This is a genomic window from Novosphingobium sp. LASN5T (assembly GCF_003856955.1).
Classification (GTDB): Bacteria; Pseudomonadota; Alphaproteobacteria; order Sphingomonadales; family Sphingomonadaceae; genus Novosphingobium.
Genome location: NZ_RQSI01000005.1, coordinates 57,672 through 157,704 on the forward strand (window position 1 = coordinate 57,672; position 100,033 = coordinate 157,704).

General features: G+C 67.6%; 80 protein-coding genes and 2 riboswitches. Of the genes, 32 read left to right on the forward strand and 48 right to left on the reverse strand.

What is annotated here, in order from left to right; all coding sequences use genetic code 11:
* The first annotated feature begins 162 nt into the window (after window positions 1-162).
* The 4 genes from EH199_RS05590 to EH199_RS05605 all read left to right on the forward strand — a co-directional run bounded on the left by EH199_RS05590 (window position 163) and on the right by EH199_RS05605 (window position 5,853).
* Window positions 163-2,646: a TonB-dependent receptor domain-containing protein gene (locus tag EH199_RS05590; RefSeq protein ID WP_370449665.1), complete on the forward strand. Its 2,484-nt coding sequence runs from the start codon at window positions 163-165 to the stop codon at window positions 2,644-2,646.
* A 65-nt stretch (window positions 2,647-2,711) separates the two neighbouring features.
* On the forward strand, window positions 2,712-3,833 hold the full coding sequence (locus EH199_RS05595; protein ID WP_124808290.1) for a glycoside hydrolase family 68 protein: 1,122 nt from the start codon (window positions 2,712-2,714) through the stop codon (window positions 3,831-3,833).
* Entirely contained in the window at window positions 3,830-4,723 is an 894-nt protein-coding gene (locus EH199_RS05600; RefSeq protein ID WP_124808291.1) for an ROK family protein, read from the forward strand. Before EH199_RS05595 ends, EH199_RS05600 begins: the two co-directional genes overlap by 4 nt.
* Before the next feature lie 98 nt (window positions 4,724-4,821).
* Window positions 4,822-5,853, forward strand: coding sequence for a substrate-binding domain-containing protein (locus tag EH199_RS05605; RefSeq protein ID WP_124808292.1), 1,032 nt, complete (start codon window positions 4,822-4,824; stop codon window positions 5,851-5,853).
* 2 nt (window positions 5,854-5,855) lie between these two features.
* Here the strand turns inward: EH199_RS05605 and EH199_RS05610 are convergent, their stop codons facing one another.
* The 3 genes from EH199_RS05610 to EH199_RS05620 are packed head-to-tail and all read right to left on the reverse strand — an operon-like array spanning window position 5,856 to window position 7,595.
* Entirely contained in the window at window positions 5,856-6,740 is an 885-nt protein-coding gene (locus tag EH199_RS05610) for a sigma-70 family RNA polymerase sigma factor (RefSeq protein ID WP_124808293.1), read from the reverse strand.
* Entirely contained in the window at window positions 6,724-7,170 is a 447-nt protein-coding gene (locus EH199_RS05615) for a hypothetical protein (protein ID WP_124808294.1), read from the reverse strand. Before EH199_RS05615 ends, EH199_RS05610 begins: the two co-directional genes overlap by 17 nt.
* Entirely contained in the window at window positions 7,167-7,595 is a 429-nt protein-coding gene (locus EH199_RS05620; protein ID WP_124808295.1) for a hypothetical protein, read from the reverse strand. The genes EH199_RS05615 and EH199_RS05620 overlap by 4 nt, the downstream gene beginning before the upstream one ends.
* Before the next feature lie 543 nt (window positions 7,596-8,138).
* Between EH199_RS05620 and EH199_RS05625 the strand changes: the two genes are divergently transcribed.
* The 4 genes from EH199_RS05625 (at window position 8,139) to EH199_RS05640 (ending at window position 15,707) form a co-directional block, all read left to right on the forward strand.
* The gene (locus EH199_RS05625; RefSeq protein WP_190287144.1) at window positions 8,139-9,182 is read left to right on the forward strand and encodes a LacI family DNA-binding transcriptional regulator; all 1,044 of its coding nucleotides are present in this window, start codon (window positions 8,139-8,141) and stop codon (window positions 9,180-9,182) included.
* 150 nt (window positions 9,183-9,332) lie between these two features.
* Window positions 9,333-11,633 carry a TonB-dependent receptor gene (locus EH199_RS05630; protein ID WP_190287146.1) on the forward strand — a complete coding sequence of 767 codons (2,301 nt, stop codon included), beginning with the start codon at window positions 9,333-9,335 and terminating at the stop codon, window positions 11,631-11,633.
* A gap of 65 nt (window positions 11,634-11,698) precedes the next feature.
* Window positions 11,699-13,420: an arylsulfatase gene (locus EH199_RS05635; protein ID WP_124808298.1), complete on the forward strand. Its 1,722-nt coding sequence runs from the start codon at window positions 11,699-11,701 to the stop codon at window positions 13,418-13,420.
* 49 nt (window positions 13,421-13,469) lie between these two features.
* Window positions 13,470-15,707 (forward strand): beta-glucosidase, encoded by a 2,238-nt coding sequence (locus EH199_RS05640; RefSeq protein WP_124808299.1) that lies wholly within the window; start codon window positions 13,470-13,472, stop codon window positions 15,705-15,707.
* 7 nt (window positions 15,708-15,714) lie between these two features.
* Here EH199_RS05640 and EH199_RS05645 read toward each other — a convergent pair whose 3' ends face one another.
* Entirely contained in the window at window positions 15,715-16,647 is a 933-nt protein-coding gene (locus EH199_RS05645; RefSeq protein ID WP_124808366.1) for a formylglycine-generating enzyme family protein, read from the reverse strand.
* A gap of 56 nt (window positions 16,648-16,703) precedes the next feature.
* Window positions 16,704-17,498 (reverse strand): enoyl-CoA hydratase, encoded by a 795-nt coding sequence (locus EH199_RS05650; RefSeq protein ID WP_124808300.1) that lies wholly within the window; start codon window positions 17,496-17,498, stop codon window positions 16,704-16,706.
* A gap of 129 nt (window positions 17,499-17,627) precedes the next feature.
* Between EH199_RS05650 and EH199_RS05655 the strand changes: the two genes are divergently transcribed.
* The 3 genes from EH199_RS05655 to EH199_RS05665 are packed head-to-tail and all read left to right on the forward strand — an operon-like array spanning window position 17,628 to window position 20,869.
* Window positions 17,628-18,686 carry a maleylacetate reductase gene (locus EH199_RS05655; RefSeq protein ID WP_124808301.1) on the forward strand — a complete coding sequence of 353 codons (1,059 nt, stop codon included), beginning with the start codon at window positions 17,628-17,630 and terminating at the stop codon, window positions 18,684-18,686.
* Between the two features lie 28 nt (window positions 18,687-18,714).
* Complete coding sequence (locus EH199_RS05660) at window positions 18,715-19,557, forward strand: intradiol ring-cleavage dioxygenase (protein ID WP_124808302.1); 843 nt, start codon at window positions 18,715-18,717, stop codon at window positions 19,555-19,557.
* Entirely contained in the window at window positions 19,550-20,869 is a 1,320-nt protein-coding gene (locus tag EH199_RS05665; protein WP_206694932.1) for an MFS transporter, read from the forward strand. The genes EH199_RS05660 and EH199_RS05665 overlap by 8 nt, the downstream gene beginning before the upstream one ends.
* On the opposite strand, the gene EH199_RS05670 is transcribed toward EH199_RS05665, so the two are convergent.
* From EH199_RS05670 to EH199_RS05695, 6 genes are all read right to left on the reverse strand, one after another.
* Window positions 20,857-21,294, reverse strand: coding sequence for a hypothetical protein (locus tag EH199_RS05670; protein WP_190287149.1), 438 nt, complete (start codon window positions 21,292-21,294; stop codon window positions 20,857-20,859). The two genes, EH199_RS05665 and EH199_RS05670, sit on opposite strands and share 13 nt — an antisense overlap.
* 10 nt (window positions 21,295-21,304) lie before the next feature.
* The gene (locus tag EH199_RS05675; RefSeq protein ID WP_124808303.1) at window positions 21,305-21,826 is read right to left on the reverse strand and encodes a methylamine dehydrogenase light chain; all 522 of its coding nucleotides are present in this window, start codon (window positions 21,824-21,826) and stop codon (window positions 21,305-21,307) included.
* Window positions 21,823-22,452, reverse strand: a complete 630-nt coding sequence (gene mauD / locus EH199_RS05680; protein WP_223806488.1) for a methylamine dehydrogenase accessory protein MauD — start codon at window positions 22,450-22,452, stop codon at window positions 21,823-21,825. Before mauD ends, EH199_RS05675 begins: the two co-directional genes overlap by 4 nt.
* Window positions 22,449-22,991, reverse strand: a complete 543-nt coding sequence (locus tag EH199_RS05685) for a MauE/DoxX family redox-associated membrane protein (RefSeq protein ID WP_124808305.1) — start codon at window positions 22,989-22,991, stop codon at window positions 22,449-22,451. The genes mauD and EH199_RS05685 overlap by 4 nt, the downstream gene beginning before the upstream one ends.
* The gene (locus tag EH199_RS05690; RefSeq protein WP_124808306.1) at window positions 22,988-24,160 is read right to left on the reverse strand and encodes an amine dehydrogenase large subunit; all 1,173 of its coding nucleotides are present in this window, start codon (window positions 24,158-24,160) and stop codon (window positions 22,988-22,990) included. Before EH199_RS05690 ends, EH199_RS05685 begins: the two co-directional genes overlap by 4 nt.
* A gap of 64 nt (window positions 24,161-24,224) precedes the next feature.
* Entirely contained in the window at window positions 24,225-26,594 is a 2,370-nt protein-coding gene (locus EH199_RS05695; protein WP_223806489.1) for a TonB-dependent receptor, read from the reverse strand.
* Between the two features lie 334 nt (window positions 26,595-26,928).
* Between EH199_RS05695 and EH199_RS05700 the strand changes: the two genes are divergently transcribed.
* A complete protein-coding gene (locus EH199_RS05700; RefSeq protein WP_124808307.1) occupies window positions 26,929-29,031 on the forward strand; it encodes a PQQ-dependent dehydrogenase, methanol/ethanol family in 2,103 nt (700 codons plus the stop codon).
* Window positions 29,032-29,059: 28 nt separating this feature from the next.
* On the opposite strand, the gene arsC is transcribed toward EH199_RS05700, so the two are convergent.
* From arsC to EH199_RS05720, 4 genes are all read right to left on the reverse strand, one after another.
* A complete protein-coding gene (gene arsC, locus EH199_RS05705) occupies window positions 29,060-29,488 on the reverse strand; it encodes an arsenate reductase (glutaredoxin) (RefSeq protein WP_124808308.1) in 429 nt (142 codons plus the stop codon).
* A gap of 16 nt (window positions 29,489-29,504) precedes the next feature.
* Entirely contained in the window at window positions 29,505-30,563 is a 1,059-nt protein-coding gene (gene arsB, locus EH199_RS05710) for an ACR3 family arsenite efflux transporter (protein ID WP_370449667.1), read from the reverse strand.
* Window positions 30,564-30,574: 11 nt separating this feature from the next.
* Complete coding sequence (locus EH199_RS05715) at window positions 30,575-30,961, reverse strand: helix-turn-helix transcriptional regulator (RefSeq protein ID WP_124808310.1); 387 nt, start codon at window positions 30,959-30,961, stop codon at window positions 30,575-30,577.
* A 92-nt stretch (window positions 30,962-31,053) separates the two neighbouring features.
* Window positions 31,054-32,040 carry an AraC family transcriptional regulator gene (locus tag EH199_RS05720; RefSeq protein ID WP_124808311.1) on the reverse strand — a complete coding sequence of 329 codons (987 nt, stop codon included), beginning with the start codon at window positions 32,038-32,040 and terminating at the stop codon, window positions 31,054-31,056.
* A gap of 274 nt (window positions 32,041-32,314) precedes the next feature.
* On the opposite strand from EH199_RS05720, the gene EH199_RS05725 reads away from it, so the two are divergent.
* Complete coding sequence (locus EH199_RS05725; RefSeq protein WP_124808312.1) at window positions 32,315-33,868, forward strand: aldehyde dehydrogenase family protein; 1,554 nt, start codon at window positions 32,315-32,317, stop codon at window positions 33,866-33,868.
* Window positions 33,869-34,147: 279 nt separating this feature from the next.
* Entirely contained in the window at window positions 34,148-36,472 is a 2,325-nt protein-coding gene (locus EH199_RS05730; protein WP_124808313.1) for a TonB-dependent receptor, read from the forward strand.
* Between the two features lie 208 nt (window positions 36,473-36,680).
* Here the strand turns inward: EH199_RS05730 and EH199_RS05735 are convergent, their stop codons facing one another.
* From EH199_RS05735 to EH199_RS05745, 3 genes are all read right to left on the reverse strand, one after another.
* Window positions 36,681-37,868, reverse strand: coding sequence for an SO2930 family diheme c-type cytochrome (locus EH199_RS05735; RefSeq protein WP_124808314.1), 1,188 nt, complete (start codon window positions 37,866-37,868; stop codon window positions 36,681-36,683).
* 11 nt (window positions 37,869-37,879) lie between these two features.
* Entirely contained in the window at window positions 37,880-39,124 is a 1,245-nt protein-coding gene (locus EH199_RS05740) for a parallel beta-helix domain-containing protein (protein WP_206694931.1), read from the reverse strand.
* A gap of 68 nt (window positions 39,125-39,192) precedes the next feature.
* Complete coding sequence (locus EH199_RS05745) at window positions 39,193-41,685, reverse strand: TonB-dependent receptor (RefSeq protein ID WP_190287151.1); 2,493 nt, start codon at window positions 41,683-41,685, stop codon at window positions 39,193-39,195.
* 292 nt (window positions 41,686-41,977) lie between these two features.
* On the opposite strand from EH199_RS05745, the gene EH199_RS05750 reads away from it, so the two are divergent.
* The gene (locus EH199_RS05750; protein WP_124808316.1) at window positions 41,978-42,322 is read left to right on the forward strand and encodes a hypothetical protein; all 345 of its coding nucleotides are present in this window, start codon (window positions 41,978-41,980) and stop codon (window positions 42,320-42,322) included.
* A gap of 403 nt (window positions 42,323-42,725) precedes the next feature.
* Here the strand turns inward: EH199_RS05750 and adhP are convergent, their stop codons facing one another.
* The 5 genes from adhP to EH199_RS05775 all read right to left on the reverse strand — a co-directional run bounded on the left by adhP (window position 42,726) and on the right by EH199_RS05775 (window position 48,329).
* Window positions 42,726-43,757 (reverse strand): alcohol dehydrogenase AdhP, encoded by a 1,032-nt coding sequence (gene adhP / locus EH199_RS05755; RefSeq protein WP_124808317.1) that lies wholly within the window; start codon window positions 43,755-43,757, stop codon window positions 42,726-42,728.
* Window positions 43,758-43,824: 67 nt separating this feature from the next.
* Window positions 43,825-45,351: an aldehyde dehydrogenase gene (gene adh / locus EH199_RS05760; protein WP_124808318.1), complete on the reverse strand. Its 1,527-nt coding sequence runs from the start codon at window positions 45,349-45,351 to the stop codon at window positions 43,825-43,827.
* Between the two features lie 163 nt (window positions 45,352-45,514).
* Window positions 45,515-46,471: a GAF domain-containing protein gene (locus EH199_RS05765; protein WP_124808319.1), complete on the reverse strand. Its 957-nt coding sequence runs from the start codon at window positions 46,469-46,471 to the stop codon at window positions 45,515-45,517.
* 94 nt (window positions 46,472-46,565) lie between these two features.
* On the reverse strand, window positions 46,566-47,126 hold the full coding sequence (locus tag EH199_RS05770) for a nuclear transport factor 2 family protein (protein WP_124808320.1): 561 nt from the start codon (window positions 47,124-47,126) through the stop codon (window positions 46,566-46,568).
* A 147-nt stretch (window positions 47,127-47,273) separates the two neighbouring features.
* Window positions 47,274-48,329, reverse strand: a complete 1,056-nt coding sequence (locus EH199_RS05775; protein WP_124808321.1) for a helix-turn-helix transcriptional regulator — start codon at window positions 48,327-48,329, stop codon at window positions 47,274-47,276.
* Window positions 48,330-48,556: 227 nt separating this feature from the next.
* Between EH199_RS05775 and EH199_RS05780 the strand changes: the two genes are divergently transcribed.
* The 4 genes from EH199_RS05780 to EH199_RS05795 all read left to right on the forward strand — a co-directional run bounded on the left by EH199_RS05780 (window position 48,557) and on the right by EH199_RS05795 (window position 54,470).
* Window positions 48,557-50,710, forward strand: a complete 2,154-nt coding sequence (locus EH199_RS05780) for a TonB-dependent receptor (protein ID WP_124808322.1) — start codon at window positions 48,557-48,559, stop codon at window positions 50,708-50,710.
* A 73-nt stretch (window positions 50,711-50,783) separates the two neighbouring features.
* Window positions 50,784-52,478, forward strand: a complete 1,695-nt coding sequence (locus EH199_RS05785; protein ID WP_124808323.1) for an amidohydrolase — start codon at window positions 50,784-50,786, stop codon at window positions 52,476-52,478.
* Between the two features lie 80 nt (window positions 52,479-52,558).
* Window positions 52,559-53,101, forward strand: a complete 543-nt coding sequence (locus EH199_RS05790) for an Rrf2 family transcriptional regulator (RefSeq protein ID WP_124808324.1) — start codon at window positions 52,559-52,561, stop codon at window positions 53,099-53,101.
* Window positions 53,102-53,261: 160 nt separating this feature from the next.
* A complete protein-coding gene (locus tag EH199_RS05795; protein ID WP_124808325.1) occupies window positions 53,262-54,470 on the forward strand; it encodes an NAD(P)/FAD-dependent oxidoreductase in 1,209 nt (402 codons plus the stop codon).
* A 69-nt stretch (window positions 54,471-54,539) separates the two neighbouring features.
* Here the strand turns inward: EH199_RS05795 and EH199_RS05800 are convergent, their stop codons facing one another.
* The 3 genes from EH199_RS05800 to EH199_RS05810 are packed head-to-tail and all read right to left on the reverse strand — an operon-like array spanning window position 54,540 to window position 57,344.
* Window positions 54,540-55,835, reverse strand: a complete 1,296-nt coding sequence (locus tag EH199_RS05800; RefSeq protein ID WP_223806490.1) for a TolC family protein — start codon at window positions 55,833-55,835, stop codon at window positions 54,540-54,542.
* A gap of 12 nt (window positions 55,836-55,847) precedes the next feature.
* Window positions 55,848-56,051 (reverse strand): DUF2892 domain-containing protein, encoded by a 204-nt coding sequence (locus tag EH199_RS05805; RefSeq protein ID WP_124808326.1) that lies wholly within the window; start codon window positions 56,049-56,051, stop codon window positions 55,848-55,850.
* A gap of 12 nt (window positions 56,052-56,063) precedes the next feature.
* A complete protein-coding gene (locus tag EH199_RS05810) occupies window positions 56,064-57,344 on the reverse strand; it encodes an NAD(P)/FAD-dependent oxidoreductase (RefSeq protein ID WP_124808327.1) in 1,281 nt (426 codons plus the stop codon).
* A 219-nt stretch (window positions 57,345-57,563) separates the two neighbouring features.
* Here EH199_RS05810 and EH199_RS05815 point away from each other — a divergent pair, with 219 nt between their 5' ends.
* From EH199_RS05815 to EH199_RS05830, 4 genes are all read left to right on the forward strand, one after another.
* Window positions 57,564-58,595 (forward strand): efflux RND transporter periplasmic adaptor subunit, encoded by a 1,032-nt coding sequence (locus EH199_RS05815; protein ID WP_124808328.1) that lies wholly within the window; start codon window positions 57,564-57,566, stop codon window positions 58,593-58,595.
* Entirely contained in the window at window positions 58,595-61,819 is a 3,225-nt protein-coding gene (locus EH199_RS05820) for an efflux RND transporter permease subunit (protein WP_124808329.1), read from the forward strand. Before EH199_RS05815 ends, EH199_RS05820 begins: the two co-directional genes overlap by 1 nt.
* On the forward strand, window positions 61,816-62,127 hold the full coding sequence (locus EH199_RS05825) for a helix-turn-helix transcriptional regulator (protein WP_124808330.1): 312 nt from the start codon (window positions 61,816-61,818) through the stop codon (window positions 62,125-62,127). Before EH199_RS05820 ends, EH199_RS05825 begins: the two co-directional genes overlap by 4 nt.
* Window positions 62,128-62,222: 95 nt before the next feature.
* Window positions 62,223-63,893: an amidohydrolase gene (locus EH199_RS05830; protein WP_124808331.1), complete on the forward strand. Its 1,671-nt coding sequence runs from the start codon at window positions 62,223-62,225 to the stop codon at window positions 63,891-63,893.
* A gap of 119 nt (window positions 63,894-64,012) precedes the next feature.
* Here EH199_RS05830 and EH199_RS24345 read toward each other — a convergent pair whose 3' ends face one another.
* The 6 genes from EH199_RS24345 to EH199_RS05855 form a co-directional block, all read right to left on the reverse strand.
* Window positions 64,013-64,171 carry a hypothetical protein gene (locus tag EH199_RS24345; protein ID WP_172700956.1) on the reverse strand — a complete coding sequence of 53 codons (159 nt, stop codon included), beginning with the start codon at window positions 64,169-64,171 and terminating at the stop codon, window positions 64,013-64,015.
* On the reverse strand, window positions 64,168-65,274 hold the full coding sequence (locus EH199_RS05835) for a PepSY domain-containing protein (protein ID WP_124808332.1): 1,107 nt from the start codon (window positions 65,272-65,274) through the stop codon (window positions 64,168-64,170). Before EH199_RS05835 ends, EH199_RS24345 begins: the two co-directional genes overlap by 4 nt.
* A complete protein-coding gene (locus tag EH199_RS05840; protein ID WP_124808333.1) occupies window positions 65,271-68,429 on the reverse strand; it encodes an amidohydrolase family protein in 3,159 nt (1,052 codons plus the stop codon). The genes EH199_RS05835 and EH199_RS05840 overlap by 4 nt, the downstream gene beginning before the upstream one ends.
* On the reverse strand, window positions 68,429-70,657 hold the full coding sequence (locus tag EH199_RS05845; RefSeq protein ID WP_206694930.1) for a TonB-dependent receptor: 2,229 nt from the start codon (window positions 70,655-70,657) through the stop codon (window positions 68,429-68,431). The genes EH199_RS05840 and EH199_RS05845 overlap by 1 nt, the downstream gene beginning before the upstream one ends.
* 39 nt (window positions 70,658-70,696) lie before the next feature.
* On the reverse strand, window positions 70,697-71,335 hold the full coding sequence (locus EH199_RS05850) for an FMN-binding negative transcriptional regulator (RefSeq protein WP_124808334.1): 639 nt from the start codon (window positions 71,333-71,335) through the stop codon (window positions 70,697-70,699).
* A gap of 78 nt (window positions 71,336-71,413) precedes the next feature.
* Window positions 71,414-72,811: a PLP-dependent aminotransferase family protein gene (locus EH199_RS05855; protein ID WP_255420443.1), complete on the reverse strand. Its 1,398-nt coding sequence runs from the start codon at window positions 72,809-72,811 to the stop codon at window positions 71,414-71,416.
* 240 nt (window positions 72,812-73,051) lie between these two features.
* Here EH199_RS05855 and EH199_RS05860 point away from each other — a divergent pair, with 240 nt between their 5' ends.
* The 3 genes from EH199_RS05860 (at window position 73,052) to EH199_RS05870 (ending at window position 76,720) form a co-directional block, all read left to right on the forward strand.
* The gene (locus EH199_RS05860) at window positions 73,052-73,519 is read left to right on the forward strand and encodes a (2Fe-2S)-binding protein (RefSeq protein WP_124808336.1); all 468 of its coding nucleotides are present in this window, start codon (window positions 73,052-73,054) and stop codon (window positions 73,517-73,519) included.
* Window positions 73,516-75,633, forward strand: a complete 2,118-nt coding sequence (locus EH199_RS05865; RefSeq protein WP_124808337.1) for a xanthine dehydrogenase family protein molybdopterin-binding subunit — start codon at window positions 73,516-73,518, stop codon at window positions 75,631-75,633. Before EH199_RS05860 ends, EH199_RS05865 begins: the two co-directional genes overlap by 4 nt.
* A gap of 76 nt (window positions 75,634-75,709) precedes the next feature.
* A complete protein-coding gene (locus EH199_RS05870) occupies window positions 75,710-76,720 on the forward strand; it encodes a sugar kinase (RefSeq protein WP_190287152.1) in 1,011 nt (336 codons plus the stop codon).
* Window positions 76,721-76,732: 12 nt separating this feature from the next.
* Here EH199_RS05870 and EH199_RS05875 read toward each other — a convergent pair whose 3' ends face one another.
* The gene (locus EH199_RS05875) at window positions 76,733-77,365 is read right to left on the reverse strand and encodes a 2-dehydro-3-deoxy-6-phosphogalactonate aldolase (protein WP_124808339.1); all 633 of its coding nucleotides are present in this window, start codon (window positions 77,363-77,365) and stop codon (window positions 76,733-76,735) included.
* A gap of 124 nt (window positions 77,366-77,489) precedes the next feature.
* Here EH199_RS05875 and EH199_RS05880 point away from each other — a divergent pair, with 124 nt between their 5' ends.
* Entirely contained in the window at window positions 77,490-78,197 is a 708-nt protein-coding gene (locus EH199_RS05880; protein WP_124808340.1) for a FadR/GntR family transcriptional regulator, read from the forward strand.
* A gap of 24 nt (window positions 78,198-78,221) precedes the next feature.
* Here the strand turns inward: EH199_RS05880 and cobU are convergent, their stop codons facing one another.
* Genes cobU through EH199_RS05925 form a run of 9 tightly spaced genes read right to left on the reverse strand, consistent with a single transcriptional unit; the run spans window position 78,222 to window position 86,794 of the window.
* Window positions 78,222-78,755: a bifunctional adenosylcobinamide kinase/adenosylcobinamide-phosphate guanylyltransferase gene (cobU, locus tag EH199_RS05885; RefSeq protein WP_124808341.1), complete on the reverse strand. Its 534-nt coding sequence runs from the start codon at window positions 78,753-78,755 to the stop codon at window positions 78,222-78,224.
* Window positions 78,752-80,212, reverse strand: a complete 1,461-nt coding sequence (locus tag EH199_RS05890) for a cobyric acid synthase (RefSeq protein ID WP_124808342.1) — start codon at window positions 80,210-80,212, stop codon at window positions 78,752-78,754. Before EH199_RS05890 ends, cobU begins: the two co-directional genes overlap by 4 nt.
* The gene (gene cbiB / locus EH199_RS05895) at window positions 80,200-81,135 is read right to left on the reverse strand and encodes an adenosylcobinamide-phosphate synthase CbiB (RefSeq protein ID WP_124808343.1); all 936 of its coding nucleotides are present in this window, start codon (window positions 81,133-81,135) and stop codon (window positions 80,200-80,202) included. The genes EH199_RS05890 and cbiB overlap by 13 nt, the downstream gene beginning before the upstream one ends.
* Entirely contained in the window at window positions 81,128-82,126 is a 999-nt protein-coding gene (locus tag EH199_RS05900; protein ID WP_124808344.1) for an aminotransferase class I/II-fold pyridoxal phosphate-dependent enzyme, read from the reverse strand. Before EH199_RS05900 ends, cbiB begins: the two co-directional genes overlap by 8 nt.
* Window positions 82,123-82,836 (reverse strand): adenosylcobinamide-GDP ribazoletransferase, encoded by a 714-nt coding sequence (locus tag EH199_RS05905; protein ID WP_124808345.1) that lies wholly within the window; start codon window positions 82,834-82,836, stop codon window positions 82,123-82,125. Before EH199_RS05905 ends, EH199_RS05900 begins: the two co-directional genes overlap by 4 nt.
* Window positions 82,833-83,411: a histidine phosphatase family protein gene (locus EH199_RS05910; RefSeq protein WP_124808346.1), complete on the reverse strand. Its 579-nt coding sequence runs from the start codon at window positions 83,409-83,411 to the stop codon at window positions 82,833-82,835. Before EH199_RS05910 ends, EH199_RS05905 begins: the two co-directional genes overlap by 4 nt.
* Complete coding sequence (cobT, locus tag EH199_RS05915; RefSeq protein ID WP_124808347.1) at window positions 83,408-84,424, reverse strand: nicotinate-nucleotide--dimethylbenzimidazole phosphoribosyltransferase; 1,017 nt, start codon at window positions 84,422-84,424, stop codon at window positions 83,408-83,410. Before cobT ends, EH199_RS05910 begins: the two co-directional genes overlap by 4 nt.
* A gap of 10 nt (window positions 84,425-84,434) precedes the next feature.
* Window positions 84,435-84,842, reverse strand: coding sequence for a DUF1636 domain-containing protein (locus tag EH199_RS05920; RefSeq protein ID WP_124808348.1), 408 nt, complete (start codon window positions 84,840-84,842; stop codon window positions 84,435-84,437).
* Window positions 84,842-86,794 (reverse strand): TonB-dependent siderophore receptor, encoded by a 1,953-nt coding sequence (locus EH199_RS05925; RefSeq protein ID WP_124808349.1) that lies wholly within the window; start codon window positions 86,792-86,794, stop codon window positions 84,842-84,844. The genes EH199_RS05920 and EH199_RS05925 overlap by 1 nt, the downstream gene beginning before the upstream one ends.
* Before the next feature lie 207 nt (window positions 86,795-87,001).
* Window positions 87,002-87,193, reverse strand: a riboswitch (cobalamin riboswitch).
* A gap of 58 nt (window positions 87,194-87,251) precedes the next feature.
* Window positions 87,252-87,453, forward strand: a riboswitch (cobalamin riboswitch).
* A 244-nt stretch (window positions 87,454-87,697) separates the two neighbouring features.
* Between EH199_RS05925 and EH199_RS05930 the strand changes: the two genes are divergently transcribed.
* The 4 genes from EH199_RS05930 to EH199_RS05945 all read left to right on the forward strand — a co-directional run bounded on the left by EH199_RS05930 (window position 87,698) and on the right by EH199_RS05945 (window position 90,779).
* On the forward strand, window positions 87,698-88,270 hold the full coding sequence (locus EH199_RS05930) for a hypothetical protein (protein ID WP_124808350.1): 573 nt from the start codon (window positions 87,698-87,700) through the stop codon (window positions 88,268-88,270).
* Window positions 88,267-88,869, forward strand: coding sequence for a cob(I)yrinic acid a,c-diamide adenosyltransferase (gene cobO / locus EH199_RS05935; protein ID WP_124808351.1), 603 nt, complete (start codon window positions 88,267-88,269; stop codon window positions 88,867-88,869). Before EH199_RS05930 ends, cobO begins: the two co-directional genes overlap by 4 nt.
* Window positions 88,866-90,155, forward strand: coding sequence for a cobyrinate a,c-diamide synthase (locus EH199_RS05940; protein WP_124808352.1), 1,290 nt, complete (start codon window positions 88,866-88,868; stop codon window positions 90,153-90,155). Before cobO ends, EH199_RS05940 begins: the two co-directional genes overlap by 4 nt.
* A 129-nt stretch (window positions 90,156-90,284) precedes the next feature.
* The gene (locus EH199_RS05945; protein ID WP_223806491.1) at window positions 90,285-90,779 is read left to right on the forward strand and encodes a flavin reductase family protein; all 495 of its coding nucleotides are present in this window, start codon (window positions 90,285-90,287) and stop codon (window positions 90,777-90,779) included.
* Between the two features lie 27 nt (window positions 90,780-90,806).
* On the opposite strand, the gene EH199_RS05950 is transcribed toward EH199_RS05945, so the two are convergent.
* The 3 genes from EH199_RS05950 to EH199_RS05960 are packed head-to-tail and all read right to left on the reverse strand — an operon-like array spanning window position 90,807 to window position 95,790.
* Window positions 90,807-91,289 carry a heme-binding protein gene (locus tag EH199_RS05950; RefSeq protein WP_124808354.1) on the reverse strand — a complete coding sequence of 161 codons (483 nt, stop codon included), beginning with the start codon at window positions 91,287-91,289 and terminating at the stop codon, window positions 90,807-90,809.
* Between the two features lie 26 nt (window positions 91,290-91,315).
* On the reverse strand, window positions 91,316-93,430 hold the full coding sequence (locus EH199_RS05955; protein ID WP_223806493.1) for a PQQ-dependent dehydrogenase, methanol/ethanol family: 2,115 nt from the start codon (window positions 93,428-93,430) through the stop codon (window positions 91,316-91,318).
* Between the two features lie 35 nt (window positions 93,431-93,465).
* Window positions 93,466-95,790 carry a TonB-dependent receptor gene (locus EH199_RS05960; RefSeq protein ID WP_190287153.1) on the reverse strand — a complete coding sequence of 775 codons (2,325 nt, stop codon included), beginning with the start codon at window positions 95,788-95,790 and terminating at the stop codon, window positions 93,466-93,468.
* A 300-nt stretch (window positions 95,791-96,090) separates the two neighbouring features.
* On the opposite strand from EH199_RS05960, the gene EH199_RS05965 reads away from it, so the two are divergent.
* Window positions 96,091-97,056, forward strand: a complete 966-nt coding sequence (locus EH199_RS05965) for an AraC family transcriptional regulator (protein WP_190287155.1) — start codon at window positions 96,091-96,093, stop codon at window positions 97,054-97,056.
* A 23-nt stretch (window positions 97,057-97,079) separates the two neighbouring features.
* Here EH199_RS05965 and EH199_RS05970 read toward each other — a convergent pair whose 3' ends face one another.
* From EH199_RS05970 to EH199_RS05980, 3 genes are all read right to left on the reverse strand, one after another.
* The gene (locus tag EH199_RS05970; RefSeq protein WP_124808357.1) at window positions 97,080-98,390 is read right to left on the reverse strand and encodes an amidohydrolase family protein; all 1,311 of its coding nucleotides are present in this window, start codon (window positions 98,388-98,390) and stop codon (window positions 97,080-97,082) included.
* Window positions 98,391-98,532: 142 nt separating this feature from the next.
* Window positions 98,533-99,336 (reverse strand): SDR family oxidoreductase, encoded by an 804-nt coding sequence (locus EH199_RS05975; protein ID WP_124808358.1) that lies wholly within the window; start codon window positions 99,334-99,336, stop codon window positions 98,533-98,535.
* A gap of 14 nt (window positions 99,337-99,350) precedes the next feature.
* A partial coding sequence (locus EH199_RS05980; protein ID WP_148092134.1) for an HlyD family secretion protein occupies window positions 99,351-100,033 on the reverse strand: 683 nt, incomplete at its 5' end.

Consider the following 100,033-nt stretch of genomic DNA (forward strand, 5'->3'; position numbering starts at 1 on the left):
AGTTCCTCTCCTAACCGGGTTTGGCGCTGTTTGCTTGCATCGCTTGCCCTGTCCCCTGCGTAGCAAAAATGCAAAGGTTTGCAAATTATTCTTGCAAACGTTTGCAATCACCTTTAGCGACTGCCTGCAGATGTCGAGTCACTCGACCGTGTCAGGAGAGGGATGATGAAGGTTCTTCCGCTTAACGCCGTGCGCTTTTCCGCCGCCAGCCTGCTGGCAGCCAGTTCGATGTTCGCGCTGGGCGTCACCCCGGCCCTTGCGCAGGAGACTTCGGCGCAGGCCGATTCTCCCAACGATGCCGAGATCATCGTGACCGCGGTGGCACGCGGGCAGAACCGGCTGGATTCCTCGGTTTCCGTCAGCTCGCTCAACGCCGATCAGCTGCAGCAGACCACGCCGCGCTCGGTCGCCGAACTGTTCCGCAACATTCCCGGCATCCGGTCGGAAAGCTCGGGCGGTGAAGGCAACGCCAACATCGCGGTGCGCGGCCTGCCGGTCGCCTCGGGCGGCGCCAAGTTCCTGCAGCTGCAGGAAGACGGGCTGCCGATCCTGGAATTCGGCGACATCACGTTCGGCAATGCCGACATCTTCCTGCGTTCGGACTTCAACATCGCGCGCGTCGAAGCGGTGCGCGGCGGTTCTGCTTCGACCTTCGCCTCGAACTCGCCGGGCGGCGTCATCAACCTGATCTCCAAGACCGGGGAACAGGAAGGCGGCGCGGTGCAAGCGACGGTCGGCCTCGATTACGGCGAATACCGCGTCGACGCCGACTACGGCGGCAAGATCAGCGACAGCCTGCGCTTCCACGTCGGCGGCTTCTATCGCCAGGGCGAAGGCCCGCGCCGCGCCGGCTACGACGGCAATCGCGGCGGCCAGATCAAGTTCAACGTGACCAAGGATTTCGCCGGCGGCTACGTGCGGCTCTACGGCAAGTACCTCAATGACCGGGCCATCGGTTATCTGCCCAACCCGGTGCGCGTGACCGGCACCAACGCCAACCCGGTCTATACCAACCTGCCCGGCTTCAGTATCAACGAGGATACGCTGCATTCGCGCTATTTCACACGCAACATTACGCTTGATGGCAACAACAACCTGGTGGCCGACGACATCCGTGATGGCCAGCATCCGGTGGTCAAGGCCGTGGGCCTCGAAAGCAAGTTCGATGTCGGCGGCGGCTGGTCGGTGATGGAGCGCTTCCGCTACTCGGCGATCTCCGGCCGGTTCATCTCGAACTTCCCCTCGTCGGTCGATACCTCGGGCGCGGTGGCGACCAGCCTGGGCGGCGCGGGCGCGTCGGCGGTCTATTTCAATGGCCCCAACGCCGGGCAGGCGGTGGCTGCCAACACCTACCTTGCCAATATCGTGGTGTTCGACACCAAGCTGAACAGCCTGGACAACATCACCAACGATTTCCGCCTGACCAAGGACTTTGACCTGGGCGGCGGCAAGCTGACCGTGACCGGCGGCTTCTACAAGTCGCGCCAGACGATCGATACCGACTGGCTGTGGACCTCGGCGGTGATGGAAGTGAAGGGCGGCGGCGATGCGGCGCTGGTCAACATCGTCAACGGATCGGGCCAGCTCGTCACGCAGGACGGCTTCTATGGCTATGGCGCGCGCTTCTTCGGCAATTGCTGCCGCCGCAGCTACCGCCTGAGCTACGACACCAATGCGCCGTTCGCCGCGTTCACCTGGAACAAGGACGCGCTGACCCTGGACGCCAGCGTCCGCTACGACATCGGGCAGGCGCGCGGCTTCGTCGCCGGTGCCGATCTCGGCGGTGGCCGCAACGGCATCACCAGCTTCGACATCAACGGCAACGGCGTGATCTCCGGCCCCGAAACGCAAGTCTCGGTGATCCCGCTCGGCAGCCCCGCTCCGGTGCATTACAACTACAACTACGCCTCCTACTCGCTCGGCGTGAACTATCGCGTGCGTGACGATCTGGCGCTGTTCGCCCGGTACAGCCGGGGCGGCCGCGCCAATGCCGATCGCCTCACGTTCGGCCCGGCGATCCGCAACACCGATGGCAGCCTGGTCAATGCCGACGCCGCCGTCGATTTCGTGCGGCAGGCCGAAGGTGGCGTGAAGTACCGCTCGGGCGGGGTCGCGCTCTACGTGACCGGTTTCTACGCCACCACCGAGGAACAGAACTTCGAAGCAACGACCCAGCGCTTCCTCGACCGCAAGTACCGTTCCTATGGCGTGGAACTGGAAGGCAGCATTCGCAAGGGGCCGTTCCAGCTGAACGCCGGCGGCACCTGGACGCATGCCCGGATCACCGCCGATGCGCTCGATGCCACGGTCGTCGGCAACACGCCGCGCCGGCAGGCCAGCTTCGTCTACCAGATCAGCCCGGAAGTGAACCTCGACAAGGTATCGTTCGGCGCCAACGTGGTCGGCACCACCAGCAGCTACACGCAGGACAGCAACCAGCTGAAGCTGCCGGCCTATACCACGGTCAACGCCTTCCTGCAGGTGCGTCCGATCGAACGCCTGCAGCTCTCGGTGAACGCCAACAACCTGTTCAACGTGAAGGGTTTCACCGAAGCGGAAGACGGCGCGATCCCGGCCAACGGCATCGTGCGGGCCCGTTCGATCAACGGGCGCACGATCTCGGCCTCGGCGCGCATCTCGTTCTGATCTCCCTGCCTCGGGCCGGCCTGATGCGCCGGCCCGATTTTTCTTCTTTCGATCGGACCAGACCGATGCCCTGTTTCCGCTGGCTGCCCGAACATGTCGCGGGAATCGCCGCCCGCCCCCACCCGCAGGCGCGCCCTTTCACCCGCGCCGAAGCGCCCCGCATCGCCGCCGACATGGACCTGTGGGACCATTGGCCGGTGCTGGAAGCCAACGGTGATGTCGCCGCGATCGCGGGCGGCGCTCTGGTTATCTTCCTTGCGGCCCCCATCCTCGACGATCCCGAAGCGCGCCATGCCCTGGCGCGGCTGTGGCTGTTTCACCGCACACCGGCAGGCTGGCGCGATCTCGGCCCGGTGTTTGCCGATGGCTTTTCGCCCGGCAGCCGGGAATGGTCCGGCACGGCGATCGTCGATCCCGCACACAGCCAGGTCACGCTGCATTTCACCGCCGCCGGCGGGCGCGGCGAACCGGCGGTCACGTTCCGCCAGCGCCTGTTCGCCACCCGCGCCGCGCTGACCATCGCGGACGGCGTGCCCGCGCTGTCCGGCTGGACCGCCCCTGTCGAAACGCTGCGCCCCGATGGCGTGGACTACATGATCGATCTGGAGGGAACCGGCGCGGTCGGCGCGATCAAGGCGTTCCGCGATCCGTTCGTGTTCGAAGATCCCGCTTCCGGGCAGACCCGCCTGCTGTTTGCCGGTTCCCGCATGGGATCGGATTCGGACTGGAACGGTGTGGTCGGCGCGGGTACGTTGCAGGACGACGGCTCCTGGCGGCTCGACCCGCCGCTGGTCAGCGCCGATGGTCTGAACAACGAACTGGAACGGCCCCACGCGATCATGCACCAAGGTCTGGTCTATCTGTTCTGGTCCACCCAGCGCAAGGTCTTCGCCGCCGGCGGGCCGTGCGGCCCCACCGGTCTCTATGGTCTTGTGGCGCCGGGCATCGACGGCCCATGGACGCCGGTCAACGGCACGGGACTGGTCTTCGGCAATCCCGATTGCGCTCCGTTCCAGGCCTATAGCTGGCAGGTGCTGCCCGATCTTTCGGTCTGGAGCTTTGCCGATCTCGTCGGTCTTGCCGAGCTGCCGCGCTCGACGGAAGCGGCCCGGGCGGCCTTCGGCGGCACCGCCGCGCCCGTCCTCCGGCTGGCCCTGGACGGCGACCGGGCGAGCCTTGCCGCATGATCGACGAGCCGCTTCTCGCCGGGGTCGAGCTGGGCGGCACCAAGTGCATCGCGGTCGTCGCGCGCGGCACCGAAATCCTGCGCGAACGCCGCCTGCCGACGACCGATCCCGCATCCACGCTGGCAGGACTGTCCGAAGCGCTTGACGAATGGCAGGCCGAGATTCCGTTCACCGCGCTGGGCATTGGCACGTTCGGCCCGGCCCGCGTGTCCCCCGACGCGCCGGACTATGGCCAGATACTGCCCACGCCCAAGCCGGGCTGGACCGGCGCGCGGGTGCTGGACCACTTCGCCGATCGCTTCGCCGTGCCCATCGCGTTCGATACCGATGTCGGCGCGGCGGCCCTCGCGGAAGGACGCTGGGGCCGCGCGCGCGGGTGTTCGACCCATGCCTATGTCACGATCGGCACCGGCATCGGCATCGGCATCGTAGCCAACGGGCAGGTGCTGCACGGCGCCTTGCACCCCGAGGCCGGGCACCTGCGCGTGCGCCGGCGCACGGACGATACCTTTCCCGGCATCTGCCCTTTCCACGGCGATTGCCTGGAAGGCCTGGCCGCAGGCCCGGCCATTGCCGCGCGCATCGGCGGCGATGCCGCGCATATCGCCGATGACCATCCGGTCTGGGCCGATGTTGGCGCGGAACTGGGCGAACTGATGGCCACGCTGATCCTGACGGTGTCGCCCGAATGCATCGTGATCGGCGGCGGCGTGGGCGGTGCGCGGCCGGCGCTGCTCGACCGTATTCGCGATGCCGCGGCTGCAGCCCTGGGCGGCTATGTCCCCGGCGCCGACCGTGACGCGCTGGAAACGCTGATCGGCCCGCCGGGACTGGAGGCACGCGCCGGGCCGATGGGCGCGCTCGCGCTGGCCCTCACAGCATTGGGCTGACGGGGCTCGATTGACACGCTGACGCGGCTCCCGCAAACGTTCGCACGACTATCGGACCGGTCGCGCGCGATCGCCCGGGCAAGCGTGCGGAGCAGTCGATGGACGGGGATAACGAAAGCGAACAGCCGCCGGCCCGCGTCCGCAATATCGTCGAACTGGCCCGGATTGCCGGCGTTTCGGCCAGCACCGTCTCGCGCGCTCTGGCCGGCAACCCGCTGATCAAGGCGAACACGCGCGAACGGATACAGGCGCTGGCGGAAAAGCACGGCTTCCGCCTGAACCAGATGGCCAGCAAGCTGCGCACGCGGGAGACCCGCGCGATCGGCGTGGTGGTGCCGCTGGGGCACGAACGGCGACAGCACATTTCCGATCCGTTCTTCATGACCATGCTGGGCCATCTGGCCGACGGGCTGACCGAATCCGGATACGACCTGATGCTATCGCGCGTGCTGCCCGATACGCCGGGCTGGCTTGATGACATCGTTGACTCCGGGTTGCTCGATGGCGTGCTGATCATCGGGCAATCGGATCAGCTCGATGCGATCGAACACGTCGCGCAGCGCTATCGTCCGCTGGTGGTCTGGGGCCAGCAGACCCCGGGCTATCAGCAATGCACGATCGGGTCGGACAATCACGCGGGCGGCAAACTGGCCGCCCGGCACCTGATCGCCAGCGGGCGCACACGACTGGCCTTCCTGGGTGATATCCGCCCGCCCGAGATCGCCGCACGCTTCGCCGGCGCCAGCGCTGCCGTGCAGGAAGCCGGCCTGCCCGCACTGGAAGCGCTGCCGGTACACTTGAGCGGCGAGCAGGCGCAGGAGGATATTGCCACCCGGATCCGCAGGATCGGACGCACGCTGGACGGCATCGTCTGCGCGTCCGACGTGATCGCGATGACCGCGCTGCGCGCGCTGACGGACGAGGGCCTCGCCGTCCCGACCGACATTGCCGTTACCGGGTTCGACGATCTGCCGATCGCGGCGCAGACGGTTCCCCGGCTGACCTCGGTGCGGCAGGACATCGCCCGGGGCGCGGGCTTGATGATCGGCGCTCTCGCCGCCCGGTTGCGGGGCGAAGACAGCCCGTCGGTCCAGATGACGCCCGAACTGGTCGTGCGCGACAGCGCGTAGCGCTATCCGCTGCTTGTGTCGAAAGCTGCCGCAAGATGGCGCAGCTTGTCAGGATTGCGCACGATGTAGATCGCCGCGATCCGCCCGTCGCGCACGTCGAGGGCCGTCGTCTGGAGCACATCGCCTCGATCGACGCTGACATACCCCGGCAGGCCATCGATCATGGCGGTGCGCAGCAGCGTCGGCATCGATGTATTTTTGCGCTTGAGCCCGGCGAACAAGCGCAGTGCCCGATCGATCCCCCGCACGATGTTGCGGAAGGCGATCACCTTGCCGCCGCCATCCGAATAGATCGCGACGTCGCGCGCGAGCAGCGCAGACAGCGCGCCCGCATCGCCCTCGCGCGAAGCGGTGAAGAAGGCCCGGGCGATCCGGTCCGCCTCGCGCGCGTCCACCGGGAAACGCGGGCGCGCATCCTGCACGTGTTTGCGCGCGCGCGCGGCAAGCTGGCGAACCGCGGCGGGCTCGCGCCCCAATGTCGCGGCGATATCGGTCAGCGCCACGCCAAACACGTCGTGGAGCAGGAAGGCGGCGCGCTCCAGCGGGGACAGGCGCTCCATCGCCAGCATCAGGGTAAGCGTCAGGTCGTCGGCGATCGTCTCGTCAGGCTCGGTGGTTTCCATCAGTGGTTCGGGCAACCAGGCTCCGACATAGGTTTCCCGGCGAACACGGGCGGACTTGAGCTGATCGAGGCAAAGGCGGGTGACGATGCGGGTCAGATAGGCAGCCGGAGCATCGACGCTTTCCGCTTTTGCCGCCCACCGAAGCCATGCCTCCTGAACGATATCCTCCGCTTCGCTGACGGAGCCGAGCATACGGTATCCCAGGCGCAACAACCGTGGCCTTTGAGCCTCGAAATCAGCGGCATATTCATCCCTGCTCGGCACGCGCGTCCTCCACCGAGTGCGGCCAGCACCTCTCCCGTGCCGTATCGCGCCATGCCCACAGCGCAAGCGCAGTCGTCAGTATAGCCGGCAACGTCACCGCGGGAAAATCCCGGGCGAGTGCGCCGGTGCCGCAGATGCCAACCACCACTTCCCAAAAGTGGAACAGCGCATGGCCCGCCAGCCAGAACGCGGCGGCGGACCAGAGCGGAAGACGCGCCGCCGGCCGCGCGACGCCTGCAAGCATCGCGATCGCGACCAACAGGAAAATCAGCCCGATGTCGCGCAGGAAATGCTGGTTGAACGGGCCGGTGGTGGTGACACCGGGCACCGCGAAGTACCATCGGGCGGGCGAGAGCAGCATGAAGAGACCGTTGACGGCGGCTCCGATGCCGAGCGCCGAGGCCAGCGCGAGCGGCAAGCCCCGGCTCATGCCGTCCTCTCCGGGGATTGAGCGGCGCGCCAATGGCCCTGCGCTTGCGGAAGGGCAACGACAGGGACACCGAACCGTCCCGCGCCGCCGACGATAACAGGCTTCATGTTCGTATCTCCCATGCGCAATGCTTGTTTGCATGACGAGATGACGGCGACGAGTGTGACATGGGCGATGGCGAAATGAAAGCTCGCGCTCGTCGATGCCTCTCCGGATATCCAGGCGGTGCCGCTCGCGGTACCCTCGATCGAGCCGGATGCACGCCCCTCCGCTTCGGATGGGGATTTCGCGCGTCCCGGCCGGGCGCGGCGTCCTTCGCTGCGCTGGCCGGACGTCGAGACGTTACCGCCCTGGCACGTGCGATTGGGCAACTGGTGGCGCAACCGGACCGCGCCGAGGGAGATGCGGCGCGCGCCAAGCAACAATCTGCGCGACTTGGGCGCACGGCTACGCGAGGCGTCGCCGCTGGTGCTATGGCCACAGGATGGCGTGCTGGCGTTGCGGTCAGCCGACGTGAACCATTTGCCCGCTCCGGTGGCGCGACCCTGGTCCGGGAAGTAGCGGCCCTTGACACGGTTCGCTCAGCCGCCGCCGTGGACAATCCGGTCATGAGACCTCCTCTCAAGGGAATTTCGGGCTACCACTGTCATTCGTCAGTGGACTGTTTTGTCGGTGCCGAAGCCATCAGCCGTTTGTTCGCCACGCTGCGGATCATGTACGCAAAACGGTGAGCCTGGGCCAAATTGCTTCGCGGCGATCTTGCCGCAGCGGTTTGAAGAGATGACGGGCCGCCCCTACAGCGGCGATCATCCGTCACTGGCCATCCCGACCGCTCTGGAGTAATTGCCCTCGGGCCATGGCCTCTGCCGCGGCGGGCACGGCAAGGGCGGCGGGCGTTCACGGAGCAGCCGCCTGAACCGTGAACCTTTTCTGCGGCAGGTGCTCAGGGGGAACGTTTGAAACGGTCTGTGACCATTGTCGACATCGCCAAACACGCCGGCGTGTCTTTCAAGACCGTTTCCCGCGTTCTCAACGGAGCGCCGACCGTGGCCGCAGAGCTGCGCGATCGCGTTGAACAGGCGATACGGGACCTCGACTACAAGCCGAACAGGGCCGCCAGCCTGCTGCGTGGCGGCAAATCCCATGCTCTGGGATTGATCATCGGATCGCATACGGAGATCCTCCACGCTTCCGAACCCGATCATCACATGCCCAGTTATGCTGCGGACGTGATACTGGGTTTGCTGCAGGCGTGCCACGCAGCAGAGCATCATCTGGTCATCGAGAACATCTCGTCCGTGGATGCCCGGATGTCGGGAGAAATGCTGCGCCGTTTTCTCGATCTGGTAAAGCTGGACGGCGTTATCCTGGTGCCGCCGCTGTGCGATATCGCGTGGGTGCTCGACCTGCTCGACAACGCGGCAATTCCGTTTGCGCGGATCAATCCCGGCCTCGATCTGGACCGCGGGCTGTGCTTCGTCATCGACAACAACAGGGCAGCGCACGACGTGGGAGAAGCCATTCTCGCGATGGGACATCGGCGGATCGGCTTTATCGATGGCCCGGAAAGCCATGCGGCCCAGCGCGAACGCAAGATCGGCTTCCTCGACATCGTCGGCAGCGTGGCCGGCGCCAGCGTGGAAGTGCGGCAAGGCAACTTCCTGTTCGCCTCGGGTTTCGAGATGGGGCACGAATTGCTGGCTCTGGCCGAGCGCCCCACCGCCATATTTGCCGCGAACGACGAAATGGCCGCCGGCGTGCTGGCGGCCGCCATCGAACGGGGAATAGACGTGCCGGGCCAGCTGTCGCTGGTGGGTTTCGGCGGGCTTGCCGTTTCCGCGCATACCTGGCCCCGAATCGCCACGGTGCGGCAATCGACGATCGAGATTGCCCGGCTGGCGGGTAACAGCCTGATCGAGCGTGACGCGCGAGACGGCGTGGCATGGGACCGGGTCGTGACGATGCCTTACGAACTGGTGCCCCGCCAGTCGATGGCCCCGGCGGCGCGCTGACAGCCACAGAAACAACCGTCAGTCCGTCCACTGTTGACGCGGATTTTGCGCAACACTATGCGTTTGAGACAACGTTGTCCCGAATCGCTTTGCGTCAGTGGGCAAACGAAATCGGACCGAACACAATTCGGTCAGACAAGGGAGGGTGTCATGAATTATCGCCGCAGAGTGCTGTCGCTTGGGAGCGTGGCGTTTTCGATCGCGATGCCTCTGTCCGTGCATGCGCAGCAAGTTCAGGATAGCGCGGCCGCGGATGGAGAAACCCCCAGCGGCGAGATCGTGGTGACCGCGCAAAAGCGCGAGCAGAGCCTGCAGAAAGTACCTGTTTCGGTTGCCGTGCTTTCATCGACCGTGCTGGCGGACAACCGGATCAGCGGCCTGGAGCAACTTTCGCAGGTCTCGCCTTCGATCAACTTCACCAACAGCGCCAACACGCGCGGGCAGGGGTTGTCGATCCGCGGCATCGGCACGCTCAACTTCTCGGACGGCGTGGAGCCATCGGTTTCGACGGTGGTCGATGGCGTGGTCATCGGCCGGTCGGCGGCTTCGTTCTTCGATTTCAACGACATCGAGCGCATCGAAGTCCTGCGCGGTCCGCAAGGAACGCTGTTCGGCAAGAATTCTTCGGCCGGCGCGCTCAACGTCGTCACCGGCAAGCCCGATCTGGACACGTCATCCCTGTCGGCCTCGGCCAGCTACGGCACGTTCAACGACGTTCGCCTGAAGGCCACCGGATCGGCGGTGCTGGATCCGGGCCGCGCGGCGCTGCGCCTCTCGGGCTTCCGCTCCACCGCCGACGGGATCATCACCAACACCGTTAACGGCCAGAAGCTCAACGGCAACAACAGCTGGGGCCTGCGCGGCAAACTGTTGTTCAAGCCGAGCGACGTCACCTCGATCTATCTCATCGGCGACTACGGCGAGAGCAACCGCAACTGCTGCGCGTCGACCGTGCGCTCGGTGCTGCCGACGACGACCTACTACAACGGCCAGACGCGCGCCGCGCTGCTGGCGAGCCAGACCCTCGGGCCGATCAACCGACAGGTCACGATCGATGGCGATTACTTCAACCGCCAGAAGACCGGCGGCGCCTCTGTCGAAATCAACACGGAACTCGGCGGCCAGACGATTACATCGATCACGGCCTATCGCGAATTCAGGGTGTTCGACAACAACGATCCCGATCTGGTTCCCCTGCCCGTCGTAAGCCTGAACAACGCCCTGCAAAAGCAGAAGCAGTTCACGCAGGAACTGCGGCTGACCTCGCCGGCCGGCAAGCCGATCGAATATGTCCTCGGCCTCTACTATTTCTGGCAGGACGTCACCACCCGCACGCAGGTGAAAGGCAATCTGACGGTCAATCTGCCGGCCGGACAATATCTCGGCAACCAGGTCGACCGCGACATTACCACGAAGAACGTGGCCGCGTTCGGGCAGCTCACCGGCCATCTGACCGACTCCCTGTCGCTGATCGGCGGGTTCCGCCTGACGTCCGAACAGGCGGTGGCGCACTTCAACCGCACGGTGCTGCCAGGCGCGATCGCGGCGATGCCCAGCCTGGGCGGCCCGGCCTACGTCACCCCCACGCTCAAGGCCACCGACACCGATTTCAGCTACAAGCTCGGCATCCAGTATCAGGCTTCGCCCGATGTGATGGCCTATGCCAGCTACACCCGCGGCTACAAGGGACCGGCGCTCAACCTGCTCAACAACCTGACGGCGGCGACGGTGAACGCGGGGCTGGCTGTGCTGAAGCCGGAGATCGCGCGCAATTGGGAAGTCGGGCTGCGCACCACGCTGTTCGACCGGAAGCTGACGCTGAACGCGACCGGCTTCTACGAAACCTTCACCAATTTCCAGGCGCAGACCTACAGCGCGGTGCTGACCTCGTTCCAGCTGACCAACGCCGGCAAGCTCGTGACCAAGGGCGCGGAAATCGAGGCGATCCTGCGCCCGATGAACGGCCTCAGCCTTTCGGGCAATCTTGCGTTTACCGACACGGAAGTGCGCGGGCTGGTCGTCAGCTGTTATCCCGGGCAGACCGCCGCGCTCGGCTGCGTGACCGGCCGGCAGGACGTTACCGGCCAAGCGCTGACCAACGCCCCCAAGTGGGCCTATTCGCTCAACGCCAGCTACCGGACGGACATCGGCGACAATCTGCGCGGCGGTGCGAACCTGTCCTTCACCTACCGGTCGCGCACGCTGTTCAGCTTCCGCGATCCCAACACCGCCCAGCCCGGCTACGGCCTGCTCAACGGCAGGCTGTCGATCGAGACGCAGGACGGGCGCTACAGCCTTGCGGTGTTCGGCAAGAACCTCACCAACAAGCATTTCGCCACGCTCATCGGCACCGGACTGCTCGATACCTCGGCAACCGGCGCCGGCTATACCCAGTTGCTGACTCCGGACGCCTTCCGCACGTTCGGCGTCGAAGCGGCCGTTCACTTCTGATGCCTATCGCGGGGAGCGTCGGCACGTGCGCCGGCGCTCCCCGACCGTGCAGGAACGCCTGACCCATGCAGCTTTCCCGACGTCACTTCGTCAGTGCGCTCCTCGCCACGACCACCCTGGGGACCGCGCCCGCCCGGGCCATCGCGGGCAAAGGGCCGCGCCCCAACATCATCACGATCGTGCTCGACGACGTGGGCTATTCCGACATCGGCTGCTTCGGCTCGGAAATCCGCACGCCCGTGATCGACAGCCTCGCCAAGACGGGCCTGCGCTACGTCCATTTCGATACCAAGGCCGTGTGCGCTTCCACGCGCGCCGCGATGTTGACCGGGCGCAACGCGCACACGGTCAACATGCCCGACGTGCCCGATGTCGCGGCGGTGACCCCCGGCGATCCGCAGATGGCGCACCTGTTCCGCCTGCCGGGCAATGCGCAGACCATGGCGCAGGCCTTGCAGCGGCGGGGCTATGCCACCTGGGCGATCGGGAAATGGCATATGATCCCGATGGCCGAACTGGGCGCGGACGCCCCGCGCGAAAACTGGCCGTTGCAGCGCGGTTTCGACTATTTCTATGGCTTCCCGCGCGGCTGGACGGACCAGTATCGCCCCGAACTGGTGGAGAACAACGGCTATCTGAAGCGGGATTTCCCGGAGGGCTATCACCTCTCCGCCGATCTGGCCGACAAGGCGATCGGCCTCGTCTCGAACCATCTCGACCGGAACCCGGCCGCGCCGTTCTTCCTGAACCTGGCGTTTGGCACGGCGCATTCGCCGATCCAGGTGCCGCGCGAGTACTCGGCACCCTATGACGCGGTTTACGCAAAAGGCTGGGACGCGATTCGGGAGGAGCGCTTCGTCCGGATGAAACGGATGGGGCTCATCCCCGAGAACACGCTGCTGCCCGCGCGGGAATCGCGTGATCGCGCTTGGGCGGATTTATCGGAAGACGAAAAGGCCGTCTTCGCCCGGTACATGGCGGTCTATGCGGGCTTTATCGAACATTGCGACCGGCAGATCGGGCGGCTGCTCGATGCCCTGCGCGACCGGAAGGCGCTCGACAACACGATCATTGTGCTGTTGTCGGACAACGGCGCGGCTTCCGAGGCCGGTCAAGCGGGCTTCTTCGACGGCCTCTATCGTGCGAACACCGCTACGCCGGCCCAACAGCGCGCCCGTCTCGACGAACTGGGAACCGGCAAGACGCAGGCGGAATATCCCCGCCCCTGGGCGATGGCGGGAGACACGCCTTTGCGGCGCTACAAGCTGTGGCCCTATTCGGGCGGAACGCGCACCCCGATGATCTTCCACTGGCCGCGCATGGTCCGCGATGGCGGCGCGATCCGCCGGCAATTCGTCGACGTGATCGATATCGCGCCCACGCTGCTGGAAGCGGCGCAGGCCCGCTTCGACGCGACCGTGGAAGGCGTGCCGCAGATCCCGGTCGCCGGCAAATCGTTCCTTCCCACCGTGCGCAGCCGCAAGGCGCCGGGCCGGCAGGTGCAGTATTTCGAGCTGCGCGGCAACCGGGCGATCACCAGCGGCCGCTGGCGCGCCGTGGCGCTGCATGACTGCGACCAGCCCTATGCCAACGATCGCTGGGAACTGTTCGATCTCGACAGCGACTTTTCCGAAAGCACGGACCTCGCGTCGCGCTATCCGGCCAAGGTTGCCGAGATGAAGAGGCTGTGGGATGCGCAATGGGCCATGTATGGCAGCGGTGCTCTGGCGCAACCGGGCGCGCTGACGTGCCGGTATTCGGATATGTTCGACCGGCGGCCGGAATGATCGCCGGACGCGCGCCGACTGGATAAGACAAGAAACGGGGACGGGAACGATGAACAGGACAATGATGAAAGCGGGCCTTGCCATCCTGCTTGGCACGGCCGCCACGGCGGTCGTGGCGCAGGACCGGGTTGCAGCGGCCGGAAACGGTCCGGCCGCACCGAACAAGGCCGGCGAAGACGCGCTGCGCCGGGCCGACGCAACGCTGCGGCAGATGACACCGGACGAAAGGACCGTGCTGACCCACGGGATCATGCCCCTGCCGGTCGGCGTCAGTCCGCCGCCGATTCCGGCGGATGCCATTCCCGGCGCCGGCTATGTCGGCGGCATCGCCCGGCTGGGCGTTCCCGCACTCAAGGAAACCGACGCCAGCCTTGGCGTGGCCTACGTGTTCGGGCTGCGCCGCGATGGGGCCACCGCGCTGCCATCGGCCCTCGCCATGGCATCGACCTGGAATCCCCTCCTGATCGAACAGGGCGGCGCGATGATCGGCGCCGAAGCGCGCGCCAAGGGCTTCAACGTGATGCTGGGGGGCGGCGTCAATCTGATGCGCGATCCGCGCAACGGCCGCAATTTCGAGTATTTCGGCGAAGACCCGCTGCTCAGCGGCACGCTCGCCGGTCATGCGATCCGGGGCATCCAGTCGAACCACATCATCGCCACGATCAAGCACTTCGCGCTGAACGGGCAGGAGACTGGCCGCAAGTTCGTCGATTCCCGAATTTCCGAAGGCGCGGCGCGCGAAAGCGACCTGCTGGCCTTCCAGCTCGGCATCGAGATCGGCAATCCGGGCTCGGTGATGTGCGCCTACAACAAGGTCAATGGCGACCCGGCCTGCTCCAGCAGCTGGCTGCTGAACACGGTGCTCAAGCGCGACTGGGGCTACAAGGGCTTCGTGATGTCGGACTGGGGCGCAGTGCCCGATCTTCAGGCGGCGATGAACGGGCTGGACCAGCAATCGGGCGGGCAGCTCGACAAGGCGATGTTCTTCGATCGCCCGCTGGCCGAAGCCGCCGCCGGCAAACCCGCATGGGCCGCGCGGCGTGATGACATGAACCGCCGCGTGCTCTGGGCGATCTACGACAACGGGCTGGACAAATTTCCCGTCAGCCCCGGCGGCAAGATCGATTTCGACGCGCATGGCAAGATCGCGCAGGATACCGCCGAACAGGGCATCGTCCTGCTGCGCAACGAACGGGGAGCCTTGCCGCTTGCCGCTTCGGCCAAAAAGATCGCGGTCATCGGCGGATACGCCGACACCGGCGTTGTCTCGGGCGCGGGCTCAAGCCAGGTGCAGGGCCAGGGCGGGCCGGCGGTATCGATCCCGCTGGGCGGAGGCAGCGGTTTCGCGGCCTTCATTCAGGAGGCCTATCACCGCTCCGTGCCGCTGAAGGCGATCAGGGCGCAAGCCGGCGATGCCGCCGTTACCTATCGCAACGGCCGCTACATCTCGGAAGCGGTTACGCAGGCGAAGCAGGCCGATGTCGCGATCGTGTTCGCCACGCAATGGTCGACCGAAGGGTTCGACCAGCCCGATCTCACGCTGCCCAACGGGCAGGACGCGCTGATCGCGGCGGTGGCGGACGCCAATCCGAACACGATCGTCGTGCTCGAAACCGGCGGACCGGTGCTGATGCCGTGGCTTGGCAAGACCGCCGCGGTGATCGAGGCATGGTATCCGGGGGCACGGGGCGCGGAAGCGATTGCGAACGTGCTGTTCGGCAAGACCAATCCATCGGGCCGCCTGCCGATCACGTTCCCGGCCGCCGAAAAGCAGCTTCCGCGCGAAAAGGTCGATGGCTTCGACGTGCTCGAACCCGATTTCACCGGCAATCCGCCGCACGCGGACATGGCCCTTGTCGCCAACTACGACATCGAGGGCTCCGACCTCGGTTACCGCTGGTTCGCCCGCAAGGGGGAAAAGCCGCTGTTCCCGTTCGGCCACGGCCTGTCCTACACCACCTTCGCCACTAGCGGCCTCAAGACCGATGGCGCAACGGCCACGTTCACGGTCGCCAACACCGGCCAGCGCGCCGGCGCGACGGTGGCGCAGCTTTACATGGTCACGCAGGCGGGCGCGCGCCGGCAGCGTCTGGTGGGCTACGCACGCGTCGATCTGGCGGCAGGCGCATCGCAACCGGTCACGGTCACGATCGATCCGCGCCTGCTGGCGGACTGGAAGAACGGCGCATGGTCCATCGCCGGCGGCGATTACGGCTTCGCGCTAGGCGAAAACGCGGACGCGCTCAGCCCGGTCGTCACCGTGCGCATGAAGGCGCGGCGCTGGTAGGCGCCGATTACCCCGGGCGCACCACGCAGCGAAAGCCGATGTGCGTGGTGGAGGTATCGACCATTTCCGGGTGGCGCGCCGCCGGGCGGTAGCGCTGGCAATAGTTCGCCGCGCAGAGGTGCGATCCGCCCTTCAGCACCTTGCGCCCGATGCGCACCGCCGGCTGCGCCGGATCGTAGCTGCCCTTCAGCTTGCCGCCGCGCGGGTTGGAAACCGTACAGCAGGAACCCTTCGGCTTCTTGGGATCGGCTTGCGCCGCATGGTCGCTCCACCAGTCGCAGGTCCATTCCCAGGTGTTGCCGATCATGTCGTAGAGGCCATAGCCGTTGGGCGGAAAGGACCGCACCGGGGATGTCCGCTCCCATCCGTCCAGGCACTGGTTGGCGAAAGGGAACAGGCCCTGCCAGTAGTTCGCCAGCATCTGCCCGCCGGGCGCCAGTTCGTCACCCCAGGCGTATTCGCTGCCTTCCAGACCACCCCGCGCGGCATATTCGTATTCGGCTTCGGTCGGCAGATCCTTGCCCGCCCAGCGCGCATAGGCATCGGCATCCGCCCATGCGACATGCACAACCGGGTGGTCCCACAGGTCCAGATCGTCCAGCGAACTGCCGGGGCCAAGCGGATGGCGCCAGTCCGCCCCGAATTCGAAGTGCCACCAGTTGCCCGGTGCGCTCATGTCCACCGGCCCGCGCGTCTTGCGGAACACCAGCGATCCGGCGCGGTCCATGCCCGGCAGCATATCGGGATAGTCCTTCGGATCGGGCGCGATCTCCGCCTGCGTCACATGCCCCGTCGCCTCCACGAAGCGCGCAAACTGGCGATTGGTCACCGGCGTCTCGTCGATGTGGAAGGCATCGACCTTCACGCGGCGCAGCGGCGCTTCCTCCGGATAGAACGCTTCCGATCCCATCGTGAAAGTGCCGGCCGGGATGGCTATCATTCCCGCGTGCAGGTCCGTCACGGCTTCCAAACGCTCTTCCTTCCCCATCGCTACGCTTACACGCCCGCCCATACCGGCGCCCGCTTTTGCAGGAAGGCGTCGATCCCCTCGCCGGCGTCCTCCTCCATCATGTTCCGCGCCATCACTTCCGTGGCCAGTTCATAGGCATCGGCGCGCGGGCGTTCGCGCTGGGCATGGAACAGCGCCTTGCCATGGCGGATCGCGGCGGGGCTCTTGGCCATGATCGTCCGAACGAAATCGTCCACCGCCGCATCGAGATCCCCGCGCGCAACGGTCCGGTTGGTCAGACCCCAGCTCTCCGCCGTGGCCGCATCGATGAACTGCCCCGTCACCAGCATCTCGAACGCGCGCTTGGCCGGTACGTTGCGCGATAGCGCGACAGCCGGCGTCGAGCAGAACAGGCCGACGTTGATCCCCGAAACGGCGAACCGCGCATCGGAGGAAGCGACCGCGAGATCGCAACTGGCGACGAGCTGGCATCCCGCCGCCGTGGCGATGCCGTGCACGCGCGCGATCACCGGCACCGGCAGGTCGGCGATGGCCTGCATCACCTCGGTACAGGCACCGAACAGATCGCGATAATAGGCAATGTCGGGCGTGGCGCGCATCTGGCGCAAGTCATGCCCCGCACAAAACGCGCGGCCCGCGCCGGACAGCACCACGCAGCGCGCCGCGGGATCGGCGGCCACAACGGCCAGCTCGGCTTTCAGCGCCGCCAGCATCTCCTCCGACAGCGCGTTGAACTGCGCCGGGCGGTTGAGCACCAGATCGAAGCGCCCCCGATCGCGATGCACGAGGACGAGGGGGTCATCTTGGCTGGCAGACGTCATCGTGCGGGCATCCTCGATCCTGTTGTGGCCGACACCGGATTTTGCTTCGTATAGCGTACAGCGACTGCGAAAAACCGATTTTGCGCCTTGCCGCCGCCGCCCACCATGCGCCTTTCCCGCAGGAGGCCCATGCTCGACCGCTTCGCCTATACCACGTTGCCCGCACGCATCCTCTTCGGGCCGGGGATCGCGGCACAACTCGCCGGGGAAATCGAGACGCTCGGCTGCCGCCGGCTGCTGCTGGTTTCGACGCCGGGGCAGCGGGACAAGGCGCAGGCGATCGCCCAACCGCTCGAACGCAGGATCGCCAGCCATTTCGCCCATGCCACGATGCACACGCCGGTCGAGGTGACGGAAGCCGCGCTCGCGGAATTCCGCGACGTGGATGCCGATGGCGTGCTCGCTTTCGGCGGCGGCACGGCGGTTGGCCTCGCCAAGGCAATCGCCCTGCACACCGGCTGCCGGCAGGCGATCGTCGCCACCACTTATGCCGGATCGGAAGTGACCCCCGTGCTGGGGCAGACGGCAGCGGGCATGAAGACCACGGTGCGCGATCCCCGGCTGCTGCCCGATCTCGTGCTCTACGATCCCGAACTCACGCTGGACCTGCCCCTGCCGACCAGCATTACCAGCGGCTTCAACGCCATCGCGCACGCGGTGGAGGCGCTCTACGCGCCCGATCGCAATCCCGTTTCCAGCCTGATGGCGCTGGAAGGCGCGCAGGCGATGGTGGGAGCCCTGCCCCGCATCGCCGCCGATCCCCAACACCTGCCCGCGCGGACCCGCGCGCTCTATGCGGCATGGCTGTGCGGCACGGTGCTGGGCGCGGTTGGGATGTCGCTGCACCACAAGCTGTGCCACACGCTGGGCGGCAGCTTCGGCCTGCCCCATGCCGAGGTGCATACCGTGATCCTGCCGCACGCGCTGGCTTACAACACCCCGGCGGCGGTGGCGGAACTCGCCCCGCTGGCGCAAGCGCTGGGCGACGATCCCGCGCGGGCGCTGCACCGGCTGGCGCGCGACCTGGGCGCGCCGACATCGCTTGCAGCGCTCGGCATGGCGGAAAGCGATATCGACCGCGCCGCCACGCTGGCCACGCAGAACACCTACCCCAACCCGCGCCCTGTCGAACGCGGAGCGATCCGCGATCTGCTGGCGCGGGCGTGGCAGGGAGAGCAACCGGCATGACCGGGCCAATCATCAGGGAGCAAGGCGCATGAGCTATTTTACGGAGGCGCAATCGGCCGAGGCGGTCAACGCCCGGCTGGGCGCGGACATCGACCCGCGCCTTGACCGGATCATGCGCTCGCTGGTCACGCACTTGCACGCTTTCATCAAGGACGTCGAACTGACGGGCGAGGAATGGGCCAAGGCGATCGACTTCCTGACCGCCACCGGCCGCATCTGCAGCGCGGAACGGCAGGAGTTCATCCTGCTGAGCGACGTGCTGGGCGCATCGATGCTGGTCGATGCGATCAACAACCGCCGGCCGGACAAGGCCACGCAGAACACGGTGCTCGGGCCGTTCCACGTCGCCGGCGCGCCGGTGCGGGAAATCGGCGAAAGCATCTGTCTGGATGGCGAAGGCGAAGCCTGCCTGTTCGAAGGCATGGTTACGGACATAGCGGGGCGGCCCGTCGCCGGCGCGGAGATCGACGTATGGTCCGACAACGCCGATGGCTTCTACGATGTTCAGCAACCCGGCGTACAACCGCAATGGAACAATAGGGGCCGATTTATAACCGATAGGGATGGGCGATACGCCTTCATCGGCATCAAGCCCGTATCCTATCCCATCCCGCACGACGGTCCGGTGGGCCAGATGCTCGACGCGACCGGGCGGCATCCGTGGCGCCCGGCGCATACCCATTTCATCGTCTCCGCGCCCGGTTTCGACCGGCTGGTGACGCATACGTTCGTTGCGGGCGACGCATGGCTGGAAAGCGACGCGGTGTTCGGCGTCAAGGCGCCGCTGATCGTGGATTATGAACCCACGCCCGATGCCGCAACCCCGTGGCGCTGCGCTTTCGATTTCGTGCTGGCGCCTGCCGATGCGTGAGAAGCCCATCGCGCAGGACAGCGCCGCATCGTGGTACGTCGTGGCGATCTGCATGGCCGCCTATGTGCTGTCGTTCGTCGACCGGCAGATCCTGTCGCTGCTGATCGGACCGATCCAGGCCGATCTCGGCATCAGCGACACCCAGTTCGGCCTCCTGCACGGCTTCGCTTTCGCGATCTTCTACGCCACGCTCGGCGTGCCGATCGCCGGCTTTTCGGACCGGATGGCGCGCCCGGCGGTCATATCCGCCGGCATCGCCGTGTGGAGCCTCGCCACCGCCGCCTGCGGCCTTGCCGGCAGCTTCGCCGCGCTGTTCGGCGCGCGCGTGATGGTGGGCGCGGGCGAAGGCGCGCTTTCCCCGGCCACGCAATCGCTGATCGCCGATCTCTTTTCCCGCGAAAAGCTGGGCCGGGCGCTGGCGGTCTATTCGCTCGGCTCGTTCGTGGGCGCGGGGCTCGCCTTTGTCGCGGGCGGCGCGGTGATCGCGGCGGCGACGGCGCACGGCACGGTGCATATCGCGGGCCTGGCGCTGCGGCCCTGGCAGCTGTGCTTCATGATCGTGGGTCTGCCGGGCCTGTTGCTGGCACTGATCGTCGCCATGACCGTGCGCGATCCTCGCCCCGCCGCAAGCGCGGAACGGGCAGACCTCCCGCCCGGCATCGGCGCGGTTTTCGCCATGATGCGCCGGCATCGCGCGATCTTCGGCCCGCACCTTGCCGGCTATGCGCTGACCGGCTGGGCGCTGTTCGGCACGCTGGCCTGGGCGCCCGCCGTGCTGACCCGCGCTTTCGGATTCGATACGCGCGAGGCCGGGCTATGGCTCGGCCTGATCGCGACCTGCGCGGGTGGCGGCGGCGCCTATGCCAGCGGCTGGCTGATGGACTTGCTCGACCGTCGCAGCGGACGGGGTGACGGCGCGCTGCGCGTCGGCATGATCGGCGGGCTATGCTCGGCGCTGTTCGGCGGCGCACTGGCCTTCGCGCCTTCGCCGGGCACGGGCCTGGTGCTGCTGGCGGGTTTGCAGTTCTTTTCGTCGTTTCCCATCGCGCCGTCGGGCGCGCTCGTCCAGATTGTCGCGCCGCCGGCCATGCGCGCGCGGGTTTCGGCACTGCTGATCTGCTGCACGTCGCTGCTGGGCGCGGGCGTAGGAACGCTGCTGATCGGCCTGCTGAACGACCATCTGTTCGGCGCGGGCGCCGGGATCGTGCAATCGCTGGCGCTGGTGACCGTGATCGGTGGCGTGGGCGCGGCGACGATACTCGCGCCCGGATGCAAGCCTTTGCGCGCCTTCGTTGCGGGTCAGCGGGCCTGAACCCGCGCCTCGGCCATTGCCGCCTTGAGCCGCGCGCGGACCGGCCCCGGCGACCGTAGCCAATCGGCACGCAGCCGCGCCACCTCCTCGGTCGTATAGTCCTCGAACCCCGCCGGCATCGGCCCCATCCGGCGGACCAGCCAGTTCATCAGCCGGGCCACGTCGGCATCGCTGAGGCGTGAGGTGGAAACGCCGGGCACGCGCACCAGATACTCGCGCCCACCCGGCAAGGCTGCGAAAGGACCGAGCTGCCCGCGCATGTCGGGCACCTTGCCCGCCATGCCGCGCCCGTCGGGCAAGTGGCATCCCTGGCAGTGCAGCGCATAATCCACCCACGCGCGGTGCGCGCGCTCGTCCGGCGCCGTGCCGGTCGCCGCGACGCCGAACACCAGCGCCAGCGGGAGCAGGACAACCGGTCGCCGCACGGCCGCGCCGTCAGTCCGCCGGCCCGAGCACGACCGACGTGGAGCAGTGGTAGGCGACCCCCGCCTGCGTGCCGAGGCACCAGTCGAGATCGTTGGACGTGGTCGGCTGGTAGGTCGGCGTCGCGCCTTCGTCGCGGCTGCAGTTGCAGCGGCCGCACGCGGATTTGCCGCAGCAATCGTTGTAGCTGATGATGTAATTGCGCCCGTCCACGGGGTTGCGGCAGGTGCCGACCCAGGTGATCGGCGAAGGCTCGGTTCCCGGCGGGCACGAGGATGCCGAACCGCCGCAGCACGAACAGAGGAAGCCGTCCACCGCACAGTAGCGCCAGTATTCGCAGGACATCGGATCGCCCTGCTCCTGCACCTGCACGGGATTGGGCGCGCGTTCCGCGCGCGCGCGCGCCACCGGCAGCAGCGTGGCGGCACCCGACACGGTCAGGAAAGCGCCCAGCCGCCCGATGAAGCCCCGGCGCGACGTGCCGCGCGCGGCGCTGCGGGCCAGGTATTCGGCGGCGCGGTCCAGTCTTCTCATGCTTTGCTTCCCTGGTTCTGCCCCAGCAGCCCCGCCGCGCGGGCGCGCTGGAAATCCTGCAGCGAGGCGACGCCGATCCGGCTCGCTTCGAACAGGCTTTCAAGATGTTCGCGGTTGTTGATGAGGCCCTTGGCCACGATCTGGTTGTTGGCGTCGATCAGCACGGCATGGGGCAGCTTCGACACCTGGAAGGCGATGCCGAGCGGCGTCGACAGCACCAGCGGGAAGGCCTCCAGCCGTTCGCGCACGACCATTTCGTATTGCGCCTGCGCATCGCCATCGCTGGCCAGCACCACCTGCAAGGCGTCACCCTGTTCGCGCGCGATCGATTTGACCACGGGAATCAGCGACTTGCACACCGGGCAGGTCGGCGAAAGAAAGAACAGCAGGGTGGATCGCCCGTCCGCCGGACCGCCGATGCGCACGGCGCGGCCATCGATGGCTTCCAGTTCGAACGCCGGCGTCTCCTGCCCCACTTCGGGGCCGCCCGGCAGCATCAGCGCGCCGACCGGACCAAGCCGTTCGTGCAGCATCCCCACCTGCCGCAGCAGCGCGACGACCACCAGCGCCAGCACGAGCACCAGAATCCACAGCGCGATCAGCGCGGCAATCACGGCATTGGTCACGAGCGGATCTCCTTGCGGGGAAGGTGCAGCGCCATGTCGGCACCGGCATGAATCAGCGCCATCAGCGCGAGGCCGCCGAGCAGGGTGACGGCGTCGAGCCATACCAGCGGGCGGGAGGAAACCGGCAGCAAAGCGGTCAAAACCGCCGCAAGCAGGAGCGCGTTGCGGCCGACGAGGCCCCAGCGCAGTTCGGGCACGCGCGCGCCGAAGCCGAGGCAGCCGCAATCGATCCGCGTGTTCCCGCGCAGGAGATTGATGGCGATAGCGGCCGCATAAGCCCCCAATAGCAGCGCGCAACCGAGCACGCCGGCCCGGCCCAGAGCAGGCCACAGGGGGCTGGCCAGCGCCGCCGCGCCGGCCGTGATTTCCGCCGCGATCACCGCTGGGGCTGCAACGGACTCCCCTCCGGCGGGCAACAGGCGATAGGCGCCCAAGGTTGGCACGAAACGCGCCAGATCGCGCATTTTATGCACGCCCGCCGACACGAACAGGCATCCCGCGCCGATCGCGGGCAACAATGCGAGAACGGGATCGATCATCGCGCGCCCACCGTGGCCACGACCGGCGCGGGCTGGATCAGCGTGAGGTCGGCCCCCAGCCCTTCCACCTTGCGCAGGACCGCCCCGGTGCCCGGATCGCGCACCGCCAGCGTGCCGCTGCCGAACAGGGTGGTGTAGAGCAGCGGCGCATCGTCCCCGCTGACGGCCACCGCGCTGGCCGGCTGGTCGAGCGCGATGCGGGCGGTGCGCTTGGCCGAGGCAACGTCATAGACCCAGATTTCCTCGCCGGGATATTTGTGGGTGCCCGCGCCGCCCTTGTGCATCAGCACGAACAGCCGCCCGCTGGGCGCGTGGTAGGCCAGCGGCTGCAAACCGCCCGGCCGCCACGCGGATTCGTCCGGCCCCGCCAGCTTCCAGCGCGCCTTCACCGCGATCTGCCCGCCGGCCCCGTCGATCACCGCGACATCGCCGGCAAAGGTGGTGAACAGCCAGGTCGATGGGCCGATCCGCACCGGCTTGTCGCTGGCGGGATCGTCGGCGGTGAACAGCGGCTTGGTCGTCGCGCCCAGACGGACCGCGCCGTCCGCATCGAGCGCGACCGCCTGCAACGATCCGTCGGCGCATTGCATCAGGAATCCGCGCGGCCCGGTCATGTGCATCAACCCGCAGCCGGGCGTCGGAAATTCGCCCACCAGCTTGCGCGCCTGCGCATCGACCACGCTGACCGACTGTTCGGGCGTGAAATTGTACACCAGCAGGAACCGCCCGTCGTCGGTCAGCGGCATGGTGGAGGGCAGCGGCAGCGACTGGATGCGCTTGGCCGGGATCTCCACCTCGTCGCCCGGCATCAGGTCGCTGATCTTGAAGAACGTGACGACATCGGTGCGCGTGCCCCGGCTACCGCGCGAATAGTACGTGCCCGGCACCATCGCCGTGCGCCCTTCGGGCGAGACGGCGACACCGGTGTGCGACATGCCGCCCGGAATCGTGCCGAGGAAATGGCCACTGTCCGCATCGATCAGATAGGCGCGGCCATCGGCGATGTGCAGGAAGCTGATGTCGTTCACCAGCACCCAGTGCGGCGGCATCTGCTCCTTCAGCTCGACCGTGGTCAGTTCCTCGGGCTTCAGCGGCGCTGGCTTCGGCGGCGCGGCCATCGCGTGCGACGCGCCGAGCGCGAGGAGCGAAAGGGCAAGCAACGTCTTCATCGCATACTCCGAAACGAAAACCGGCCCCGCGCCCGCTTCCCCATAGCCGTGGGCCGAGCGGCAATCACCACTTCACGCTCGCGCTGACACCATAGGTGGCGGGCTTGGCGTACATAGCGGTGGTGCCGAGCGGACCGAGATTGAGCGTATACTGGCGATAAGCCTTGTTGAAGACGTTGCGGCCGAACACCTCGATGCTGAACCGGTCGTCCGCGCTCGTCCAGGTCAGCGAGGCGTTCGAGACGTTGTAGGCCTTCTGGAACGAGGACGCGCCGTTGGTCACTTCGAGATACTGGCCGTCGTACCACGCGCCATCGAACTGCGCGGCGACATTGCCGAGCGCGGTGTCGATGTCATAGCGGAACAGGTAGTTCACGCTGAAGCGCGGCGCGTTGGGCAGCTTGGCATTGGTGACAGTGGCCGCCGGGAACGTGCAGAAATAGTTGCCGGTGCCCTGATCGACGCAATATTGCGGCACGCTGGCGCCGGGGACCAGCACCGAGAGGTACTCCGACCCCGCCGTCGCCACCGACTTGACCTTGCTGGTTTCCCAGGTCGCGCCAAGGTTCACGTTGAAGTGCGGGACCGGCCGGAGCCACGCCTCGAACTCCGCGCCCGTTGCCGTGGCATCGCTGTTGCGGACCTGCGGCACGTTGGCGATCAGGGCGAAGGCCTGATAGTTCTTGTAGCTATAGTGGAACACGGTGGCGTTGGCGCGGATGGTCTTGCTGTCGTTGGACCACTTGATGCCGCCCTCGAACGCGTTGAGCGTCTCCGCCTTGTGCTGGAAGGTCGAGGCATCGATCGCGGGGCTGAGCGTGAAGTTGCCGCCCTTGATGCCCCGGTTCCACGATGCGAACAGCAGCGTGTTCGCCGCCGCCTTGTAGTTCAGCGTGGCGCGCGCCGCCCAATCGCCCTTGGAGATGCGATCGACGCCGGGGATCACCGCATCGAAGCTCTGGTTGGAGGCCAGCTCCACCGTGCTGCCGTCCGAACTGACGAGCGAATGGTAGGTAACGCCCTTGGTGTCCTTGGAATAGCGCAGGCCGGTAATCAGCGTCAGCGCATCGGTCAGGTCGTATTCGGTCTGCGCGAACAGCGACCAGTTCTTCGAGGACAGGCGATAGGTCTCGTCGATCGAGGGGTTGCTGCCACCCAGCCCCACGGCCACCGCCGCGCCCAGCGCCGGGTTGCCGGTGGTCACGGTATGGCCGTTGATCTTCATGTCGAGGTAATAGAACCCTGCCTGCCAGCGGAAGCGCGGCAAATCGCCCGACAGGCGCAGTTCCTCGCTGAACTGGCTGTAGCGCGCCTGCGTCTCGTAGCGGATGAGGTCGAGCGGCGTGGCGTCGCCATCCTCGAGATAGGACTTGGTGAGCTTGGTATAGTTGGTGATGCTGGTGAGCTTGATGCCGCCCAGATCGTAGGCCAGCTTGCCCTGATAGACATCGATCTTGCGATCCAGGAAACCGGGCACGTTGGAGAAGTTCTGGTAGGGACTGGCCTTCTCGCCGGTGATGCCGTTGATGACCCCGCCGGTGCCGTTCGAGAGGCCGGCGGCATCGGTGGTGCAATAGCCGTTGTCCTGCAGGTTGCAGTTGTCGAAGACATAGCCGCCGGTAGCGACGTGATCGTCCTGCGAATGCTTGTACCACAGGTCCAGCTTGCCGTTAGGGCCAAGGTCCGCCTGCACCGTGCCGCGCACGGCCCAGCCGTTTTCCCCGCCCAGCGCCTGCCCGTCGCTTTCGAACACGCCCGGCAGCGCGGCCGCCGGCTTGATGTAGCCATCGGCCTTGGCGACGCGGCCCGCCACGCGGAAACGCAAGCCGGAGGTGATGCTGCCGCCCACCGCGCCTTCCAGCGTGCGCCGGTTGAAGCGTTCGTAGGTGCCCGAGGCATAGCCGTTGAAGTCCGCCCGGCTGGCATCGTTGCTGACGTACTGGATCAGGCCGCCGGTGGCGTTGCGGCCGAACAGCGTGCCCTGCGGCCCGCGCAGCACTTCCACGCGCTGCACATCGAACAGCTGGCCGGAAATGCCGTTGATCGAGCCCATGTAGGCATCGTCGACATAGACCGCGACCGGGCTTTCCAGGTAGTCGGTGAAGTTGTTCTGCGAAATGCCGCGCAAGTTGAAGATGGTGACGTTGGGCGACCAGGCGTTGAGCTGAAGCCCCGGAACGTGCTGCGTGATCTGGGTGGTGTCGGTCACGCCCAGCGCCTTGAGCTGGTCGCCCGAGAACGCGGTGATCGAGATCGGCACCTTGGCGACGTTCTCGGACCGCTTGGTGGCGGTCACCACGATATCGCCGAAGCCGCTGGTCGCGTCCTGCGTGGCGGTTTGCGCCTCCTGCGCGTGCGCCGTCCCAGTCATGCCGGCGATCGCAACCGCCATGGCCAGTATGCTCGACGCCGCTTTGGTTTTCCCGAAGGTCATGCCGGATGCTCCCTGATCGCCGGCACCAACTGGTGCTTTTGTTGACCGGATGCTCGCCGAGGGGCCTTGGTATTTCAACAGTATAGAAATGCCGAAAACGTACATCCGCCGCGCATTGCGGATTGCCGGAACGCAAAGCGGCCAAGCTCTGCGGAACCCGCAGGCGGGGTTCGCGAAATCGGTTGAAACCTGTGGCCGAAATGACGCGCTTTGCGTACAGCGCCGTTCGCGTTCCGGATAGCGCCGCACCGTCAAATCGGGTGCCCTTCGGCCCTCAGCGACAGCGGGCGCGGCCGTGACCGGCCTCGTGCCCCTTCCATATGGCGGAACCCGGATGAAGACCAAAGCGATCCTGCTGACCGCGATCTGCGTCAGCGCCACGGCCCTTGCCGCGCCGAAGCCCGCGCCTGTCCGCGCCAGCACCGAGACCGCCAGCGCAGATACGGACTGGGCCATGCACGGCCTTGATCCCGGCGAGACGCGGTTCAGCCCGCTGGCCGGTATCGACGCCACCAACGTCGCCCGGCTGGGCGTGGCGTGGAGCGCCGATTTCGACGCGCGAACGCTGCGCGGGGTGGAAGCGACGCCGATCGTGGTCGACGGCGTGATGTACGTCAGCGGCCCGTGGAGCGTGGTCATGGCGCTGGATGCGCGCACCGGCCGCGTGCTGTGGCGCTACGATCCGCAAGTCGATGGGGCCACGGCGCGGCGCGGTTGCTGCGACGTGGTCAACCGGGGCGTCGCCTATGCCGACGGCAAGGTGTTTCTGGGCGCGTTCGACGGACGGCTGATCGCGCTCGACGCGAAGACGGGGCACGAGGTCTGGTCGATCCAGACCACGGACCGCGACCGGAACTACACCATCACCGGCGCGCCGCGCATCGTGAAGAACCGCGTCATCATCGGCAACGGTGGCGCGGAATACGGCGTGCGCGGCTATGTCACCGCCTATGACGTGGCCACCGGCAAGCAGGCCTGGCGCTTCTACACCGTGCCCGGCGATCCGGCGAAGGGCTTCGAGAACAAGGCCATGGAAATGGCCGCCGGCACCTGGTCGGGCAAATGGTGGAAGGTGGGCGGCGGCGGCACCGCGTGGGATTCGATGGCCTACGATCCCGAACTCGACCTGCTCTACATCGGCGTGGGCAACGGCGGACCGTGGGATCGCACGGTGCGCAGCGCCGGCAAGGGCGACAACCTGTTCGTCTCCTCGATCGTGGCGATCCGGCCGGAGACGGGCGAATACGTCTGGCATTTCCAGGAAGTGCCGGGCGACGAATGGGACTACACCGCCACGCAGCACATGATCCTGGCCGATCTGGAAATCGGCGGACGAACCCGCAAGGTGCTGATGCAGGCGCCGAAGAACGGCTATTTCTATGTGCTGGACCGCGCGACCGGCGAGTTCATCTCGGGCACGCCCTATGTGCCGCTCAACTGGTCGAAAGGGCTGGACCCAAAGACCGGCCGCCCCGACATCGTGCCGGCCGCGCGCTATGCCGAAAGCGGCGCGCCGTGGCTGGGGCTGCCCTCGCCCGCGGGGGGGCACAGCTGGCAACCGATGAGCTATGATCCTTCCCGCCGGCTGGTGTTCCTGCCCACCGCCGAAATGCCCTATGGCTATGTGTCGGCCAAGCCCGGAAGCTTCGCCTACGATCCGCGCGGGTGGAACACGGGGCAGGACCCGGCCGCCTCCTCGATGCCCGAAGATCCCAAGGTGCGCGCGCAGATCCGCGCGATGATGAAAGGCGCGCTGGTGGCGTGGGACCCGGTGGCCGGGCGCAGGGTGTGGAGCGTGCCGATGCCGCTGCCGTGGAACGGCGGCGTGCTCTCGACCGCGGGCGGGGTGGTGTTCCAGGGCAACGGCACGGGCGAATTCGCCGCCTATGCCGCCGACAGCGGCCGCAAGCTGTGGTCCGTGAACCTGGGCAGCTGCATCGTCGCCGCGCCGGTCACCTACCGCATCAAGGGCGTGCAATACGTCTCGGTCGCGGTCGGCTGGGGCGGCATCCTGCCGCTCAACATGGGCGAGGCGCTGAAGGAAGCGGTCGGCCCGCGCGTGAACCGCATCGTCACCTTCCGGCTGGATGGCAAGGCGCCCTATGCGCTGCCGCCAGTCGATCCGAAGGTGCTGCCACCGCTACCCGCCAGCGCCGGCGATCCCCGGCAGGTGGACGAAGGCCGCACGCTGTTCCACGTGCGCTGCTGGATGTGCCACGGGGATACGGCGGTGAACCACGGCGGCGTGCCCAACCTGCGCTATTCGCAGGCGATCACCGATCCGCAGATGTTCGCCGCCTTCGTGCTGCAGGGCGTGGGCGAACCGCAGGGAATGCCCAACTTCGCCAAGGACCTGACCGCCGCGCAGGCCGAAGCGATCCGCACCTATGTGGTGAAGCGCGCGCTGGACCTGAAGGCCGATCCCGACGCGCCGTGAGCAAGCGTCGTCGCGCCCTCCCGCTGGTTCAGGCGATGCGGTTTCCGTCGGCGTCCACGACCGCTTCTCCATCTTCCTTGGAGAACGCCGCCTGCTGACGCCGGGGCAGGAGATCGAGAACTTCCTCGGACGGGCGGCACAGGCGGACGCCGAGCGGCGAGACCACCAGCGGGCGGTTGATGAGGATCGGATGCGCCATCATCGCATCGATCAAGGCGGCGTCGCTCAGGCTTTCGTCGGCCAGGCCCAGTTCGGCGTAGGGCGTGCCCTTCTCGCGCAGCAGGGCGCGCGGGGTGATGCCCGCGCGGGCGATCAGGCTTTCAAGGAGAGCGCGCGACGGCGGAGTCTTCAGGTACTCGATGACATGCGGTTCGATGCCGGCATTCCGGATCATCGCGAGCGCGTTGCGCGAAGTGCCGCAATCGGGATTGTGATAGATCACGATGTCGGTGGTCATGGTCGTTCCTTGACGTTCAGGCGATCGCCGGGGTTTTCCCGCCGCCAAACCAGTTGCGGCGGAACCACAGCGCGAGATTGACGAGGGCGATCAGCACCGGCACTTCGACGAGCGGCCCGATGACGGCGGCGAAAGCCACCGGCGAGGCAAGGCCGAAGGCGGCGATGGCAACGGCGATCGCCAGTTCGAAATTGTTCGAAGCGGCCGTGAACGAAAGCGACGCCGTGCGCGCGTAGTCCGCGCCACTGGCCCGGCCGAGCGCGAAGGCCAGCACGAACATCACCACGAAGAAGATCACCAGCGGGATCGCCACGCGGACGGCATCGAGCGGCAGCGCGATGATCTCGCCGCCTTTCAGGCTGAACATGCACACGATGGTGAAAAGCAGCGCCACCAGCGTGACCGGGCTGATCGCCGGCAGGAACGTGCCCTCGTACCAGGCCGCCCCGCGCATGCCGATCAGGACGCGCCGGACGAGATAGCCGCCGAGGAATGGCATGCCGAGATAAGTCACGACGGCCCTCGCGATCGTTGCGAAATCCACGTCGACCATGTGCGCCTCCATGCCGAACAGGGGCGGCAGAACGCCAAGGTAGAACCAGGCGTAGGGGACGTAGAACACGATCTGGAACAGCGAGTTGAACGCGACAAGGCCCGTCACGTACTCCGGGCTTCCCTCGGCCAGCTGGTTCCACACCAGCACCATGGCGATGCACGGCGCGATGCCGATCAGGACGAGCCCGGTGAGGTATTCGGGCCTGTCCGGCAGGAACAGCGCGGCGAGCGCGAACATGAAGGCGGGAGCGACGACCCAGCACAGTACGAAGGACAGCGCCAGGACCCTGCCGTCGCGAAAGACCTTGCCGAGTTCCTCGTACCGCACCTTGGCGAGCGGCGGAAACATCATGAGGATCAGACCCATGGCGATGGGAATGCTGGTCGAGCCGACCGACATCGCCCCCAGTGCGCGCGGAACCGATGGCGCCAGCGTGCCCAGAACAATCCCCACGGCCATTGCCGCGAAGATCCAGACGGTCAGATAGCGATCGAGAAACGAAAGACGCGGATGCGCCACCACCGGCCGGGTCATCGTGCAACCATCCTCTTGCTAGTCGCCGCGTTGCCCGCGGAGTCTTCGTCCGCGGCCGGAGCGCATGCCAGGTTTGCGCCGCAGGGAGCCCCGCCGCAGCAGTTTTCGGTGAGATAGGCCATGAGACCATTCATGGCGGGGTAGTTGGCCGAGTAGATGATGGACCGGCCCTGCCGGCGCTGCCTCACCAGTCCGGCATGGGCCAGCTGGGCCAGATGAAAGCTCAACGAGGACGCCGGCACCGCCAGACGACCGGCAAGCTCGCCCGCAGGCAGCCCTTCCTCGCCCGCCTGAACCAGCAGGCGATAGGCGGCCAGCCGATGTTCCTGGGCAAGCGCGCCAAGGGCGCGGACAACCTGTTCCGCAGCAAACGATGATTCCATATTTCCAATATTATGGAAATGATATGGCGCGTCAAGAGGATGACCGCGCCGCGGGGCAACGGTCGCGCCATCAGGACCGCGACGATGCGCGCCTATCCCCGCTTGCGCAGGGTTTCCGAGGGGAGGCAGCCGTATTGCTGGCGATAATACTGCGCGTAACGGCCGAAATTGACGATGCCGCATTCGAGCATCAGTTCGGTCACGCTGGCGGCGCCATCGCTTTCCATCAGCGCGCTGTGCAGCTTTTCCAGCCGGTGGCGGCGGACGTATTCCAGCGGCGTTACGCCCAGGAAGTGGCGGAAGCCGCTTTGCAGCGAACGCACCGAAACGCCGACCTGCGCCGCCAGCGCGGCGATCGAAATCGTCTCCTCCACCGAATCGTGGATGATCTCGCGCGCGCGGCGGACGTGGCGGGGCGAGATGTCGTTGCCGTGAAGCGCAATCTGTTCGGAATAGCTGTTGCAGTAATTGCCGAGCAGCACTTCGGCGAGCAGCATCCCGTACTGGCGTTGCAGCCGCTTGTTGCCCATCGTGATCGGGCAAAGCTGCAACTGCCCGCAGATGTGGGTCAGCATCCCGCGCCACACCAGCGGCAGTTCGCGCGTGCCTTCGCGCCCCGGGTAGAATTCCAGGCGGCGCTGGACCGGGATGTGGAGCTGCTGGCCGAGATAATCGGTGCAGATCGACGCGGGCATACGCACCGCGAGGTGGCGGCAGTTGCCCGTCATGTGGACCTTGAGCGGCGTGCCGGGCGAGGACACCATCAGTTCATCGGGCCGCAGCTGGTAGCGGTTGCCATCGGCCCACATCACGGTTTCGCCATCGAGCGCGAGATGGACCAGGAAGTGATCGTCCTCCAGCTGCGCCTCGACATCGACCTCGGTGCCGTACTGCAGATCGACGAACTGGATCGCGCCGAGTTCCATGCTGTAGATGCGCGCATCGATCGGCTCCGCCCGGCCGCAATCGAAGCGGTGGCGCGAAAGGCGCTTCGAAAGGTGTTCGTGGACCACGTCCGCCCGATCCGAATGGAAGGACTGAACACCGGCGACATTCGACTGGGCAAGGACGGCTAGCATGTGGCGGCTCCCTGAGCGCGACGGTTTGCCCGCCGTGTGTTCTCGCTTGCACTGTTACCCGGCTCACGCGGCCTGATCGGGTGCCGATCATGAGAACCGCGTAGCCGAGTCCTCATCCGATGCAGGACACTGAAAGCCGCGTCTCCTGTCAAGAGGCGTGCGCCTTCCTTTTGCCGGATCGGCACGCGGCCTGCGCAAAGTGGATAGCGCGGGCGCGAACGCGCCTCCTACGATCGCGGAACGTCAGCACCATCCACGAAAAGGTGACCCTGAAATGAGCGACACGCTGGACATCGCAAGCACCGCCGGGGCGAGCCCTTCCGCCACCGTCGGGTCCGGCGCGCAGGCCGCCAGCGCCCCGACGCAGGCCTTCCTCGCCCACCGGCACGGCCTGTGGATCGATGGCGCGCAAGTACCGGCCATCAGCGGCGACCGGCGCACCGTGATCGATCCGGCGACCGGCGCGCCGATCGCCGAGGTGGCCGAAGGCGGCGCGGCCGACATCGACCGCGCGGTGGCCGCCGCGCGCACCGCGTTCGACACCGGCCCCTGGCGCGCGCTGCGGCCGGTGGAGCGCGAACGCCTGCTGCTGCGCCTGGCCGACCTGATCGAACGCGATGCCGATCTGCTGGCCGAGCTGGAAGTGCTGGACAACGGCAAGATCCTGCCCATGGCGCGCCACGGCGATCTGGTCCTCGCCATGGATTCGCTCCGCTACATGGCCGGCTGGGCGACCAAGATCGAAGGCACGACCATCGCGCCCTCGTTCCATTACGTGCCGGGCCTCAGCTTCACTTCGCACACCATCCGCCAGCCGGTGGGCGTGGTCGGGCAGATCATCCCGTGGAACTTCCCGCTGGTCATGGCGATCTGGAAGATCGCGCCCGCGCTGGCCGCGGGTTGCACCGTGATCCTCAAGCCGGCCGAGGACACGCCGCTGTCCGCGCTCTATCTGGGTGCTCTGATCGCCGAAGCCGGATTTCCGGCCGGCGTGGTCAACATCGTGACGGGCGGCGCGGCGGCGGGCATCGCGCTGGTCGAACATCCGCAGGTCGACAAGATCGCCTTCACCGGATCGACCGAAGTCGGGCAGGAAATCCAGCGCCGCGCCGCGACCACGATGAAGCGCCTGAGCCTTGAACTCGGCGGCAAGAGCCCGGTGGTGGTGCTGGGCGACTGCCCCGTGCAGATGGCGGTGGAAGGCGCGGCCGGCGCGATCTTCTTCAACCACGGGCAGGTCTGCACCGCCGGTTCGCGGCTGCTGGTCCACCGCAGCATCTATGCCGATGTGATCGACGGCCTCGCCGCCGTGGCCGATGGCATGGTGCTGGGCGCGGGGCTCGATTCGGCCAGCCAGATGGGGCCGCTGGTTTCGGCGAAGCAGCGCGCGCGCGTCGACGGCTTCGTGCAAGGCGCGCTGGCGCAGGGCGCGCGGCTGGTGGCGGGCGGCGCGGCCCCCGACGGCCCCGGCTTCTTCTATCGCCCCACCGTCTTCGCCGACGGCACGCCCGAGATGACGCTGTGCCGCGAGGAAGTGTTCGGCCCGGTGCTGGTGGCCATGCCGTTCGACAGCGAAGAGGAAGCGCTGGCGCTGGCCAACGATACCCGCTTCGGCCTCGGCGCCAGCGTGTGGACGCAGAACCTGGGCGCGGCCAACCGCTTCGCGCTGGGGCTGAAGGCGGGCAATGTCTGGGTCAACGCGCACAATCTGCTCGATCCGGCAGTGCCGTTCGGCGGCCACCGGATGTCCGGCTATGGCCGCGAACTGGCGCACGCGCCGCTCGAACTCTACACCGAGGCGAAGTCGGTGACGGTCACCCTGCTCTGAGCGCCTCCACCCCTTTTTGACGCCCCGCCCCCCGGGAAGCCGCCGCGCCCTCACGCGGCGGCTTTTTGCGTATGCGAAGGGTGCGAGCCAATAGGCCGGCCTTTTTGGGAAATCCTTATTCGCAATCGCACCACGCCTTGCCGAACGCGCACATTGGCTGCGGATAGCGAATTGCCGCTGCCCGGCGAAATCCGGAAGTTCCCCGCAATGACGGCCGGCGCGGAACCGGACGCAGAAGTTCGCAGGCCCCGCCACGCAACTTTCCAATGAGGGATCACAATGACACCGGGAAATCACCGACACATCGGCCGCACGATCGCGGCCGGACTGCTGGCCGCAACCGCGCTTTCCTTCGGCGGCATCGCCCATGCCGAGGAAACGACGCCCGGCACTTCCGCCAGCACCGGCCTTGAGGAAATCACCGTCACCGCGCGCAAGCGCAAGGAATCGCTTCAGGAAACGCCGATCGCGATTTCCGCCTTCTCCGGCAACGCGCTGGAACAGCGGCAGGTCAGCTCGGTAACCGGGCTGGACCGGGTGGTGCCCAACCTTGTCGTCAGCGAGACGGCGCCGGTCGGCGGCAGCAGCGCGGCCGCCTCGTTCTTCATCCGTGGCATCGGCCAGACGGATTTCAACCAGAACACCGAACCGGGCGTGGGCATCTATGTCGACGGCGTCTATATCGCGCGTTCGGTCGGATCGGCGTTGCAGCTGGTGGACCTCGAGAACCTCGAAGTGCTGCGCGGGCCGCAGGGCACGCTGTTCGGCCGCAACACCATCGGCGGCGCGATCAACATCACCACCAAGAAGCCCGGCACGGAACTGGGCGGCACCGCTTCCGTCACCGGCGGATCGGACCACCTGCTCCAGTTCAAGGCGACGCTCGACGCGCCGATCACCGACCGCATCCTGACCAAGCTGACCGTGTTCTCGCGCAACCGCGACGGCTATGTCACGCGCACGAGCGACGGCGTCGATCTGGGCAACGACAACAAGTTCGCCATTCGCGGCGATGTCCGCCTGCTGCCGACCGACACGCTGACCATCGACGCCTCGATCGAACGGATGCGCGAACGCGAACACGGCGCGCCGCTGCAACTGATCGCGGCCTATGCCGACGCGCCCTTCGCCCAGTACAACAACCTGGCGCTTAACGGCGCCGTCTGCGCCACCACGCCCACGGCCGCGCCGTGCTACGGCTCGCAATGGATCGCGCCGGCCGGCAAGGATTACGGCACCGGCCGCGTCGTTTCCAACATCGACGTGCTGGGCGTGAACGTGACCGCCAACTGGAAAGCACCCGAACCGATCCTGGGCAGCGAGATCGCGGTCAAGTCGATCACCGCGTGGCGCAAGCTGGATTCGATCTTCGGCGCCGATCACGATCACAGCCCGGTGCTGATCGACCACACCTTCAACGATTATTCGCAGCGCCAGTTCTCGCAGGAACTCCAGGTCACCGGCTCGTCCAAGCTGCTGAACTGGGCGGCGGGCGTCTACTACTTCCGCGAAAGCGGCACCGACGCCAACACCGTGGACTTCTCGATCGGCAGCCTGCTGAGCGGCGGCGCGATCCGCAACCGCAGCCTGGCCTTCTATGGGCAGGCGACGCTGAACATCACGCAGGCCCTGTCGATCACCGGCGGTATCCGCCATACCGACGAAGACAAGCTGTTCCTGCCCAACCAGGTCTATCTGACCGACTTCGTCGCCAGCGCGACGCAGATCCTGCCGGCGGGCACGCCGCAGGTGCTGCCGGGCGCGACCGGCAAGCTGAAAGTCAACGAAACCAACTTTCTCGCCAATATCTCGTATAAGTTCACGCGCGATATCATGGCCTATTTCAACTATTCGGACGGCTTCAAATCGGGCGGCTTCACCCAGCGCCTCGCCGGCCCGCCATTCATCTCGCCCCCCTCGTTTTCGCCGGAATACGTCAAGGTCTACGAGGCCGGCATCAAAAGCGAACTGTTCGACCGGCGCGTGCGCCTGAACCTTGCCGCGTTCCAGACCGACTACAAGGACATCCAGCTCAACGTCCTCTCGCCCGGCCTGCCCAACCCGTTCACGATGAACGCCGCCAAGGCCCGCATCCGCGGGTTCGAAGGCGAACTGAACACGCGGATCGGCGGCGGCTGGGCGTTCAACGCCTCGGTGGGCTACCTCGACGCGAAGTATCTCGCGGCGAGCGGCGGCATCATCCTGCACACCGTGGCGGGTGACATCCCGGTCGGCACCGGGCTGGTCAACGTGAACAGCAAGTTCGTGAACGCCCCGAAATGGACGGCTTCGGTGGGCCTTGCCTACACCGCCGAAACCGCCATCGGGAAGTTCTCGCCGCGCGTGGACTGGGCCTATCGCAGCGACGTGTTCCTCGATGCGCTGAACACCCCGCTGCTCCACCAGCCCGGCTATGGCCTGTGGAACGGCACCGTGAGCTATACCGACACGGCGGAAAACTGGACGGTGAGCGTGGGCGCGAAGAACATCTTCAACAAGCGCTTCCTGGTCGCCGGCTACGCCGACGTGGGCGCCTCGGGCTTCGTCGAAGGCGTCTACAACCGTGGCCGCGAATGGCAGATCGAGGTGCGGCGCAAGTTCTGATCTTCGAGTGGACGTGGAGAAGGCGCGGGCTAGCGCCCTTCTCCTCCGATCGCCGCGCCACCCTTGCCCCGTCTCCTTATGGAGGCGGGGCTTTTTCTGCGGCGACCATATCGCTGCGGAAGGCCCACCCCGCTGCGACTAACGCCGCCTGCGGTGGCGCAAGTCTCGCTCCCCTCCCGCTTGCGGGAGGGGCCTGGGGTGGGATGGCTTATTGCTCCGAGGCCAGCCGGCACTGGCCTTCCATCCGCTCGATCCAGCTGCGCACCAGCGCGATGCCTTCGGCATGGACCAGGCTGCGGCCGATTTCCGGCATCATCGTGCCCGGCACGTTCGAGCGCAGGCGATAGAGCAGGATCGACTTTTCCGGTTCGCCCGGCGCCACGTCGAACGGCAGGCCGCCGCCGCCATGCCCGCCGGCCACGATCTGCTTGCATACGCCAATCCGGCGCGGGCTGGCCCAGTCGGCCCCGTGTTCATGGCCCTGATCGAACCACAGCCCGGTGGTGCGCGCGGCGCCGACGGGCGAATGGCAGTGGCTGCAATTGATGTCGAGATAGCTGCGCGCGCGCGCATCGACGGGCAGGCGCTCGTCATGCCAGTCGACGTTGCGCGGCGCGGACGCCGCCGCCGGCGCGCCGGTCAGGTAGCCCAGCCGCTGCAGCCGCGTAAGCTGGTTGATCGTGCCGAACTTGCCCGGAAAATCGCGGTTCAGGTGCCGCGCCTTGATCCCGATCGGCTCGATATGGTTGATCTCGCCCGTCGTGAAATTCGGCGCGTGGCAGTTCGCGCAATCGTTGGCGTTGGGCACGACATAGACGAAGTCCTTGCGCTCCGCGCCGTCCACCATCGTCAGCGGGATCGCATCGCCCACGCGCTCCAGCGTGGCATCGCGCTGGTCCTCGTCCCAGACATAGGGCAGCGCTACCCAGCCGCCCGCGCGATGGACCAGCAGGCGCGTTTCCATCAGGCGCACGTGCGCAAGCCGCAAGCCGCCCACGCCATCCTGATAGTCGCTCGCCCGCGCCTTGACCACGTCCGTGCTCTCGCCCGTGTGATCGGCGGGCGCGACGGGGTAGTAGAACGTCTTGGCGATGACCGTGCCCACCGGCAGGTCGAACGCGCGATCGGGATTGTAGGCCGCTTTCTTCCCGTTCGGAATGAACAGCACCCGCCATTTCAGCGCGTAGTCGGTGAACAGCGGGGTGGCGAGTTCGTAGGTCACGCCCGATGGCGCGGCGGCCAGCCGGTCGCCCGCGCGCTGGATCAGCTTCCATTGCGAGAGCTTCGCCGGAAAATCCTCCCGCGATCCCGCCGCGCTGGAATGGTGCGTCAGCATCGCGAAGCCGAGAACGGAAGCGACCAGCGACCACAGCACGAACCGCAGGGATTTCGGCACCGGACAGCCCCCTAGCGGATGACGACAGGCGGCTGGCGCTTGAAGCCGTCGCAGCTCTTGCCGTCGATCACGGCGAACTTGCCGGGGCTTTTCGGATCGAGCCGGATCAGCTTGTCCGGCCCGGACGCGAGGCAGATGCCGTTGTCGTCACCGGGCGCGCGGGTATAGCCGTCCCATACCACGTTGGTGCTCTGGCCCGCCGCGCGGATCACCGGGGCCGCCGGGAAGCGCTCCGCATCAGGCGCGTTGCCGCCACCCGAGATACGGTTGCCGGCGATCAGCACCCGGTCCGGATAGGGATCGTGCTCGCCGGGCGCGCCGGCCTCGATCTTGTAGTCGGTCGAGAAATCGCTGGCGATGGCGATGCCCATGGTATCGTTGTTGCGGATGTCGTTGTCGAAGATCTCGACGTCGTCGTTGGCCAGCACGATCATGCCGGTGCCCTTGGGCACGATGCTGACCGCCGTGCCCTTGGCCGCGAAGTTCGGAGTGTTGTTCGCTTCGGACACGTTGTTGTGAATGCGCGTGCTGTGGCCGGGCTTGGGCAGGTTGGGCATGTTGAACACAAGGATGCCGCCGGTGTTGCGGGTGGCGACGTTTTCATAGACGTCCGCGTTCGTCGAGTTCTCGATCTCGATCCCGGCGACGTTCAGCTCCGCCCGGTTGCGGCGCACGATGATGTTGTCCGACTGCCCGACATAGATGCCGGCGTCGGAGGAACCGAACACTTCGCTGTCTTCGATCAGCACGTCGGTGCAGCCCACCGGGTAGATGCCATAGGCGCCGTGGGTGCTGTTGTCGGGATCGGTCCAGCGCACGCGCACGTTGCGGAAGGTGACGCCCTTGGTGCCGTTGATCTTGATCCCGTCGCCCTTGGTGTCCTGCACGGTCAGGTCGCTGACGACGAACTGGTTGCCCGTCACCAGCAGGCCGACCGGACCGGCGACCATGCCCGCGAACGACAGCACGGTCTGGTCCTTGCCCGCGCCCTTGATCGTCACACCCGAGGCAGTGAGGCCCAGGCCGCGCGAAAGGCGGTACTTGCCGGCGGGAATGATTATCACGTCCCCGGCCTTGGCATCGAGCAGCTGTTCCTGGAGATGCTTTTCGAAGGCGCGATCGGTGACGAAGCCATCGGCATCGGCCTGCGGACCCGCCGCCCAGGCCGGCCCGGCCAACCCCAGCGAGCCCAGACCCGCCACCATCAGCGCACTGCCCAGCAGCGCCGCGCGGCCGCGTACAAATCCTGCCTTCATCGTTCTCTCCTCGCTTGGTGCGATCCCGTGTGCGCGGCCGGCGACGCTTTTTGCCGGCCGCCGATTCGTCAATACTTGAGCGCCACGCTGCCGCCGAAGAAACGCGGCGGCGAAATCCGCGTGTAGGGCGTGCCGAACGTGGTCGTGGTGATGTTGTTGATGCCGTTCATGTACTGCTTGTTGAACAGGTTCTCGACCCAGAAGGTCACGGTCACGCGTTCGTTGGCGCTCTTGCCGCCGATGCGGGCGTTGACCAGATCGCGCGAGGACCGCAGCGTGCCGAGCTTCGTCCAGTCCACCCCGCCCAGCACGGTATCGAGCGCGTCGTCATAGGGCGTGCGCGCGTTGGTGCGGGCGCGCGAACGGTGGCTCCAGTTGAAATCGGCAAAGAGCTTGCCGAAGCCGACCGGCACGGTGGCGTGCGCGCCGAACGTGCTGCTGAGGCGCGGCTCGCCGGTCGGCTGTCCGTTGAGGTTGAGATTGATCGGCCCGCTGAAGGTCTGCACCTGCTCGATACGGCTCGCCCAGGTGGAATCGATCCAGGAAAGGGTGCCCGACAGGCTCAGGTAGTCGTTGATCTTCAGCGCCGTATCGAGATCGAAGCCATAGGCTTTCGAACTGCCGGTGGTGGTAACGTATTGCGGAATGGTGCTGCCGTTCTGCACCAGCGAGATCGACTGGCGATCGTTGTAGCGGAAATAATAGCCGGTCAGGTTGAAGCGCAGCCGCCGGTCGAAGAATTCCGACTTCACGCCGGCTTCGAAGTTCCACACGGTTTCCGGGCGGAAGTAGCTGTTGATCGCCTGCGAGTTGAAGCCGCCCGCCTTGTACCCGCGCGAGGCGGAAACGTAGGCCATGACATCGGGCGTGAACTTGTAGCTGACGACGAAGCGCGGCGAGACGTCGTTGAAGCTGGCCTTGCGCGTGAACGGCACGTTCTGCAACGCGCCTTCGTTGAAGATCAGGTTGCCCGTGGGGTAAATCGGCGCACCCGCCAGGAACGGCTGGGCAGCGAGCGTCTGATAGACCTGCAGCACCGAATAGGTGGTCGCCGGATCGAACAGCGGCGGCAGGCCGAGCTGGTCGAAGCCCGCGTTGAACACCGCGCCCGGCAACTGGATCGCCGACAGGCCCGGCGATTGCACGCTGGGCGCGAACCAGGTGAAGGTCTTGCGGTCGTTGGTATAGCGCAGGCCGAAGCGCAGGCTCCACTTGTCGGTCACGTCCCAGGTCACGTCGCCGAACGCGGCGAAGGACTTGTTGCGCGCGGTGTTGGTCATGTCCTCGCGCCAGGTGTTGCCGAACACCGGCAGGCCGGCGCCGGCGAAAGCGCTGAACAGCGGCAAGCCGCCGCTCGACAGCGCGAAATCGATCGAATCGACCAGCGCCGTCACCGCGCTGGTCTGGTGGCCGACCTCGTTGAAATAGCTGCCGCCCATCAGCCAGTGCAGCTTTTCGCCATCGTGCGAAAGGCGCAGTTCCTGATAGAAGCTCGTGTTGCTCTCGATATTGTCGGTGTCGAGATAGCGCGTGGGATCGTTGGTGCCGTCCTCGTCCTCGCGGTTCGAGGTCGAGAAGCGGCGGTACGAACTGATGCTGGTCAGCTTCAGCCCGTCGGTGATGTCGCGGTTGATGGTCAGCGCATAGCCGTTGAGCAGGCGCGTTTCGCGCGCGCCGCCGACCACGTCGTTGGTGAACGGCCCGAACGGATCGCGCGACAGCGCCACCTGGCTGATGCCGATCGCCACCGGGCCATCGTTGCGCGTTTCGTCATGATCCCAGGCGAAGACCACGTCGGTCGCGCTGTCGGGCGTCCAGCGGGCGGAAATGCGGCCCGACGTGGTGTGGATGAAGCCCCGGCCCTTGCCCGTGACGGCATCGTGCAGCCAGCCGTCGCGCCGGTTGATCAGCACGTCGCCGCGCACCTGCAGGGTATGCGTCAGCGGCACGTTGATCATCGCCTCGATGCGCTTCGAGCCATAGTTGCCGAAATCGAAATTGGCGGTGGTGGTGAAGCGGTCTTCCGGTTTCTTGGTGACGATCGAGATCGCGCCGGCGGAGGTATTGCGCCCGAAGATCGTGCCTTGCGGCCCCTTCAGCACTTCCACGCGCTCGATATCGTTGAAGAAGATCAGCGCCGAGCCGGTCCGCGCGGTGTAGATGCCGTCGACGAAAACCGCCACGGCGGGTTCGGTGCCGATGCCGAAATCGTCGGTCGCCACGCCGCGAATGGTGAAGCGCGGCTGCGTGACCGAGCTGTCGTCCACCACCAGCCCCGGCGTGAAGGCGGCCAGCGAGCCCAGGCTGATCGCGTGCAGTTCGTTGATCTTGGCCGAACTGACCGCAACCACGCTGACCGGCACGTCCTGCAGCCGTTCCTCGCGCTTCTGCGCGGTCACCACGATTTCATCGAGCCCCTGGGTCGCCGTTTCCCCGGCGGCAGGCGGCCCCTCCGCCGCGCGGGCCGACGTTGCGACCAAAGCCAGGCTCAAGCCGATGGCCAGTACCGAAACCTGATGGAACGCGGGCTTGCCCCCGCCGCGTCGCGTAAATCCGGTCACCTGTACCCCCCAATATTTCTGCATTGTTATGTTTGTTTGCTACGCAATTGGCACGGCCCATGTCAAGAACATTGCCCTCCAAGCATTTTGGAGGACTGCCAATGAATTCAATCTGATATGTTGGGGAGGACGGCGTGAAATGGGGCCAGATCCGAGCAGCCGGATTGTGAGCGCGGATTTGCGGGTTGGTGACGAACGCAACGGAAGATCATACCACCACGCCGGGCTTGCAACGGCGGGGAGGGGGGAGAGCGGACGTTGACATCGCGGACCCAGACGGCATTCTGCGTTGATGGACGAGGAGCAGATTGCCACTTGGACGGGATTGGGGCGTTGGCTCTTGATCGGCTTCGGGATAATGCTGATCTTCCTTTCCATTCCTATCGTCTTCTCACAGGACAATGGGGCTGCCGCTGGTTGGAACATTTTTCTCGGCCTATTGGCGATTGGCGCCATCGCATCCGGCAATCGCAAAGCGCCTCTGCTGTCTCTGGTCTTGGCATCCTTGATGGCAATCAGGCTGATCGCCGCGATCATCAATGGTTCATCAGTTTCAGTGCTGGCGGGTTCGCTGATCCTTTTGGTCATCGCGGCGGGCGCGGCGTACGACCTTCGAAAGCAGGCGAGGTTGGATTAGCGCGTTGCCATTGAAACGCCGAATGACCGCTATCTTGTCGTGTCTGGAAGGACCACCCCCACGGAAAGATGTCGGATAGCTGCCGCTCCGGCCACGCCGGACTGTGTCCACGTCGCCTGGCGAACGCGAAAAAATCGAGTCTGTGTCCGAAGTCACGGCGGTGTCATCGCCGGCATGGCAAAGAAAAGCCGCGACCCGAGGATGGCTTGCCATCTGAACTGCGCCTCCTGCCTTGTGCAGGGGGCGCATTTTTTCTTGCGGGTATAGTATCGGCGGTGGAAGCCCACCCCGTTGCGACTAACGCCGCCTCCGGCGCCGCAAGTCTCACTCCCCTCCCGCTTGCGGGAGGGGTTGGGGGTGGGTAGCGCCCAATTGTCTGCAATGACGCGCCGGCGCGGGTCTTCTACGCCGTCAGGTCCAGCACCACGCGGCCTTCGATCTGGCCCTTGTGCATCCGGTCGAACACGGCGTTGATGTCCTCCAGCTTCGCGGTTTCCACCGTCGCGCGGACTTTGCCGTGCGCGGCGAAATCGATCGATTCCTGCAAGTCGAGCCGCGTGCCAACGATCGATCCGCGCACGGTGATGCCGTTCAGCACCAGGCCGAAGATGTTGAGCGGGAAATCGCCCGGCGGCAGGCCGTTGAGCGCGACGGTGCCGCCGCGCGCGGTGACGCCGATCGCCTGCTCGAACGCCTTGGGGCTGACCGCCGTGACCAGCACGCCGTTTACGCCGCCACCGGTCTCGCGCTTGATGACGGTGGCGGGATCGTCGTGGCGGGCATTGACGGTGATCGTCGCGCCCAGCCGGCGGGCAAGATCCAGCTTGGCATCGTCGATGTCGATCGCGGCGACGTTCAGGCCCATGGCGACGGCATATTGCACCGCCATGTGGCCCAGCCCGCCGATACCGCTGATCGCGACATAGTCGCCGGGCTTGGTGTCGGTCATCTTCAGCCCCTTGTAGACCGTGACACCGGCGCAGAGCACCGGCGCGATCTCGGTAAAGCTGATGTTGGCGGGCAAGTGGCCAACGTAGTTCGGATCGGCGATCACGTAATCGGCGAACCCGCCGTTGACCGAATAGCCGGTGTTGAGCTGCGTCTCGCACAGCGTTTCCCAGCCGCCCAGGCAATGCACGCAATGGCCGCAGGCGCTGTAGAGCCACGGCACGCCGACGCGATCGCCTTCCTTCACGTTCTTCACGCCCGCGCCCACCTGGCTGACATAGCCGACGCCCTCGTGCCCCGGAATGAACGGCGGGTTGGGCTTGACCGGCCAGTCGCCCTCGGCGGCGTGGAGGTCGGTGTGGCATACGCCCGATGCCTGGATCGCGACCTGGATCTGGCCGGGGCCGACCTGCGGCACGGGCACTTCATCGATCGTCAGCGGCTTGCCGAATTCGCGCACGACGGCGGCCTTCATGGTGCTGGCCATGGTTCTTCTCCTTGGATTCCTGGGGAAAGCGGATGGCCCGGCCGCGCGGGCCGGGCCTTGCGCACGGTCAAAAGAAGCCAAGCTTCTTCGGGCTGTAGCTGACCAGCATGTTCTTGGTCTGCTGATAGTGATCGAGCATCATGCGATGCGTTTCGCGCCCGATGCCCGACTGCTTGTAGCCGCCGAACGCCGCGTGGGCGGGATAGGCGTGATAGCAGTTGGTCCACACCCGTCCGGCCTGGATCGCCCGGCCGAAGCGGTAGCAGGTGTTGGCATCGCGGCTCCACACCCCCGCGCCAAGGCCATAGAGCGTGTCGTTGGCGATGGAGAGCGCCTCCTCGGCATCGCGGAAGGTCGTGACCGACAGGACCGGGCCGAAGATTTCCTCCTGGAAGATGCGCATCTTGTTGTGGCCGCGGAACACCGTGGGCTGCACGTAGTAGCCGCCCGACAGTTCCCCGCCGAGATCGGCCGCGCCGCCGCCAATCAGCAGGTCCGCGCCTTCCTGCCGACCGATGTCGACATAGGAGAGGATCTTGTCGCGCTGCTCCGCCGAGGCCTGCGCGCCGATCATGGTGGCGCTGTCGAGCGGGCTGCCTTGCCGGATCGCGGCGACGCGGGCCAGCGCCTTTTCCATGAAGCGGTCGTAGATGCTTTCATGGATCAGCGCGCGGCTGGGGCAGGTGCAGACCTCGCCCTGGTTAAGCGCGAACATCACGAAGCCCTCGATCGCCTTGTCGAGGAAATCGTCGTCCTCGCGCGCCACGTCCTCGAAGAAGATGTTGGGCGACTTGCCGCCCAGTTCCAGCGTCACCGGGATCAGGTTCTGGCTGGCGTACTGCATGATGAGCCGGCCGGTCGAGGTTTCCCCGGTGAAGGCGATCTTGGCGATGCGCGACGAGGAGGCAAGCGGCTTGCCCGCTTCCAGCCCGAAGCCGTTGACGATGTTGAGCACGCCGGGCGGCAGCAGATCGCCGACCAGATCGATCCACACCATGATCGACGCGGGCGTCTGTTCGGCGGGCTTCAACACGATGCAATTGCCCGCCGCCAGTGCCGGCGCCATCTTCCACGCTGCCATCAGCAGCGGGAAGTTCCACGGGATGATCTGGCCCACCACGCCCAGCGGCTCGTGGAAATGATAGGCGACGGTATCGTGGTCGATCTCGCCGATCGAGCCTTCCTGCGCGCGGATGACGCCGGCGAAATAGCGGAAATGGTCGATCGCCAGCGGCACGTCGGCGGCCATCGTCTCGCGGATCGGCTTGCCGTTGTCCCACGTTTCGGCGGTGGCCAGCGTTTCGAGATTCTGCTCCATGCGGTCGGCGATGCGCAGCAGGATCGCGGCGCGTTCGGCCACCGAGGTGCGGCCCCAGGCATCCTTGGCCTTGTGCGCTGCATCCAGCGCGGCCTCGATATCCTCCGCTTGCGAACGGGCGATCTCGCCCACCACCTTGCCGGTGATCGGGGACACGTTCTGGAAATAGCGCCCGGCCCGGGGCGCGACCCATGTGCCGCCGATGAAATTGTCATAACGGGCCGCGAAGGGCGGCTGCAGCGTCGCAACCGGGCGATCCTGAACGACGGAATCCATAAACCTGATCCTCTTCCTGGCTGAACCGGCGCCGTCTTTCGGCGTCTGTCCCGCATCCTAGGAACGCGATCGGAACGGGGGGAAGAGGGGGCCGGGACAAGGCCATGCCGATGTGTCTCGCCAGCGAGACAGGCGCGGGCGCAAATCGTTCAGGCCGAGGCTTTCAGGGGGTCAGGCCGGCCCGCGCCAAGCGGCGATAGAGCGTGGCCCGGCCGATGCCGAGCAGGCGTGCCGCCTGGCTGGCGTTGCCGCCGGCCTGCGCCAGCGCCTGCCGCAGAACCGCGCGATCGGCATCCTCGAACGAGGGGCCAGCCCCTTCGCCGAGCAGCTGGCCCAGCGCGCGCGGCGTCGTCAACGCCGCATCGTTCAACCCCAGTCGCAACCGCGCCGCCCGGCTCGCGCCGACCACCAGATCATCGCGATCGACCGCCAGCAGCGCCGTGCCGGTGGTGGCGTCATCCGAAAGGAACACGATGCGATGGCCATCGAAGTGACGACAGAAATAGTCCCGCTCGATCTTGCGCGCGGCGTCGCGCACCAGCGCGGCGATCATTTCCGCCATCGCGGGGCCATGATCGTCGCGGCAGCTCGATACGTCGAGCGCCCCCGCCAGCCGGCCGTGCGGATCATGCACCGGCGCGTCCATGCAGCTGATATCGACATTGCGCCCGGCGAAATGCTGATCGCGGTGAACGATCACGGGCTGGTCTTCGTAAAGGCAGGTGCCGATGCCGTTCGTGCCTTCCTCCGCCTCGCCCCACCGCGCGCCCTGGACCAGCCCCGCCGCGGTGAAGGAAGCGGCGTCGGCATCGTTCGTGCGACGCTCCAGCACGATGCCGCGCGCATCGCTCAGAATGACCGCGCAACCCGAACGCCCGACCGAACGGAACATTTGATCGAGCACCGGCGCGGCCACGGTGAGCATGACCTCGTGCTCGGCCCGCAAGGCCGACAGGAAAGCACCATCGACTCGCTCGCGCGCCGCGTGCTGGTCGGGGTCAAGTCCATGGAACAGGACGGACCTGCACCACGATGCGGCGATCGCCGAAGAGGCGGCCGCGCTGGGGGACCGCACCACATCCAGAACCGTGTCGCTGTGTCGAGCGACCACCACGGGCATCCTCCGCACTTCAGGCCATGAAGATCACGCCAACGTCGCCCGATGGTACAGGGACTCCGCCCCCCGGTAAAGCGCGCGGATCAGGCGCCCCGCTTCACACCCCCGCCATCAGCACCGAGGTCTGGATCAGGGTCTGCGCCCAGTTGTCGGGCAGCTTGCCGATAAACAGGTTTTCGGTGCGGTAATTGGCGATGCGCCAGCCCGCTGCGGTCTTGCGGAACTTCACGTGCAGGCGGCTCGACCGGATCAGCGAGGACCCGTCGTCATAGACCCACGGCTGGAACTGCACCCATTCGCCCTCGGCGGTTTCCGCGCTGGTGGCGCGCAACTGCTCGGCGGTCAGGTAGTGCGTGTTGAAGATCTGCTTCGGATTCTCGGCGGCGTAGAACTTGCGCATGTGCGCGGCGATCTCGGCCGGGCCGCGGTGCTGGCCGAACTGCGCGCCGTGCGCCCCGCCCACGCCCTGCCAGATGGCGTCTTCGGTGAACAGCGCGCCGATCGCGTCGGCGCGGGCTTCCGCCGGCATTCCGGCTTCGGGCAGAGGGCTGTCGCACAGGAACATGTAGCGCGCGAGCAGCCGGCGCGCCTCCGCTTCCGCCTGCAGGAACGCGACCTGCTGCTGCAGCTCCGCAATGGCTGCCCTGACGTCTTCCATGCCCTTCATCCTCGCATCAATCGACAATGCCGCCGTGCTTACGCGCTAACACCGGCCGCGTCATGGCCCGCGACAAGCCGCCGGCGGCTTCGTTTCGCGAAACGGGCAAAGCCTGCCGGAAGCGGTCAGGAGATGGGGCGTCGACTCTCAGTTCGATCGCCCGAACAGGTGCGAAGGGCTGGCCAGAGCCAGCCGGATCAGATCGGCCTGGCGGCTCGCTCGCGTCTTGGCCATGACCTGCTTGAGCTGCGTGCGCGCGGTGTGGATCGAAACCCCGCGCGCCTGCGCGAACGTGGCGACATCGTCTCCGCCGCACAGACGCGCCAGCAGATCGGCCTCGGACGGGGTCAGCGCGAAAAAGGCGCGCAGGTCGGCCGGCGCTGGCGGTGGCGGTCCGCCCGCGTCGGCCAGCGCCAGCGCGAAGGCAGGCCGTTCGGCCGCGATGGCGTACCGCTCCAGCGCGAAGCGGGGCAAGGCGACGGCGTGAAGCAGCACTTCGCAATCCCCGTTGCGCCACCGCATCGCGCGGGGAGAGCCGGACAGCAGCAAGGGACGCAGCCCCTCAATCAGCCGCCATTCCGTGTCCGCCATCCCCGGCACCCGCACCACCAGGCCTTCCAGCAGGCCCTGTGCCGCCGGATTGGCGATCTGGACCCGCCCCGCATCGTCACAGATCGCCAGCGCGAACTGCATCCGGTCCATCACCTGCCGCAGCATGGCGTTTTCATTGGCGCGGCGATCGGTCTCGATCAGCAGGCGCAGCGCTTCGCGCACGTGCGGCATGAGGTCGATCAGTGCCTGCCGGCAATGCGCCGCCAGTGGCGTGCCGACCCCGGCATGAACCGCAAGCCCCGCCTCGCCCAGCGCGCCCATGGCGATGCGCGCGCCCAGGAACTGCCCCAGTCCCTGTTCGCGCAGGCGCGCCTGCCACTGGTGGAACTGCCCCTGCAGGGCATCCGGGCAATTGTCGTCCTCCAGCATATAGACGCCGTCGTGGACGGGATTCACCGCGACGATGGTGCGCGGATTGACGTCGTCCAGCAGCGAGAGTTCGCCGGCGGGCGCCGGGGTCGCCGAGCAAGTCGCCAGCCAGCGATGGCGCAGGCGGTCGGGCGTGCGGTTGAACCAGTGGATCGTGACGCTGCGCGCGCCGGTTTGCGTGCGCAGCCGGTCCAGCGCCGTGGCCAGGCGCGGACGGTCCATGCTGGCCCCGTACAGATCGCCCAGAACATTGGAACAGAGCATCGCCATACCCCCAACAAAGGCAACGGGGCATGGTGTTGGCGGCGGCAGGCGATGGCAAGGCTGGGCTTCCGCCTTTGTGACAATTCTTGCCGAAATTGCACAGCGCGTACCGCAAATGGGCGATGCCGCGCCCAGTGCCGGTTCCCATCATCGCCCGATCAACGAACACAACAGGGAGCTAGATCATGTGGGGAACCCATCGCGGCGCGGCGCTGCTCGCCATCTGCGCGGCCGGAATCGCGGCCTCGCCCGCCCTTGCCGCCGAACCGGCGGAGACCGGCGCGCAGGATAGCGGCGCGCTCGACACCATCGTCGTCGTCGCGCGCAAGCGGCAGGAAAACGTGCAGAGCGTGCCGATCTCGATCACCGCGCTGACCGGTGCGGCGCTGCAGCAGCGCGGCGTGGCGCGCGTGGGCGACCTGATCGGCACGGTCCCCAACCTTACCCAGGACGGCGGCGGTTCGGTGCTCGGCGCGATGGGCATTCGCGGCATCGTTTCGCAGACGCGCAACATCGGCTTCGACAGCGGGCTTGGCGTCTATGTCGACGGCGTGCTGACCGTGCGCCCCAACGCGGCGGACCAGGAACTGCCGGACATCGCCACGCTGGAAGTGCTGCGCGGGCCGCAAGGCACGCTGTTCGGGCGCAACACCACCGCCGGCGCGATCAACATCACCACGCGCAAGCCGAGCCTGGACGGCATCGAGGCCAATGCGCGCACCGCCTTCGGCAATCTGGGCACGATCGAGGCCAACCTGTTCGCGACCGCGCCAATCGTGACCGACCGGCTGGGCGTGAAGATTGCCGGCTCCATCGCCACGCGCGACGGCTATATCACCAACCTCTTCGACGGCTCGAAGCTCAACAACCTCAACCGCAAGTCGCTGCGCGGCGGCCTGCTGTGGAAGCCGGCCGAGACGCTGGAAGTGGCGCTTTCGGGAAGCTGGCTGAAGCAGGCGGACCGGCTGCTGCTGGGGCAGGTGGCCGACAACACTTCCGGCGGCCTCGCCGGGCTGCCGGGCTACTTCACCGATCCCTACACCGTTTCGCAGGACCATCCCAGCCTGCAAAGCCGCGAGATCTGGAGCACCAACCTCAACATCGACTGGCACATCGGCGGGTTCACGGTCACCTCGATCAGCGCCTATGGCGACAACCGTTCGCGCCTGATCGACGACGACGACGCCCGCCCGATCCCGCTGTCCACGTCCGACTTCCAGGACCGCGCCCGCCAGTTCACGCAGGAACTGCGGCTGGCTTCGCCCACGGGCGGCAAGATCGACTACCTCATCGGCCTGTACTACCTGCACCAGAACGCCGACGCCAACCGCGCCACCACGGTCAACGGTCCGCCGGGACCGGCCGCCTTCGTCGGCGCGATCTCCAGCATCTCGAACCTCAGGACCAATGCCTATGCCGCGTTCGCCAGCGCCAACTGGCGGCCGCTGCCGGGCCTGACGATCAGCGGCGGCCTGCGCGTCAATACCGAGAGCAAGGATCTGGTGTTCGACCAGACCAACACCTCGTTCATTGCCCTGCCGCAGCTTTCCGCGCGCCTGCACCGCAAGGACAGCAACCTTTCGGGCAACGCCAGCGTGTCCTACGAAGTCGTGCCCGATACCCGCCTCTACGTCAGCGCCGCGCGCGGCTTCAAGAGCGGCGGCTTCAACCCGGACATCGTCGGCAGCACCGACATCAGCTTCGGTCCGGAAAAGGCGTGGTCGTTCGAGGCCGGCATCAAGTCCGACCTGTTCGACCACAAGCTGCGCATCAACGCGGCGGGCTTCTACACCGATTACAAGGACCTGCAGGTCTCGGCGCTGGTCGGCGCGGCCTTCCAGATCCGCAATGCGGCGGCGGCGCATATCAAGGGCTTCGAAGTGGAAGTCACCGCCAGGCCGGTGCGCGCGCTCGAACTCAACGCGGGCGCGGGCTATACCGACGCGACCTATGCCGACTTCCCCGGCTGCGCCCCGGCCACGAACTGCGCCGGGCAGCGCCTGCCGTTCGTGCCCAAGCTCTCGCTCAACGCCGGCGCGCAAGTGACGCAGCCGCTTGGCGAAGGGCATCTGACCGGGCGGCTGGACCTGTCGTGGCGGAGCGGCATCTACTACGAGGCGACCAACACGCCCGACGGACGCCTGCCCGGCTACGTGCTGGTCAACGGGCGGCTGGGCTACAGCTTCGCCGGCGATCGGCTGACCATCGCCATGTTCGGCCGCAACCTGTTCGACAACCGCTACCGCGACTACTCGTTCTATCTCGCTCCCTTTGCCGAACGGCTGGTGCGCTGGGCGCCGCCGCGCACCTACGGCATCGAAATGACCACGCGCTTCTGATGGTCGGCCGGCGGCGCAAGCCGCCGGTCCGCCCCCCCCCTGAAATTCTCCGGCCACAAGGATTCGCCGCTCCATGTCCAGACGTCCGCTCGCCATCGCGCTGGCAACCCTGATCGCCAGCCCGGCTTCGGCCCAGTTCCAGGACGCCATCGGCACGGCTCCGCCGGTTCCCGCCGAGGTGATCTACACCCATGGCCATGTCGCCACGCCCGCCGGCTGGCAGACCGACATCGCCATCGCGCAGGGCACGATCGTCGCGGTTGGGAGCGAAAGCGAGGTCACGGCGCATCGCGCTGCCGCAACACGGATCGTCGATCTCAAGGGCATGACGGTGTTGCCCGGCCTGATCGACATGCATGTCCACGCGGTCGACGCCGGATTGCAGGCCCGCGACTGCCGCTTTCCGCAAGGGGCAGACGCCGCCACGATCACGCGCACGGTCAAGGACTGCGCGGGCGCGGCGCGCCCCGGCGAATGGATCACGGGCGGCCAGTGGGACGCCTCCTCCATGGGCGGGACGCCACCCCACAAGCGCCTGCTCGATGCGGTCGCGCCGACCACGCCGGTCGTGCTCCACGACATCAGCCTGCACAGCGTTTGGGCCAATTCCGCCGCGCTCAAGGCCGCCGGCATCACGCGCGCCACGCCCAACCCGGCGGGCGGGGTGATCGAACGCGACAACAAGGGCGAGCCGACCGGCGTGCTGCGCGAGAATGCGGCCATCGCCCTGCTCAACACGGTTCCGGCCCCCAGCGAGGACGATCGGGTCGAAGCGCTGCGGACAGCCAGCAAGGCGATGCTGGCGCAAGGCATTACCGCCTACGAGGAAGCGCTGCTCGCCACCACCAACGCGCGCGTCTATGCCCGGCTCGCCGACGCGGGCGGGCTGGCGCAGCACGTGCGCGCCTGCATGTGGGACCGCGACCAGGCACTGATCACCCAGCGCCATCTCTATGCCCGGCCGGGCCTGGAAATGGGCTGCGTCAAGATGATCCTCGATGGCGTGCCCACGGATTCGCACACGGCCGCGATGCTGGAACCCTATGCCGACGCGGCGGCGTTCGGCGATGCGGCCCGGGCAAAGGGTTCGCTGCTCTATGCACCGGGCGAGATCGACGCAAAGGTCGCGCGCTACGATGCGGCAGGGCTGGTCGTGAAGCTCCACGCGGCGGGCGACGGTTCGGTCAGCGCCGCGCTCGACGCCGTGGCGGCGGCGCGCAAGGCCAACGGCCCCTATGGCCCGCATCACGAAATCGCCCACGCCAATTTCGTGACGCCGGCCGATATCCAGCGCGCCCGCGCCTTGACCGCTACCTTCGAGTTCTCGCCCTACATCTGGTTCCCCAGCCCGCCGGTGCGCGACGTGATCCGCTCGGTAGGCCCCGAACGCATGGCCCGCTTCACCCCGGTCCGCGACGCGATCGATGCCGGGGACCGCGTGGTGCTCGGTTCGGATTGGCCGGTGGTGCCGTCGATGTCGCCGTGGCTGGCGATCGAGACACTGGTGACGCGCGAAGCGCCGGGCGGCGGCGGCGAAACGCTCGCCCCCGGCCAGAAGGTGAGCGTGGCCGAAGCCCTGCGCCTGATGACCGCCAACGCCGCGCGCCAGATCGGCCTGGGCGACCGGATCGGCACGATCGAAGCGGGGCGGCAAGCCGATCTCGTGGTGATCGATCGCGACATCTTCGCCATCGATCCGCACCAGATTCACGCGACCCGGGTGCTGCGCACGATCATTGCCGGCAAGGAGGCCTATCTGGCGCCGTGAACGCCGGTAAAATATAGACGACAAAATTAGTCTCTGTTTTTAGCTTGACCCATGAACGCGGACTCGGTAAGTCCGTGTTCATGGCACATATCACCACCAGCGTCGAATACGGCATCCATTGCCTGCTGCTGCTCGTCGGCAACGAAGACCGGCCGATGAGCAGCCGCGATCTTGCCGAATTGCAGGGCGTTTCCGCCAGCTTCCTCGCCAAGATCTTCCCGAAGCTGGAAAAGGCCGGGATCGTGAAGGCCAGCGAGGGCGTGCGCGGCGGCTACCTGCTGGCGCGGCCGGCCGATGCGATCACCTTCCTCGATATCGTCGACGCCATCGAGGGCGCCAAGCCGCTGTTCGACTGCCAGGAAGTGCGCGGCCGCTGCGCCGTGTTCGGCGGCGATGCGCCCGGCTGGGCATTGGACGGCGTCTGCGCGATCCACGCGGTGATGCTGCAGGCGGAAAAGGCCATGCGCGATGCGCTGGCCGCGCAGACGCTGGGCGCCGTCGCCGGGCGCTTCGGCCGCAAGGCTCCACCCGAATTCTTTTCCGAAGTCAGCACCTGGATCGACGGACGCCTGACCGGCCGCACCGCGAAGAGCGGCAGGCCGGCGCGCGACGTGCCGGACTAAACGGGCGCGCCCGCGCGGCGCCCGCCCCCCTCCCCACCTGAACGTCTTTTCTCGGCCCCCCTTGCCGGGCCGCGCCGGGAAAGCGCCTGCACGCCATCCCTCTGCGGCGTCGCGGGACGATGAAGCGCGCCCGGCAAAAAGCAACAGAAGGAGAAATGCCATGACCCAGAAGATCGTGATTGCCGGAACCGGATTTGCCGGTGTCTGGGCAGCCCTTTCCGCCAGCCGCGCCATCGCGCTTGCCGGCAGGCAGCAGGACGTGGAGGTGATCGTCATCTCGCCCGCCCCCGCGCTCGTCATTCGCCCGCGCCTTTACGAAGCCGTGCTCGACAACATGAATCCCGATGTCGGCGCGCTGCTCGCCGCCGTGGGCGCACGGCACCTTGCCGGCCGCGTCGAGACCATCGATGTCAACAGTCGCACTGTCACCGTGGCACGGAGCGACGGGGAGCGCGAAACGATCGCCTATGACCGCTTCGTTCTCGCCGCCGGCAGCCAGCTGTTCCGCCCGGATGTCCCCGGCCTTGACCGCCATGCGTTCGACACCGACCAGTTCGCCACCGCCCGCGCACTGGACGTGCAGCTGAAGGCACTGCCCGGCGAGCCCGAGACGGAGGCGCGCAATACCGTCGTCGTCGCCGGCGGCGGGCTGACCGGCTTCGAGGCGGCGACGGAAATGCCGATCCGGCTGCGCGCCGCGCTGGGGGACAAGGCAAACTTCCGCGTCATCCTGATCGACACGGCGGATCGCCCCGGCGGATCGCTGGGGGACGAGGCGCAGCCCCATCTCGCCGAAGCGCTGGCCTTCACCGGCGTCGAAACGCGGACGGGCGTGCGGGTCACCGCGATCGAGGCGGACGCCGTGGTCCTCTCTTCCGGCGAACGGATCGCGACCAATACCGTCGTCTGGACCGCGGGCATGCGCGCCAGTCCGCTGGCGGCGCAGATCCCCGGCGAACATGACGCGATCGGCCGCGTCGTCGGCGATGCCTATCTGCGTGCGCCCGCCGCGCCGGGCGTGTTCGTGACGGGCGATACGGTGCACGCCGGCACGGACGATGACGGCAATGTCGCCCCGATGTCGTGCCAGCACGCGCTGAGCCTGGGGCGCGTGGCGGGGCACAACGCCGCCGCCGAACTGGTCGGTCTGCCGCTGCATCCCTATAGCCAGCCCAAGTACGTGACCTGTATCGACCTGGGCGACTGGGGCGCGCTCTACACCGAAGGCTGGGACCGGCAGGTGCGGATCACGCGCGAGGCGGCCAAGGCGATCAAGCAGGAGATCAACCGCGTGTGGATCTACCCGCCCGCCGCAGACCGCGACGCCGTGTTCGCCGTCGCCAATCCCGACTACGTCATCGTGCCCTGATGTCCGGAAGCCGGCGGCATTCCTCGGATGCCGCCGGCCCTATCCCGAAGGCCGCGCTCCGCTGGCCGGTTATGGCGCGATATTCCCGGTCAGCGCGTTGAGCCGCCATGCCGCCACGGTCTGCATGCCTTCCGCCTGCAGCAGGGCGGCTTCGGCCTCGATCGCCTCGCGTTCGGCGTCAAGCACGGCCAGTGGCGGCTTCGCCCCCACGCGCGCTTCCAGTTGCGTCCCGCGCAGCGCTTCCGTGGCCGCATCGCGGCGCAGCCGGGAAGCCTCCGTCATGCGCCGCGCGGTCGCAAGACCCTGCCACGCATCGATTACCATGCCCGCAAGCCCTTGTTCGGCCTGACGCAACCGGGCCTCGCTGGCATCGAGATCGGCATCGGCGGCACGGACCTGCGAAGATACGCGCCCACCCGCCCACAGCGTCCAGCGGCCCCTGATGCCCACGGCGACCGTATCGGCCTTGTAGCCGGGGAAGAACTGGTCGCGCACATGCCCGGCTTCGGCAAAGGCGCCCACCGTCGGCATGCCCTCGGCCCGCGCCGAACGGGTGCCGGCCCGCGCGACATCGACGCCCGCCTGGGCCTGGCGGAGCGCGGGATTGGACGCGCGGGCCATGTCCATGGCTTCGTCGAGCGTCGGCGGCACGGCGGGCGGCTCGGCAAGCGGCGCCAGATCGCCCGCCGGCTTCCCGGTAAGGCGCTGGTAGGTCGCTTCCGCCGACGTCCGCCGGCCCTGCGCCTGCGCGAAACCCGCATCGGCTTCGGCCTTCCGGGCTCGCGCCTGGGCGAGGTCCGAACTCGCGATTTCACCCGCCCGGAAGCGCAGGCCCGCCTGGCGTTCGGTTTCCGTCAGTTCCTCGACAAGCTGGCCATAGCGCGCCTCGAGCTTTCGCGCCGTCAGCACCTCGGTATAGGTGCCGACAGCCGTGACGATGGTCTGCAACCGCGCCTGTTCGGCGCCGAAGTGCGCCATCGCCGCGCCGCCACGCGCCTGATCGATGGCGGACGACACCCGCCCACCCGCATAGAGCGGCAGTTCCGCCGTGGCCTGCAGGGCCAGCGGATTCACATTGTCCGCCGTGATCCCGAAAAAGCCGCCGTTGTCGATCCGGCCGGCGCCATAGGACCCTTCGACCCGCAGGAGCGGGTTGCTTTCCGCCCGCGCCCGATCCAGCCGGGCTTTCGCCGCCGCCTCGCCCGCATTGGCCTCGGCCAGCACGGGTGCGTTGGCGAGGGCATCGGCGATGGCGGCGGCGAGGTCCTGCGCCATGGCTGGGGGAACGGCTAGGGCGCAGGAGAGCAGGCAGGACAGCGGCAACGACAGGGCCGGGAGCAACCTGGGCGGCATCAGGCGGGGCATGTCACACCTGCGTCAGTTGAAGGAGCTGCCGGGCCTGATCCCCAGCTTCTTGAAGATCATGGCCGCAGGGCAAAAGCCGGTGAAGCTGGCCTGAAACATGTTCGCGCCGGCAAAGGCCGTCAGCCAGAGGAACCCGGGGTGAACCCAATGGGCCAGGGCAAGACTGGCGAGCACGACCACTCCGGCGAAACGGAAAACCGCTGAATCAAGCGTCATCGCACCTCTCCCTTATTTGAAACGCAGCTTGCGGATGCCGAGCGCGTGCATGGCCAGCTTTTCGTAGAACGGCTCGCTGGTGCCGCGACGGACCTTGTGCAGGAAGTATTTCTCGAACCCGATCTTGGCGAGGTGCACCCACTTCCCGCTTGACGACCAGTTGAGATTGCGCGGCGGAATCTGCGGCTGGGCGACGAAGGCAACCCCGCCATCGCCGAAGTCGGCAAGGCACACGGCGTTCCAGGTCGCTTCCTCGACCGGCTCCTTACCAGCCAGTTCGAGCGCCAGGTTCCGCGCGATCGCGGTGACCATCGATTCGATCATGAACCCGGTCTTGGGCACTCCCACCGGCACCGGCGTAGGGCCGACCGGTGGAATTGCCACGCATACGCCCAGCGAATAGACGTTGCGGAATGTGGGATTGCGCTGGTGCTTGTCGGCAAGGATGAAGCCGCGCGGATTGGTCAGCCCCTCGATCCCCTGCACGGCGGCGACGCCACGAAAGGCCGGCAGGATCATCGAATAGCCGAAAGGCAGCGCATGGACGGACCTCACCGACCCGTCGTCCGCCACCTCTTCCACATGCATCGTGCCCTCTTCCACCTTAGTGATGCGGGCGCTGGTGATCCACTTGATGTGCCGATCGCGCAGTTCGCTCTCCAGCAGCGTCTTGGTGTCGCCCACCCCATCGAGCCCGAGATGGCCGACATAGGGTTCCGGGCTGACGTAGGTCATCGGCACCTGATCGCGGATCTTGCGGCGGCGCAGTTCGGTATCGAGGATGAGGGCGAATTCGTAAGCCGGGCCATAGCAGGAAGCGCCTTGCGCCGCGCCGACCACGATCGGCCGGGGGTTTTCGCAGAAGCGGTCGAAGGCGTCGGCCGCGTGTGCCGCGTGGTCGGTGCGGCAGACCGACTGGGTGAAACCATCGGGGCCGAGGCCCTCGATTTCATCGAACGCCAGTTCGGGACCGGTCGCGATAACCAGATAGTCGTAAAGCAGCGAGGTTCCGTCGTTCAGCTCGACGCGGTTCTCGGCAGGGTGGACGCGCCGCGCCCCGACGGCGGTGAACCCGATGCCTTTCTTGGCCATGATCGGCGGCAGATGCACCTTGATCGCGTCCGGTTCGCGCCACCGCACCGCAACCCACGGGTTCGACGGCACGAACCAGTAGTCGTCCTGGTCATTGACCACCATGACCTGCGCCTTGCCCTTCACGGCATCGCGGATTTCGTAGGCGGCGATGGTGCCCCCAAGTCCGGCACCCAGAACGATAATCTGCGGCAACGACATTGCTCATTCTCCCGTAAGCTGGCGGCGGGCCTGGAACCCTCGCGGCGCTCACCCCGATCGACCGGATCACTCCAGGCGCGCTATGTATCGTTCTTGACTTATATAAGGTATTTAGGATATGAGCAAGTGATAATGTATTGAGGCTGTCGCCCAACGCCGCGCGCAGCCCGCTGGAGGAAGGCGCACGCCATGGTTTTCGGTTTCGGAACGAACAGGGACATGCGGGGACATCTGTTTGCTTTCGCCGCCATCGGCATGGCGACGGCGTTCGGGCTGCCTCTCGCCGGCTGCGCCGACAGCGGCGAAACCACGCAGACGGCGAAGGCCCCCGCCGGCCCTCGCCTCACGCTTGCCATGCAGGACACCACGGCATGGCAGGACGTCAGCGCCGAAATCGCCACGGTCGACCAGGCGCAGGTGATGGCGCGCATCCCCGGCATCCTGAGCACGCTGACGGTCAAGGCGGGGGACACGGTCGCGAAAGGGCAGGCGATCGGCCGGATCGTCGATAGCCAGCTAGGGTTCCAGGCCGGCGCCTATGGCGCGCAGGCAGCGGCCGCGCAGGCACAGGCGGCGCAGGCCGCGGCAGACCTCCAGCGCGTAAAGTTCCTTCACGACAACGGCGTCTATGCCAAGGCCCGGCTCGATCAGGCGCAAGCCGCAGCCAGCGCCGCGCAGGCGCAGGTCCGCGCCGCGCAAGCGCAGCAGGCCGCCGTGGGCGCGGTGGCGGGGCAAGGCACGGTCGTCGCGCCGACCGCTGGCCGGGTGCTGCGCGCCGACGTGCCCGCCGGCGCGCCGGTTGCCCCCGGCATGGTCATCGCGGTGATCACCGCCGGGCCGACGATCGTCCGGCTCGAAATGCCCGAATCGCTCGCCGGCAAGGCCCATGCCGGATCGCGGGTGTCCGCGGCGGGCATGGGCGAAGGCCGGGTGATCAAGGTCTATCCCTCGGTCAACGCCGGCAAGGTGATGGCCGACGTCGACATGCCGGGCATCGACAACAGCCTGATCGGGCGGCGCGTGGCGGCGCGCGTCGAGATCGGGACGCGCAAGGCGCTGGTCGTGCCGGCCCGTTTCGTCACCACACGCTATGGCATCGATTACCTGACCGTTCTGGCGAAGGACGGCAGCGCAACCCAGGTTCCCGTCCAGACCGCGCCCGTCGAACAGGCGGACAGGGTCGAAATCCTCTCTGGCGCCAATCCGGGCGACACCATCGTTGCGGACACGGGCAAGGGAGCCGACCGCTAATGAACCTGGGCATTTCCGGCAGGCTGACGCGCGCCACGATCCAGTCGCCGCTCACCCCCCTGTTCCTGCTTGCCGCGATCATCGTCGGCCTCATCGCCACGATCACGATCCCGCGCGAAGAGGAGCCGCAGATCAAGGTGCCGATGGTCGACATCATGGTCCAGGCGCCGGGGCTATCGGCCTCGCAGGCGGTGGAACTGGTGGCCAAGCCGCTGGAAACGATCGTCAAGAGCGTGGACGGCGTGGAGCACGTCTATACCCAGGCGCAGGACAACGGCGTGATGGTCACGGCGCGCTTCCTTGTCGGCTCCAATCCCGAAGATGCCGCGATCCGCATCAACGAGAAGATCGAGGCCAACAAGGATCGCATTCCCGTGGGCATTCCCGCGCCGCAAGTGACGGTGCGCGGGATCAACGACGTGCCCATCGTGGTGCTGACCCTGACGCCGAAGCCCGGCGCCGCCGGCCAATGGGACGATCAGGCGCTGGCCGAACTGGCCGGCAAGCTCAGGACCGAGGTCGCCAAGGTCGATGACGTCGGCCTTACCTTCATCACCGGCGGGCAGCGCATGGCGCTGCGCGTGATCCCCGATCCGGCCAGGCTGGCGCTCTACCGCGTGCCTCTGGGCAACCTGATCGAAGCCGTTTCGCAGGCGAACCGCGTCTTCCCCGCGGGCACTGTGCGCGAAGGCGGATCGGCCGCGCTGGTCGTGGCGGGGCAGACGCTCCGCGATGCGCAGGAGCTTTCCGCGCTGACCGTCCGCTCGGCGACAGGCGCCCCGGTCCTGCTGGGCGACGTGGCGCGCGTGGAACAGACGCCGACGCAGGACCAGGCCCGTTCCTGGCGCTGGGCCAGGGCCGACACCAAGGACGGGAAAGGCGTCTGGTCGATGGCCCCCGCCGTCAGCCTTGCCGTCGCCAAGCGGGCGGGCGCCAACGCGGTGACCGTGTCCGAACAGGTGGTGCAACGCATCGATACGCTCAAGGGCACGCTGATCCCGGCTGGCGTCGATGTAGCCGTCACGCGCAATTACGGCGAAACCGCCAACGAAAAGGCCAACGAGCTGATCTTCCACCTCGCCCTGGCCACGGTATCGATCGTCATCCTGATCGGCTTCGCGATCGGGTGGCGCGAAGCCGGCGTGACGGCGATCGTCATCCCCACGACGATCATGCTGACCATGTTCGCCTCGAACGTGATGGGCTTCACGATCAACCGCGTCAGCCTGTTCGCCCTGATCTTCTCGATCGGCATTCTGGTCGACGACGCGATCGTCATGATCGAGAACATCGCCCGGCACTGGGGCATGCACGACGGCCGCGACCGCATCACCGCCGCGGTCGAGGCGGTCGCCGAAGTCGGCAACCCGACGGTCATCGCCACGCTGACCGTCGTTGCCGCGCTCTTGCCGATGCTGTTCGTGTCGGGCCTGATGGGGCCGTACATGGCGCCGATCCCGATCAACGCCTCCGCCGCGATGATCTTCTCGTTCTTCGTCGCCGTCATCATCGCGCCCTGGCTGATGATCCGCTTCGCGCGCCAGACGCTGTCGCAGGGGCACGGGGACGAACACGGGGGCAAGCTGGGCGCGCTCTACAAGCGTTATGCCGCCCGCGTCATCGCCACGCCGCAAAGCGCCAAGCGCTTCCTGATCGGCGTGGGCGTGGCCACCCTCGTCGCCTGCTCGATGTTCTACTTCAAGGCCGTGACCGTGAAGCTGCTGCCCTTCGACAACAAGAGCGAGGTCCAGCTCGTTGCCGACCTGCCCGAAGGCACCAGCCTGGAAATGACGTCGCGCGTGCTGGAACAGGCGGCGGCCGTGGCGCGCGGCGTGCCCGAAGTCGTGTCGATGGAAGCCTATGCCGGCACGTCCGCGCCGTTCAACTTCAACGGGCTGGTGCGGCACTACTTCCTGCGCAACCAGCCCGAAATGGGCGACCTGATGGTCACGCTTCTGCCCAAGGGCGACCGCTCGCGCTCAAGCCACGAGATCGCGGTGGCGCTGCGCGAGAAGCTCCGGGCCATTCCCCTGCCGGCGGGCGGATCGCTCAAGGTGGTCGAAACGCCGCCGGGGCCGCCGGTGCTCGCCACCTTGCTCGCCGAAATCTACGGCCCCGACGAGGCAACGCGGCAAAAGACGGCGAAGCAGGTGGAGGCGATCTTCCGGTCGGTGCCCTATATCGTCGATGTCGACAACAGCTTCGGCGCGCCCCGGCCCACGCTGAAACTGATCCCTGACCGCGCGAAGCTCGATCACTATGGCCTGTCCGAACGCCAGCTCTTTGACAGCATCGGGGCACTGCTGGGGACGCAGGTCGTCGGCTACGCTCCCCGCGCGGCCGATCACGATCCCTTGCCCATCGAGCTCTCGCTCGATCAATCGCAACGGTCATGGTCGTCGGCACTGGCGGCAACCCCCGTCGCGACGACACCGACCGGGCAGTTGATCGCGCTGGGTGAACTGGTCACCGCGAAGATGGTGCCGGGCGAACAGGCGATATTCCGGCGCGACGGGCGCGGGGCAACGATGGTCACGGCCGAACTCGCCGGGCGCTACGAAGCGCCGATCTACGGCATGCTGGCGGTTGACGACGCCATCGACAGCTTCGACTGGAAGGCGCACGGCCTGACCAGGCCCGAAGTCATCCTGCACGGCCAGCCCGAGGACGAAAGCAGGCCGTCGCTGCTGTGGGACGGCGAATGGGAAATCACCTGGGTGACCTTCCGCGACATGGGCGGGGCGTTCATGGTCGCGCTGCTGGGCATCTACGTGCTGGTCGTGGGCCAGTTCCGCAGCTTCACGATCCCGCTGGTCATCCTGACCCCGATCCCGCTGACTCTGGTCGGCATCGTGCTTGGCCACCTGCTGTTCCGGGCGCCGTTCACCGCCACGTCGATGATCGGCTTCATTGCGCTGGCCGGCATCATCGTGCGCAATTCGATCCTGCTCGTCGATTTCATCCGGCACACCCGATCACCGGGCAAGAGCCTGCGCCAGACCTTGCTGGAGGCCGGGATGATCCGCTTCAAGCCGATCGTGCTGACGGCGGCCGCGGCCATGATCGGCGCTTCGGTGATCCTGACCGATCCGATCTTCCAGGGCCTCGCCATCTCGCTGCTGTTCGGGCTGGCCTCCTCGACCCTGCTCACCGTCCTCGTGATTCCCGCGATCTACATCGTCCTGCGCGATGACGGCCATCCTCTGGCGGAGTCTCCATCATGACGCCGGCCGATCGTTCGGACCTCAAATCCAACGCCAACGCGATGGCGGCACGGCTGAAGCTGATGAGCCATCCGGAGCGCCTGCTGATGCTGTGCCGGATGGATGAGGGCGAGGTTTCGGTCAACGAACTGGTCGATCTGTCGGGCCTGTCGCAATCCTCGGTCTCGCAACATCTGGCGCTGCTGCGGGACGAAGGTGCGGTCAGCACCCGGGGCGCCGCGCAGACCCGCTTCTACAGCCTGCGCGATCCCGTGGTGCGCGGGATCATCCATGCCTTGTGCGAACTTTGCGAGCGGCACTGCGGCTGACGCTGGCCCCCGGACAATTCCGTAGCTGGACGCCGAAGCATGACGTTTCGCGCTGAAGATGCCATGATCGTTGCAAAAAGCAGGAAGGCACCATCATGGTCACGCGCCGCGCGTTCGTATCGGGTTCGCTCAACGCCATCGTCGCGGCGGCCGTGCCGGCGCGGGTCTGGGCCGCCACGCGCGGCGGGGTGGAAGTGGCCTACGTCAATGCGGCGGTGTGGACGGGAACGGGGCCGGACGTGCGCACCGACGCCATCGGCGTGGCCGGCGGGCATATCGTCGCCATCGGCAAGGATGCGGTGCGCGCCGCGTCCAGCCCGCGCACGCAGGTCATCGACCTGCAAGGCGCGTTCGTGACACCGGGGCTGATCGATTGCCATACCCATTTCACCATCGGGTCGATGGCGCTGTCGCAGCCCTCGCTGCGCGATGCGGCGACGCCCGACGCATTCGTGCAGCGGATCGCGCAGGCCGCGCGCGCGCTGCCCAAGGGCGAATGGCTGGAAGGCGGCAACTGGGATCAGGACCGCTGGGGCGGCAAGATGCCCACGCGCCAGTGGATCGACGCGGTGACGCCCGATACGCCCGTGGCGGTGATCCGCTATGACCTCCACATGATCCTGTGCAATTCGCTGGCGCTGAAGCTGGCGGGGATCGATCGCAACACGGCCGACGTGCCGGGCGGCGTGATCCTGCGCGACGAGAACGGGGAGCCGACCGGCATCGTCAAGGACGCCGCCAAGGATCTCGTCCTGCGCGCGATCGCGAAGCCGAGCGAGGCCCGGCTGGACGCCGCCCTGCGGCAGGGTATCGCGCTGGGCCTGAGCAAGGGCGTGACCGAAGTCCACGTGCCCGAACTCGACTGGTCCACATTCGAGAACACCCGCCGCCTGCGCGCGCAAGGCGAAACGGGGATGCGCTTCTACAACTTCACCCCGCTGAAGGACTGGGAACGGCAGGCCGCCATCGTCGCGCAGGAAGGGCGCGGCGATGACTGGGTGCGCTGGGGCGGGTGCAAGGTGGTGTTCGACGGCTCGCTCGGTTCGCGCACCGCGCTGATGTATCTGCCCTATCTCGACGAACCGCACGCGCACGGCATCATGGTGACCGATCCCAAGGATCTGAAGGCCTGGATGACCGGCGCGGACAAGGCCGGGCTGCAGGTGACCGCCCACGCCATCGGCGACGAGGCGAACGACATCGTGCTGGACACGATGGCGGCGGTTACCACAGCCAACGGCGCGCGCGACCGGCGCTTCCGCGTCGAACATGCGCAGCACTTGCGCGAGGAAGCGATCGGGCGGTTCGCCAAACAGGGCGTGATCGCCTCGATGCAGCCCTACCACGCGATCGACGACGGACGCTGGGCGGTGCGGCGCGTCGGACCCGAACGGCTGCGCACCAGCTTCGCGGTCGGGTCCATGGTGCGCTCGGGCGCGCATGTCTGCTTCGGTTCGGACTGGCCGGTGGCTCCGCTCGATCCGCTGACCGGCATCTACGCGGCGGTGACGCGCGAGACGATCGACGGGCTCAACCCGCACGGCTGGTATCCCGAACAGCGCATCACGATGGCCCAGGCGCTGCGGGGCTATACCCGCGAAGCGGCCTACGCGGGCCGGGTGGAACGGCAGCGCGGCGCGATCATGCCCGGAATGCAGGCCGATTTCGCGGTGTTCGACCGCGACCTGTTCCGGATCGACCCGGAAACGATTCCCCAGACCAAGGTCCTGCGCACCGTGGTGGGCGGCACGCAGCGCTTCGGGTAGAGCGGAACGACTCTGCCCCGCTTCGTCATTGCGAGCGCAGCGAAGCAATCCAGGGCCGTGCGCGCCGCTCTGGATTGCCGCGGGCTTCGCCCGTCGCAATGACGAACGATGCCGGCGCCTCAGCGGCGCAGCAGCGCGACGCCGATCGGCGCCACGGACAGGGCAAGGCCCAGCGCGGCGAGGGCATCTTCCCAGCCATCGCCGGTGAGGCCGATAACGAGCCCGGCGAAACTGACGACGGCGATCGCCGCGATCGGCACCAGCGGGTGTCGTCTCATGCCGCGCGGCCCCGGCGCGCGGCGCGCGGCTTGCGCAGCCACAGATAGAGGCCGCTGCCCAGCACGACGATGCTCACGAGGTCGAGAACCGCCCACAGCAGCTTCATCGCCATGCCGCCATAATCGCCAAAGTGCAGCGGCTGCGCGAGCAGCAGCGCCTTCATGTACCAGGGCATCGGCGCCACGCCATCGACCTTGCCGGTGCGCGCATCGACCATGACCGGGGTCAGCAGCTTGGCGGTCAGCGGCGTCGCGCCCTGCAGATAGACGGCCAGATGATCGCGGCTGCTGAAGGCCGCGCCGGGAAAGGCGATGAACTGCACGCGCATCCCCGGCACGGCCGCCTGCGCGTTGCGCAGCGCCTCGTCGGCAATGCCGGGGCGATAGGGGGCGATCGGCCCGGCATGGTCGCGCACCAGATGGGCCAGCGCATCGGCGCGCCACCACGCGGTGATCGGATCGGCCAGGGTGTTGATCGTGCCGGTCAGCCCCACGACCAGCGCCCAGGCGAGCGTGACGCCACCGATCAGGTTGTGCCAGTCGAGCCAGCGCGTGCGCGCCGTCTTGGCCTTGCGCACGCTGGCGAAGCCCGCCTTGCGCGCGAACGGGGCGTAGAGGACGATGCCCGAAACGAGCGCCAGCACGAAGCACAGGCCGATCGCGCCGATGAAGTATTCGCCCACCGTGCCCAGCAGCAGGTCCTTGTGCAGATCGAGCACCACGTCCATCACCCCGCCGCCGGGCACGTCACCTTGCGGCGGGGTGGCGGTGCGCCGGTCGATCGGGTGGAAGCGCATGGCGGTTTCTGGCGCATCGCCGACCGGACCGCTGGTAAGGTTCACCACCGGGCGATCCTCGTCGAAGCTGAGGTAGATCGGCACGGAGCCCGGCTCCAGCGCCAGCGCAGCGGTGATCGCGCGGTCGAGCGTGACCAGTTCGGCATCGTTCCAGCGTTCGATCCGTTCCGGCTTGCCAATGCCATCGATCTCGTCGTGGAACACCAGCGGCAGGCCGGTCAACGCCAGGATCAGCATGAACAGCGTGCAGATCAGGCTCGACCAGGTATGCACCTTGCTCCAGGCGCGCAGCGTCGCCGGCTTCATTGCGGGGCCACCCCGGATGACTCTTCGCGCCACCACGGCACGACCGGGCTTTCGCCGTCGCGCGCCAGCGTGGTGCCGTCGAACGCGATGCCGCCGCGCAGCACCAGCGCGATGCGCCGGGCATTGGCGATGTCGGCGCGGGGATCGGCATCGAGCACCACGAGGTCGGCGAGCTTGCCGGGCGTCACGCTGCCCAGATCATCTGGCCGGCCGATGATCGTGGCGTTGTCGATCGTGGCCATTTCCAGCGCTTCTTGCGGCGTGGCGCCGCCGGCCACGAACGCGGCCATTTCCCAATGGACGCCGATGCCCTGCATCTCGCCATGACTGCCCACGCCGACCAGCGTGCCGGCGCGGCGCAACCGCATCGCGTCTTCGGCAAAGCGCCGCCACGTCTGCCATTCGGGCAGCGTCCAGTGCCGGTCGCGCAGCTTGGCGGCCAGCACGAACGGCGGGGTGAACCGGCGCAGGCGCGGATCGTCCTGCGGGCGATCGTTCTGGATATCGGCGAACAGCATCGGCGCGCCGCCGTAAAGCACTGTCAGCGTCGGCGTGTAGGCAATGCCGCTGGCGGCGAAGAGGCGGATCACGTCATCGTGGATGGGCGTGACGGGCAGGTTATGCTCGTTGCCGGAAAAGCCATCGATGGCGTGGGTCAGCTCCAGCACGAAATCGGCCGCGCCTTCGGTGGTGGGCATCATGCCCAGCTTGCGCGATGCAGCCGCCATATATTGCCGCGCGGCCCGGTCGCCGACCATGTAGCTCTTGATATTGCGCGTGCGATAGGCGTCGCGATAGCGCGTCAACACCTGTTCGGCCACGGCCTGTGCGGTGATGGCGCTGTTCACGAACACGCCGGGGCCGGTGCTGAACAGGCGCGGCCCCGTGGAAAGCCCCGCGTCCATCCGGTCGGCATAAGCAAAGATGTCCGGCGTGAACGGCTGCACTTCCAGCACCGCGGTGACGCCATAGGCGAGCAGCGTGGGGAATTCCCAGTGCGTGCCGTCGTGCACCCCGCGCGGGATCGGGAAGAAATGGGCGTGCGCGTCGATCAGGCCGGGCATGACGAACTTGCCGCCCAGCTCGCGTATCCGCGCGCCGGCCGGAACGGCGATGGACCCACGCGGGCCGATCGCGGCGATGCGGTCACCGGTTATCAGCAGGTCGGCATCGGTGACGATCTTCCCATGGTCCATCGTCAGCACGGTAGCGCCGCGCAGCAGTTGCGCCTGCGCCGGCAGGGCACGCGGCACGCGGACCGACAGATCGCGCGAGGCTGCCGCAGCTTCGGGGTCGGCAGCCGCCAGCGTGCCGGCCGAGGCGGCGTGACGCCAGAACGGCCCGACCGTCCACGACAGGCCATCGCCTTCCCAGCGCATCGTATCGGCGCCGATCCGGGTAATCTGGCGGTGGCCCGGGACGGTTTCCATCAGGTTCACCGGCCTGGCGTCGGCCGGCATCGGCAGAAGGTGCAGCTCGAACGCGGTGCGCGCCGCCAGCGACCGGCCATCGGGCGACAGGCGCAGTTCCTCGACCGGGCGCGGCTCCTTGACGTATTGCCCCATCGCGCGGGCGACGACCGTCGCGCGCGCCAGCAGCGTGCCGTCGGCCATCACTTCCTTGAGCGCGCCATCGGCCTGGACGAACAGACGCCCGTCCGCCGTCCGCTGAAGCGAACGCAGACCCGCGCCATGGCCGATGACCGTCGCGGCGCCAGCGGGGGAAAGGCGCACCACATCGACCAGCCACGCCGGGGCCAGCTCGTCCGGCGCGTGAAGGCGATCGAATTGCGCGGCGCGCAGCGCGATCAGGCTTTTGCCATCGCGATCCCACAGCGGTTCGGACCAGTAGGCGCCCTGCGGTCCGGCAGAACGGGGCGGGCCGGCGGCACGCGGCGCGCCGCCGGCCGCATCGACCGTCCAGATGCCGCCGCCCTGCTCGGCGGTCCAGCGCGTGAAGGCCAGCGTGCGCCCGTCCGGCGACCAGGCTGGCTGGAAGGCGTTGCCATCGAACAGCTTGCGCGGTGCGGCGGTGCCTTGCGCATCGGCGATGTACAGCGCGCCCAGCGCGGTGAAGGCGATCCGCCGGCCGTCCGGCGACAGCGCGGCGCCTTCGGCCAGATGCGTCCGGACCTCGCTGCCATCCTCAACCTGCTGGCGCACGCGGCTTTGCGGCGCCAGCGCCAGCCGCACCGGCGCGCGGAACGGGATCGCCTGCTGCTTTCCGGTGACAAGATCGAGCCGCATGAAGCCGCCATTGCGCGCGAGCACGATGGCCTTGCCGTCGGGCGTGAAGCGGTAGCCCGGAGTTAGATCGTAGTAGTAGCCGCCTTCCTGCCCATCGTGATCGATCGGCCAGGCGATCCAGCGGTCCTCGCCGGTATCGAGGTTGCGCAGGCGCAGCCCGGTTTCGCCGCCATCGCGCCGCGCGGCATAGGCGAGCGACCGCCCATCGGGCGAGAGCACCGGATGCATCCCGCCGGGGACCACCGTCTCGACCGCGCCGGAGGCCAGATCGCGCCGCGCGATGGACCAGGTGGGCGGGTCCTTTTCGGTCCAGGTGTGGCCCAGCTTGGTCGCGTACCACACCGCCTTCCCGTCGGGCGAAGGAGCCGCGCCCATGGCGTTGATACGCTCGTCCCACCCTTCGTTGCCGCCGGGCTGGGCCGCCACGAGCAGCGCGGGCGGACTGCCATCGACGGGAACGCGCCACAGTTCGAACGCCAGCACCGCGTGGACGGCGCGGCTGACGTAGACGCTTTTCCCGTCCGGCGCCCATGCCGGCGAGGTCATCAGGACGAGCGCGTTATCGTGCGTCAGTTGCCTCGCATCGCTGCCGTCGCTGCGCGCGATCCACAGGTTGGTGACGCCCGACCGGTCGGAAATGAAGGCGATCCAGCGCCCGTCGGGCGAAGGCACCGGGTTGCGTTCGAAGGCAGGCCCGGCGAGCACCGGCTGCGCATCGCCACCAGCGGCCGGCATACGGTAGATGTCGCCCAGCAGATCGAACCACAGCCACGCGCCGTCCGGCGACAGCGCCGGCTGCGCCCAGGTCACCTCGGTCGCCTGATAGGCAAGCGACCGGGCCTCTTCGGCGCGAAGAGGCCCGGCCACGAGAGCCAGCGTTGCCGCGAGAAAGACGGCAACGCGGCGCATTACAGCGACCAGTCGAGCCGCAGGCCCACCGTGCGCGGACGCACGATCGATCCCGCCGGGGTCGCCTGCGACGTGAACGGCGCGTTGAGGATGCCGAACTTGTCGAACACGTTGTTGGCGAAGACCAGCACGCGCACCTTGTCCATCAGCGTCACCCCGGCGCGCAGGTCGATGATGTTGAAGTTGCCGCGCGTTGCCGTGTTGCCGAACGCCACGGGCGCCGACGACAGGTAACGATGCGCCACTTCGAACGAAGGCTTGAACGCCACGTCCTCGAAATCGAACTTGAGGTTGTTCGCCACCGACCACTTCGACGAACCCGGCAGGGTCGATCCCGAGGCATAGCCGCCGCCGACCGCGAACGTATCGGGCAGGAACGCGGTGAGGCTCGCATCCTGGCGCGTTACGCTGGTGCTGAAGCTCGCAACCTTGGCGATCTGCCAGGTGGCCGCCAGTTCGCCACCGACCACGTTGGCGCTGCCCGCGTTCGAGACATAGGAATAGTACGACGGCGCCGGGCCGAACAGGCGGGCCTGGATGCCCTTCCAGTCGATGTTGAAGACGGTGGCTTCAACATAGAGCTTCCCGTCGAACGCGTGGAATTTCACGCCCGCTTCGTAGTTCTTCACGCGGTCGCTGTCGTACTTGACCGGAATCGTCGGCAGCAGGCCGGCGTTGGGGTTGATGCCGCCGACGCGATAGCCTTCCGAATAGGTGGCGTAGGCCAGGAAGTCCTTGGTCGGACGGGCGGTGATGGTTACCTTGGGGGTGAAGCCGTTTTCCTTGTTGGACACCCGGCCCGTGGCGTCGACCGGGCTGTAGCCGCCCGGATAGCCGCCCAGCGCGCCTGCCTGGTTGGTGACGGTGGCGTTGTACTTGTTCCAGAAATAGCGGCCGCCGAACGTGATCTCGATGCTTGGACGGATCGCGTAGCTCACTTCGCCGAACAGGCCGATGTCCTCGTTGTAGGTATCTGCCGCATAGCCATAGAGCCGGTCGCCCGGCGTCAGCACGCTGCCCGAATAGCCGCCAAACAGCGCCGGGTTGGCGTTGATGTAGGCCGCCGCGCCGTTCTGGAAGATCTGGTCGTAGCTGAACTTCTTGGCCGCCATGTAGCTGGCGCCGATCAGGTAGCGGAACGGCCCATCGCCCTTCGAGGCCAGGCGGACCTCGGCGGTCTTGATGTTGGCGTTGGCATTGCCCGCCGAATAGGCCGCGCCCGCCCCCGTCGTCACCCCGGTCACGTAGAAATAGGGGTACGAGAACTGGGTGAAATTGTGCTTTTCGACGATGGAGCCGATGGCGGTGAGTTCCGCGCCGCCCAGATCCTGATCCAGCCGCAGCGAGTTCATCCAGAAGCGCGTCTTCTGCGGTTCGGCCCGCGCGGTATTGCGGATGTAGGGATGATCAAGGTCGAGGTAGGTCTGGTCCTCGAGATAGGTGTCCTGCCATGACGAGAGATAGCTGATCTTGGTCGCGCTGGTCGGCGTCAGGACGATCGAGCCGCGCAGGCCCCGCGTGCGGAAATCGTTGCTGCCGCGAACGCCGGTGCCGGGATTGTCGAGATAGCCCGCGTCGAAGCGCTGCAGCGCAACCAGGCGCACCGCCAGCTTGTCGGCGATCAGCGGCACGTTGACCATCGCCTTGGCTGCGTAGTTCACTTCGCCGTGCGAATTCTTGGTCGAACCGATCAGGCCCGATGCGGCGGCATCGATCTTGCTCGTATCGGCCGTGTTGACCACGTAGTTGACCAGGCCGCCCAGCGTGGACGAACCGAACAGCGTGCCTTGCGGGCCGCGCAGCACTTCCACGCGGTTGAGATCGAAGGTGTCCACGTCGGGAATGCCGATCGGGAAGCCGGGTTCGACCAGCGGCACTTCGTTGAGGTAGTAGCCGACCGTGGTCTGGCCCTGTTCGTGGTAGGTCGTGGCCGAGATGCCACGGATGATCACTTCGGAAACGCCGGGCTGGTAATCGTTGAACACCACGCCAGGCAGGCGGGTGATGTAGTCCGACAGGCTTTGCGCGTTGGCGGCGGCCAGATCCTTGCCCGAAACCGCACTGGCGGCGATCGGCGTCTGGTCGAGCGCGATGGCGCGCTTGGTCGCGGTCACGACGATCGTGCCCAGCCCGTCGTCGGCGGCATCTTCGGCGGCCAGCGCCGGTGCGGCCGCCATGGCCAGCATGGAAACGCCGGCAAGGCAGGCAAGGTGCAGTGTGGTCCTCATGTCTATTCCCCTCTGAATGTCATGGATCGCCCGTTTCGGCTATCCCGTCTCCCCGATGATCGCTTCCGCATCGTCCGTATCCAGGCGGTCCGCGTTGAGCCGCCGCATCCAGCCGGCCATCACCGGATCGGGATAGGCCGCCAGGATTTCCCTCAGCACGTCGACGTCTTCTTCCTGACCGAGCTTGAATCGCGCGTCCGTAGCGTGAACCGTTGCCCGAAAGCTAATGATTCTTGATAGCAAATTTGGCAAGCGCTCGCCAGCGTCCTCCACCTGCCATGGCCTGCCCTGCGATGCTTCCGCATGCTCCGTCAGCAGGCGGACCGCCGGCAGGGTCTCGCTGTCTTCCCCGAATGCGACCGTCACCTCGAAGGTAGCGACGGCGAAGTTCCACGTCGGCGCCCAGTGCGGGCGCGACACCAGCGCCGGCGAGACATAGCCCTGCGGCCCCATGAACAGGATCTGCGCGCGCGGATCGGCCCGCAGCGCGGCGACTTGCGCGTTGCGGCGCGAACAGTGGCCGATCAGCGCGACCACGGCGCCATCCGGCCCGGTTTCGGCGATCAGCGGCAGCGGCGTGGCGAAAAAGCCGGCCGGCCCGTTGTTGGTCAGCCAGGCCAGCGGATAGGCGGCCACAAGATCGGCAAGATCGCCGTTGGTTCCGGAAGGAAAGTCCATGGCGACGTTGTCACCAAGCGATTGGCCCTGAAAAAGCGCCAGATCGGCAAAAGCAAGGGGACCAGCTTCGCGGGCGGATCAACTGTGGCCCAGATGCCCCAGTATGCGGACGGCCTCCACCGTCCGTTCGCTGGGGTAGCTCGCGAACCCCAGGCGCAGGCCGTGCGGGGCATCGGGGGCCAGCCGATAGGAAGCGGACGCGGCGAAGGTGATGCCGGCGGCGGGCGCGCCGGCCTCGATCCGGGCCAGGGCATCGAGATCGAGGAATTCCAGCCACATCGCCAAGCCACCCGCCGGCAGCCGCGCGCTGACGAAATCGCCCAGCGCATCGCGCACCGCCTGCGCCAGCGCATCGCGCCGCGCGCCATAGACGCGCGTCGCCTTGCGCGCGTGGCGGCGCACCTCGCCCTCTTCCAGCAACAGGGCGATAGCGTCCTCGGTCAGGCTGTTGCCCATGCCGTCACTGATCGAAACCTGGTGGGCGGCGGCGGCGATCACCGGCGCGGGCGCGACGATATAGCCGACCCGGAGCGCCGGCAGCAGCAGCTTGGACAGCGAACCGACGTAGATCACCACGTCCGGCGCATAAGCAGCCATCGGCAGCAGCGGCTGTGATCCGAAGCGGAATTCGTGGTCGTAATCGTCCTCGATGATCGCGAAGCCGAACTGCCGGGCCAGCTCGACCAGGCGCAGGCGCCGTTCAGGGGCGAGCGAGACCGTGGACGGAAACTGGTGATGCGGGGTGACGAACACCGCGCAGACCTGCCCGTTGCGGCACGCCCTTTCCACCGCACCGACATCGATCCCCTCTTCGTCCAGCGCGACCGGCAGCACGGGCACGCCGGCGGCCTGGAAAGCGGCGACCGCCGGTTCGTAAGTCAGCGCCTCGGCCAGCGCGACCGCGCCGGGGCGGGCCAGCAGCCGCGCCGCCAGCGCAATGCCCATCTGGCTGCCGCGCGTGACGCAGACGTTCTCTTCGCTGACGACAAGGCCGCGCTCCTCGCGCAGCATCGCGGCCAGGCCCGAGCGCAGCCGCTCGCTGCCGCAGGGATCGCGATAGCCCAGTTGCTGCCGCCGCGCGGCATAGAGCGCGGCGGTGCGGAAGGCGCGCGCCAGCGCCTCGGGCGGAAACAGGCTGCCGTCGGGGCTGCCCTCATCGAGCTTGATGAGCCGTCCGGGCGGAACGGCAATCGGCCGCGACGGCGGCGGCACGAAGCGATAGATCGGCTGACGCCCGATCGGAGGGCTGCTTTCGCGGGTTTCCGGTCGTCCGCGCGGCAGGCTGGTCGCGACCGTGGTCCCCTTGCGGTCCGCCGTTTCCAGCCAGCCTTGCGCGACAAGCTCCTCGTAGGCGGTCACCACCGTCTTGCGGTTGAAGCCCAGTTCGTTGGCCAGTTCCCGGCTGCTGGGAAGCGGCGATCCCGGCTGGAGCCGTCCCCGTTCGATCTCGTGAATCAGCGCGTGGGCCAGCTGCATGTAAAGCGGCGTCGACCCGGCCGGCCGGATCCGCTTTTGCAGTGTCAGGGACCAGCCGCGTCGCATTGGCTCCCCTACTCCCCTCGAAATCTCAACGATGAAGGGACCAATCGGCCAGACCGCCCGGCAAAGTCAAGCGGCGGCCAGTGCCGGTTGCGCATATAAGGATTTTGCTTGGCCAACGGCTCGCCGCATAGTGCGGCCCGGACGCCAAGAGAGGCGCCAGATGGGGACAAGGGCATGAGTTATTCGCTGACGGTCAACGGCAAGCAAGTGACGGTGGACGCCAGCGCCATCGACATGCCGCTGCTGTGGGTGCTGCGCGACGTGATCGGGCTGACCGGCACAAAGTTCGGCTGCGGCGCGGGGCTGTGCGGCGCGTGCAGCGTGCTGATGGGCGGCGAACGCTTCTTCAGTTGCCAAGCCCCGGCGCGCGCGTTCATCGGCCAGCCGGTCACCACGATCGAGGGCCTGCGCGACGACCCGCTGGGCAAGCGCCTGCAGGATGCCTGGGTCGAAGCCGACGTGGTCCAGTGCGGCTATTGCCAGCCCGGCCAGCTGATCGCCGCCGCCGCGCTGCTCAAGGCCAACCCCGCGCCCGACGACGATGCGATCGAGGCGGGGATGAGCGGCAACCTCTGCCGCTGCGGCACCTACCCGCGCATCCGCAAAGCGGTGAAACTGGCGGCGGCGGGAGGCAAGGCATGAGCGGCGGCGTGGCTGGGGGGCTTTCGCGCCGGGGCGTGCTGCGCGGATCGGCCGCGCTTGGCCTTGCGCTGGTGGTGCCGCTGGGCCGGGCCTCCGGCGCGAAGGCCTCCGCGCTGTCCGCCAACGCCTTTCTCTCGGTGACGGCGGAGGGCGCCGCGCTTGCCCTGCCCAAGACCGAGATGGGACAAGGCGTGTTCACCACGCTCGCCATGCTGGTGGCGGAGGAACTGGGGCTGGCGCCCGCGCAAGTGGTCGTGACCATCCCCGAAGGCGACAGCGCGCGATTCGCGCCGATCGACCAGGGCACCGGCGGCTCCAGCTCGGTCCGGGAACTCTACAAGCCGCTGCGGCAGGCCGCCGCCAACGCCCGCGCCGCGCTGGTCGGCGCGGCGGCGCGGCAATGGGGCATCGCGCCCGAACGCTGCGACCTGGCCGGCGGCATGGTGATCGAGACCAAGGGCGGCCGCCGCCTGCCCGTTGGCGATCTGCTGGCCGCCGCCAGCGCCGCGCCGCTGCCCAAGGATGCGCCGCTCCGCCCGGGCAGCGCGCTGCGGGTCATCGGCAAGCCCACCCGGCGGCTCGACAGCCTGGCCAAGGTCACTGGCGAAACCGTCTATGGCATCGACGTGCGCCTGCCCGGCATGAAAGTGGCGATGCTGGCGCAATGTCCGATGTTCGGCGGCACGCTCGCCGCGTTCGACGAAAAGGCCGCGCGCGCCACGCCGGGCGTGGTGCAACTCGTCAAGGGCGCCGACGTGCTGTTCGTGGTGGCCGAGAACTACTGGGCGGCGATGCAGGGCTATATCGCCGCCAACCCGCAATGGACCGCGCCCAAGGCGCCGGCCGACCATGCGCATATCCTCGCCGGGCTGGACGAGGCACTGGCGAAGCCGGGGTTCGAGGCCAAGTCCACCGGCGATCTCGCCGCCGCCAAGGCAAAGGCGGCGCGTCCGTTCAGCGCTACCTATCGCCAGCCCTTCCTGGCCCATGCGCCGATGGAGCCGGGCAGCTGCACCGCGCACGTCACGCCCGAAGGCTGCACGATCTGGGCGGGATCGCAAGTGCCCGCGCAGGCGCGCGACGATGCCGCCAAGGCGCTGGGCCTGCCGGCGGACAAGGTCACGTTCCACAACTGCCAGATGGGCGGCGGCTTCGGCCGGCGGCTGGAGACCGACATGGTGGTGCGCGCGGTCGAACTGGCGCGCCAGGTGCCCTACCCGGTCAAGCTGATGTGGTCGCGCGAGGAGGACATGAAGCACGACATGTATCGCCCCGCCTATGCCGACCAGATCACGGCCGCGCTGGATGCCGGCGGCAGGCCGATCGGCTGGGAGCACCGGATCGCCGGCTCCTCGATCATGGCGCGGCTGCTGGGCCAGGGCTTCAACGGCGTGGATGCCGATGCGATCGAGGGCGCGGTCGCCATCCCCTACGCGCTCGACGCCCACCGCGTGACGTTCCAGCAGGCGGAAAGCGCGGTGCCTACAAGCTGGTGGCGCGGCGTGGGCGGGCTGCGCTCGGCCTTCGTGGTGGAAAGCTTCATCGACGAACTGGCACATGCCGCAGGGCAAGACCCACTGGCCTACCGCCTCTCGCTCGTCACCGACCCGCGCATCCGCGCCGTGCTCGAGCGGGCCGGACGCGAGGCAGGCTGGGGCACGCCGCTCCCTGCCGGCCAGGGACGCGGGATCGCCGTGCTGCAGCTGTGGGGCACGATCATCGCGCTGGTGTTGGAGGCGCGCGTTGCCGACGGCGCGATCACCGTGCCCCGGGCGACCGTGGCGGTCGATTGCGGGCTGGCGATCAACCCGCTGGGCGTGGCCGCGCAAGTGGAAAGCGGCGTCATCTTCGGCCTTTCCGCCGCACTCCATGGCGAAGTGACGATCAAGGGCGGGCGCGTCGAACAGTCCAATTACCACGACTACCGCATCCTGCGCCTGAACGAGGCCCCCGCCATCGCCACGCATATCGTCGACAGCGGCGCCGACCCCGGCGGCATGGGCGAACCGCCCTGCGCCGTGGTGGCGCCGGCGCTGGCCAATGCCGTGTTCGCCGCCAGTGGCAAGCGGCTGCGCACCCTGCCGCTGGCGATGGCGCTGGAACGGGCGTCCTGAACCGCGTTACACGCGCCGCTTGTTCCATCGTTATTTGTCATATAATTAATCGACGAGCGCGATGGAGAGGTGCCGGGTGTCCAGGATCATCTGTTTTGGCGAAATGCTGCTGCGCCTGGCCGCCCGGCCGCCGGCGCTGCTGGGGCAGGAAGGCACGCTCGACGCCACGTTCTGCGGCGCGGAAGCCAACGTCGCGGTAGCGTTGGCTGGGTTCGGGCACGATGCGGACCTCGTCACCCTGCTGCCCGACAACCGCCTGGGCCGGGCAGCGCGGGACGCTATTCGGGCATTCGGCGTGAACCTGGCCGGCACCCCGTTCACGTCCGGCCGGATGGGGCTCTATTTCCTTTCGCCCGGCGCCATGGCCCGGCCTGCGGAAATTCTCTACGACCGCGCGCATTCGGCATTCGCCGACCTCTCCCCCGATCTGTTCGACTGGCCCGCTCTCCTGAACGGCGCGGACTGGCTGTTCGTGGGCGGCATCACCGCGGCGCTGGGCGAAGGCCCGCTGGCGGCGTTGCGGTCGGCTATGGCCACGGCGCGCGAACGGGGCGTGCGCATCGTGTTCGACTGCAATTTCCGGCCAAGCCTGTGGCAGGGTCGGGAAGATCAGGCGAAACGCATCCTGCGCGAACTGTCGCTGGCCGCCGACGTCCTGCTTGCCGACCCGCGCGTGATCGGCCTGATGCTGGATCGTACTTTCGCCGATCCCGATCCCGCCACGGCCTTCCAGAACGCGGCGCAGGCCATGTTCGCGCTCGCCCCCGCCCTGACCCACGTCGCGGCGACGCACCGCGAAGTGTCCTCCAGCGACAACCAGCGCCTGACCGGCCTGCTCGCCAGCCGGGCGGGCGTGGCCCGCACCGCGCCCGTTGCGCTGGCGGCCATCGTCGACCGGATCGGCACGGGCGATGCCTTTGCCGCCGGCATCGTACACGGTCTGGCGCGCGGCATGGCGCCCGATCGCGCCGTCACGTTCGCGACGGGCTGCTCGCAGTGGGCGCACGCCGTATCCGGGGACTTCCTGCGCGCCAGCGAAGCAGACATCGAGAGCATCCTTGCCGGTGGCGGGGATGTCCGCCGCTAGGGTCGGGATCCGTTAGCGCCGCGCCTTCGCCGCGTGGAACGCGGAAACGATGGCCCGCGCATCGCTGGCGATGGCGTCCAGCGGCTTGCCGGGCCGGAACAGTGATCCTCCCATGCCGAAGCCGGTGGCGCCCGCCCGGAGATAATCGGCCATGTTGGCCGCGGTGATCCCGCCGACCACGAAGATCGGCACGTGCGGCGGCAACACCGCCCGGACGGCGCGGACACCGGCCGGCGGCATGGCTTCCGCCGGGAATATCTTGATGCCCGTGGCCCCCGCTTTCAGGGCCGCCATCATTTCGGTGGGCGTGAACACGCCCGGCAGCACGGTCATGCCCTTGCCCGCGGCATGGCCGACCAGCGCCGGATCGCAATGCGGCGATACCACCAGACGCGCGCCCAGGCTTTCCAGTTCGTCCACCTCCTCGGTGCGCGTCACGGTGCCCGCGCCGATCAGCGCGCGATCGCCGAGCGAACGGACAAGGCTGGCGATGCTGGCGAACGGGTCCGGCGAATTCATCGTCACCTCAAGGATGCCGAAGCCGGCCTCGACCAGCGCTTCCCCGACGGCCTGCGCTCTTTCCGGCTCAAGGCCGCGCAATACCGCAAACAGCGGCAAGGCATCGGCAAGCGTTACGACTGCCATGGCTGGGGTTTTCTCCTGTTCCCGATCGACGCAACGGCTTGATCCCGCCGCGCGGCGGCTCTATCACCATTTATCATATTAATACAGCGGCGATCCCGATCCGCAATCGGGACGGGAGCAGCCCATGACCCCCTTCGAAAACGGCGGCAAGGTTACCGCCCGCATTGTCGAAACGCTTGGGCGGGCGATCGTTGCCGGCGAATACGCGGATCGCCCTCTGCCCATTGAAGCGGACATCTCGGAACAGTTCAAAGCCAGCCGCAGCGTTACCCGCGAAGCCATCAAGATGCTGACGGCCAAGGGGTTGATCGCGTCCCGGCCCCGGCTCGGCACCAGCGTCGCGCCGGAGCGCGACTGGAATTTCCTCGATCCCGATGTGCTGCGCTGGCTGCTCAACCGGGGCCTTTCGCTCGATCTGCTGGCGGAGTTCACCGCCTTCCGCAGCGCCATCGAGCCGCAGGCCGCGTCGTTGGCGATCCGTCGCAACGATCCGGCAGCGACCGCGCGCATCGGGGAAGCGGCAGAGCGCATGACCAAGGGCGGGATGAGCCAGGAGGACGCTCTCCAGGCCGACATCGATTTCCATGTCGCCATCCTGCTCGCCAGCGGCAACCGCTTCATGATCCAGTGCCGAGATCTGGTCGAGACAGCGCTGCGCTTCAGCATCCGGCTGACCAACCGGCAAAAGGGCGTGGCGACTGCGGACAGCGACGCCCACCGGGCCATCGCCAACGCGATTGCCGCCGGCGATGCGGAACGGGCCGTCGGCGCCAGCCGCGATCTTCTCAACGAAGCCGCCGCGCTGATCGAGCAGGTGCGCCGGGCAGGGTGAAGGCGGAAGGCCAAGGCGCAGGGTTCATACCCCGGATACGACCGAGCCTGCGCCCTTCAAAACCATGGGCAGGCCGGCCGCGACGAACACGACCTCGTCCGCCATCGCCGCGAGCCGCTGGTTGAGCCTCCCGGCCTCATCACGGAAACGGCGGGCCAGCGCATTGTCGGGCACGATCCCCAGCCCCACCTCGTTGGCGACCAACGCCACCGGCACCGGACAGGCAGCGATGGCTTCGGCCAGCGTCGCGCCTTCGCCCTGCGGATCGCGGTCGGCCAGCAGGAGGTTGGACAGCCACAGCGTCAGGCAATCGACCAGGATCGCGGCGTGGCTCTCGCCGGCCCGCGCAATGGCGGCGGCAAGGGCAAGCGGCGCCTCTATGGTGTGCCAGCGCGCATTGCGGTCCGCGCGGTGCCGGGCGATCCGGTCGGCCATCTCGGCATCGAGCGCCTGCGCCGTGGCGATATAGGCGAGCCGGCCCGCGCAGGCTTCCACCCGCTGCTGCGCATAGCGGCTCTTGCCCGAACGCGCGCCGCCCAGCACGAGCAGGCTGGTCATGCGAGGCCCCGCCGCGCCAGCGCCTGCAGTCCTTCGATATCGAGGTGCCGCTCCAGTTCGCCCGCCAGTTCGTCAAGCGCGGCATCGACCGCACGGTCATGGTCCGCGCCGTTCGAGCGCGCGCCGATCCGCGCCAGCATGGCCGCGCGCAGGCCAGGTGCGGCGAACAGGCCGTGGCAATAGGTGCCGAACACACGCCCGTCGGCGCTGATCGCTCCATCGGCGCGCGCGCCGTCCAGGCAGGCGAAGGCACGGTCCGCGCCCGGCCCGGTGGTTTCGCCCATGTGCATCTCATACCCCTCGAACGCCGCGTCCAGCGCCACGCCCCGCACGCGCCGCAGCGCCTTTCCCGGGGTGAGCACGGTCTCCACGTCGAGCAGGCCCAGCCCGGCGATGTCGCACGGATCACCTTCGATCCCGAGCGGATCGGCGATCCGGCGGCCGAGCATCTGGTATCCGCCGCAAATCCCCAGCACCGCGCCGCCGCGCCGGTGATGGGCGAGGATGTCGATGTCCCAACCCTGCGCGCGCAGAAACGCCATGTCGGCGATCGTCGCTTTCGATCCCGGCAGCACGATCAGCGCGGCATGGGCGGGGATCGGCGTGCCGGGCGGAACCATCGCCACGTCCACCTCCGGCTCCTGCCGCAAGGGATCGAGATCGTCGAAATTCGCGATGCGCGGCAGGATCGGGCAGGCGACCAGCTTGCGCCCCGGCGTGACCGAGGCCGCGCGGTCGAGCACCACCGCATCCTCGCTGGGCAGGCGCGCGGTGGCCGCGATCCAGGGCACCAGCCCGAAGCCGCGCCAGCCCGTCAGCCGGGCGATCGCGTCGTAACCATCGGCGAACAGCGCCGGATCGCCCCGGAATTTGTTGACGATGAAGCCCCGGATCATCGCCGCGTCGGCCGGATCGAGCACCGCGCGCGTCCCCGCCAGCGAAGCGATCACCCCGCCACGGTCGATATCGCCCACCAGCACCACCGGCACATTCGCCGCACGCGCGAAACCCATGTTGGCGATATCGCCATCGCGCAGGTTGATCTCGGCCGGCGAGCCGGCGCCTTCGACCACCACCAGATCGCAGCGCGCGCGGAGGCGTTGCCAGCTTTCGAGCACTTCGGGCAGCAGGCTGCGCCGCCCTTCGCGGAAATCGGCCGATCCCAGCGTGCCACGCACCCGGCCATGGACCACGAGCTGCGACGTGCGATCCGCCTGCGGCTTCAGCAGCACGGGATTCATGTCGGTATGCGGCGCGGCGCGCGCGGCCAGCGCCTGCAACGCCTGCGCCCGGCCAATCTCGCCGCCATCGACCGTGACCGCCGCATTGTTCGACATGTTCTGCGGCTTGAACGGCAGGACGCGGATGCCCCGGTTGGCCAGCGCGCGGCACAGCCCCGCGACCAGCACCGATTTGCCCACATCGGAACCGGTCCCCTGCACCATCAGGCCAGCCATGCCATTCCTCCCGCTATCAGCCATCCCAGCCCGCAGGCCCTGACATAGACACGCCGCGCCGCGATCAGCGCGGCAAGGCCGGCCTCTCCTCCCGCACCGATCCACGGTTTGTCCAGCACCGCCCCGTCGTAACGGACCGGGCCGGCCAGCCGGACGCGGAGCACCCCCGCCATGGCCGCCTCGGGCCAGCCGGCGTTGGGAGAGGCATGGCGAGCATGATCGCGCCACACGATGCGCCAGCCGCCTCCGCCCGCCAGACAGAGCAGCAGCGCGGAAAGGCGCGCCGGTGCCAGATTCAGCAGATCGTCGCTGCGCGCCGCCGCCCAGCCGAACGCGCGCAGCGGCGGCTCGGGATGGCCGATCAGGCTGTCCGCCGTATTGACCGCCTTGTAGGCCCACGCACCCGGCAGCCCCAGCACGAGCAGCCAGAACAGCGGCGCGACCACGCCATCGCAGAAGCTTTCCGCCAGGCTCTCGATCGCGGCGCGGACGATTCCGGCATGATCGAGCGCGGCGGTATCGCGCCCCACGATCCTGCCCACGGCCTTGCGCGCGGCGGGCAGGTCATCGCGCGCCAGCGCCGCGATCACCGGGCGCACATGGTCGTCAAGGCTGCGCTGCGCCAGCGCGGGCCAGGCGGCCAGCGCGAGCAGAGGCCAGGCCAGTGGCCCCGCTGCCCGGCGGATCGCGTGCTCCACCGCCAGCGCCCCGAGCGCCGCAGCGGCGATCAGCAGCGCGACTGTGAGCACGCCCAGAACGCGCCGGGAAAAGTCACCTAAGCCGGGCCGGTTCCAGCGGCGTTCACAGGTTGCGATCAGGCGCGCGAACGCGCCGACAGGGTGCCCGGTCACCGCGTGCAGCCGGGCCGGCCAGCCCAGCCCGGCGTCGAGCGCCAGCGCGACCAGCGCGACAGGCTCAGCCATCGGCCCGTCCCTGCGCCAGCGCCGCATCCAGCCGCGCGCGTTCCGCGTCGTCGGCCGGCAGACCAAGGCGCAAGAGATCGGAGTGATCCGCGAAAGGCCGGGTCAGGATGCGGCGGCGGGCGAGCATGGCGAACAGCCGCCCGGCCTCCGGCGTGCGCACCAGCCGGAACAGCGGGCAGGCGCCCTCCGGCGAAAGGCCGTGGCGGCGCAGCACGCGATCGAGCGCGGCGGCCCGCGCCGGCAGCGCTAGCCGGGTCTGCGTGATCCACGCCCGGTCGGTATAGGCCGCCGCGCCGAGCGCCAGCGCGGCGGCATGGACCGGCCAATCGCCCAGCAGATGGCGCAGCGCCGCCAGGACCCCCTCCGGCGCGATCACGAAGCCCAGCCGCAACCCGGCAAGCCCGAAGAACTTGCCGAACGAGCGCAGCACGATCAGCCGACGCTGCGGGGCGACCAGCGCGGCCAGGCTGACGTCCGGCGCGCAATCGGCGAAGGCTTCGTCCGCGATCAGCCAACCGCCATGCGTTTCCTGATGCGCCAGCAAGGCCAGCGCGCGGGCGTGCGCGAGCACCGTGCCATCGGGGTTGTTGGGGTTGCCGAGGACGATGGCGGTTGCACGAGGCGGTGGGTCTTCGCCCGAAGCCAAAGCCGCTCCGGGCGCAAAGGCATCGCGATAGGTGCCATAGGAAAGCAACGGGTAGCGGCCCGGCAGGGCCAGCACGCGGGCCAGCAGGCGCAGCGCCGTCTCGCTGCCCGGCACGGCCATGCAAAGATCGGGCGCCACACCGAAATGCCCGGCGGCCCGCGCCTCCAGCCGGGCGAGCGCCTGCGTATCGGGCAGGCCGCGCCAGTCGATCGCCAGTGCCGGGGGCGGCTGCCACGGCACGGGATTGATCCCGGTCGAAAGGTCCAGCCAGTCCTCCGGCGCGCCGCCGAAGCGCGCGCAAGCGTCCGCGATCCGCCCGCCGTGGTGGGTGAAAGCCGCGCTCATCCGGTCACCGCCAGCACCAGCAGCCCCGCCGTTTCGAGCAGCTCGATCCCCGCGCCATGCCCGTCGCCCGAAAGGCCGCCGATCCGGGCGCGCAGCCACCACGCCCATAGCGGCACCAGACCGAGCACGAGCAGGAGCGCCGCGTTGGTCAGGCAAGCGCAGAAGGCCAGACACGCCAGCCAGACCGCGAAAACCCGGCCGGTCGCGCCAGCCCGGAACAGCGTGCCCATCCCCGCGTGCAACGGCGGCAAGGTGATCGCCCAGGCGATCGGCCCCAGCCGCGCCAAGACCGGCACCAGCAGCAGCGCGGGCGGCACCGACACGGTGAGGGCAAGGTGCAACAGCACCAGCTTGGCCGCCACTTGCAGCCCGATGGCGACCACACCGAAGCTGCCGATATGCGGATCGGCCAGCACGGCGGAGACGCGCGCGCGATCTTGGTGCGCCGCCCCGGCCGCGTCCGCGATGTCGCCCAGCCCATCGAGGTGCAGCGCACCGGTGATCGCGATCCACGCGGCCAGCGCCAGCAGCGCGGCAAGCCAGGGATCGCGGTGCAGACCCAGCCACGCGGCAGCGGCCACCGCGCTGCCGACGACCAGCCCGGCGGCGGGAAACCAGCGGATCGCCCGGCCGAAGTCCGCCTCGTCCGCCGGAATCACCGGCAGCGGCAGGCGCGTCAGGAATTGCAGGGCGAGCAGGCAAGGTCTCACGGCGCGTTCCCCGACCGGAGGTCCGTGATCTGGCCAGCCGGCTTCTCCCCCGGCCAGACCTTGAACGAGAGCAAGGCGCCATAGGGCAGGTCCAGCGCCCAGACGGCGCGATGGTCCAGCCCGGTCAGGACCGAGACCGCCGCGCGCATCGCGCCGGCGTGGGTGACGACCAGCGTCGCGCGATCGCGTTCGCGGATCGCCTGCCCTACCCGGTGGCACAGGGCCGACCAGCGCTCGCCGCCCGGCGGGGGGCAGGCATCGGGATCATCCCAGAACCGGGCGAGATCGGCCTGCGGCACGGCGTCCGGGGCACGGCCGTCCCAGGCTCCGAAATCGAGTTCGCGCCAGCGCGGATCGACAGCCAGCGGCAAGGCGCGGGCCTGCGCGAGCGCTTCCGCCGAGGCCCGCGCGCGCCGGAGATCGGACGTGACGATCCCCGCGACGTCCAGCGCCATCGCCGGCGCGAGCAGCCTTGCGCAGCCGGGATCGTGCGCCGCAACGTCGGTGTGCCCCAGCAGCAGGCCGGGCCGCAGCGGCGGACCGTGCCGCAGCAGGTGAAGCGTCACGGCTTTCATAGGGCCTGCGCCACCGCCGCTTCGGCAAAGGTCGCCATGCCGTTGTGGGCGGCAAGGGCGGCGCGCACCAGTGGCACCGCGACCGCCGCGCCCGATCCCTCGCCCAGCCGCAGATCGAGGCGCAGCAGCGGCTCCAGCCCGAAGTGCCCGAGCAGCCGCGTATGCGCCTGTTCGGCCGAGCAATGCGCGGCAAGGCAATGATCGGTAAATGCGGGCTGTGTGGCGACCAGCGGAGCAATCGCCGCGCAACAGATGAACCCGTCAAGCAGCACCGGCACGCGCAGCCGCCGGGCGGCCAGTATCGCGCCGGCCATGGCCGCGATTTCGCGCCCACCAAGCCGTCGCAACGCCTCGAACGGGGTAACGCTCTGCGCACCATGCAACGCCAGCGCGCTTTCGACGGCCGCGACCTTGCGCGCGATGCCGGCGGCGTCGACGCCGCTGCCGCGCCCGCACCAGTCCACCGCATCGCCACCGAAAGCCTGCGCGCACAGCGCGGCGGCGGGCGTGGTGTTGGCGATCCCCATTTCGCCCACGAAAAGAAGATCGGTATCCGCCGCCACGCTTTGCGCCCCGGCATTGAGCGCGGCGAGGCATTCCGCCTCGCTCATCGCCGCCGCGCTGGCGATGTCGCCGGTCGGGCTGTCAAGATCGAGCGCGACCACGGACAGCGCCGCGCCGCACGCCCGCGCCAGCGCGTTGATCGCCGCGCCGCCGGCCTGGAAATTCGCGACCATCTGCGCGGTCACGTCCACGGGAAAGGCGCTGACGCCGCGCGCGGCCACGCCGTGGTTGCCGGCGAACACGGTCGCCCGCACCCGATCGAGCACCGGCCGTTCGCGCCCCTGCCAACCCGCCATGAACAGCGCGATCTCCTCCAGCCGCCCCAGCGATCCCGCCGGCTTGGTCAGCACCGCCTGCCGCGCGCGCGCCGCGGCCAGCGCGGCATCGTCGGGCCGCGGCAAGGCGTCGAGCGCGGCGCCGAACGCTGCCGCATCTTGGAAGCGGATCATGGGCAGACAATCATGGGCAGACATGGCCTTCAGGCGGCGTGCGCGTGATGAAGTGCCCCTTCACGCCTTCCGGCCATTCGGCATAGGGCACCACGCCTTCCCTGCTTTCGGCGTGGCGCGCGGCATAGCTCAGGATCGCGCGGGCCGCCGCCTCGTCGGGCGTGAAGCCGCCCAGCACGTAGCCAATCCGGCCGGGCGCGCGGATATGGACCGTGCAATGGCGCTGGCAGGCGAACAGGCAGGCCATTTCCTGCACCGCCACGCCGGCAAGGGCCGGTTCCTGTGCCTGAACCTGCCGCAAGGCCTCGGCGAGCAGCGCGCCACCGCGCCGCCCGCCTTCGTCCTCGCGCCGGTCGGCGGACAGGCGGCAGGTGGAGCAGACCACCACTGCCGGCCCCGCTGCAACCGCGCGCAGCATCAGAACCGGCTCCGCAGGCCGATGTAGACCGTCCGGCCCAGGCTGCCGTAACCGCTGGCGGTCTCGTAGTGCCGGTCGGCCAGGTTTTCGATGCGGCCATGGACCGTCAGCCCACCAGCCACGCGCCACTGCACGCGCAGGTCGACCAGCCAGTAGTCGGGCAGGGTCGCGCGGCTGCCCGCGCGGTCGAACGTTGCGCCGGCGTAGCGCGCGGCCACGCTGGCCTTCACCCCTTGCGGCAGCTCGATCCCGCCTTCGATATCGGCGAGATGGCGCGGCACGCGGGCAAGCTGGCGGCCGAAGTCGGCGCCGCCGGGCGACCGGTCCTGCGCGGAGATCCAGCTGTAGTTGGCTTGCGCGAACAGCACGCCGATCCGCGCATCCCCGCTCAGTTCGATGCCCCGCGCGTGCGCCTTGCGGACATTGGCGTAATAGCCGAAGCGCGTCGTGGTGGTGCTGGGCACGTAGCAGGACGCGGGCAGCGCGCCGCTGGTGGGGCAATAGGCGAAGTCGATCAGGTTGTCGGTGTCGCGCTCGAACCATGCCGCGGAACCGTGCAGCACGCTGCCCAGCGTCTGCTCGAAGCCGGCCGACCAGCCCCTCGCCCTTTCGGGCCGGAGGTCCGCGTTGCCGTAGAGGCTGAACAGCTGGTAGAGCGACGGAGCCTTGAACCCGTCGTCATAGCTGGCGCGCAGCACCGTCCTGCCCGCGTTGGGTGTATAGACCCCGCCGGCGCTGAACACCGTGTTGCCACCGAAGCGCGACTGGTGATCGTAGCGCACGCCGCCGTTGAGCGTCAGCCCGGCAAGCGGCGTCGCGCGCAGCTCGCCATAGAGGCTGTCAGTCGAAGCGGTCTGGGGCACCAGTGTGTAGGGCGCGGTGTTGTTGCCCGGCGAGGCCGTGGTCATCCGCTGTTCCTCGCGCTCGGCGCCGAACACCGCCTGCACCGCGTCGGAAAGGCGCAGCGATCCCTGGTACTCGAAGCGGCGGACGCGGCCGTGGGCATCGAAGTTCAGCGGACGGATCGCGCGGGCGGGGTCGTAGTTCTCGCGGTCCGTCTCGGTCTGCATCGCCGCCAGCCGGTTGGTGAAACGGCCATTGAGCAGCGCCAGATTGAGCCCCGCATAGCCCGACCATTCCTTCGTCCGGCCATAGATGAGCGAATCGCCCGCCGTGCTGTCGAAATCGTTGCGCGCGTCGGCCCAGTAACCGCGCAGGTCCAGCGACAGGTTCGGCGTCAGCTTGACCGTGGCTGTGCCACTGGCGGAGGTGCGGCGGTATCCGTCGGGCTCGGTGCCGTTGCTGCGCGCCGAAATGCCGTCGGTGGAGAAGGTCGAGGCGGACAGCCGCCAGTCGACCAGCGTGCCCGTGCCGCCGACGCCGGCTTGCGCGTTCACCGTATCGTGCGTGCCCGCCTCGACCGCCAGGCCGCCTTCCAGCGGCTTTTCCGCCCGGCGCGTGGTCACGTTGATGACGCCGCCGATCGCGTCGCTGCCCCACAGGATCGATTGCGGACCGCGCAGGATCTCGATGCGTTCGATGTCATCGACCAGCAGGTTGGCGAAAGCATAGCCGCCGGACGTGGCGGAAGGATCGGACAGGCGCATCCCGTCGATCACCATCACCGACTGGCCAGCGTCCGCGCCACGGATGCGCAGCGACGTGGCGGCGCCGTAACCGCCGTTGCGCGACAGGCTGATGCCCGGCGTGCGGACCAGAAGATCGGTCACGGCCAGCGGCTGCGCCTGGCGGATGGCCGCCTCGTCCAGCACGGTGACGGTGGAGGAGACGCGATCCTGCGCGACCGGCGTGCGCAGCGCGGTGACGACGATGGAGGTGTCGGGAACGGCGTCAGGGGCCGGATCTTCGGGGTAAGGGGCAGCATGGGCGGCCACGGGAAGGCCCAGCGAAAGGGAAAGGGCAGAAACAACGGAACAACGGGTCAGGCGCATGGTGCGGTTCCCTGGATACGAACGGCGATGACCTGCCGCTCGGACCGCAAGGAAAACGCCCGCCGCGCGACGCCCCGGCGAGGTGGCCGGAGGGCACGAGACGACGCTTCCCGCACGGTCTTCCCGGCAGGCAGTGGCTGTCGTTGCGCGAGGGATCGTCCCGCCTTTGGCGCGGGAACCTCGAACGTCCGGTGCACCCTGCCCGAACGAAGAACGACCGCGTCAGGCAGGTCTCCTGGCTCACGGGTCAATGCCGGTCCGGCCGCCTTCTCAGGACGGTGAAGTCCCAATGGCGTGATGGCCGGTCGGCTCGCCGCTTACAGTTGCAGGGGCAGCCGGGGTTTCGCACCCCGTTCCCTTTTGATCCCCTTCCGGGGAACCTGTCGCAGAGCGGCGGATAGCTTCGCGCCGGCGCTGCCGCAAGCGCGAATGCTTGCGGCAGCGCACCGGTTCGCTTATCACCGGCGGCGTAACGGGTGCCCGAAAGGGCTTAATCGGGAAGTCCGGCCGGCGGAAATCCGCCGAATCCGGCACTGCTCCCGCAACTGTGACCGGTGAGCGCATCGCCATCATGCCATTGGGGTTCCGGCCCTGAGAAGGCGGCGACAGGCGCGATGATCCGGGAAGTCAGGAAACCGGCCCGCTATCGTCGTTCCTTCGCGCGGGCGGGATGCACCGGGCGGACGAGGGCTTCTCCCTTGGCGGACGACATAAGTGCGTTTGTTGCCGAAGGGGGCCTGTGATGAACTGCGTCTGACATCCACGACAACCGCAGCAGGCGTGCGCCCCGGCCCCGAGCTTTCGGTTCCGCGCCCGCCCGCGCATCGCAAAGGCCCCCGCGCCGCAGCCGATGGTCGCGTGCGCGGCCACAACGCGAAATCCAACCCGTTCAGGAGACCCCTCATGGTCCGTAATACCCGGTTCGAACTGTCCGTCTTCGGGCTTCTCGCCCTCGTCATGCTCATCACGCGCAGCCATTCGCTGAGCCAGGTCATCCACCTGCCCGATACCAGCCTGGCCAGCTTCTTCGTGCTCGGCTTCTTCGTCCGCCGCGCGGCCGCGTTCGGCGCGCTGTTCCTGCTGGGCTATGCCATCGACGTGGTGGTGATCGGCTGGTTCGGCCAGTCGGCCTTCTGCTTTACGCCCGCCTACGGGATGCTGGTGCCCGCCTATGGCGTGATGTGGCTGGCCGGACGGTACGCGCAGGCCCGGCTGGGCGAAAGCCTGGCCGCCCTGCCGATCATGGCCGTGCTGCTGATCTGCGCCACGTTCGCGTCCGAACTGCTTTCGAGCGGCGGTTTCTACTTCCTCGGCGGCCGCTTCGCCGATCCGACACTCGCGGGCTTCCTGCCCCGCATCGGGCGCTATTTCCCGTCGACGCTGTGGGCGACGCTCGGTTGGAGCGGCCTGGCCGCCGCCGCGTTCTCGCTGCTGTTCCTGATCCGGCCCGAGCTGCGCGAAAGCGAGCGCCGGTGAGCGGGTCCGAAGACAACGCGCACCGCGAGCGCACCCGCCGGCACAAGGCGGTGGTCGACGCCAAAATCGCCGCCGCCACGCGCGACAAGGGCCTGCTGCTGGTGCTGACGGGCAACGGCAAGGGAAAGTCCTCCAGCGCCTTCGGCATGGTCGCGCGCACGCTGGGATACGGTCGCAAGGCGGCCGTGTTCCAGTTCATCAAGGGGGCCGAGAACGTGGGCGAGCGCGCCTTCTTCTCGCGCCATCCCGACGTGATCTGGGAAAAGTGCGGCGAAGGCTTCACCTGGGAAACGCAGGACCGCCAGCGCGATATCGCCGCCGCGCGCGCCGGCTGGGAAAAGGCCAGGGCCGCGCTGGCCGATCCGGCGATCAGCCTCGTGGTGCTGGACGAGCTGACCTACCTCGTCACCTATCGCTATCTCGCGCTCGACGAGATCATTCCCGCGCTGGAAGCGCGACCGGCGATGCAGCACGTCGTCATCACCGGCCGCGCCGCCGACGAGGCGCTGATCGCCGCCGCCGACACCGTCAGCGCGATCCGCGACGTGAAGCACGCCTTCCGCGACGGCGTGCGCGCGCAGGAAGGGATCGACCGGTGAAGGCGGCGCGGTGCCCGGCCCTGCTGGTCAGCGCGCCGGCATCCGGGCAAGGCAAGACGCTGGTGACGGCGGCGCTGGCCCGCCGTCACCGCCAGGCCGGGCGCAAGGTTCGCGTATTCAAGTGCGGCCCGGACTTCCTCGATCCGATGATCCTCGAACGGGCGAGCGGCGCGCCGGTCTATCAGCTCGACCTGTTCATGGTGGGCGAGGCCGGATGCCGCCGCCTGCTAGCCGATGCCGCGCGCGAGGCCGATCTCATCCTCGTCGAAGGGGTGATGGGCCTGTTCGACGGCGATCCGTCCGCCGCCGATCTGGCCGCCCGCTTCGGCCTGCCGGTGCTGGCGGTGGTGGACGGCAGCGCCACGGCGCAGAGCTTCGGCGCGCTGGTCCATGGGCTTGCCTCCTACCGCGACGACGTGCGGGTGATCGCGGCGCTGGCCAACCGCGTTGCGGGAGAGCGTCACGCCGCCATGCTCGGCCAAAGCCTGCGCGGCGGCGTGCAGTGGCTGGGCGCCCTGCCCCGCGATGCCGGGATCGCCTTTCCCGAGCGCCATCTCGGGCTGGTGCAGGCGGACGAGATCGCCGATCTCGACGGGCGCATCGACCGGGCGGCCGCCGCGCTGCCGGGCGACGCCTGCTGGCTGCCGGCGCCGGTGGATTTCGCCGGACACGAAGCCCACACCTCCGCGGGACGCGATCTCGCCGGACTGCGGATTGCCGTCGCGCAGGACGCGGCGTTCGGTTTCCTCTATCCCGCCAACCTCGATTGCCTGCGCGCGATGGGCGCCACGCTGGCGTTCTTCTCGCCCCTCGCCGATGCCACGCTGCCCCCATTCGACGCGCTGTGGCTGCCCGGCGGATACCCGGAACTTCACCTCGACCGGCTGGCCGGCAACCACGCCATGCGCGATGCCATCCGCGCGCACCATGCGGCGGGAAAGGCGGTGCTCGCCGAATGCGGGGGCATGCTCTATTGCCTGGAGGCACTGGACGACGGCAAAGGCGCGCACGCCCCGATGCTGGGCCTGATGCCGGGCCGGGCGACAATGCAGGCGAGCCTTGCCGCGCTGGGATTGCAGGACATGGCCTTGCCCGCGGGCAGCCTGCGCGGCCACACGTTCCACTATTCCAGGATGGATACCCCGTTATCCCCCGTTACCCGGGCCAAAAACCCCGGCGGCCGGACCGGCGAAGCCCTGTTCCGGCAGGGATCGCTGCACGCCACCTACATGCATTTCTATTTCCCCTCCTCGCCCGCCGCTGTCGCCAGCCTGTTCGGGGCATGACCCGGCTGGGTCCTGCACATGAAGACGGACGATTCCTGCGCAGATCGCATATAACCCGCGTGGCGCGATGCGATAAATCCGGCGCAGTTTCGCATCCCGGGATCAGGCAGGCAATCGATGGCAATCAACATGACCACGACCATAGACAGCCGGCTCAAGCGCGTGCTGCGGCACATGCCCGCGCCGGTGGGCATCGTCACCAGCTTCGATCCCGCAACGAACGCACCCGTCGGCCTCGCCATGTCAGCGATCATGCCGGTGTGCCTCGATCCCTGCGCCATGGCCATCTGCGTCAACCGGTCGGGATCGAGCCACGACGCGATGATCCGCGCGGGGCGTTTCTGCATCAACCTGCTGCATGACGCGCATGACGCTCACATGGCGCCGTTCGCCGGTGCGGCCGCGCGCGAGGAACGCTTCGCGCAGGATGACTGGCACCAGCACGGGCCGGTCTGGTTCATCGAAGGGGCGCCCGCGAACATCTTCTGCGACATTCGCGAGCGCGTGCCCTATGGAACCCACGATCTGCTCGTGGGCGAGGTCTACGACCTGTTCGACAACGGCGGCGAGGATATCCTTGGCTGGGCGAACGGTGCGCTCGGCCGGATCAACCCGCTGCGGTAACCTTCCCTGCGAAGGCGCCGGCCATGCTCAATCCGCTTTCGAACCTCCGCTCAGCCCCGCCTGCGCGATGGTCTCGTCTTCATCGGGCGCGCCGCCACTCACGCCGATCCCGCCGATAACCGCGGAGGCCGATGCGATCGGCAGACCGCCGGTGACCATCACCACGTCGGGAACCGACAAGGAAGCGGGCTTCCCACCATCGACCTGCTGTTCCAGCATCCGCGTCGGCACACCGACCGCTGCCGCAGTAATCGCCTTTCCTTCCGCGACCTTGAGGCTCACGAACGAAGCCCCGTCCATCCGCTGAGCCAGGATCACGCGCCCTTCGCGGTTGACCACCACGATGGACACCGCGCGCTGCATGGCGCTGGCCTTGCTGGCAGCCGAAGCCGCCATGCGGATCGCATCCTGCAGCGCCAGCATGGGCCGCACCGTCTGCGCCGCCGCCGGTATGCCCGTGCAGAACAAGCATCCGGCCATGGCCGCCAGAGCAACAAAGAAAATCCGCATCCTTTATTCCCCGCTCAATGCCCCGATCAGTGCATGGTCTTGGCGCCGGCTTCGTCCTTCTTCACCGGCGCGGCCAAATAGGCATGGATCGCCATTGCATCGTCCTTGCTCAGCACATCGGCGAACGAGGCCATGCCCGCGTAAGAATAGGCGCCGCCCAGCACGATCTGCTCGAACACCTCGTGCGTTTCGGGCGCCATCTTCCAGAGATCCGGGTAGCCGCCAGGGCTGTCTGCCGAAGCGTGGCAGCGCAGGCAATTGTGCGCGAAAAGCTGCTGCCCACGCCTGACCTGCTCCTCGCTACCCCGGAACCTTGCGGGAGCGGGCACAAGCGGCGTTGCCACAACGCGCGGCGGCAGCCTGGGCTGGTCACCTCCGATCCGGAAGACCAGGAGGCGCGGCGCGTTGACCCGGTCCATCGCCGCCCATCCCGGCAAAAATGACCGATTCATCGCGCCACCGAACCCGGCCGCGACCGCAACATACTGAGTGCCATCGATCGTGTAGCTCATCGGCGAAGCCAGAATACCGGTGCCGATATTGATCCGGTGCAGCAGCGTGCCACTGCGCCCGTCATAGATGTTGAGATAACCATCGGCCGACCCCTGCATGACCAGGCCGTTGCTGGTGGTCATTGTCCCGCCGCTCCAGAACGGCATGACGCGAGAGGTCCAGGCCACCTTCTGCTTCACCGGGTCCCAGGCTTTCAGCACCTGTTCGAAGCGCGGCGCGGGCTGGCCCGCCAGCACACTGGCATCCTGCGTTCCGCCCCAGGACGCCACGGTCGGGAAAGCGCCGACCGATCCCTGCACGTTGCTGTAGGGGCGATAGGGCGTGGGGGCCATCGAGAAGATCATCGGCGCTTCGAGGACCGGAATATAAACAAGTCCCGTTTCGGGGCTGTAGGACATCGGCGGCCAATTGTGTCCGCCGGCTTCCGAAGGCCAGACCAGCTTGGCCTTTTCCGAAAAGTTCGACTGATCGGAGATGACCGGCCGTCCGGTCTTGAGATCGACGCGATCGGCCCAGGTGACCGTGGTGTATTTCTCGGCCGACAGCAGCTCGCCGGTCAGGCGGTCCAGCACGTAGAAGAACCCGTTCTTGGGCGCCTGCATGATGACCTTGCGCCGCTTCCCGCCGATATCGAGATCGGCCAGGATCATGTTCTGCGTGGCGGTGTAGTCCCAGCTATCGCCGGGCGTGGTCTGATAGTGCCACTTCTTGCGACCGGTATCCGCATCGAGCGCGACGATCGAGGACAGATAGAGGTTGTCACCACCCGCCGGGCTGCGCAACCACAGCGGGTGGGGCGATCCGTTGCCCGTGCCGAGGTAGACGGTGTTGGTGTCCGGATCGTAGACGATCGAATCCCACGGCGTTCCGCCGCCACCCAGGTCCCAGGCCGAATGCGGGTCCCAGGTCTTGCGCGCCTCGGTCACGTCCGGGCTTTCGTCCGGCCCGGCCTGCGGATCGCCCGGCACCACGAAGAAGCGCCATGCCAGCTTGCCGGTGCGGCGGTCATAGGCGCTGGCATAGCCGCGCACGCCCATCTCGCCGCCGCCATTGCCGATCACCACGACATTGCCCGCCACGCGGGGCGCGCCGGTGATGGCATAGCTGCGCGACCGGTCGGTGATCGTATCGGCCTTCCACAGCGGCTTTCCGGTCTTCGCGTCGAGCGCCACGAGATAGCCGTCGAGCGTGGCGACATAGACCGTGCCATCGACCACGGCGACGCCGCGATTGACCGCGTCGCAACAGGTGCGCCGGGCAAACGATCCGTCGACGTCGGGATCGTACTGCCACAGGAGGCGACCGGTCCGCGCATCGAGCGCATAGACCACGCTCCACGGCCCGGTGGCATACATCACGCCATCGACGACTACCGGCGTGGCTTCCACGCCGCGATTGGTCCGCCCGCGCACCACGAAGCCGTCGAACTCCCAGGCGACCCCCAGCTTGCCCACGCTGGCGGCATCGATCTGCCCTTCGGGATAGTGATAAGCGGTTTCGAGCGCCCACTGCGGATCAGGCGCCTGTGTGCCGGCCAGGGCGTGCCAGCCCGCCAGCCCCGCAATGATCCCGGCGGACATGCCCAGCCATCCCCTGCCGAACCACGTGTTCCTTGCTGTCCCGTGCATTTCAGTCACACCCTGTTCCCTGCGATGATGCGGCTTCAGAAGCGCTGCCGCAGTTCGACGCCAACCGTACGGGGCCGGATCGTCGTCGCGCGGTCGGACCCGGCCGTCAGGTCGAGATCGATCAGCGGTCGCGCGTCCAGCAGGTTGTTGGCATAGAGCCGCACCTCCGTCCCGCCCTTTCCGAGCGAGGCCGACAGATTGACAACATCGAAGCCTTGCCGGAACTCGGCCGCGTTGGGTGTGGTGCCGGCCACGGCGTTGGCATAGACGATCGAGAGCACCCGATCGAACGAACGGCGCGCGCGACTCTGGTACTGGTATTCGCCGCGCATGTTCAGGCGCCACCCGTTGGACAGATCGTGCGCGAAAGCGGCGTAGGCGCTCGCCATCCATTTCGGCACGGCCTGCACCATGTCACCATCCCGCGCCGTCGTTCCGGGTGCGGCGTTCTTGATAGTGGCATCGGTATAGGTGGCATTGCCGCCGATCTGGAAGCTGGGCGAAAGACGGACCTGACCTTCGATTTCCGCGCCCTTCACTTCAGCCGTTCCCGCGTTGCCGGTAAAGGCGAAGCCGCAACTCGTCAGGTTGAGCTGCTGCTGGATCTTCTTCCAGTCGGAATAGAATGCGGCGGCGTTGAACGTAACGACGTTCCCGAACGTGTTCTTGGTGCCGACCTCGTAGGTCCACAGATTGTCGGACGAAAAGCTGTCGGGCGCGCGCGTCAGGCCCAGCGCATTCAGATCGGCCGCGCACAGGACGGGATTGATCTGGAACCGGTTGGGGCCGCCGGGGCGGAAGCCTTTCGCGGCCGAAGCATAGAGCAGGTTCTCACGGGCGACCTTGTAGGAAATGCCGAACTTCGGATTGACGCCGCTTTCGCTGCTCTTGCGCCCGCTCACCACGGTCAGTCCGCCATTGAACGGCCCATCGCCCAGAATATCGACGCGCTGGTCGATCTTGAAGCCGCGAACACCGGCGGTGAGGTCAAGGCCGTCCAGCACGGTGTAGGTGACTTCGCCGAACGCGGCGTACTGCTTGGTGTTGGTGAAGGTGTCGCCATAATAGACGAGATCGGCGCCCACGAAGGCGGCGGCTCCCGGCTGGTTGACGGCCTGGACAAGACGATCGTCCTGATTGGAATAGTAGAGCCCCAGCAGCCACTTGAAGCGCGTACCCGGCCCGTTGTCAGAGGCGATGCGCAGTTCCTGGCTGAAGGTCTTGGTGCGGCTGTCCGAGACGTTGCGCGCCGTCAGCGGGAACAGCGGTGGCACGAGATTGCCGATGAAATAACTGTAATCGCGGACGAAGCTCAGTTTGCGATCGAAATAGGCCGTCAGCGACGTGACCTTGGCGCGCCCCAGATCCTTGTCGATGTTCAGGCTGTAGATGCCCGCCTTGTCGTAGGTCGGCTGCTTGATGCGATAGGAGGATGTCAGTTCGGGCTGATCTATGAACAACTGCCCGGCGTTAGCCAGCGTATAGTCCTGATAGAATACCTGCGGCCGGATCGACCAGCTCGGATCGGGTTGCCACTCCAGCGAGAGGCGGGCAGCAAAGGTGTCTCCGTAGTTCTGGTTGGAGGTGCTGCGCGTGCTGAGCGTGTCCTGCACCAGCGGCGTGTAAACCGGCGAGGCGGTGCTGGAATAATGCGAATTGCGCAGGTTTCCGGGCTGGTTGTCGATATAGCCGCCATCGCGGCGATAGAAGAAGCCGCCGCGCAGCGCCAGCGTATCCGCCACCAGAGGGACGTTGGCCACCACTTCGCCGTTGTACGAAGGCCCGCCGTGCTCGGTCACTGCCACGCCGGCCGCGATACTCACTTCGGTTTCGTTGATCTTCGGCCGTGCGCTGACATATTTGATCGCGCCGCCCATGGAATTGCCACCATAGAGCGTTCCCTGCGGCCCTTTCAGCACTTCCAGCCGTTCCATGTCGAAAAACACGGGGTCGAACGCGCCGCTGAACGACGTGGCAATGGTAACGAGCGAGATGTCGTCCAGGTAAATGCCCACCGTGGGCGATGACGCGACGGTACTGATGCCGCGAATGTTGTAGTTGGAAAGCCCGCGCTCGGTGCCAGAATAGGAAAACCCCGGAATGCTCCGCAGCACGTCCTTGACATCGGCGGCACCCCGGTCCCGCAACTGGTCGGCAGTAACCGCGTTCACGGTGACCGGCACATCCTGCAGGCGCTCACCCGTCTTGCGCGCCGTGACGATGATCCCGCCCTGCGGATCGACATCCTCGTTGGCTTCGCTGGCCGCCTGGGCCGCAACCGGCGTCGCCAGGCAGACCGCTGCCGCTCCGCTGGCGAGCAGGGCCAGGCTCCGAAGCCGGCCATGGCTTTCATGTATCATCGATTTTCCCCCACGCTGGTTCCGGACCGATATTTCGGCGGACCCGATCCCCATACTTTACGAAAGCGCGCGCGCGGCGCTTATCCTCGAACCCGAATTTCCTTTGCGTTTTCCGGAAAGCCGCGCACCTTTGTTCCGCTTCACCGGGCCGGGGGCTACCGTTCGGCCATGAGGCGCGATAAAAATGCCACCGCGCAAGGAGGCGTGCCCGCTCATCGCACTGGCGGTCATACCGAACCCGCCGGCTTCACCAAACGGGACCTGCTATTGGACAATCTGCTCACACGAAACCGAGACCCGTTGGATCCCACGATCCTTGCCGTTGTCGATCCGGGCAAGATCAGGGCGATGGATTGCGGCGCCGGATTGCTGGCGGATACCGAAATGATCCACGAAGCCGGGCCGACAGCCCAGGGCTGGCTGCGCGGCGTCACGGTGCGGCAGGGCTATTCGGTGTTCCTGTCCGATGTTTCCCACCTGGACCGAAGCGATTATTTCTATGAAAGCAGGGACTTGCTGAAACTGCACTGCAACCTCGGCGGGGGCAGCACGATCAGCAGCGGGAACGACGAATCCGAATGCCATCCGGGAAGCTTTTCCTTCCTCGTGCAGCCCGATGGCAGCATCAAGAAGGAAGTCGCCCCGCCAAAGGTCCGTTCACGCGCCATCACCATGATCTGCACGCGGGACTTGCTGCGCGATTTTCTGCCGGGGCGGAACGGTCTGCCTTCGACCATTCTCGAATACATGCGCGGCTCGGTCGCCCAGTTCTGCCACAGCGACGCGCCCCTTCCCGTGCCGATGCAGTCCATCGCCGAAGAGATGCTGAATCTGCGTCCCGGCCCGATGACGGACCTGATGTTCGAAGCCAGGGCGCTCGAGCTGCTCTACATGGGATTGCAGCAGCTCGCGGGCTGGAGCGCCGGCCCGGATCTCAAGCCGCATCACCGCAGGAAGGTGCAGCAGGTCCGGGATCTGCTGCACAGCACGGAAGGCACAAGCCTTGGCATCGGCCAGATCAGCCGCGCGGTCGCCTGGAACGAGACGCAGATGATGGAATGCTTCAAGCAGGTCACCGGGATGACGATCTCCGCCTATCGCCAGCGCCTGCGCATGGACGAAGCGCTCGCCATGCTGCGGACCAGCCAACGGTCGATCACGGAGATCGCTCTGGAAGCAGGCTACGAACATCCCGGCAATTTCACGACCGCGTTCAAGCGGACCTTCGGCTTCACACCCAGGGCCGCGCGTTCGCCCTGCAATTGAGCGTCTTCACCATCGCGGCTGCATCAGCCCACGGGCTTGCCCCCGGCCTTCACGATCGCGCCGCCCTTCATCACGAAATCGACGTTCCGTAGCGCGGCCATATCCTGCAAGGGATCGCCCTCCACGGCAATAAGATCGGCAAAATGCCCCTTGGTCACCGCGCCCACGTCGTCGCTCGCCCCCAGCAGGTCCGCGGCGTTGCGCGTTGCCGTGAGGATCGCGTCCATCGGCTTCATGCCGAGCGAGGTCATGAGTACCAGTTCCTGCGCGTTCTCGCCGTGCGCCGAGAGCCCGAACGTATCGGTACCCATGGCAATCTTCACGCCGGCCGCCGCCGCCGCGCGGAAATTTTCGTGCAGGACCGGGGCTATGGCGATCGCCTTGGCGGCAGTGGACGGGTTGAGCTGTTCGGGATGCGTCTTTGCAACCTCGTAGACCCGCTCTCCGACGAGCAGCGTCGGCACGAGATAGGCGTTGTGCTGCTTGAACAATTTGTAGGTCTGCGCGTCGGCGAACGTTCCGTGCTCCACGGAATCCACGCCCGCCGCCAGGGCATGTTCGATGGCCTGCTTGCCATGGGCATGGGCCGCGACTTTCATGCCAAGCGCGTGCGCGGTGGCGACAACGACTTTCAGCTCATCGTCATCCATGAGTTGCAGGTAGGGATTGTCGCCGATCGACATGACCCCGCCCGAAGGCATGATCTTGATCAGGTCCGCGCCTTCGCGCTTCAGCCGGCGGACCGTGCTGCGCGCTTCGTCCGGGCCGTCGATCACGGCATCGCGCGCGTGCGGCAGTTCGGCGATATCGGGGATCAGGCCGTTCGCGGGATCGCTGTGCCCCCCGGTCGGCCCGAGAGCCTCGCCTGCCACCCACATGCGCGGACCGGGCACCTTGCCGTCCGCCACCGCCTTCTTGAGCGCGACGACGGCGTAAGTGTTGTCTCCCACAGACCGGATCGACGTGAAGCCGGCAAGCAGCGTGGCCCGTGCATCGTTCACGCCATCGATCAGCACATCGTAACCCGATTGCGTGACGGCACGGCGAATGGGATCGCCCTTGTAGCCGGTGACCGTAATATGGACGTGCATGTCGATCAGGCCCGGCAGCACCGTCCGGTTCGACAGATCGATCAGCGTGTCCCCCTGGGCGATCGGTGCGAAGCCTTCGCGCACTTCGACAATGCGATCACCGTCCACGACGATCGAGACATTCTCCCGGGGCGGAGCGCCGGTTCCATCGATGAGCTTTCCGGCACGAACGACAGTATGCGCGGTAGCACCGGAGGGGATCAGGGCCACGGCGCAGGCCAGCGCCAATATCGTGCGGTGCATCTTCGTTAGCCTCCCTTTCGCGGACCGTGCTCCGCCCGCGCAGGAATGGCATAGAGCATTGCTGCAAACTTTTGCCAGCCCATGATTTTCCTGTGCCGCATCCCGAACCGGCGGCTGGTCCGCCGGTTCGGCGCGGTTCCGTTCAGGCCAGAACCGCGCGATAGCGGGCGGCGACCTCGCTGCGGGACAGTTGGGGGCCAAGCGCCACGCGCGCCGACTGCATCGCTTCCCAGCCGGCTAGGTCGGCCAGCGGCGGGATCGTCACGTTCTCGCCGCGATCGAGTCCGACCAGCGCGGCATCGACCAAGTCGTTCACGTCCATCACCATTTCCGCCGGGAAGGCATCGACGTCCTTGCCCGAACGCTCCCAGATCTCGGTGCGCGTCGCGCCCGGAAGCACCGCCTGCACATGCACGCCGCTGCCCGCCAGTTCGGTGGACAGCCCCTGCGACAGGTTCAGGATGAACGCCTTGCTGCCGCTGTAGGCACCGTCGAACATCTCCGGCGCCAGCGCGAGGACCGACGCGATGTTGACGATCGCGCCTGCGCCCTCGTGCGTCAGGCGCAGCGCCGCGGCGCGGGCCAGCAGGGCGGGTGCGGTGATGTTGAGCGCGATCAGCCGCGTCACTTCCTCGACCGGGCTGGTGACCAGCGTGCCGGTGAGCGCCATGCCGGCATTGTTGACCAGCAGGCCAAGGTTCGGGACCGTGGCGATCCGGTCGGCCACACGCGCGACGGCGGCGGGATCGGTGAGATCGGCGGGCAGGACTTCGACGGACTGGCCGGTTTCCGCGCGCAGGCGCTCCGCCAGCGCGTTCAGACGGGCAACATCGCGCGCGACGAGCACCAGATCGTGCCCGCGCCGGGCCAGCCGGTCGGCATAGACGGCGCCGATACCCGTCGAAGCGCCAGTGATCACGGCGGTCGCATGGTGGGGAATAGTCATTTCAGGGTGTTCCTTCAGTTGGAAAGCTGGACGTTCGCGGTGACGGAAAGGCCGGGGCGCAGCGCGGCGAGCGCGGACTGGCCGGGATCGAGCCGTATCCGCACCGGCACGCGCTGCACGATCTTGGTGAAGTTGCCGGTGCCGGGCTCGAACGGCAACAGCGCAAACGTCGAGGCCGATCCCGGCGCGAGGCTCTCCACCGTGCCCTTCAGCTTCGCGCCGCCCAGCGCATCGATGCGAACGGTGGCGTGCTGGCCGGGATGCATCCGGCGCGTCTGCGTTTCCTTGAAGTTGGCCGTCACATAAAGCGCCTGCATCGGCACCAGCGTCAGCGCGCGCGTGCCGGGCTGGACGTAATCGCCGACGCGCAGCTGCCGGTTGGCCACTACGCCATCGATCGGCGCGCGCACTTCGGTGTGGCGCAAGTCCTGGCCGGCAAGATCCAGCGCCACGCGGGCGCGGGCCTCGCCCGCCTGTGCCTGCGCCAGCGCGGCCAGCAGATCGCCGCGCCGGGCGCCGACCACCGCCACCTGCTGGCGCGCGACCGCCAGATCGGCTTCGGACCGGGCCAGCGCCTGCCGTGCGGCAACCGCGCCCGTGCGGATGCTTTCCGCATCGCGCGCGGCCACCGCGCCCGTCGCCAGCAGCGCGTCATAGCGCCCCTCATCGGCCGAGGCGTGCCCGGCCTTGGCCTGCG

What these genes read in the sequence shown, in the direction of transcription:
- EH199_RS05815 (WP_124808328.1), top strand. Translation starts at nt 57,564, where the DNA reads ATGCGGGGACATCTGTTTGCTTTCGCCGCCATCGGCATGGCGACGGCG.
- EH199_RS05740 (WP_206694931.1), bottom strand. Translation starts at nt 39,124, where the DNA reads ATGAAGGCAGGATTTGTACGCGGCCGCGCGGCGCTGCTGGGCAGTGCG.
- EH199_RS05900 (WP_124808344.1), bottom strand. Translation starts at nt 82,126, where the DNA reads ATGAGCGCGGCTTTCACCCACCACGGCGGGCGGATCGCGGACGCTTGC.
- EH199_RS05950 (WP_124808354.1), bottom strand. Translation starts at nt 91,289, where the DNA reads ATGCGGATTTTCTTTGTTGCTCTGGCGGCCATGGCCGGATGCTTGTTC.
- EH199_RS05770 (WP_124808320.1), bottom strand. Translation starts at nt 47,126, where the DNA reads ATGGAAGACGTCAGGGCAGCCATTGCGGAGCTGCAGCAGCAGGTCGCG.
- EH199_RS05930 (WP_124808350.1), top strand. Translation starts at nt 87,698, where the DNA reads ATGGTCCGTAATACCCGGTTCGAACTGTCCGTCTTCGGGCTTCTCGCC.
- EH199_RS05630 (WP_190287146.1), top strand. Translation starts at nt 9,333, where the DNA reads ATGAATTATCGCCGCAGAGTGCTGTCGCTTGGGAGCGTGGCGTTTTCG.
- EH199_RS05635 (WP_124808298.1), top strand. Translation starts at nt 11,699, where the DNA reads ATGCAGCTTTCCCGACGTCACTTCGTCAGTGCGCTCCTCGCCACGACC.
- EH199_RS05700 (WP_124808307.1), top strand. Translation starts at nt 26,929, where the DNA reads ATGAAGACCAAAGCGATCCTGCTGACCGCGATCTGCGTCAGCGCCACG.
- EH199_RS05960 (WP_190287153.1), bottom strand. Translation starts at nt 95,790, where the DNA reads ATGATACATGAAAGCCATGGCCGGCTTCGGAGCCTGGCCCTGCTCGCC.
- EH199_RS05920 (WP_124808348.1), bottom strand. Translation starts at nt 84,842, where the DNA reads ATGCTGCGCGCGGTTGCAGCGGGGCCGGCAGTGGTGGTCTGCTCCACC.
- EH199_RS05765 (WP_124808319.1), bottom strand. Translation starts at nt 46,471, where the DNA reads ATGCCCGTGGTGGTCGCTCGACACAGCGACACGGTTCTGGATGTGGTG.
- EH199_RS05800 (WP_223806490.1), bottom strand. Translation starts at nt 55,835, where the DNA reads ATGCCCCGCCTGATGCCGCCCAGGTTGCTCCCGGCCCTGTCGTTGCCG.
- EH199_RS05845 (WP_206694930.1), bottom strand. Translation starts at nt 70,657, where the DNA reads ATGAGGACCACACTGCACCTTGCCTGCCTTGCCGGCGTTTCCATGCTG.
- EH199_RS05955 (WP_223806493.1), bottom strand. Translation starts at nt 93,430, where the DNA reads ATGCACGGGACAGCAAGGAACACGTGGTTCGGCAGGGGATGGCTGGGC.
- EH199_RS05835 (WP_124808332.1), bottom strand. Translation starts at nt 65,274, where the DNA reads ATGAAGCCGGCGACGCTGCGCGCCTGGAGCAAGGTGCATACCTGGTCG.
- EH199_RS05925 (WP_124808349.1), bottom strand. Translation starts at nt 86,794, where the DNA reads ATGCGCCTGACCCGTTGTTCCGTTGTTTCTGCCCTTTCCCTTTCGCTG.
- adh (WP_124808318.1), bottom strand. Translation starts at nt 45,351, where the DNA reads ATGGATTCCGTCGTTCAGGATCGCCCGGTTGCGACGCTGCAGCCGCCC.
- cbiB (WP_124808343.1), bottom strand. Translation starts at nt 81,135, where the DNA reads ATGGCTGAGCCTGTCGCGCTGGTCGCGCTGGCGCTCGACGCCGGGCTG.
- EH199_RS05875 (WP_124808339.1), bottom strand. Translation starts at nt 77,365, where the DNA reads ATGGCAGTCGTAACGCTTGCCGATGCCTTGCCGCTGTTTGCGGTATTG.
- EH199_RS05890 (WP_124808342.1), bottom strand. Translation starts at nt 80,212, where the DNA reads ATGGCTGGCCTGATGGTGCAGGGGACCGGTTCCGATGTGGGCAAATCG.
- EH199_RS05810 (WP_124808327.1), bottom strand. Translation starts at nt 57,344, where the DNA reads ATGTCGTTGCCGCAGATTATCGTTCTGGGTGCCGGACTTGGGGGCACC.
- EH199_RS24345 (WP_172700956.1), bottom strand. Translation starts at nt 64,171, where the DNA reads ATGAGACGACACCCGCTGGTGCCGATCGCGGCGATCGCCGTCGTCAGT.
- EH199_RS05690 (WP_124808306.1), bottom strand. Translation starts at nt 24,160, where the DNA reads ATGAAGACGTTGCTTGCCCTTTCGCTCCTCGCGCTCGGCGCGTCGCAC.
- arsC (WP_124808308.1), bottom strand. Translation starts at nt 29,488, where the DNA reads ATGACCACCGACATCGTGATCTATCACAATCCCGATTGCGGCACTTCG.
- EH199_RS05655 (WP_124808301.1), top strand. Translation starts at nt 17,628, where the DNA reads ATGCTCGACCGCTTCGCCTATACCACGTTGCCCGCACGCATCCTCTTC.
- cobT (WP_124808347.1), bottom strand. Translation starts at nt 84,424, where the DNA reads ATGATCCGCTTCCAAGATGCGGCAGCGTTCGGCGCCGCGCTCGACGCC.
- EH199_RS05830 (WP_124808331.1), top strand. Translation starts at nt 62,223, where the DNA reads ATGGTCACGCGCCGCGCGTTCGTATCGGGTTCGCTCAACGCCATCGTC.
- EH199_RS05665 (WP_206694932.1), top strand. Translation starts at nt 19,550, where the DNA reads ATGCGTGAGAAGCCCATCGCGCAGGACAGCGCCGCATCGTGGTACGTC.
- EH199_RS05975 (WP_124808358.1), bottom strand. Translation starts at nt 99,336, where the DNA reads ATGACTATTCCCCACCATGCGACCGCCGTGATCACTGGCGCTTCGACG.
- EH199_RS05945 (WP_223806491.1), top strand. Translation starts at nt 90,285, where the DNA reads ATGACCACGACCATAGACAGCCGGCTCAAGCGCGTGCTGCGGCACATG.
- EH199_RS05605 (WP_124808292.1), top strand. Translation starts at nt 4,822, where the DNA reads ATGGACGGGGATAACGAAAGCGAACAGCCGCCGGCCCGCGTCCGCAAT.
- EH199_RS05660 (WP_124808302.1), top strand. Translation starts at nt 18,715, where the DNA reads ATGAGCTATTTTACGGAGGCGCAATCGGCCGAGGCGGTCAACGCCCGG.
- EH199_RS05685 (WP_124808305.1), bottom strand. Translation starts at nt 22,991, where the DNA reads ATGATCGATCCCGTTCTCGCATTGTTGCCCGCGATCGGCGCGGGATGC.
- EH199_RS05615 (WP_124808294.1), bottom strand. Translation starts at nt 7,170, where the DNA reads ATGAGCCGGGGCTTGCCGCTCGCGCTGGCCTCGGCGCTCGGCATCGGA.
- EH199_RS05730 (WP_124808313.1), top strand. Translation starts at nt 34,148, where the DNA reads ATGACACCGGGAAATCACCGACACATCGGCCGCACGATCGCGGCCGGA.
- EH199_RS05590 (WP_370449665.1), top strand. Translation starts at nt 163, where the DNA reads ATGATGAAGGTTCTTCCGCTTAACGCCGTGCGCTTTTCCGCCGCCAGC.
- EH199_RS05970 (WP_124808357.1), bottom strand. Translation starts at nt 98,390, where the DNA reads ATGCACCGCACGATATTGGCGCTGGCCTGCGCCGTGGCCCTGATCCCC.
- adhP (WP_124808317.1), bottom strand. Translation starts at nt 43,757, where the DNA reads ATGGCCAGCACCATGAAGGCCGCCGTCGTGCGCGAATTCGGCAAGCCG.
- EH199_RS05860 (WP_124808336.1), top strand. Translation starts at nt 73,052, where the DNA reads ATGAGTTATTCGCTGACGGTCAACGGCAAGCAAGTGACGGTGGACGCC.
- EH199_RS05785 (WP_124808323.1), top strand. Translation starts at nt 50,784, where the DNA reads ATGTCCAGACGTCCGCTCGCCATCGCGCTGGCAACCCTGATCGCCAGC.
- EH199_RS05910 (WP_124808346.1), bottom strand. Translation starts at nt 83,411, where the DNA reads ATGAAAGCCGTGACGCTTCACCTGCTGCGGCACGGTCCGCCGCTGCGG.
- EH199_RS05825 (WP_124808330.1), top strand. Translation starts at nt 61,816, where the DNA reads ATGACGCCGGCCGATCGTTCGGACCTCAAATCCAACGCCAACGCGATG.
- EH199_RS05715 (WP_124808310.1), bottom strand. Translation starts at nt 30,961, where the DNA reads ATGGAATCATCGTTTGCTGCGGAACAGGTTGTCCGCGCCCTTGGCGCG.
- EH199_RS05650 (WP_124808300.1), bottom strand. Translation starts at nt 17,498, where the DNA reads ATGACGTCTGCCAGCCAAGATGACCCCCTCGTCCTCGTGCATCGCGAT.
- EH199_RS05850 (WP_124808334.1), bottom strand. Translation starts at nt 71,335, where the DNA reads ATGGACTTTCCTTCCGGAACCAACGGCGATCTTGCCGATCTTGTGGCC.
- EH199_RS05855 (WP_255420443.1), bottom strand. Translation starts at nt 72,811, where the DNA reads ATGCAGCTGGCCCACGCGCTGATTCACGAGATCGAACGGGGACGGCTC.
- EH199_RS05675 (WP_124808303.1), bottom strand. Translation starts at nt 21,826, where the DNA reads ATGAGAAGACTGGACCGCGCCGCCGAATACCTGGCCCGCAGCGCCGCG.
- EH199_RS05640 (WP_124808299.1), top strand. Translation starts at nt 13,470, where the DNA reads ATGAACAGGACAATGATGAAAGCGGGCCTTGCCATCCTGCTTGGCACG.
- EH199_RS05645 (WP_124808366.1), bottom strand. Translation starts at nt 16,647, where the DNA reads ATGATAGCCATCCCGGCCGGCACTTTCACGATGGGATCGGAAGCGTTC.
- EH199_RS05795 (WP_124808325.1), top strand. Translation starts at nt 53,262, where the DNA reads ATGACCCAGAAGATCGTGATTGCCGGAACCGGATTTGCCGGTGTCTGG.
- EH199_RS05720 (WP_124808311.1), bottom strand. Translation starts at nt 32,040, where the DNA reads ATGCTAGCCGTCCTTGCCCAGTCGAATGTCGCCGGTGTTCAGTCCTTC.
- EH199_RS05790 (WP_124808324.1), top strand. Translation starts at nt 52,559, where the DNA reads ATGGCACATATCACCACCAGCGTCGAATACGGCATCCATTGCCTGCTG.
- EH199_RS05595 (WP_124808290.1), top strand. Translation starts at nt 2,712, where the DNA reads ATGCCCTGTTTCCGCTGGCTGCCCGAACATGTCGCGGGAATCGCCGCC.
- EH199_RS05880 (WP_124808340.1), top strand. Translation starts at nt 77,490, where the DNA reads ATGACCCCCTTCGAAAACGGCGGCAAGGTTACCGCCCGCATTGTCGAA.
- EH199_RS05805 (WP_124808326.1), bottom strand. Translation starts at nt 56,051, where the DNA reads ATGACGCTTGATTCAGCGGTTTTCCGTTTCGCCGGAGTGGTCGTGCTC.
- EH199_RS05775 (WP_124808321.1), bottom strand. Translation starts at nt 48,329, where the DNA reads ATGGACCGTCCGCGCCTGGCCACGGCGCTGGACCGGCTGCGCACGCAA.
- EH199_RS05725 (WP_124808312.1), top strand. Translation starts at nt 32,315, where the DNA reads ATGAGCGACACGCTGGACATCGCAAGCACCGCCGGGGCGAGCCCTTCC.
- EH199_RS05865 (WP_124808337.1), top strand. Translation starts at nt 73,516, where the DNA reads ATGAGCGGCGGCGTGGCTGGGGGGCTTTCGCGCCGGGGCGTGCTGCGC.
- EH199_RS05750 (WP_124808316.1), top strand. Translation starts at nt 41,978, where the DNA reads ATGGACGAGGAGCAGATTGCCACTTGGACGGGATTGGGGCGTTGGCTC.
- cobU (WP_124808341.1), bottom strand. Translation starts at nt 78,755, where the DNA reads ATGACCAGCCTGCTCGTGCTGGGCGGCGCGCGTTCGGGCAAGAGCCGC.
- EH199_RS05695 (WP_223806489.1), bottom strand. Translation starts at nt 26,594, where the DNA reads ATGACCTTCGGGAAAACCAAAGCGGCGTCGAGCATACTGGCCATGGCG.
- EH199_RS05600 (WP_124808291.1), top strand. Translation starts at nt 3,830, where the DNA reads ATGATCGACGAGCCGCTTCTCGCCGGGGTCGAGCTGGGCGGCACCAAG.
- EH199_RS05820 (WP_124808329.1), top strand. Translation starts at nt 58,595, where the DNA reads ATGAACCTGGGCATTTCCGGCAGGCTGACGCGCGCCACGATCCAGTCG.
- EH199_RS05780 (WP_124808322.1), top strand. Translation starts at nt 48,557, where the DNA reads ATGTGGGGAACCCATCGCGGCGCGGCGCTGCTCGCCATCTGCGCGGCC.
- EH199_RS05840 (WP_124808333.1), bottom strand. Translation starts at nt 68,429, where the DNA reads ATGCGCCGCGTTGCCGTCTTTCTCGCGGCAACGCTGGCTCTCGTGGCC.